Source organism: Mycobacterium sp. SMC-17, assembly GCF_045310915.1.
GTDB lineage: Bacteria > Actinomycetota > Actinomycetes > Mycobacteriales > Mycobacteriaceae > Mycobacterium.
On record NZ_JBJIAK010000002.1, the window covers coordinates 1 to 114,612 of the forward strand.

Genomic DNA, 114,612 nt, shown 5'->3' on the forward strand with positions numbered 1-114,612 from the left:
TGGCCGACACGTGGGCACAGTCGCTGCTCACCGCGGCCAAGATGCTCGCCCAACGCGTGCAATTCCTCGAAACCCAAGCCGAAACCCTGCAAACGCAGATCGATGCCCTTGTCGCCAAGGCCAACCCCGGCCTGCGCGCTGCCTACGGTGTCGGCCCGGACACCGCCGCCCAGCTATTGATCACCGCCGGAGCCAACCCGCACCGGCTGCACAGTGAAGCCGCGTTCGCCGCTCTGTGCGGCACCGCGCCAGTGCCGGCGTCCTCGGGTAAGACCAACCGGCACCGCCTATCGCGCGGCGGTGACCGCGCCGCCAACAACGCGCTGCACCGCATCGCCCTGGTGCGCATGTCCAGTCACCAGTCGACCAAGGACTACGTGCAACGACAGCTCGCCAAGGGCCACAACAAAATGGAGATCCTGCGCAAACTCAAACGGGCCATCGCCCGCGAAGTCTTCAAACTCCTGACCCGCCAGATCGCAGTACCTGAATACAACGACCTACGGCCAGCCCGGCAATCCAAAAACATCACCGTCACCGCCGCTGCGAACCACTTCGGCGTCTGGCCCACCGTCATCTCCCGCATCGAACGCGGACTACAACGCGACGACGCCCTGGCTGATCAATACAGATCATGGCTCCAAGCTGCTTGACACCAATAGGAGCATCAAATCTTGCATGCGCGATCCGGCCGGAGGACCTCACGGCCGTCACGGTCCCCCGCCAATCAGTACCCTTCGAAACGTGAGCTCCCGAATCGCCCGTCTCGGCTCCCGGTTGCTGAGCCGCGTCCTCGACGTCCCGCCGCCGACGACGGATTACACCGTCAGTCGCGTCACCACCCCGATGCGGGACGGCGTCGAACTCGTCGGCAGCCACTACGCCCCCACCGGCACCGCCAAAGGCACCCTGCTGGTCCGTTGCCCCTACGGACGCGGTTTCCCGTTCGGCCCTGCCTTCGGTGCTGCGTACGCCCGCCGCGGCTACCACGTGCTGCTGCAGAGCGTGCGCGGCACGTTCGGCTCCGGCGGCGACTTCGAGCCCATGGTCAACGAGATCGCGGACGCCGTCGACACCGCCGCCTGGCTGCGCGACCAGCCGTGGTTCACCGGCACGTTCGCGACGATCGGGTTGTCGTACCTGGGCTTCACGCAGTGGGCGCTGCTCACCGATCCCCCGCCTGAGCTGAAGGCCGCGATCGTCATGGTGGGCCCTCACGACTTCGCTGAATCAACCTGGGGCACAGGCGCGTTCACGCTCGACAACTTCCTGGGCTGGAGCGACATGATGGCGCACCAGGAAGATCGGCCGCTGGCCGTGGTGCTGCGGCGGTTCCTGGCACCGCGCCTGGTCGCCCGCACCCACACACAGGCTCCCGCCGGGGCCGCCGGACGTCAGCTGCTGCGTTCCGGAGCGCCCTGGTACGAATCGTGGCTCAGCCACCCCGACGGCACCGACCCGTTCTGGGAGAACATGGCCCTGTCCGACACGCTGGACAAGGTCGACGTGCCGGTGCTGCTGATCGGCGGCTGGCAGGACCTGTTCCTGGAACAGACCCTGACCCAATTCCAGTGTCTGCACGATCGCGGCGTGCCCACCGCCGTCACCATCGGGTCGTGGACCCACAGCCAGGTGATGGCCCGCGGTGGCGCCACGGTGCTGCGCGAATCCCTGGCATGGCTCGATACCCACCTGGCCGAGCGCGCGCCGGCATCCGAACGGGCGGCCGTCCGGGTCGAGGTCAACGGACAGGGCTGGCTGACCATGCCGGACTGGCCACCGGCTGCCACCGAACTCACGCTCCACCTGCGACCGACGCACCGGCTCAGCGCGACCGTGCCCGCCGATACCGCACCGCCGTCGCGGTTCACCTTCGATCCCGCGGCGCCGACGCCCACGCTGGGCGGCCGGCTGCTGTCGTCGTCGGCGGGTTACCAGGAGGACTCCGCCCTCAGCCGGCGGCCCGACGTCGTCGACTTCACCGGTGAGCCGCTCACCGAAGACCTGTACCTGGTCGGCACGCCGGTGATCGAGCTGACGCAGTCCTGCGACAACCCCAACCGGGACATCTTCGTCCGGCTCAGCGTGGTCGACGTCAACGGCAAGTCCCGCAACGTCAGCGATGGATTCCGCAGGCTCACAACACCTTCCGACGAACCCGAGACCATCCGACTCGAGCTCGACGCCGTCGCGCACCGGATCCCGGCCGGGTCCCGGCTACGGGTGATCGTCGCGGGCGGCTGCCACCCCCGTTACGACCGCAACCTCGGCACCGGCGAGCCCGTCGTCTCCGGCGAGCGCATGGTGCCGGCCACGCACACGATCCATCACGGGACGGGCGGGGTGTCGCGGCTGCTGCTACCGACGGTGGCGCTGTCAGCCGACTGAGTCACGCACCCGCTGGGCGACGGCGGCCAGCGCCGCGTCGTCGTGCACCGGCGAGCCCCACTCGGGTGTGACGGGCAGCTCCACCCAGCTGCGGCAGCCGGCGTAGTCCGGGGTGCGCGGCAGCCGCACCGGCGCCACGAGCGGTTTCGCCTGCACCACCAGGACCGTCAGCCGGTGCCGGGGCCGGAAATCCAGCCGGTCGTTCTGAACGGACTCAGCGGTCCAGATATGAAGATCGGCGATGGCATCCAGCTGCTCCGGACGCTCGACTGCCACGGCGGCAACGACTTTCGCGCCACCGCGCACAACCACCTCGGTATCGGTGCTGTCCCCGGCCGCCCGGTTCAGCAGATCGGTGAATTCGGGCCGGACCCGTTGCGCGTGGCTGTGCTCGGCCGTCGGGAAGAACACGAACTCCGGCGCCGATACCTCGAAACGCTTCTCCCCGATGCCACCCTTGCGCAACAGGACCGTCTGCCGCCCGTCGAGCAGCGCCTGGACCGCCGCGCCCCACTCCTTGAGCGCGGGCGAATTCACTTGGCGGCCAACCTCGCCTGCACCTCGGGCCGCCGCAACGGCGGCACCGTCTTGGGCGGCTGCCGACGGGCCGGCAGCTGGTCCAACAGCCTCTCGGTGACGGCCGTGACCTCCGCGACGGCGGCTTCGAAAGCATCGACGTTGGCAGCGGTGGGACGGGTGATCCCGCTGACCTTACGGATGTACTGACGCGCGGCGGCCTCGATCTCCTCGGCCGTGGCGGCCGGCTCCAGGCCACGCAGTTCGGTGATGTTGCGGCACATGGCTCCACGATAGGCGCGCTCCGAGGCGAGCGGGCAAATCACGACGGTGCCATGCGATACCGCTTCGCCTCGGCAACGGCGCGGTAGTGCGCCGACGTCGACGGAAGCCACAGCAGGACCAGGACAGCGATCGCGACAACCACAAACGCTGCATTGATGGTTCCTTCGATGACCACGTGGCTGGCCATGACGTCCGGAACGCCGTCGACCGTAATTGCCACAATGTCGCCCACGAGGAATGCCAGACGCATCACGATGCCGATGGCGCCCAAAACCGTGGCCACAACACGGGCCCATGCGACGGCCTTGGCAGCAGCGAGGGCCATCCAGATCCACAGCCCGAGCTGCATGACGCCGAAAAGGAGCAGCCCCACCAACAAGCCGATCATCCGCCCAGCCCGCTCGGCCTCGGATCCCGCAGGCAGGCCCTCGGCGAATAGCGCCCCCAGTGCGGCGAGGACGACAACGAGTGCGGCGCCGATCCACATCCCGACGATCGCCAGCGACAGTGTCCGAGGGCGTAGACCCGGATCCGCAGGCGGGCCGGGCGGATACGGCTGGACGCTGTAGTCGACCGGCAACGGCGGGCCGGCTGGGATTTGCCCGTACTGCATGCCATGGGGGTCAGACATGACTGTCACCTCTGATCGGGGGTCGGACGCCGCAGGAGTTGGATTTCGCCTGGGTCAGCGGCTTCTCGAGTATGCGCTGACGTTGCCGGCCCGACAGTTCAGTGGGGCCATCCCTTACACGATCCTATGGTTGGGACCGCCATTCCAGGGCGCAAGTGGCCGTTCCGGGCCGCAAGTTACGGTGTCGGTGGGTGACCACGAAACAAGGAGCCAATGTGACCGACGTTCTACTGATCGACACCACCGACCGGGTTCGCACCCTGATGCTGAACCGGCCCAAGTCCCGGAACGCGCTGTCCTACGAGCTGCGCGACGCCTTCTACGGCGCACTGCGCCAGGCCGAGGCCGACCCGGACGTCGACGTGGTGATCCTGACGGGCGCCGACCCGGTGTTCTGCGCCGGCCTCGACCTCAAGGAACTCGGCGAAGGCGCGGATCTGCCGGACATCTCGCCGAAGTGGCCCAACATGACCAAGCCCGTGATCGGCGCCATCAACGGCGCGGCCGTCACCGGCGGCCTGGAACTCGCCCTGTACTGCGACATCCTGATCGCCTCCGAGAACGCCAAGTTCGCCGACACCCACGCCCGCGTCGGGCTGCTGCCGACGTGGGGCCTCAGTGTGCGGCTGCCGCAGAAGGCCGGCGTCGGCCTGGCCCGCAGGATGAGCCTGACCGGCGACTACCTGTCGGCGGCCGAGGCGCTGCGCGCCGGGCTGGTCACCGAGGTGGTGCCGCACGACGAACTGCTCCCGACGGCGCGCCGCGTGGCCGCCTCGATCGTCGGGAACAACCAGAACGCCGTGCGCGCGCTGCTGGACTCGTACCACAAGATCGACGGCTCCCAGACCGACGCCGGGCTGTGGATCGAAGCCGCGTCGGCCCGGAAGTGGATGGACGCGTCCAGCGGCAACGACATCGCCGCCAACCGCGACGCCGTCATGCAGCGCGGCCGCACCCAGGTCTAGTAGCAGTTCTCCCTCTTCCGCGAGCGACCGTGTTTGTACGCCGACACGCCGCTCCAGCTGTACAAGAACGTCCCGCTCACCAGCGCTGAGCGGGACGTTTCTGTCCGGAACCCTCGGTGTGTCGCACGCAGACACGCACGCTCGCGGAAGGCGCGCCAGTTACGCCCAGCGGCCGGACAACGCGCGCCAGCCGACGAAGACGAGTCGCAGCACCAAAAATGTGCTGAGCCCGGACCAGATGCCGGCCAGGCCCCACCCGAAGGCCAGCGACAGCCAGATCAGGGGCAGGAAGCCGACGAGCCCGCTGATCAGGGTGGCGTTGCGCATGAACTTCGCGTCACCGGCGCCCAGCAGCACCCCGTCGAGGGCGAAAACGATTCCGGCGATGGGCAATTGGGCCACCATGAACCACCACGGGATGCCGATCTGGTCCCGCACCGCATGATCGGCGGTGAACACTGCCGGCAGCACGCCGGAGCCGAGTGCGAACACGGCCGCGAGCACCGTCGCCGCGGCGGCCGAGTAGACCGTCACGCGCCGCGACACCGTCTTGGCGTGCGCCGGCTCCCCCGCGCCGAGGGCCGCGCCGACCAGCGACTGCGCCGCGATGGCCAGCGAATCCAGCACCAGCGCAAGGAAATTCCACAGCTGAAGCACCACCTGATGGGCGGCGACGGCGGCCGCACCGAACCGGGCCGCGACCGCGCCGGCAGATAGGAAACACACCTGGAACGCCAGGGACCGCAGCACCAGGTCGCGCCCCATGGTCAGTTGGGCGCGCAGCACGTCGGGCCGCAGCCGCAGCGAAACCCGTTCGGACAACAACGCATACCCGAAAAGCGCCGCGGCGAGCCACTGCCCCACGAGGTTCGCCACCGCGGAGCCCGTCAGGCCCAGCCGCGGCAATCCGAGCCACCCGAACACCAGCAGTGGACACAGCACCGCTGAAATACCTACGCCGACAAGCACATACCGCAGCGGTCGCACGGTGTCCTGCACGCCGCGCAGCCAGCCGTTGCCGGCCATCGACATCAGGATCGCCGGCACGGCCAGGATCGCCACGCGCAGCCACGGCAACGCGGTCTCGGCGATGCCGCCCCGCGAGCCGGCGATGGCCGTGAGCAGCAACGGGGCCAGCGCCTGCACCACGACGACGATCAGCACACCGAGTGCCAGCGCCAGCCACGTCGCCTGCACGCCCTCCCCGACCGCGCCGGCCCGGTCACCGGCGCCGAAACTCCGGGCCGACCGCGACGTCGTGCCGTACGACAAGAACGTCAGCTGCGACCCGACCAGACTCAGGATCAGTCCACCGACGGCCAGACCGGCCAAGGGCAGCGCGCCCAGCCGGCCGACGACGGCGGTGTCGAGCAGCAGGTAGATCGGCTCGGCGGCGAGCACCCCGAGGGCCGGGAAAGCCAACGCCGCGATCCGCCGGCCGGTGACCTCAGTGGTCATGATGCGCACCGTCGCGGCCGACGAGCGGCCCCGAAATGCCCGCAATTTACGGCGTGTCGGCGTACAAACACGGCCGCTCGCGGGATCAAGAAAGGGCGGCGACGAGGGCCGCGACGACGTCTTCGGTGGTTCCGGTCGGTGAGTAGCCCGCCGCGAACCGGTGGCCGCCGCCGCCGAAGGAACTCGCCAGCACCGACACGTCGACCGCGGTCTTGGCCCGCAGGGATACCGACCACTGCCCCGGCTCGATCTCCTTGAGCACCGCGGCCACCTCGGCCTCGGACGTGGTGCGCACGATGTCCACGATGCTCTCGACCTCTTCCGATCGGGCAGCCACGTATTCCTGGTGTGACACAACGGCATACACCAGGCCTTTGCCGCCGGCGGCATCGGGCACCAGGCACGCCGTCGACAGCACCCGGGACAGCATGGGCAGCCACGAATACGGGTGGGTGTCGAGCAGCGCGCGGCTGACGGCGGCGTTGTCGACGCCGATGTCCAGCAGCCGGGCCGCGAGCCGGTAGGCCCGCGGACTGGCCCAGCGGAACGACCCCGTGTCGGTGGTCAGCCCGGCGTACAGGCAGTGCGCCACCGGCAGCTCGATCGGCTTACCCCAGGCGTCCAGCAGCTCTGCCACCAGCATGGTGGTCGAATCAGCCGACGGGTCAACGTAATTCGCGGTGCCGAACAACCGATTCGAGGCGTGGTGATCGATCACCAGCACCTGCCGCCCGGGATCGGCCAGCTTGGCCAGCGACCCCAGGCGGTTGACGCTCGGGATGTCGACGGTGACCACCAGGTCGGCGTCGGGCCGCATCTGATCCGGCGGCACCAGCAGGTGCCCGCCGGGCAGGGTCTGCAGCGAGTCCGGCACGGTCGCAGGAGCGGCAAAGCCGACCTGCACATCCTTGCCGGCTTCGCTGAGCACCAATGCGAGCGCGAGGCCCGCCCCGATGGTGTCGGCGTCGGGGTAGACGTGGGCAACTACGCTGACGCTGTCGACCGCACCGAGCAGATCGGCCGCACCGCGCGCGTCAACCCGCGCGCCCTGCGGCCGAATCTCAGTCGTCGGTTCGATCGCCGTCACCTGCATCCTCGGAATCGCTGTCCCCCACCACACGGTACGGATCGGCGTCACCGGCGTGCTTGGCACCTTCGCGGATGCGCGCCACGTCCTCGTCCGCGGCGCGGGCCCGGGCCAGCAGCTCCTCCATCTTCAGAGCCGCATCGGGCACGGTGTCACGCTCGAAAGTCAGCGTCGGGGTGAACCGAACCCCGGTTCCCGCACCGACTTTCGAGCGCAGCGCACCCTTGGCCTTCTCGAGGGCAGCCGCGACACCGGCATAATCCGGCTCCTCGTCGAGGCTGGTCCCGATGACCGTGTAGTACAGCGTGGCGTCGTGCAGATCACCGGTCATCTTGGCATCGGTGATCGTCACGCCGTCGAGCCGCGGATCCTTGATCTCGTACTCGATCGCCGAAGCGACGATCGTCGAAATGCGCTTGGCCAATCGCTTGGCGCGTGCTGGATCCGCCACCTACGTCCGAGCCTTCTCGACGAGCTCGTACGTCTCGATGACGTCGCCTTCCTTGATGTCGTTGTAGGTCAGCGTCAGACCGCATTCGTAACCTTCGCGCACCTCGGTGGCGTCGTCCTTCTCACGCTTGAGCGAAGACACCGTGAGGTTCTCGGCGATGACGATGTTGTCGCGCAGCAGGCGGGCCTTGGCGTTACGCCGCATGATGCCCGACTGCACGAGGCAACCAGCGATGTTGCCGACCTTCGACGACCGGAAGATGGCGCGGATCTCGGCGCGGCCGAGCTCCTTCTCCTCGTAGACCGGCTTGAGCATGCCCTTGAGCGCGCTCTCGATCTCGTCGATGGCCTGGTAGATCACCGAGTAGTACCGGATCTCCACGCCTTCGCGGTTCGCCAGCTCCGTCGCCTTGCCCTCGGCACGCACGTTGAAGCCGATGATGATCGCATCCGACGCCGACGCCAGGTTGACGTTGGTCTCGGTGACGCCACCGACACCGCGGTCGATGACGCGCAGTTCCACCTCGTCGTCGATCTGGATGCCCATCAAGGCCTCCTCGAGCGCCTCGACGGTGCCCGAGTTGTCGCCCTTCAGGATCAGGTTCAGCTGGCTGGTTTCCTTCAGCGCCGAATCCAGGTCTTCCAGGCTGATGCGCTTGCGCGAGCGTGCGGCCAGCGCGTTGCGCTTGCGCGCGCTGCGCCGGTCGGCGATCTGGCGGGCGATGCGGTCCTCGTCGACAACCAGGAAGTTGTCGCCGGCGCCGGGCACCGAGGTGAAACCGATGACCTGGACCGGACGCGACGGGAACGCCTCTTCGACGTCCTCGCCATGCTCGTCGACCATGCGGCGGACGCGGCCGTAGGCGTCACCGGCGACCACCGAGTCACCGACGCGCAGCGTGCCGCGCTGCACCAGCACCGTGGCGACCGGGCCGCGACCGCGGTCCAGGTGCGCCTCGATGGCCACACCCTGGGCCTCCATGTCGGGGTTGGCCCGCAGGTCCAGCGAAGCGTCCGCGGTGAGCAGCACAGCTTCGAGCAGACCGTCGATGTTGGTGCCCTGCTTGGCCGAGATGTCCACGAACATGGTGTCGCCGCCGTAATCCTCGGCCACCAGGTTGTACTCGGTCAGCTGCGCCCGGATCTTCTGCGGATCCGCGCCTTCCTTGTCGATCTTGTTGACCGCCACCACGATCGGCACATCAGCGGCCTGAGCGTGGTTGATGGCCTCCACCGTCTGCGGCATGACGCCGTCGTCGGCCGCGACCACGAGGATCGCGATGTCGGTGGCCTTGGCACCACGGGCACGCATGGCGGTGAACGCCTCGTGACCCGGGGTGTCGATGAACGTCACCAGACGCTCGTTGCCGTCCAGCTCGGTCAGCACCTGGTAGGCGCCGATGTGCTGGGTGATGCCACCGGCCTCGCCCTCACGGACGTTGGCCTTACGGATCGTGTCGAGCAGTCGCGTCTTACCGTGGTCGACGTGGCCCATGACGGTGACCACCGGCGGCCGGCTGGCCAGGTCGTCCTCGTCGCCGGCGTCCTCGCCGTAGGTGAGGTCGAACGACTCGAGCAGCTCGCGGTCCTCGTCCTCCGGGGACACGACCTGCACGACGTAGTTCATCTCGCTGCCCAGCAGCTCGAGGGTGTCGTCACCCACCGACTGGGTGGCGGTCACCATCTCGCCCAGGTTGAACAGCGCCTGCACCAGCGAGGCCGGGTTGGCGTTGATCTTCTCGGCGAAGTCGCTCAGCGACGCGCCACGAGCGAGGCGGATGACCTCGCCGTTGCCGTGCGGCAACCGCACGCCACCGACGATCGGCGCCTGCATGTTCTCGTATTCGGCGCGTTTTGCGCGCTTCGACTTACGTCCACGACGGGGTGCGCCACCGGGACGCCCGAAGGCACCCGCGGCACCGCCGCGCTGACCGGGACGACCGCCGCCACCACCGGGGCCACCGCCACCGGGAGCACCGCCGCCGCCACCGGGACGGCCGCGGAAGCCACCGCCGGCACCGGCACCTGCGCCGCCACCGGCGCCGCCGCCGCGGTAGTTACCGCCGCCACCGGCACCACCGGGACGAGGGCCACCACCGGGACGCGGACCGCCACCGGGGCCGGGACGCGGACCGCCCGGACGACCGACGGCACCCGGACGGGCACCCGGCGGACGCGGGGGCATGTTGCCGGGCGTGACACCCGGACGCGGGCCACCGCCCGGACGGGGTCCACCGGCGCCGGGACCCGGACGCGGGCCACCGGGACCGGGAGCCGGACGCGGGGCCGGGCGCTCGACCGGCTGCTGGGAAGAGAACGGGTTGTTGCCGACGCGCGGAGCCCGCGGGGCCGGCTTGGGTGCGCCAGGTCGCGGACCCGGCGTCGCACCCGGGGTGGCCGGACGCGGCTGAGCCGGAGCCGCCGAAGCGGCGGGCGCTGCCGGGGCAGCGGGCTCCGGCGCGGCCGGGGCCTGGGGCTGCGGAGCCGCGGGGCGCGGAGCGCCGGGCTTGGGGCCACCGGCGGCAGGTGCTGCCGGTGCGGGTGCCGGGGTTGCCGGAGCAGCCGCGGCCGGGGCCGGGGCTGCAGGCGCGGCAGGTGCCGCTGCGGGGGCCGGCTTGGGGGCGCCGGGCTTCGGGGCGCCCGACGGCTTGGCGGCCGCGGGGGCGGCCGGTGCCTCGGACTTGGCGGGCTTGCCGCCGCCGAAGGCTTCACGCAACCGGCGTGCGACGGGCGCCTCCACTGTGGAGGACGCAGATTTCACGAATTCGCCCTGTTCGCTCAGTCGGGCGAGCACTTCCTTGCTGGTGACACCGAGTTCTTTTGCCAACTCGTGTACGCGTGCCTTACCTGCTGCCACTTCTCTCCTCGTCGTGAGGCGTCAGCGGTGGGTAGGCCGCGCCTCGGTTTAGCTATGACGCATGGTCATCGGGACTTCACGGTGTGCTCATGTTCTTCGCTACCTGTTCTCTTGCTGTGGCGTTCCGGGTCCGTCAGGCGGGTAAGGCACTGAAGAACTCTTCGACCGCAGAGGTGTCCGGCGAACCGGTGATGCGCAACGCTCGGGCGAATGCTCGCCGCCGAACTGCCGCGTCGAGGCACTGCTGAACCGGGTGCAACCACGCACCCCGACCCGGCAGGTTACCCGCTGAATCGACCGAGACGACGCATTTACCGTCCCCGTCGCGTACAGCTGCCACTCGAAGCAAGTCGACGGCCAGCTCTCGTTTCCGGCAGCCGATGCAGGTACGCACCGGAGCTGTCGGAGTCTCGCGCTGGATCACAGTGCAGTCTACCGTCTCGGGGCCCTTGGACTTCAATCGCGGTCGCGGCCCCGACACGCCGCCGGTAACTGCGGGTTTTGGCCTCAGCGGTCGCGGCCGGCACCGTGGCCGGTCGGCCGGCCGCCGGCGTCTGCCCCCTGACCGTCGGCGTCGCTACGGATGTCGATGCGCCACCCGGTGAGACGCGCCGCCAGGCGGGCGTTCTGGCCCTCCTTGCCGATCGCCAGCGACAGCTGGAAATCGGGCACCACGACCCGCGCTGCGCGCTGCGCCTCGTCGATCACGGTCACCGACACGACCTTGGCCGGCGACAGGGCGTTGGCGACGAACTTCGCCGGGTCCTCGTCGTAGTCGATGATGTCGATCTTCTCGCCCGAGAGCTCGCTCATCACGTTGCGCACGCGCTGACCCATCGGGCCGATGCAGGCGCCCTTGGCGTTCAGTCCCGGCACGCGCGACGCGACCGCGATCTTGGACCGGTGGCCGGCCTCACGCGCCACCGCGACGATCTCGACCGACTCGTCGGCGATCTCGGGGACCTCCAGCGAGAAGAGCTTGCGCACCAGGTTCGGGTGGGTCCGCGACAGCGTGATGACGGGTTCGCGGGCGCCGCGGGTGACCCCGACGACGTAGCAGCGCACCCGGTCGCCGTGCACGTAGCTCTCCCCCGGCACCTGCTCGGCGGCCGGGATCACGCCTTCGGAGCCCTTGGCCTCCGTGCCGACCCGCACCACCACGAGGCCGCGGGCGTTGGCCCGCGCGTCGCGCTGGATGACGCCGGCGACGATGTCGCCCTCACGCGCCGAGAACTCGCCGTAGTTCTTCTCGTTCTCCGCATCGCGCAACCGCTGCAGGATCACCTGACGCGCGGTGGTCGCCGCGATCCGGCCGAATCCCTCGGGGGTGTCGTCCCACTCGTGGATGACGGTCCCGTCGGTGTCGGTCTGGCGGGCGATCACCCGCACGATGCCCGACTTGCGGTCGATGTCGATGTACGCGTCGGGCTCGTGCCCTTCGGTGTGCCGGTACGCGGTCAGCAGCGCCGTCTTGATCGTGTCGACGACGACGTCGACGCTGATTCCCTTGTCCGCCTCGATGGCATGCAGTGCCGCCATGTCGATATTCATCCGTCGGCCCCCTCTCCGGTCATACCCGCCAGCTCCAGTTCCCGGCGATTGGGTGGTGAAAATTCAACCTGTACAACAGCTTTCGTAATGTCCGCGAGCGCGACGGTCTGCACCGACAGCACCCCACGGTTGGCGACGACCAGTTGGATCGCGCTGCCGTCGTGCTCGCCCAGCCGGCCCGTCAGCGACGTGCCGTCGGCCAGGGTCAGCTCGACCTTGCGACCACGGGCGCGGCGGTAGTGCCGCTCCGCGGTCAGCGGGCGCTCCACGCCGGGCGAGGTGACCTCCAGCACATACGGCTCGGAATCGGCGGTCACCTGGTCCAGCAGCTCGGATGCGAGGCGGGAAAGGTCGGCGACGGCGTCGAGGTCCAGACCCGAGTCGCCGTCGGCCACCACGACGATGCGCGGGGGCCGCGCAGCAGCGTCCACCCGCACATCTTCGATGTCGTATCCGGCGTCCGCAAAAGCACTGCTGAGCAGCTCAAGCACTTGGCCTGTGGTCGGTAACCGACTGGGTGGCAGCGGTCGTTCCGGCGTGTCCCGGGCCACGGCGAGCTCCTCATCTTGAGTTGTGCGGACAGGGCCCCCAGAAGGGTGAACCCGGTACCAACGATACGCCAGCAGCGCATGGCCGAATGGCAATCGCGATCGCGGCACCGGAGAACATCCGGCGCCGCGGTGCCCGGCAGCCGGTGTCCGCAATGGCAGGATGTGGATGTGCCGCACACCGAAACCACCGTCAGCCGACGGCGTGTCCTGTTGGGCACGGCGGCTCTGGCGCTGCTCGGCGGCGCGGCGTCGGCCTGCGGGTCGGCACCGCAGCGCGATCCCGCCCTCGACATCCTGACCGCCGAACTCGACCGGGCCCGTCGCGACAGCCGACTGGCCGCGTCCGCCGCCACCGGCGTACCGCCGCAACTGGCGCCGGCGCTGACGGCCGTCGCGGCACTCCGGGACGCGCACGCCCGCGCGCTGTCCGAGGAACTGACCCGGATGGGCAACCCGCCGTCAGCCGCGCCGTCGTCCACCACCGAGACCTCCGCCGCCGCGTCGCCGACGCCTGGCGCCACCCCGCCGCCGGCACCCCCGACACCTCAGGAAGTCGTGGCAGCGCTGGAACAGGCCGCCGACAGCGCGGGCCGCGCCGGCGCCGGCCAATCGGGTTACCGGGCCGGGCTGCTGGCCTCGATCGCCGCCGCCTGCACCGCGGCGCACACCGTCACCCTCGCCGGACAGGCCGCGCCATGACCAGCCCGCAACCCACCCCGACCCGCCCGGGCAGCGCTGCCGACGCCGCGCTGTACGACGCGATCGCCACCGAACACGGCACCATCTACGGCTACGGCCTGGTGTCCGCGCACACCACACCCGACGTCAACGATCTGGTGGCCGAGGCCATGGCCAAGCACCGCGCCAACCGTGAAGCCGGCATCACCGCGCTGGCCGGACGGTCGGTGCCGGCTCCGCTGCCGGCCGCGGGCTATCAGCTCCCCATCGACGCGAACAATCCGGCGGACGCGAGCAAGCTGGCGCTGCAGATGGAAGAGGAGACCGCCGTCGCGTGGCGCGCCGTGGCCGAGCAGGCCACCACCACCGAGGACCGGACGCTGGCCGTCAAGGCCCTCACCGACTGCGCGGTGCTGGCCGCCCGGTGGCGCGCGGCCCTCGGCATGACGCCGGCCGTCGTGGCGTTCCCCGGCGGCGCCGAGCAGTCTTAGCCGTCAACGCCGCGGATCGCAGTCAGCTGGTGACCGCGATCCGCGGCACAACGAGGCCTACCCCGCCAGCGCGGCCGTGATCGCCGCCGCGGCGCCGTCGACCGGAACCTCGGTCTTCTCGCCGGTGAACCGGTTGCGCAGCTCGACGGTGCCGTCGGCCCAGCCCCGGCCGACCACGACGATCCACGGCACACCCAGCAGCTCGGCGTCCTTGAACTTCACGCCCGGCGACGAGGTGCGGTCGTCGAGCAGCACGTCGAGGCCGAGACGGTCGAGTTCGCCGGCCAGCTCGGTCGCACCGGTGCGGGCTTCGGCGTCCTTGTTGGCGATGACCAGGTGCAGATCGAACGGCGACACCGACGACGGCCAGCGCAGACCGAGCTCGTCGTGGTGCTGCTCGGCGATCACCGCGACCATGCGCGAGACACCGATACCGTAGGAGCCCATGGTCAGCCGCACCGGCTTGCCGTTCTCGCCGAGGACATCGGCGCTGAACGCATCGGTGTACTTGCGGCCCAGCTGGAAGACGTGCCCGATCTCGATGCCACGCGCCGACACCAGCGGCCCGGCGCCGTCGGGCGAGGGGTCACCGTCGCGGACGTCGGCGGCCTCGATGGTGCCGTCGGCGACGAAGTCGCGGCCGGCCACCATGCCGACGATGTGCTTGTTGGGCGCGTCAGCGCCGGTGATCCACGACGAACCGTCGACGATGCGCGGGTCCACCAGGAATCGAATGCCGTTCTCCAGCAAGGCTTTCGGACCCACGTAGCCCTTCACGAGGAACGGGTTGGCGGCGAAGTCGGCGTCGTCGAGCAGCGCGTACTCGGCGGGCTCGAGCGCCGCGGCCAGGCGCTTTTCGTCGATCTCACGGTCGCCGGGCACGCCGATGCCCAGCAGTTCCCACTCGCCGCCCGGCTGGCGCACCTTCAGCAGCACGTTCTTCAATGTGTCGGCGGCGGTGATCTCGCGGCCGAGGTCAACGGTGTTGGCCCACTCGACCAGGGTGGCGATGGTCGGGGCGTCCGGCGTGTCGTAGACGACGGCCTCGGGCTGGCCCTCGATCGGCAGCGAATCGGGCACCGCGGTGACGACGGCTTCGACGTTGGCCGCGTAGCCGGACTGCAGGCAGCGCACGAAGGTGTCCTCACCGACCTCGCTCTCGGCCAGGAACTCCTCGGAGGCACTGCCCCCCATGGCGCCCGACACCGCGGACACGATGACGTACTTGACCGCCAGCCGGTCGAAGATGCGCTGGTAGGCCTCGCGGTGGGCGTGGTAGGCGTCCTTGAGTCCGCTGTCGTCGATGTCGAACGAGTACGAGTCCTTCATGATGAACTCGCGGCCACGGAGGATGCCGGCACGCGGGCGGGCCTCGTCGCGGTACTTGGTCTGGATTTGGTACAGCCGCAGCGGGAAGTCCTTGTATGACGAGTACTCACCCTTGACCGTCAGGGTGAACATCTCCTCGTGGGTGGGCCCCAGCAGGTAGTCGTTCTTGCGGCGGTCCTGCAGGCGAAACAGGTTGTCGCCGTACTCGGTCCAGCGGTCGGTGGCCTCGTAGGGGGCCCGCGGCAGCAGCGCCGGGAAGAGGATCTCCTGTGCGCCGATGGCGTTCATCTCGCTGCGGATGACGTCCTCGATCTTGCGCAGCACCTTCAGGCCCAGTGGCAGCCAGCTGTACAGGCCGGGCGCGATCGGGCGGACGTAGCCGGCCCGGATCAGCAGCTTGTGGCTCGGCACTTCGGCGTCGGCGGGGTCGTCGCGCAGCGTGCGCAGGAACAGCTCGGACATGCGGGTGATCACGGGTGGCCAGCTTAATCGCGGCCCTGCCAGGTGCAGACACACACCTCATTGCCTTCGGCGTCGGCGAGCACCCAGAACGCGGGTGCCGCCCGATCACTGAGCAGCACCCCGCCCGCCGCCAGTGCCGCCGCGATGCGTGCGGACGCCCGGTCGTGCGGGACGTCGACGTCGAGGTGAATGCGGTTGCGTTGCGGCCGTGGCACATCCATCTGCTGGAACCACAGGGCGGGGCCACGGCCGGCGGGATCGACGAGTCCCCCGCTCAGATCCGACGGCCCCGCTTCGTCGACGTAGCCGGTGACGGCCTTCCAGAACGGGCGCACCGCGGGGATGTCCATGGCGTCGATCGCGATCTCGATCGCCTGTACCGCGACGTCGCCCGGCGTGGTCGCCGCGCCGCGCTCGGCGAGTGATTCAGAGATGCGGCGTGCCAGCGCGATGTCGTGCGCGGTGACCCCGTCGGCCGAGCGCAGCCGCATGACGATCCGGTCGGCGCGAACGTCGACCGTCAAGTGGCCCTGCGCCTCTGGGCCGGTCTCCTCGACCACCGCGGCCGCGAGCGCCGCCGCCGCGCCCAAGCCAACCACCGGCACCTCCGTGTAGACGGCACCGAGCACCAGGCGCCACCCCAGCGGATTTACCGCATCCGAAATCTCCTGCCGCAGCATCATGATTCGGCCCCCGCGACCATGTCGAACCCCCCTGGCGGTCATGCCTCATGCATAGCACTGCGGCGCGTCCGACGTGCTCAGAGCAGTGCTTTGTTCACCACCTGCTCGTATGCGGTCTTGTCCGCCACGCTGACCGTCGGGCCGAACTGCAGGACGATGTTCATCGCCTGGAACGTGCCCGGCGTCGCTCCCGCATACCCTTCGGCAGCGCCGGTCGTGGAGAACACCAGCACCGTCACGGTGTCGGTCTCGATGGCCTCGATGCACTTGATGTCGGGGCATTTCTGCTTGGCCACATCCCGCGGGTGGGCCACCGGCAGTCCCGCGGCACCCATGTCCCGCACCACGGCCTGCGCGGTGACGGTGTTGAGGATCGGGGCGCCCGTCAGCGCACCGGCCTGTGGCCCGGGAGCCGGCGGGCGCTGGCACCCGGTGATCACCGTCGCGGCGAGCACAGCCGCCACGATCACAGCTCGGGCTCGCATTGCAGTCATGCACCATCAATAGCAGCGCAACCTGGAGCGCGGGCCACCGGGCGACGAAGCAGACGGCCCTTACAGCGTCGGGACGGCGTGCGAGCCGGCCGGTGCCGCGGCTCCCGGCGTGCGCAGCTTGCCTGCCACCCACGGAAGCGAATCCGCGAAGGCCTCGTTGGCGAAGCCCCAGTCGTGCAGGCCGAGCAGGGCCCGGATGTCGGCGTTGATGCCGTGCTGCTGGGCGATTTCGCACAAGGTGCCGGCCGCGATGTCCTGGCCCTCCGGATTCGCGCGCGCATCGCGCGGCACACCGGGGCCGGGTGCGTGGCAGGCCGCGACGGTGCCGGGGATCTCGAACAACCCGGAGATGCCGTGGTACCGGCCGTACTGCCGCATCACGGTGCTCGGATCGAACTCGGCCCATTTGGCCGCGTCACCCCCGTAGAGCTTGGCGATGGTCTGGTCCTTGCTGCCGATGTTCGGGCTCAGGTCCCCGGCGATGTCGACGAACGCGCTGAACAGGTTGGGATGGCGCGTCGTGAGCTGCACCGCGCAGGTGCCGCCCATGGACCAGCCGACGATGCCCCACTTCTCCGGCTCGGGACTGACGCCGAAGTTCGAGATGAGATACGGAACGACCTCTTTGGTCAGGTGGACCGACGAATTGCCGTGGCTGCCGTTGACGCATTCGGTGTCGTTGTTGAACGAGCCGGTGGCGTCGGCGAAGACGAACACCGGCGCCTCACCGCCGTGGGCCGCCGCGTAGTTGTCGATCGTGGCCTTGGCGTTGCCCGCCCAGATCCAGTCCGCCGGGGTGTTCAGCTGCGAGCCGATCATCATCACCGTCGGCAGCTGCGGCGGCGGATTGCTCGCGAACCATGCCGGTGGCAGGTAGACGAGTTCGGCGCGGTGCGTGAAGTTCGATTCCTGCGAGGTGGTCACGATGGGCACCACGACACCGCGCGGCGGCCGGATGCCTTTGAGCTGCATGGCCGTGACCGTCCAGCGGTCCACCTCGTCGGGCACCTTGCCGACGGTGAACTTGTGCCACGCCACGTACGCGGTCGGGAAGTACCCGACCCAGACATTCATCATCAGCAGCGCGCAGAGTGCGCACAGGGGCACCGCGAGCAGGGCCACCCCGCGGCGCCGCCAGGGGGATCCGCGCCAGCCGAGGATCAGGACCGTGGCGGCGAACCCGCCGAGCGCCGTCCAGATCCACAGCAGTACCGGGGCCGGGTCGCCGGCGATACCGAGCGAAGTGATGTACCAGTACAGACCGGCCGCGCACGCGACGCCGACCGCGAGTGCCCACGGCAGCCGGCTGATGCTCCACTGCCGCGACCGTCGCCCGACCGCACAGCACAGTGCCGCGAAAGTCAGTAGCTGGATCAGAAACGGAAGCCACCCATGCGTCAGCGACGCATGGGTGACGAACGAAGGCACGCCGATCCTCCAGGAAGCTACGTCGAGATCGAGCTACAGCTCGCCGGCGTCCAGCGCTTCCTTGGTGTCCTGCGCCGCCGCAACCTCGTCGGCGGTGTAGGTGATGAACAGCGACACCACGCCGACGATCACCGCCACCGCAGCGACCCAGAGCAGGCCGTAGGTGTAACCGTGGTCGAGTGCCGTGTGCTGCGCGGCGTTCATCTTGGCGACCGGACCGGTGGTCCCGCCGAGGTACAGCGTGCGCGACGTGATGACGGCCTGGATGACGGCCAGCACGACCGGCCCACCCAGGTTCTGCAGCATCAGCGCGATGGCCGACAGCGGACCGATGTCGCTCAGCGCGACGCCGGCGATGGCCGAGACGGTCAGCGGCACCACGATCATGCCGATACCGAAACCACCGACGGTGATCGGGATGACGAGGTTCGGGAAGTACGGGATACCGCCGTTGAGGGTGGACCCGTAGATCATCGCGGCGAGCACCAGGATGCCGCCGGCGATCACCAGCACGCGCGGCGAGAACATCGCCACCAGCTGCGACGACAGGCCCAGACCGATGCCGAGCGCGATGACGAACGGGATGAAGCCGATGCCGGCCTTCAGCGCGCTGTAGCCCATGATGTCCTGCACGTACAGGCCGATCAGGACGGTCAGCGTGAACATCACGCCACCGGCGAGGAAGACCGCGGCGAAGGTGGCCACGCGGTTGCGGTCCCGGAACAGGCTGAACGGCACGACGGGGTGCTCGGCGCTGCGCTCGACGAACAGGAACGCCAGGAACAGCACGGCCGCCGCGGCGCCGGAGCCCAGCGTCAGCGGGGACAGCCAGCCCTTCTCCGGCCCCATCGAGAAGCCGAACACCGCCGCGGTGCAGGCCAGGGTCGCCAGGATGGCGCCGGCCGCGTCGAGCTTCATGCGCTCGCGGGACGTCTCGGTCAGCGTGGTGCGGGCCAGGTAGATCATGACGAGGCCGATCGGCACGTTCACCAGGAACGCGTAGCGCCACGAGAACACCGTCAGCGCGCCGCCGACGACGAGGCCCATCACCGAGCCGACGCCGGTCATGGCCGCGAAGATCGCGGTGGCGGCGTTTCGGGCCGGACCCTTCGGGAAGGTGGTGGCGACGAGCGCCAGGCCGGTCGGCGAGGCGATCGCCGAACCGACACCCTGCAGCAGCCGGGCGATGACCAGGGTCGTCTCGTCCCACGCGACACCGCACAGGATGGAAGCGATGGTGAAGAGCGCGACACCGACGATGAAGGTGCGCTTGCGGCCGATGGTGTCGCCGAGGCGGCCACCGAGCAGCATCAGACCACCGAACGTCAGCACATAAGCGGTGATCACCCAGCTGCGGCCGGCATCGGAAAGCCCGAGCTCGTCCTGAATCTTAGGAAGGGCAACGATGGCGACGGTGCTGTCCATCGTGGCCAGCAGCTGCATGCCACCGATGGCGATGACCGCGGAAAGAAAGCGGGGGGACGGAAGCCAAGCTGGATACCAGCTCTTTCGTTCGTCCTCGGTCTGCCCCACGTGAATCGTGAGCGGTTCGCGGCGGCTGTGTGCCATGGCGGTGCGCTCAGCGTCGTTGAGAGCCGTCATGGAAAGCTACCTTACAGTAATCTTAAGATTTCTTTAACCCTGCGAAGGCCGCGACGTCCCCGATCACGATGATCGCGGGGGGCCGGATGCCCTCCGAACGGATGTCCTCCGCCGCGTCGGCAAGCGTGGTCTGCAGCGTCTGCTGTGCCGCCGTCGTCCCGTGTTGAACCACCAGCACCGGTGTTTCCGCAGGTCGGCCCCCTTGCAGCAGAACCTTCGCGAAAAGCTCGATGCGCTCGACGGCCATCAGCAGCACGATCGTGCCGCGCATCGCGGCCAGTGCGTCCCAATTCACTAACGATTCCGGGTGCCCGGGCGCGACGTGGCCGCTGACCACCACGAATTCGTGCGTCACGGCCCGGTGGGTGACGGGAACGCCGGCCAGGGCCGGAACCGCTATGGCGCTGGTCACACCGGGTACGACGGTGACCGGAATGCCGGCGTCGGCGCATGCCAGCACCTCTTCATAGCCGCGCGCGAAGACGAACGGGTCACCGCCTTTGAGCCGGACCACGAACTTGCCCTCCTTGGCCCGGTCGATCAGGACGGCGTTGATCGCGTCCTGGGCCATCGCCCGGCCGTACGGAATCTTGGCGGCATCGATCACCTCGACGTGCGGGCCGAGTTCGGCGAGCAGCTCCTGCGGGGCCAGCCGGTCGGCCACCACCACGTCGGCGTGGGCCAGCAGCCGGCGACCGCGGACGGTGATCAGCTCGGGGTCCCCCGGGCCACCGCCGACGAGGGCCACACCGCGGTAGCTGTCGGGTTCGGCGGCGTCGCCGATGGCGCCGCGCTGCAGCGCCTCGTGGATGGCGGTGCGCAGCGCCGCCGAGCGCCGGTGCTCGCCGCCGGCCAGCACACCGACCGTCAGCCCGTCGTATTCGAAGGACGCCGGGGTCACCGCCGACCCTTCCTGGCCGGCGTCGGCGCGGACGCAGAAGATGCGGCGGCGGTCGGCTTCCGCGGCCACCGCGGCGTTGACGGCGTCGTCGTCGGTCGCGGCCAGGACGTACCAGGCACCGTCGAGATCGTCGGTCTGGAATTCCCGCGAGATGAAGGTGATGCCGGTGCCGTCGGGGTTGTCGACGAGTGCTTCGACCACCGGGGTGGCAGCGGGCGCCACGACGTGGACGTCGGCGCCGCTGGCGATCAGCAGCGGCAGGCGGCGCTGGGCGACGCTGCCGCCACCCACGACCACGACCTTCTTGCCGGACAGATGCAGCCCCACGAGGTAGGCATGCTGGGACGTCATTTTGCTCCTCGCGTGCGCAGTATCACTCGGCGAGTTTAGTTGCCGCCGATACGAACCGACGCACCGAGTGCGGATGCGCGGCCGGATGGGTGTGCAGGTAGCCCGCGTGCACGCCGCCGCGGACGGCCCCGTCGTGCACGGTGGCCTGCCCAGCGCCCCGGAAAACCCAAGCCGGCGGCTGCTGCTCGGCGAATTCGACTGTGGTGCGGTGAAATTCGTGGCCGGTGACGCGCTCCCCCGCGGCGTGCATGCTGGAGTCGACCGTTGCCACGGCATCGCGGTAGCCCAGTGTCAGCCGTTCGGTGAAGCGCGCCGAGCCGGACAGCACGCCACACATTGGGTGCCCGTCGAGGTCGTCGACGAGGTACGTGAGCCCGGCACACTCGGCATGCACCGGCGCGCCGGAGGCCGCCAGCGCGGCAATCTGTTCGCGGACAACGGCATTGGCCGACAGTTCCGCGGTGAACTGCTCGGGGAAACCACCGGGTATGACGAGCGCCTGCGTGCCATCCGGCAGCGGGTCGCTGAGTGGGTCGAAGGCCACGACCTCGGCGCCGGCCATCTCGAGCAGCTCGGCGTGCTCGGCGTACCCGAAACTGAAGGCCTTGCCGGCGGCGAGCGCGACCGTTGCGGCCGGACCGGACTCCAGCTCAGGAGCCCACTGCGGTTCAAGAGTGCCGATCCCGGCACACCGGGCCACCGCCTCGATGTCGACGTGGCGGGCGACGAGCTCGGTCATGACGTCGACGGCCTCGTGCGCCCGGCGGCCGTGTTCGACGGCGGTGACCAGACCGAGATGCCGCGACGGAATCTCCAGCCCGCTGTTGCGCGGGATGGCGCCGAACACCGGGACGCCCGCCTGCTCGCAGGCCTGCCGCAAGACCTCCTCGTGCCGCGGCGAGCCGACCTTGTTGAGGATCACCCCGGCGATCCGCACAGCTCGGTCGAACGTCGAAAAGCCGTGCAGCAGAGCGGCAATGCTCTGGCTCTGTCCCCGGGCATCGACGACCAGCACCACCGGCGCGCCGAGCAGCCCGGCGACGTGGGCGGTCGACCCGGGCGCCGGCGACATCGCCTGCTCGGTGATGCGGCCGTCGAACAGGCCCATGACGCCCTCGATGACGGTGACGTCGGCGCCCGCACTGCCGTGCCGGTAGAGCGGACCGATCAGTTCGGCGCCGACGAGGACCGGGTCCAGGTTGCGGCCCGGCCGGCCGGTGGCCAGTGCGTGATAGCCCGGATCGATGAAGTCGGGGCCGACCTTCGCGGCGCTCACCGTGTGGCCGGCGCGGCGCAGGGCACCCATCAGGCCGGTGGCCACGGTGGTCTTGCCGCTACCCGACGCCGGCGCCGCGATCACGACCGCCGGGACGGGATTCGTGGTCACTTCGTCCCCGCGGGAGAACTCACCATTCGATGCCGCGCTGGCCCTTGCGGCCCGCGTCCATCGGGTGCTTGACCTTGGTCATCTCGGTCACCAGGTCGGCGGCGTCGAGGAGCTGCGGCGGGGCGTCGCGGCCGGTGATGACGACGTGTTGGGTGCCGGGACGCCGGGTCAGCGTCGACACCACCTCATCGATGTCGAGCCAGCCCCACTTGAGCGGGTAGGTGAACTCGTCCAGTACGTAGAAGTCGTGCTGCTCGGCGGCCAGCCGCCGCGAGATCTCGGCCCAGCCTTCGACGGCCGCAGCGGCATGGTCCTCGTCGGAGCCCTGCCGGCGCGTCCACGACCAGCCCGAGCCCATCTTGTGCCACTGCACCGGTCCCCCGACGCCCTGCTCGTCGTGCAGGCGGCCGAGCGTCTGGAATGCCGCTTCCTCGCCGACCTTCCACTTGGCGCTCTTGACGAACTGGAACACCGCGACGTCGAAGCCCTGGTTCCAGGCGCGCAGTGCCATCCCGAAGGCGGCGGTGGACTTTCCCTTGCCCGGGCCGGTGTGCACGGCCAGGATCGGCGCGTTGCGGCGCGCCCTGGTGGTCAGTCCGTCGTTGGGGACGACGAGCGGTTGTCCTTGTGGCATAACAGTTTCCTTACGCGGCGGCTTGCCCGGCCCGGACCACACGGGCCAGGTTGTCGGCGCGCAGCTGCGCCAGTTGCACGGCGGGCGCACCGAGCTGGCCGGCCAACTGCTGCGCCAATCCCAGTCGAATATAGGAGGTTTCGCAATCGACGACGACGGCGGCTGCGCCCTCGGCGACGAGGAGGCCGGCGGCGGTCCGGGTCCGGCCGAGTGGATCGGGGCCACCCGTGGCGCGGCCGTCGGTCAGCACGACCACCAGCGGACGACGGGCCCGGTCCCGGGTCTTCTCGCGCAGCACCACATCCCGCGCGGCCAGAAGCCCTTGCGCCAGCGGAGTTTTCCCGCCGGTGTCGAAACGGGCCAGGCGCCGGCTCGCGATGTGCACCGACGACGTCGGCGGCAACAGCAGGGCGGCCTCGGCGCCGCGGAAGGTGACGACGGCGACCTTGTCGCGGCGTTGGTAGGCATCACGCAGCAGGGACAGCGTCGCGCCACTGACCGCGGACATGCGGTCCCGCGCGGCCATGGAGCCCGACGCGTCGACCACGAAGATCACCAGATTGCCTTCGCGCCCTTCGCGAATCGCGTGGCGGACGTCGGTGGGGGCCACCTGCAGGCGTCCGGCCTGTGGCCTGCGGTCGGCCGCGGCGAGCAGCGTGCCGAACACATGCACGCCGTGTCCGGCCTGGGCGTCGTCAGTCGCCGAGATCGGGGTGCCGGTGCGGTTGCGCGCCCGCGACCGCCGGCCGGGAGCGCCCTCCCCCACGCCGGGCACCACCAGCGCCCGGGTCCGGAACGTCGCCGACGGCGGCGCACTGGGCCGCGACGCACTGCCGGGCCCGGCCGAGTTTCCTTGCGGCGCCGCCTCTTCCGAGCTGTCCGCGGAGACGCCGCCGCCCGGCGGATCGGATTCGGGATCCGGCTCCGGCTGAGATTGCGCTTCGGCTTCGGCCTGCGCCATGGCGTCGTCGAGCTGCTGCGGGTCCAGGCCCGGGTCGTCGAAGGGGTCGCGACGGCGCCGGTGCGGCAGCGCGAGTTCCGCGGCGACCCGGACGTCCTCCGCATCCACCGCGGACGCGCCGCGCCAGGCGGCGTGGGCGACGGCCGTGCGGGCCACCACCAGGTCGGCACGCATGCCGTCGACGTCGAACGCCGCGCACAGCGCCGCGATCCGGCGCAACTCGTTGTCCGGCAACAACACCGAGGACACCGCCGCGCGAGCCTTGGCGATGCGGCCCGCCAGCTCGGCGTCGTCGGCCGCGTAGCGCGCACCGAAACCCGCCGGGTCCGCTTCGTAGGACATGCGGCGCCGGATGACCTCGACCCGGACGTCGACGTCGCGCGACGCGTACACGTCGACCGTCAATCCGAAGCGGTCGAGCAACTGCGGGCGCAGCTCGCCCTCTTCGGGATTCATGGTGCCCACCAACATGAATCGGGCCTCGTGCGAATGCGAGACACCGTCGCGTTCGATGTGCACGCGGCCCATGGCGGCGGCGTCGAGCAGCACGTCGACCAGGTGGTCGTGCAGGAGGTTCACCTCGTCGACGTAGAGGACGCCGCCGTGCGCGCGGGCCAGCAGGCCCGGCGAGAAAGCGTGTTCGCCGTCCCGCAACACCTTCTGCAGATCGATCGAGCCGACGACGCGGTCCTCGGTCGCGCCGATCGGCAGCTCCACCAGCCGGGCGTCGGCGTCCACGGCCGCCAGCACCTCGGCAAGACCGCGTACCGCAGTCGATTTCGCGGTGCCCTTCTCGCCGCGGATCAGCACGCCACCGATATCGGGGCGCACCGCACAGAGCACCAGGGCAAGCCGCAGCCGGTCCTGCCCTACGAGCGCGCTGAAGGGATACGGTGCCGTGACCGCACTCACCGAGTCTCCGATCCGTGCCGGAGCATCGGCACATGGGGAATACCGTCGTCGAGGAATTCGTCACCGGCGCGGACGAATCCGTGCCGGGCGTACATGTCCTCGAGGTAGGTCTGGGCATCGATCCGGCAGGGGTAGCTGCCCACTTCGGCGAGTGCCGCCTGCATCAGCCGGGTGGTGTGGCCCTGACCGCGGTCGGCACGTTTGGTGCACACCCGGCCGATCCGGAACACCTTCTCGCCGCCGGGATGCTCTTCCATCAGTCGCAGCGTCGAAATGACTTGGCCATCAGGGTTTTCCAGCCAGAAGTGCCGCGTCTCGGCCAGCAGGTCGCGGCCGTCCAGTTCCGGGTACGGGCAGGCCTGTTCCACCACGAAGACTTCGACGCGCAACTTCAGCAGCTCGTACAGCGTTGCGGCGTCGAGATCCTTGGCCCAGCTACGCCTCGGTGTGGCGGTCATCCGGCCTCGAAGATCAAGCCGGCTGATCGAGCTTGAGCACCTTGGTCCCCCAGTCCCACACCTCGCGGTACAGCTTGGGTTCGCCGGACAGGTTGACGCCCAACGAGGGCACCATCTCCTTGAGCTTGGGCAGCCAGGCCTGGTAGCGGTCGCCGAAGCAGCGCTCCAGCACCTCGATCATGGCCGGCACCGCGGTGGACGCGCCCGGCGACGCACCGAGCAGACCGGCGATGCGGCCGTCCTCGGCGGTCAGGACCGTGGTGCCGAACTCCAGCACACCACCGATGCCCTTGCGGCGGATCACCTGCACACGCTGGCCCGCGATGTCCAGCTCCCAGTCGGAATCGACTGCGCTGGGGGCGAATTCGCGCAGCGAATCGACGCGCTCGCCTTCGCTGAGGGCCAGCTGCTCGAGCAGGTACTTCACCAGACCCAGTTCGGTGACGCCGACGCCGAGCATGGACGCGAGGTTGTTGGGCTTGACCGACAGCGGCAGGTCGGTGATCGAGCCCTGCTTGAGGAACTTCGGCGACCAGCCGGCGAACGGCCCGAACAGCAGCCAGGACTGGCCGTTGATGATGCGAGTGTCCAAGTGCGGCACCGACATCGGCGGGGCACCGACCGACGCCTGGCCGTACACCTTGGCCTGGTGCGCCGCCGTCAGGTCCTGGTTGTCGGTGCGCAGGAAGGCACCACCGACCGGGAACCCGCCGAAGCCCTTGGCCTCCGGGATACCGGCCTTCTGCAGCAGGTGCAGCGCGCCACCGCCGGCGCCCAGGAACACGAACTTGGCGTTGATCTTCTGCTTGTCGCCGGTGCGCCGGTTGAGCACGCTCAACTTCCAGCTGCCGTCGGACTGCTTGCTCAGGCCCGTCACCTCATGGCCGAACATGGTGGTCATGCCGCGCTGCGCGGCGAAGCCGATGAGCTGCTTGGACAGCGAACCGAAGTCGACGTCGGTACCGTCGGTGGTCCAGTTGAGCGCGACGGGCTCGGTGAAGTCGCGCTGCTCGGCCATGAACGGCAGCCGACGGGCGAACTCATCCTTGTCGTCGATGTACTCCATGGTCGAGAACAACGGGTTGGTGACCAGCGTCTCGCGCCGCTGGCGCAGGTAGTCGAGGTGCTCGGCACCGTGCACGAAGCTGACGTGCGGGATGGGGTTCAGGAAGCTCTTGACGTCCGGCAGCACCCCGTTCTCCACGGCGTACGCCCAGAACTGCCGCGTCACCTGGAACTGCTCGTTGACGCTGACGGCCTTCTTGATGTCGATGGTGCCGTCGGAGTTGCGCGGCGTGTAGTTGAGCTCACACAGCGCCGAGTGGCCGGTACCGGCGTTGTTCCAGGGATCGCTGCTCTCGGCAGCGGCACCGTCGAGGCGCTCGATCATGGTGATGGACCATTCGGGCTCCAGCAGCCGGATCAAGGCTCCGAGCGTGGCGCTCATGATGCCCGCGCCCACGAGGACGACGTCGGTCTGTGCGCTCTCAGCTACGTTTGCATTCGACACGTGATCGCTGTCCTTCGTACTCGGGTTACCCGCCGGTATTGACGGATGCTCGGTGCTCAAGGTTATCGCGCCGCAGTTCGCCGCCGACGCGCTATCTCCTCCCATTGACCATGATGTTCGTCGCAGTTAGGGTTGAGTACGTGACGCCGCAGGAGCCACAGGGACCACCCGACTGGCAACCGGACGTGCTGCCCGGGTACTGGCAGCAGACCATGGCACTGGGTACCGACCCCGACGGTGAGGGCGACCTGGTCGCCACCGTGGTGAGGCGCGGGCAGCCCGGGCGGGTCGCGCAGGCGGTCCTGGTCATTCATGGCTACACCGACTACTTCTTCCACACCGAGCTCGCCGATCACTTCGCGGCGCGCGGCATCGCGTTCTACGCGATAGACCTGCATAAATGCGGACGGTCGCGGCGGCCGGGGCAGACCCCGCATTTCACCACCCATCTGGCGTCCTACTACGACGAACTGCGCCAGGCCCTGCAACTGATCGCCGCCGATACCGCCGGCGCCAAGGTGTGCCTGTACGGCCACTCCGCGGGCGGACTGATCGCGACGTTGTTCGCCGACCGGCTCCGCCGTGACGGCGCGCCGGCCGCGCACCACGTCACCGGCCTGATCCTCAACAGCCCGTTCTTCGATCTGCACGGGCCGGCGGTCCTGCGCACGGCGCCGGTGTCGGGCACCCTGCGAGCGCTGGCCCGGTTCCGCAAGCTCGCGGTGATCCGGCAGCCGACCGAGGGCGGCTACGGCACCAGCCTGCACCGCGATCACGGCGGTGAGTTCGACTACAACCTGGACTGGAAACCGTTGGGCGGCTTCCCCGTCACCATCGGCTGGATCAACGCCATCCGGCGGGGACAACTGCAACTGCACCGCGGGCTGGACGTCGGGGTGCCGAACCTGATCCTGCGGTCGGACCACACGGTGGCCGAAACCACCACCGCGGCCGGGATGGAGCGCGGCGACGCGGTGCTCGACGTCAGCCAGATCGCGCGGTGGGCCGGCTGCGTCGGCAACCGCAGCACCATCGTCCCGGTCGCCGACGCCAAACACGATGTGTTCCTGTCGCTGCCGGGGCCCCGCGCCGTCGCGTTCGCCGAGCTGAACCACTGGCTCGACGGTTATCTACAATCCGCATCTCCCACAACGCAACACGAACAGGCCTGACGCCATGGAGCATTACGACCTGACCATCATCGGCACCGGTTCGGGCAACAGCGTGCTCGACGAGCGGTACGACGGCCTGAAGGTCGCGATCTGCGAGCAGGGCAAGTTCGGCGGCACGTGCCTGAACGTCGGCTGCATCCCGACCAAGATGTTCGTCTACGCCGCCGACGTGGCCCAGACCATCCGGCACAGCGCCACTTTCGGCGTCGACTCGCACATCGACGGGGTGCGCTGGCCGGACATCGTCGAGCGCGTCTTCGGCCGGATCGACCCGATCGCGGCCGGTGGCGAGGACTACCGCCGCGGCCTGCCGAACGTCACGGTCTACGGCAGCCACACCCGCTTCGGGCCGACGCTGCCCGACGGCACCTACACGTTGCGGACCGCCGACGGCGACGAATTCAGCTCCGACCGGGTGGTCATCGCCGCGGGCTCGCGCAGCTGGATTCCCCCGAACATCGCCGGCTCCGGTGTCCCCTACTTCACCAGCGACGACATCATGCGCATCCCGGCGCTGCCCGAGCATCTGGTGATCATCGGCGGCGGGTTCATCTCGGTGGAGTTCGCGCACGTGTTCTCGTCGCTCGGATCGAAGGTGACGATCGTCCTGCGTGGCGACCGGCTGCTGCGGCGCTGCGACGAGGAGATCTGCCGGCGGTTCAGCGCGGTGGTCGGCAAGAAATGGGACCTGCGGACGCAGGAGAACGTCGTCGGCGCCCAGCGCGACGGTGACGGCGTCGTGCTCGAGTTCGACGACGGCGAGACTCTGCGCGCCGACGCCCTGCTGGTTGCCACGGGCCGGGTGCCCAACGGCGACCTGCTCGATGTGCACTTGGCCGGGGTGGGTCTCGACGACGACGGCTACGTCGTCGTCGACGAGTTCCAGCGCACCACGGCGCGTGGGATTTTCGCGCTGGGTGACGTGTCGTCACGCCACCAGCTCAAGCACGTGGCCAACCACGAGGCGCGGACGGTGAAGGAGAACCTGCTGCGCGACTGGGACGGCGAGCTGGTGGCCAGCGACCACCGGTTCGTTCCCGCCGCGGTGTTCACCGATCCGCAGGTCGCGATGGTCGGCATGAACGAAGCCGAGGCGCGGGCAGCGGGTTTCGACGTCGTGGTCAAGGTGCAGGAGTACGGCGACACCGCGTACGGCTGGGCCATGGAAGACACGACGGGCATCGTCAAACTGATCGGCGAGCGCGGCACCGGACGGATTCTGGGCGCGCACCTGATGGGTTATCAGGCGTCGTCGTTGATTCAGCCCCTGATCCAGGCGATGTCGTTCGGGCAGACGGCGCAGGACGTGGCCCGCGGGCAGTACTGGATTCACCCGGCGCTGCCCGAGGTGATCGAAAACGCGCTGCTGGGCTTGAGCTAGCTGTCAGCCGGGCTGAGCCGGGCCGTCCACTTCTCCTCGATCCGGCCCCACCGCCACACCAGCAGTGCCACCACCCAGGTGACTACGAACAGCCCGACGATGCCGAATCCGACGGTGTTCAGGTCGATTTCGCCGATCCACGCCCAGACGCCGCCGGACCAGCCCAGCTCCTCGGCCAGCAGGCCCAGCAATTCGATGGTGCCGATCACCAGGGCCACCATGACCGACAGCCCGGTGATGGTGATGTTGTAGTAGACCTTGCGCACCGGCCGGGCCAGCGCCCAGCCGTACGCGACATTCATGAACGCGCCGTCGATGGTGTCCAGCAGGCTCATCCCGGCCGCGAAGAGCACCGGCAGACAAAGGATTGCGTACCACGGCAATCCGGCCGAGGCGCCGGTCCCGGCCAGCACCAGCAGCGCCACCTCGGTCGCCGTGTCGAAGCCGAGGCCGAACAGCGCGCCCAGCGGATACATCTGCCACGGCTTGCTGATGGCGCGGGTGAACCGGCGCAGGATGCGGTTCATGAACCCGCGGTTGTTGAGTTGATGTTCGAGTGCGGCCTCGTCGTACTCACCGCGGCGCATCCGCATGAACACCTGCAGGATGCCCACCAGGACAACGACATTGATGGCCGCGATCAGGTACAGGAAGAAGCCCGAGACGCCGGCGCCGATGAGCCCGGTGTACCGGTGCAGCATCGACGAATCGTCCTGCAGCGGACCGACGATCGACGTGATGCCCAGCGACAGCAGCAGGGCCAGGCCGAACACGATGGTCGAATGCCCGAGCGAGAAGAAGAATCCGACGCTGAGCGGCCGGCTGCCACTGCGGCCGTGCGGGGCAACGGCGTTGTCCGCCATGAGCTTGCGGGTGGTGTTGTCGATGGCGGCGATGTGGTCGGCATCGAACGCGTGCCGCAGGCCCAGGGTGTACGCGGTGAGTCCGATCCCGATGCCGAGCGCCGTCCCGCCGACGGTGTGGTGCTCGGGTACGGCGACGAGGATCAGGGTCCCCCAGCCGATGACGTGCAGTGCGGCGATGACGCCGAACATCGCCGCCAGTCGCCCCCAATCCTGACCGGACAACGAAAGCCGCATGCGGTTCAGTCTCCCTCAGCCCAGCAGTTCGCGTATGTCGGAGGCGGTAATTGCGGTGCCGAACATGTCACCGTCGTCGATCACGGCGGCGAACAGCGCGCGCTTGCGCTCCTGCAGCGCGATCACCTTTTCCTCGATCGTGTTCTCGGACACCAGCCGATAGACGTTCACCGGGCGCTGCTGGCCGATGCGGTGCGCCCGGTCGACGGCCTGCGCTTCGGCGGCCGGGCTCCACCACGGGTCGCACAGGAAGCAGTAGTCGGCGGCGGTGAGGTTCAGTCCGAAACCGCCGGCTTTGAGACTGATCAGGAACACCTTGGTCCGGCCGGCGCTGAAGTCGTCGATGGCCTGCGCCCGGGCCCGCGCGTCCACCGACCCGTCCAGGTAGCTGTACTCGATCCCGGCCGCGTCCAGGCGGTCGCGCAGGATCGCCAGAAAACCGGTGAACTGGCTGAACACCAGCGCACTGTGATCCTCGGCGACCAGCTGGTCCAGTTGTTCGATCAGGAAGTCCACCTTGGTGGACCCGGCTTCCATGGTCTCGGCATCGACGAGCCCGGGATGCAGGCTGAGCTGCCGCAACAGCGTGAGAGACCGGAAGATCTGGAAGCGGTTCTTCTCCCACTCCCCCAGCAGGCCGAGCACCTTCTGCCGCTCGCGCGCCAGCCGGGTGTCGTAGATCTTGCGGTGTCTGGCCGACAGTTCGATGGCCAGCATCTGCTCCTGCTTGGGCGGCAGCTCCTTGACGACCTGATCCTTGGTGCGGCGCAACAACACCGGCTTGATGCGCCGCCGCAGCAGCGCCAGCCGTCCGGGCTCGCCGTCGGACTCGATGGGCTTACGGAAGTAGCGCTCGAAAATCTTCGGGCTGGGGAACAGACCGGGCACCGTGATCGACAGCAGCGACCACAGCTCCATCAGGTTGTTCTCCATCGGCGTGCCGGTGATGGCCAGTTTGAACGGCGCATCGAGACGACGCGCGCACTGGTGCGTCTTGCTGTGATGATTCTTGACGAATTGCGCCTCGTCGAGAATCATTCCGGCCCAAGCGATTTCCCGATACCGGTCGTTGTCGATCCGCAGCAGCGTGTAGGTCGTGACGACGATGTCGGCCGCGGCGACCTGCTCGGCGATGGGCACCGCGCCGCGGGCCTCGGTACTCGAGACGACGACGGTGGTGAGCCCGGGCGCGAATTTCGCACACTCCGCCGCCCAGTTGGATGCCACGCTGGTCGGCGCGACGACGAGAAACTTGCCCGCGCCCTGCTCGACGGCGCGACTGATCAGGGCCAGGGTCTGCACCGTCTTGCCGAGACCCATGTCGTCGCCCAGCACACCGCCGAGTCCGTTGTCCCACAGGAACGCCAGCCAATTGAGCCCGTCGCGCTGATAGTCGCGCAGCTCGGCCTGCAGTCCGGCCGGCGTGGACACCGAAACCGGCGGCTGCGCCGCGGCCAGCCGCGCCATGTTGTCGCGCCACTGCGCCAGTTCCCGGTCGACGACGCCGAGGCCCAGCAGCTCGTCCCACAATGTCGCGTTCAGCGACGACGCGTTGACCCGGTCGCCGTCGAGCTCCCCCAGCGCCTGGGCCTCTTCGATCAGGGCCCGGAGCTTGAGCAGTTCGGGGGTGTCGAGCCGGAAGTAGACGCCGTTCGACAGCAGCATGTGGGTGGCACCGGACGCCAGTTCGGCGATGACGGCCGACAGCGCGACGGGGTAACCGTCGACATCGATGGTGATGTGCAGGTCGAACCAGTCCTGCGCCGGCGCCTCGTCGGAGGACGCGGTACCGAACCCCAGTTGCGCGCCGGCGACCGAGCGCCGGAATGCCGCGGCCCGCTCGTCGATCTCGACGATCAGCTGTTCGTATCCGGCGAGCTGCGGCAGCACCTCGTGGCACAGCACCGCGATCTGCGGCAGGGACAGCCGGCGCGAAAGCAGCAGCGAGGCCAGCGGGTCCTCCTGCGCCGACAGTCCCGAAATCAGTTCCAGCGCGGGCGCGATGGCCCGCCACATCGCATCCTCGGCGGCGTTGTCCCGGATGCCGCTCGTGCGGGTAACGCCCGCCGCGTCGAACTCCTGGCGCCGCCCGTTCACCTCGTACCGGGTGCGCCACTTCACGCGGCCGTCAACCTCGTCGACCGTGATGCTCAGCACGGGCAACGGCCCCACGATGTCCGGTTCGGCGAACAGACCCTCCGGCATGTCGACGGGCACCGTCCGGCGCAGCTGCGGCAGCACGTCCGTCGCGAACTCCGAGAGCGCCTCGGGCGGAATCTGTACCTTCTCGTCGTTCGCGATCAACTTGAGCAGTGTGGGACCGGGTACCGGCGCGAAAGCCCCGAGATGCAGGATGCCGTCCACCAATTGATGGATGCCGTGGGGTGTGGGTGCGCCCACGAGTCCGACGCCTTCGGGCGCCCGCGGCTCGCCGTCGACGACGAGCACCGTCGACATCTGCGCACCGCCGGTGTCGGAGACGGTGAAGTCCAGCCGCAACTGGACGTCCTTGGCGAGCTCCACCGCCCGGATGCCCGCTCCCGGGATGAGCGTGACGCCGGCCTCGACCGCTGTGTCGAGATCGTTCCAAAAGCTCTGTCCCACAGCGGAAAGCACCAACTGGTCGCTGCTGTACGGATAGTAGCCGGGGACGGCGAGCACCAGCGCCCGCAGCGCGTTGTACTGCTGCCGGTCGAACTCGCCCGGGTCGGCGGTGTCGAACAGACGCCGCCAGCTGATCCCGCTCTTGATCCAGTTTCCGCGCTTGCCGACCGTCAACGTCCGGAGCGTCGCGATGGGCGTCGTGTGATACCGGCCCGCCGGCAGCATCCCGAACTCGAGCGCCAACGGCTTACCGGCGGCGTCGGTATCGGCATCGGTCATCTCGTGCAACAGCGAACCCAGCACCACTTGCCAGCGTTGCGGGGCCGTCCGGTCAGGTGCGCTCGGGATCGCCGCCAACAGCAGCGCGACGGCATGCTTGCAGTAGCGCCCCACCGGGCAGGTGCAGACCGTGTACTCGATCTCCAGGCCGGTGCGGGGACCCGACAACGCCACTTCGACGTCGTAGTACTCGGACTTCGAACCCAGGCACGAGCCGGTGAGCGTCCCGTCGACGGCGTCGTACCGAGCAGCGACCACCCGACCCTGGTTCGCGTAGGTCTCGCCGCGCGCCAGCGTCTGGGCGTTGAAGGCGCGAAGCACCTCGTGGGGCGCGAGCGCCAGCCCGGCCGTCGAGTCCGTGCCTTCCATGTCGTCACGATAACGGCCGGGACCGACAGGGGCAGTTCCCGTCGCTCCGCTCGCCCCTAGCGGCAGTTCCCGTCGCTTCGCTCGCCCCTAGCGGCAGTTCCCGTCGCTTCGCTCGCCCCTAGTGGGCGGTCACCAGGTACTGCTGCGCAGCACGATCTCGTTCGCCACCTGGGCGGTGAACTCCTCGGCACTGCGCCGGCCCATCAGCTCCGACAGCCGGAACTCGCCGTAGATGAAGCGTTGTCCGGCCTGCGCCCGCGCCCGGGCATCGGCGCTGGTTACGACGACGGTGGTGTTGATCTCCACCGGCGGGCACCCGTCGCCCGCTGCCCCGTCGGCGCGCGGATGGCTACCGTCGACGGCCACCAGGGCGGTGAACCGGTCCAGCCGCGTGGCCGCCAGCCGCCAGGCCAGCTCGCCCGCGCTGCGGTCGGCGAACAACAACGCCCACTTCACCCCGAGCGTATCCAGTATGCCGACAACCGAATTCACGGTCAGCCGGTCGTCGGCCTCGATCACCACGGTGCGCAGCGAAGCGGTGTGGAGCAACTCGCACAGGGCGCCCGTCGCCTGCTTGGTCGTGAGCATGACGACTGTCGTGGCGGCGTCGGGGCCAGACACGTCGACGGTGGCGCCGAAACCGTCGACGGTCGGGATGATTGGCATGACGCCACCGTAGCGAACGTAACCGGACCGCAGGTACCGATATTCAGCAGCCGCCACCACCGCCGCCTCCGCAGCCACCGCCGCCCCCGCAACCTCCACCACCGCAGCCGCCGCCCCCGCCGCAGCCGCTCGAGCCACCGCTGTCCGAGAATCCGGCGCCCCACCCGCCGTCGGAACCCGCGCCCACGCCATAGGCCGCAGCACCACGGCGGCCCGCACCACGGCGGCGCGCTGCACGACGGCGGCGCGAGCGCCAGGCCGCGAAGATGTGCATTCCGAGGATGGACCCGACGACCAAAAGGGACACGATCATCGGCACCCACGAAGAATCACTGTCGGCGGTGTCCGCCATTCCGATTTCGGCTACGACGCTGACAACGTTCATGGTTTCGTCCGCTCTCTTGCCGCTCAGGCCGTCGGCCGCGAGTACAGCGTGTCCGTCATGACGACGACATCGCAGGAATGGCCGGCCAGTGCCACGGCGAACGTGAATTCAGTTGGGCTCCACCCGGACCCGAGGGAACCGAAAGCAACGAGTACGCCGGCCACGACGGCGACCGTCGCCTGGGCGAAATAGGTGTTCGGGTACATCGTGACCTCCTCAGGTCTGTTGGTGAGCACATGGTTTCCGCGCACCGGGTCCACCGGAATACTCCGCGGCGCGCGCCGGGCCTTTCCTTGCACGATCCTCAGATTCACTGCGAAATCAGCGGGTTCACCGAGCCCGCGCCCTACCATCGGCCCATGCGCGTGCTGCTCGTCGAGGACGATCAGGGGGTCGCCGCTGCGCTGGTCGAGCTGCTGGAACAGACGGGGCTCACCGTCACCCACACCACCCGCGGCGACGACGCGCTCAATCGCGTCAAGGGCTGCGACCTGGTGTTACTGGATCTGGGCCTGCCCGACATGGACGGGCTGGACGTCCTTCGCACACTGCGCCGGGCATCGACCGCGCCGGTCATCATCATGACGGCACGCGACAGCGACGGCGCCGTGGTGCTGGGGCTGCGCGCCGGGGCCGACGACTACCTGGTCAAGCCCGTCCGAAAGGCGGTGCTGCTGGCCCGGATCGAGGCCGTCATGCGGCGAGTGCAGCGCAGCACCGGTCCCGTCGCGCGCCCGCCCGTGGTGGCCGGGCCGGTGACCATCGATCGCGACCGGCACGAGGTGACCGTGGCCGGCCAGACACAGGCGCTGACCAAGACCGAGTACCAGATTCTGGCCACGCTGGCTGCCCGTCAGGGTGAGGCGGTCAGCCGTGAAGAGGTGATGCTCGAGTGCTGGGGCACCGCGGTGGTGGGCCGCTCCCGGTCCCTGGATTTCTTCGTGGGCCAGATTCGGTCCAAGCTGGCCGGAATACCGCTGCACACCGTGCGTGGCTTCGGTTACCGGTTGGATCACTGACGTGGGTCTGCGGGTTCGTGCGCTGCTGATGACGCTGCTGCTCATCGCGACGGCGGCGTTGGCGATCCCGCTTGCCCTGAGCCTGGCCGACCACCGCACCAACGTGCTGCACACCGAACGCGAGCGGCAACTGACGACGCTGGCCGACGTCGCTGCCAGCGCGGGCGCACTCGACACCGAACTGGTCGAGCGTTACCACCGGGTGTACGGCGAAGGCGTGCTGATCGTCGACGCGGACGGCCGGACGCTCGCCGCCGCCGGGTTGTCGGTCACCGATCCCGGGGTGACGACGGCCGCCGAGCGCGCGCTGTCCGACGCTCCCGCCGCACCGCGGAGCCGGATCATGCCGTGGGACCGGCGACCGATGCTGCAGGCCAAGGGAATTCGGCGCAACGGCGAGCTGGTCGGAGCGGTGGTCCTGGGCGTCGACCCGGCCACCGCCGCACACGACATCACCGTGGACTGGTTGTGGATCGCGGCGGGCTGCATCGTGTTGCTCGGGGTTGCGGCCGTCACCGCGCAGAGCGTGACCCGGTGGGTGCTGCGGCCGCTGGTCGGGCTGGAGCGGGCCGTCGAGGACATGGCCGGCGGCATCGCCGGCCAGCCGGCTCACGTGTCGGGACCGCCTGAGCTGCGGCGCTTCACGTCGGCGTTCAACGCCATGGCGCAGGCGGTGCACGCCTCGCTCGATCATCAACGCCGGCTGATCGCCGACGCCTCCCACCAGTTGCGCAACCCACTGGCCGCAGTGCGGCTGCGCGCCGACACCCTCGAAGACCACGTCGCCGCATCGGGGCGCCCGACCTACGACTCGATGTCGGCGGAGCTGGACCGGTTGGAGAACCTGCTGGCCCAGTTGCTCCGCCTGGCGCGCGCCGAGGAGGCCAGCCACAGCCACCGTTCCGGTCTGGTTGCGGCAGTGCATGATTCGACAGATCTGGACAGCGTCGTCGAGCAGCGGCTGGACTTCTGGCAGACCAACGCAGACGCCGATGACCAGCGGCTGCGCTTCGAGACCGCCCACCCCCACCTCGCCGTCCGGATGCCGCGCCACGATGTCGAGCAACTCTTGGACATCGCACTGGACAACGCCTTGCGCTACTCCGGTACGGGCACCACCGTCACCGTGTCGACGGTGCCCACCGACGCCGGCATCGATCTCACCGTCAGCGACAACGGCCCCGGCCTACCCGCCGACACCGTCGCGCGGGCGGCCACCCGGTTCTGGCGCGGGCACGACGACAGCCAGGGCACCGGCCTCGGCCTGGCCATCGCCACCGAAATCGCCGCCGCACACGGCGGATCGGCATCGGTCGAGCGGTCCCCCGACGGCGGTCTCGCGGTCCGCTATCACCTGCCGGCGAGCACATCATGACCCTGACCCGGCGCGCGTTCCTCGCCTCCTCCGCCGCTGCGGTCGCCGCGGCCTGCCTGCCGAACAACACCCAGGGCACCATTCGGCTGGCCGCCGGGGATCGCGGCGGCCTGTATCTGGCGGTGGGCGAGATCTTCGCCCAGCGCCTACGGGTTCGGTATCCCGGCATCACGGTCACCGTGATGCCCACCGCCGGCAGCGTCGACAATCTCGAGCTCCTGCGGTCGGGCCAGGCGGACATGGCACTCGCGCAGGCCGACGTGGTCGAGCAGCAGTTGCGAGCCCGGCCGGCCACCGATGTCCCGCCTGCGGTCGCGCGAGTCTACGAGAACTATCTGCAGCTGGTCGTCCCCGACCACTCCGCCATCCGGCAGGTGAATGACCTTGCCGGACTGACGGTTTCCACCGGACCGTCCGGCTCCGGCGTCGCGGCCATCACCACGGTGCTGTTTCGCGCGGCGAACCTGGCCGACCGGGTCCGGCGGGTCGACCTGCGCCTGAACGATGCGGTGGCCGCCCTCGGCAACCACACCATCGACGCGCTGGTCTGGTCCGGCGGCATCCCCACACCCGCCATCGCCGAGCTCGACAAGACGCTGCCGCTGCGCATCCTGGACCTGACGCCGTGGGTCGCACCGATGACGGAACTGGCGTCCTATCCCTACCTGCTCCTGCGGGCGCCGATCGGCGCCTATGTGCCGTCCAGCGTGTACACCATCGGCTCCCCCGATCTGCTGCTGTGCCGGCCCGGCCTGCCGAACGCGCTGGCGGCGGCCGCGGTCGATGTCTTGGCGAACGACGCGACGCAGCTCATGCCGCCGGAAGTCCGCGGGTTGCAGTACCTGCAGCCGCCGTCGATGATCCAGACCGGCCGAATCCCGTTGCACCCCGGCGCCATCGAGGAATACCGCATCCTGCACGGCTGAGCGCGGGCCGAAACATCGCCGTAACGCCAGGACCCGTTGGCCAGCGCGAAACCCGGACTGACCCTATTGTTCTTCAACATCCGGGGGCGCCTAAGGAGGCCACAGTGCCAGAAGGACACGAAGCACTTACCGAAGACGAGCTGCTACTGGCCAAGCTCGGATACAGCCAGGAACTGCAGCGCTCCTGGTCCGGGTTCAGCAATTTCGCCATCTCGTTCTCGATCATCTCCATCCTCTCGGGGTGCTTCACCTCGTTCGGGCTGGGCTGGAACAACGGCGGACCGGCCGCGATCGCCTGGGGCTGGCCGATCGTCGCGGCATTCATCCTCGTCATCGGCCTCTGTATGTCCGAACTGGTGTCGGCCTTCCCTACCTCCGGCGGAATCTATTGGTGGGCAGCAAAACTCGGCGGCGCGAAAGCCGGCTTCTACGCCGGCTGGCTCAACCTCATCGGACTGGTGGCCATCCTCGCGTCCGTGGCCTACGGCTGCGCGACGTTCATCGACCTCACCTTGGGCACTCTCAGCGCCGATTGGCTGGCGGGATACAGCCTCACCCGGACCTTCGTCATCTTCGTTGCGATCCTGGGCATCTCGGCGCTGATCAACATCTTCTCCAGCCATCTGCTGGCGATCATCAACAACGTCTCCGTATGGTGGCACGTCTTCGGCGCGGCCGCGGTCATCGGCATCCTGATCTTCGTACCGACTCACCACGCGAGTTTCTCGGACGTCTTCGCCAAGACGATCAACAACAGCGGCATGTTCGGCGGCGCCACCTCGGGCGCCGGTTGGCTGTTGGTGGTGCTGCCGATCTCGGTGATCCTCACGCAGTACACGATCACCGGCTACGACGCGTCGGCACACCTGTCGGAGGAAACCAAGAGCGCGGCGGGTGCGGCCGCCAAGGGCATCTGGCGGTCCATCTTCTACTCGGCCGTCGGCGGCTGGATCCTCTTGCTGGCCTTCCTGTTTGCCGTCCAGGATTCCGACGCGGTATCCAAGGGCGGCGGCGCGGTGGCCGCCATCTTCAACCAGGCCATGAGTTCGAACTGGGCGACGGCAGTGCTGTTCATCTCGACAGCCGGCCAGTTCTTCTGCGCCGTCGCCTGCCAGACCAGCGCATCCCGGATGCTGTTCGCGTTCAGCCGGGACCGCGCGGTGCCCGGCCATCGGTGGTGGTCGGAGGTCAACAAGCACCGGGTGCCGACACACAGCGTCACGATCACCGCGGTCGTGGCCGCCGCACTCACCCTGCCGGCCCTGGTCAAGGTCGACATCAACGGCACGCCCACACCGGTGGCGTTCTACGCCGTCGTCTCCATCGGGGTCGTCGGGGTCTACCTGTGCTTCGCGGTGCCGATCTACTACCGCTGGCGTGCCGGCGATGAATTCCAAACGGGCAGTTGGAATCTGCGCGGCCACCATCGCTGGATGGCGCCGGTGGCGCTGGCCGAGATCACGATCACCTCGATCATCGCGATGTTCCCGACATCCCTCGGCGGCGTGCCGTGGGACCCGAGCTTCGAGTGGAAGTTCGTGAACTACACGCCGTTGCTGGTCGGTGGTGTCCTGGTCTTGCTCTACATCTACTGGCACGTGTCGGTGAAGAACTGGTTCACCGGCCCCATCAAGCAGGTCGAGGAGCCGATAGAACCGACGGCGCCGACAGCACCGGCAGAGCCCGTGGGCGAACCGAGCTGATCACGCGAGCAGGCTGCCGGTGATCACCGGCCGGGCCGGCGCACCGGACTCGACGAGCTTCAGCACCGCGTCGACATCCACATGTGCGGCAAGCAGATCGGCCATCACGTCGAGTTGCGCGTCGCGCAACGCAGCGACGTTCACGTCGTCGGCCACGACGAACCCGTCCTTGCCACAGCCCGTGGCGACCTCGGTGAGCCAGGCCCGCCGCACGGCGTCGTTGTCGAGCAGCCCGTGCCAGTGGGTGCCGTACACCTGACCCCGCCGGATACCGACCCCCAGCCAGTCCAGCTCGGCGCATCGCGCGACCCGGCCGTGGTGAATCTCGTAGCCGTACAACGGGGTGTCCCAGTGTTTCAGGGTCTTGTCGGCGTCGAACTCGATGTCGGCATCCAGCAGACCCAGTCCGGGCACCCGGCCCGCAGCGGACTCGACGGTGTCGTGGATCGTCGTGCACAGCATCTGGAACCCGCCGCAGACGCCGAGCACCGCATGCCCCGACCGGGCATGCGCGACAACGGCTTCGGCGAGTCCACGGTCGCGCAACCAGTTCAGATCGGAGACCGTCGCCTTGCTGCCGGGCAGCACCACCACATCGGCGTCGGCCAGCTCGGCCGCGGTGTCGACCCAGCGGACGTGCACCCCCGGCTCGCACGCAAGGGCCTCGACGTCGGTGGAGTTCGAGATGCGGGGCAGACGCACGGCGGCCACGGTCAGGACATCCCGGCCGCGCGGCGCCGTCGGCCGGCCCAGCTGCCCGCGTGGCGTGACCGACAGCGAGTCCTCGGCGTCGAGCCACAGGTCGTCGGAATACGGGATCACGCCGTAGGTCGGGCGGCCGGTGAGCGACTCCAGTTGTCGCAGGCCGGGTTCCAGCAGCGCCGGGTCGCCCCGGAACTTGTTGACTAGGAATCCCGCGATCAGTTTCTGGTCCGCGGGTTCGAGTACCGCCACCGTGCCGTACAGGTGCGCCAGCAGCCCGCCGCGGTCGATGTCGCCGACGACGACCACCGGCAGGTTCGCGGCGCGGGCCAGGCCCATGTTGGCCACGTCGGTGGCGCGCAGGTTGATCTCGGCGGGCGAGCCGGCGCCTTCGCAGATCACCACATCGAATTCGCTTCGCAGCGCGGCCAATTCGTCGGCCACGACGCCGGCCAGCTGCGTCCGGCGGGTGAAGTAGTCCCCCGCCGCCACCGTGCCGGCGACGACGCCGCGCACCACGAGTTGTGACGTCCGGTCCCCGCCCGGCTTGAGCAGGACCGGGTTGAACCGCACGCTCGGCGCCAGCCCGGCCGCCCGGGCCTGCATCGCCTGGGCGCGCCCGATCTCGCCGCCCTCGACCGTGACGGCCGAGTTGTTGGACATGTTCTGGGCCTTGAACGGCGCGACCCGCACGCCCTTGCGGGTCAGCAGCCGGCACAGCCCGGCCACCACCATCGACTTACCGGCGTCCGATGTGGTGCCGGCGACCAGCAGAGCCCCGCCGGTCACATCACGGCAGGGTCAGGATTTCGGCGCCGTCGTCGGTCACCACGAGGGTGTGCTCGAACTGCGCCGTCCACTTCTTGTCCACGGTCGCGACGGTCCAGTCGTCGTCCCAGATCTCGTAGTCCAGCGAGCCGAGGTTGATCATCGGCTCGATGGTGAAGGTCATGCCCGGCTCCAGCACGGTGTCGACCTCGGGCTTGTCGTAGTGCAGCACGATCAGGCCGTTGTGGAACGTCTCGCCGATGCCGTGCCCGGTGAAGTCGCGAACGACGTTGTAGCCGAATCGGTTTGCGTACGACTCGATGACGCGGCCGATCACCGACAGCTGCCGCCCCGGCTTGACGGCCTTGATGGCCCGCATGGTGGCTTCGTGGGTGCGCTCGACCAGCAGGCGGTGCTCCTCGGACACGTCGCCGGCCAGGAACGTGGCGTTGGTGTCGCCGTGCACGCCGTCCTTGTAGGCGGTGACGTCGATGTTGACGATGTCACCGTCCTCGATCACCGTCGAATCGGGGATGCCGTGGCAGATGATCTCGTTCAGCGAGGTGCAGCAGGACTTGGGAAAACCCTTGTAGCCCAGCGTCGACGGGTAGGCGCCGTGGTCGAGCATGTACTCGTGCGCCACCCGGTCCAGGTGGTCGGTCGTGACGCCGGGTGCGACGGCCTTGCCGGCCTCGGCGAGCGCCTGGGCCGCGATGCGGCCGGCGACGCGCATCTTCTCGATCACCTCGGGCGTCTGCACCCAGGGCTCGCTGCCTTCGCGCACCGTCGGCTTCCACGCGTACTCGGGGCGCGGGATCGACTTGGGCACCGGCAGGGTCGGAGACACCTCGCCGGGGCGAAGCGCGGTTCGAACAGACATCGTCCCAGCTTAGCGAGCGCCGGAGTTATCGGTCGCCGCGGCCGAACCACGTCCGGCGCGGCCCGCGGATATCGACCGACCCGAAGACCACCCGCCCGGTGAGGATGACGTGCGGGGTGCCGTCGGCGGGCGCGTCCTTGCGATGGTCGGTGGCACTGCCGACCGCCACCTCGACGTCGTCGATGGAGGCGCTGGCGCCCTCGGGCAGCCGGAGATCCAGAGAGCTGAACTTGAGATCGAGTTCGATGACCACGATGGGCCCGCCGAACCGGGCCCGGGTCAGGTCCAGGTCGATCGAGCCGACGCGGCGGACCAGCGCTAGCCGGGTCGGCACGACCCACTCACCCTGCCGCTTGAGCGACCCCATGACACCGCGAAGCTCGACGCGGTCGGCCGAGCCGGTCACGATCGCGTTGGGCGCGGGCAGGTCGCCGACCAGTACCGCCAGCTCGCCCTGCTGACGGGCAAGAGCGACCAGCGCGGACCGCTCGGAGAACTCGTCCATGTCGATGAGCCCCAGGGCCACCGCGTTGTGCAGCCGCCGGAGCGTGCCGTTGCGGTCGGCGTCGGAGACGCGCAGGACCGCGATCTCGTCGCTGTTGGTCACCCAAACAGGCTACTCATGTCAGGGGCTTCGGTCAGGCCAGGTAATCGGGCGGCAGGCCCTTGAACATGTCCCGGCACATCCGGACCGCCGTCTCCGACCCGCCACCGCCGACGATGAGGGCCGCGAAGGCCATGTCACCGCGGTAGCCGGCGAACCAGGCGTGCGAACCACCCTGGAACTCGGCTTCCCCGGTCTTGCCGCGCACGTCGCCGCTGCCGCGCAGATCCTTGGCTGTGCCGTTGGTCACCACCAGCTGCATCATGGGCCGTAGACCGTCGACCATCTTGGGCGTGATCGGCGCCGTATTGCCGGAGACGGTGGTCGGGCGGCCTTCGATCAGCCGCGGGAGCGGGGTCTTTCCGGCCGCGACCGTCGCCGCCGCCAGTGCCATGCCGAACGGGCTGACCACCACCTTGCCCTGGCCGAAGCCGTCCTCGGTGCGCTCGGCCAGGTTCACGGTGGGCGGCACCTTCCCGGTGACGGTGTCGATGCCGGCGACCTGGTAGTCGGCGCCGATGCCGTACTGCGCGGCCGCGTTCGTCAGGGCGCGCGGCGGCATCCGGCTGGCCAGTTCGGCGAAGGTCGTGTTGCACGAGTTCGCGAAGGCCCTCGACATCGGGACGACGCCGAGGTCGAACCGGTCGTAGTTCGGGATGGTGCGATGCCCGATGTCGATGGTGCCGGGGCAGCCGAGCAGCGTGTTGGGCCCGGCCATGTCGGTCTCGATGGCAGCGCCGGCGGTGACCATCTTGAACGTCGACCCGGGCGGGTAGAGGCCCATGGTGGCGGTGGGGCCGTCGGCGTCGGCGGCCGCGTTCTGGGCCACGGCCAGGATTTCGCCGGTCGACGGCTTGATGGCGACGATCATCGCCTTGCGGCCCACCATGTTCACCGCATCCTGGGCCGCGTTCTGCACGTTGCGGTCCAGGCTGATGGTGATCGACGGGGCCGGCTTACCCGGGACCTCGTTCAGGACGTCGATGTCGGCGCCGTTCTGGTTGACGCTGACGACGCGCCAACCCGGCTGGCCGACCAGCTGATCGGCGACCTGCTTCTTGACCTCGGTGACGATGGCCGGCGCGAATCGGGGATCGGTGGGGACCATCTCCGGCTGCGGGGTGATCACCACACCGGGCAGATGGCCGAGCAACCCCGACACCTTGTCGTTGTCCTCGCGGCGCAGGGTGATCAGGTTGAGCGGTCCGGTGGACGAGCTGGCCTGTTCGGCGAGCCGCTGGGCGTCCATGGTGTTGTCGAACTGCCGCAGCACGTCGGCGACCACGCGGGAGGTCCGCATCAGCTCGCCCGCCGCGGACCGGGCGTTCAGCGCGTAGTTGTAGTGGTACCCCGGTACCAGAACGTTCGTGCCGCCGAGCTCGTTGACCGAGGCGCGGATCGGCTGGTCGGCGCGCAGCTGAAAGCTCTGGTGCTCCCCCAGGTTGGGATGCAAATCCGTGCTGCCCCAACGGACTTGCCACCGGCCGTCCTGCCGGATCATGTTGAGCTGTCCGGTGTAGGCCCAGGTGCGATCCTTGGGCAGGTGCCAGGTGTACCGGTAGGTGATCTTGCCGGTGTCCTGGGTGTACTTGGAGCCGAGCACCTGCGCGTCGAGCTTGGTTGCCTGCAGGCCGGACCAGGCCTGGTTGATCGCGGTGCGGGCCTCGTTGGGCTTGTCGGACAGGTCGGCGGCGGCACCGGTGTCGCCGCGGCCGAGCGCGGCGAAGAACGCCTGCGCGGTGGGCTCGGGGCCGTTGGGCTTCGGGGTGCAGGCCGTCATCGCTCCTGCGACCGCCACCACCGACAACAACGCGGCCGAGCGTGAAACGGATGATGTGTGCGTTGCCATTGGGGCTGATGTTAGAAGTGTGACCAGCCCGTGGCATGGAGGCACACCGAGATACAACCGTGACAGTTTTGTGAGCTACGTCGGATTGCGAGCCTTGCCGGCCCCCGGCGGGCGACCTCGAGATCGACGTTCCACACCGCCCGGCCGGCGTGTCGCGTGCCCAACGCGCATGTCGGGCGCGAAAACGTCAGTCCAGCAACACGGTGGCGTACGTACCCAGCTGGCTGAACCCGATACGCCGGTAGATCGCCCGAGCCGGGGCGTTGAAATCGTTGACGTAGAGGCTGGGCGTCCGGCCGCTGCGCAGCACCGCCGACGCCAAGCTTGCCGTGCCGGCGGCACCGAGACCGCGGCCACGCCAGTCCGGGTGTACCCACACACCCTGGATCTGACCGACCCGCGACGTCTGGGCGCCGATCTCCGCCTTGAACACGACCTGGCCGTCCTCGAACCGCGCCCAGGCCCGGCCCGCGGCGATCAGCCCCGCCAGCCGGCGGCGGTAGCCGCGGCCGCCGTCGCCCATCCGCGGGTCGACACCCACCTCACCGATGAACATGTCCACTGCCGCAACGACATACGCGTCCAGCTCGTCCATCCGGACCGGGCGCACCGCCGGGTCGACGGGGCACTGCGGAGCGTCGGACAGCGTCAGCAGCGGCTGGCAGTCCCGCACCTCGCGGGCCGGTCCCCACACCTGGGCCAGCTGCTGCCACATGGGCAGTACCAGCTCGGCGCGGCCCACGAGCGACGAACACCGCCGCGGCGCGCTCATGACCTTGTCGGCGAACACCATCATGTCGGCCGCGGTGCCCCGCATCGGGATCAGGTTCACCCCGGCGAAGCACAGCGACTCGGCGGGCCGGCTACGCGTCCACAGCTCACCGCCGATGGCCACCGGATCGAGGCCGTGGTCGCCGACGCGGGCAGCCACCATGCAGGTGCCGACCGGATCCTCGTCGAAGACCTGCTGCACCTGGGCGACCTCGCGCACCACTGAGATCCGGCGCGCATCTGCGATCCGGAACAGCGGAGGAGCCGACATTCACCGACCTTCTGCGAGTGTGACCTGGTTGCTAGTTGGGGCTGTCCGTGACCGTAGTCACAGAACTGTGCTCAGCTTACGGTTACGACGGGCGAACCGCTCGCATCGGTTCCCGACTCGGCGGCGATTCGCATCGCCTCTTCGATCAGGGTCTCGACGATCTGCGACTCGGGCACGGTCTTGATCACCTCGCCGCGCACGAAAATCTGGCCCTTGCCGTTGCCGGACGCCACGCCGAGGTCCGCCTCGCGTGCCTCGCCCGGCCCGTTGACGACGCAGCCCATGACGGCGACGCGCAGCGGCACGTCGAGCCCGTCGAGGCCGGCCGACACCGCGTTCGCGAGCTTGTAGACGTCCACCTGGGCACGTCCACAGGACGGGCACGACACGATCTCCAGGCCGCGGGGCCGCAGGTTCAGCGACTCCAGGATCTGGTTGCCGACCTTGACCTCCTCCACCGGCGGCGCGGACAGGGACACCCGGATGGTGTCGCCGATGCCCTCGCTCAACAGCGCGCCGAACGCGACGGCGCTCTTGATGGTCCCCTGGAACGCCGGACCGGCCTCGGTCACGCCGAGGTGCAGCGGGTAGTCGCACTTCGCGGCCAGCTGCCGGTAGGCCTCGACCATGATCACCGGGTCGTTGTGCTTGACGCTGATCTTGATGTCACCGAAGCCGTGTTCCTCGAACAGCGAGGCCTCCCACAGCGCCGACTCGACGAGCGCCTCCGGGGTCGCCTTGCCGTACTTCTCGAGCAGCCGCGGGTCCAGCGAACCGGCGTTGACGCCGATGCGGATCGGGATGCCGGCAGCACCGGCGGCCTTGGCGACCTCCTTGACCCGGCCGTCGAACTCCTTGATGTTGCCCGGGTTCACGCGCACCGCGGCGCAGCCGGCGTCGATGGCCGCGAAGATGTACTTGGGCTGGAAGTGGATGTCGGCGATCACCGGAATCTGGCTGTGGCGAGCGATCTCTGCCAGCGCGTCGGCGTCCTCCTGCCGCGGACAGGCCACGCGCACGATGTCGCAACCGGACGCCGTCAGCTCGGCGATCTGCTGCAGCGTGGCGTTCACGTCGTGGGTCTTCGTGGTGCACATCGACTGCACCGCGATCGGGTAGTCACTGCCGACGCCGACGTCGCGCACCATCAGCTGACGGGTCTTGCGGCGCGGCGCCAGGGTCGGCGGGGCCGGCGGTTCACTACCGACACCCGGCATACCCAAACCGATGGAGGTCATCACGGTCTCCTACTGGAAGATTCGAATGGGGTTCACAAGGTCTGCCGTCACGGTCAGCAGCATGTAGCCGCCGATCACCACCAGCACGACGTAGGTGGCAGGCATCAGCTTGAGGTAGTTCACGGGCGCCGCGGCGACTTTGCCACGGGACGCGCGAATCATATTGCGCAGCTTCTCGAAGACCGCGACCGCGATGTGTCCACCGTCGAACGGCAGCAGCGGCAGCAGGTTCACCGCGCCCAGCACGAAGTTCAGCTGCGCCAGGAAGAACCAGAACATCACCCACAGGCCGCGGTCGACGGTGTCGCCGCCGATGATGCTGGCCCCGACGACGCTGATCGGGGTCTCCTTGTCGCGCTCGCCGCCACCGATCGAGTGGATCAGGGCACCGACCTTGGTCGGGATCTTCGCCAGCGACTTGCCCAGTTCGACGGCCAGATCGCCGGTGAAGGTGAACGTCGCGGGCACTGCGGTCAGCACGTTGTACTGCGTCGGTCCGGGCTGCGGCGCCGCGGTCACGCCGATGGCACCGACCGTTGCAGCGGTGTCGGAGTCTTTGTTCGTGAATCGCTGCGTCTGCTCGACGTTGACGGTGGTGGTGAACGTCTGGCCGCCGCGTTCGTAGACGACCGGGACAGTGCCGCTCAGGCCACGGATGGCCTTCGCCATCTCCTCGAAGGTGCTGACCGGCTTGTCGCCGACCTTGACCACCGTGTCACCGGCCTTCAGGCCCGCCGCCGCGGCGGGGCCGGCGCCCGGGTGCGGGCACGGCCCGAACAGGTTGTCCCCCGTCTTGGTGATCTGCGGCGCCACACAGGCGGTCTCACCGATCTCCGCGGTCGTCGTCGGGTGCAGGTTGGGCAGGCCCCACGTGACGGCGATGCCGTAGATCAGCACCAGGCCGATGATGAAGTTCATCGCCGGTCCGGCGAACAGGACGGCGACGCGCTTCCACACCTTCTGCTTGTACATCGCGTAGGGCTCGTCCTGCGGCGCGATCTCGTCGACCGACGTCATGCCCGCGATGTCGCAGAAGCCGCCCAGCGGCACGGCCTTGAGCCCGTATTCGGTGGTGCCGAGCCGGTTGGGCCGGTGCGTGGACCACAGCGTCGGGCCGAAGCCGACGAAGTACCGCCGCACCTTCATCCCGGTGGCCCGGGCGACCCACATGTGACCGCACTCGTGCAGGGCCACCGAGACCAGAATGGCCAGCGCGAAGAGCGCAATACCGATCACGAACATCATCGGGCGGGCACAACCTCCTGTGCGACGATGCGCCGCGCCCGGTCCCGGGCCCAATCCTGCGCATCGAGTACGTCATCCACGGTACTGGGTTCGGCGGCCCATTGATCCGCAGCGCCCAGCACTTCAGCAACGGTCCGCACGATCGCCGGGAACGTGATCCGGCCGTCGAGGAACGCGGCCGCGGCCTCTTCGTTGGCGGCGTTGTAGACCGCGGTCAGGCAACCGCCGCGGGTACCCGCCTCGCGGGCCAGCCGGACCGCAGGGAAGACGTCGTCGTCCAGTGGCTCGAACTCCCAGGTCGCCGCCGTGGTCCAGTCGCACGCCGAGGCGGCGCCCGGGACGCGGGCCGGCCAGCCCAGCGCCAGCGCGATGGGCAGCTTCATGTCGGGCGGGCTGGCCTGCGCAAGCGTCGAGCCGTCGGTGAACGTGACCATCGAATGCACGATGGACTGCGGGTGCACCACGACGTCGATGCGGTCGTAGTCGATGCCGAACAGCAGGTGGGTCTCGATGAGCTCGAGCCCCTTGTTGACCAGCGACGCCGAGTTCAGGGTGTTCATCGGGCCCATGGACCAGGTCGGGTGGGCACCGGCCTGCTCGGGCGTGACGGCCTCGAGGTCCTTGGCCGCCCAACCGCGGAACGGTCCGCCCGACGCGGTGAGCACCAGGCGGGCCACTTCGTCGGCGGTGCCACCGCGCAGGCACTGGGCCAGCGCCGAATGTTCGGAGTCGACGGGCACGATCTGGCCGGGCTGCGCCGCCTTGAGCACCAGCGGGCCGCCGGCGACCAGCGATTCCTTGTTCGCGAGGGCGAGCCGGGCACCCGAGTGCAGTGCGGCCAGCGTCGGCTTCAAACCGAGCGCGCCGACCAGAGAGTTGAGGACGACGTCGGCCTCGGTGTCCTCGACCAGCCGAGTGGCGGCGTCGTCACCCGCGTAGGTGACGTCGCCGATGCGCTCGGCTGCGGTGGGGTCGGCAACGGCGATGTTGGTGACGCCGGTCTCGGTGCGCTGCCGGGCCAGCAGTTCGGCGTTGCCGCCGCCGGCCGCCAGGCCGACGATCTCGAACCGGTCGGGGTTGGCGGCGATCACCTCCAGCGCCTGGGTACCGATCGACCCGGTACTGCCGAGCACCAGGACTCGTAGCCGCTCACTCACGTCTCTATTGTGCCGCCCCGGCCTGGCTTCGGCGCCGTCGGTGGCACATCCAGATCAGCAATGACGGATCGCCGGGACGGGCCGCGTCAGGCAGGCACGGTCGTGGCGCGGCGGATCGTGATGTCGCCCGAGGCGGTGCGGGCGTGCACGGTCAGCCGCCGGTCGTCGTGCTCGGGGCCCGCGGCGGGAGTCAGGTCGCTGCGCACGGTCCCCGACCGGCTGTCCAGATCGAGGTTCGCGGCGGTCCCCTGGGCCACGCCGACCTCGACGTCGCCGCTGGCGGTCGCGGCGGAGATCGATCCCGACTCGGCGCCGGCGACGGTCAGCGATCCGGATGCGGTCCGGCTGTGCACGCTCCCGCGCAAGGTGCCGACGGTCGCCGAACCGCTGGCCGCCTGGAACTTCAGGCCGCCGTCGAGGCCGTCGATCGACAGCTCCCCCGACGCCGTGGCTACGTTGGCGTTGCCCACCACGCGACGAGCGGCAACGTCACCGGAAGCGGTGGCGGCCTTGATGTTTCCCTCGACAGCGTCGAGCGCAGCGGTGCCACTGGCAGCGTCGAACCGGCAGTCGCCGATCGTGCCGTCGACCCGCAGGTCCGCTGACGACACCGCGACAGCGAGCCTCGACAGCGACGGCATCGCGATGTCGACGTTGACCGCGCCGCGCGACAGTGACAGCAGTTTCTTGCCGACGGTCACCGTCAGCGCGCCGTTGGCGAAATCGATGTGCGCCTGCTCGGCCCCTCGGACGTCGGCTGCCCGCAGCGGGTCACGCGGCGTGACGCGCACCTCGGTGTCAGCGCGGTCGGCGGCGGTGATGCGCACCGCGCCGGCACCCAGTTCGATCGTGGCGGTGATGGGGCCGGGCGTGGGAAAGGTTCGCATTGTGGTCTCCGATCGGTGGATGGGTTTTCTTCGGTTCGGCGTCGTCAGCGGACCCAGCCGGTGACGGTGTTGCCGCGCTTCCGGTCACGTGGCGCCGGCCCGCCGAGCGCGGCGCCGACCGCGCGAACCAGCCAGGCGTTGACCGACAGGCCGTCGCGCCGGGCGGCGGCGTCCACGCCGCTGCGCAGCCCCTCGGGCAGCCGGAGGGTGACGCGCCACGTGCCGCCGTCGTCGCCGGCCGGGACTGCGACGTCCCCGTCAGGCAGCTCCGCATCGGGGTCGGCACTGCGTGGATCGGCTTCGGCCGACAGCCCGGTCACGGCGAATTCCGGGTCTCGACCGCGCAGGCGCACGTCGACCGACGCGGGCGCCAGCTCGCGGGTGATGTGCTCGGCCGCCTCCGACAGCGCCTCGAGCAGCGCGAGCCGCAAGGCGGAGTCCAGCGGCGCGGTGAGCCGTTCGGCGAGTTCAGCGGCTTCCTCGCCGCCGGCCGCAGCGGCGATTTCCAACTCCAGCCGAACTCCGTCGACATACGGTTGCAGATCCATGACACCAATATGACACCATTACGGTGTCACCACAAGCGTCATTTTGACGCCACACATCGCGGCGCCCGCGCCGACGACACCCACCCGCAGCGCTCCTCCCACGAATACGACCGAGCGTCGTATGTAAGAATGTCGGCAATCCACCGGATCGTTAAGGAGTAGCCGTGGCCACCACCGAGGTCGAACGAAGCACCGGAGTCGACGTCGAGGACGTCCCCTCTGCCGAGTGGGGCTGGTCCAAGATGAACCGCGGCGTGATTCAGGCCGGTGGCATCCTGTCGGCCATCTTCCTGCTGGTGATGCTGCGCGGTAACCACGTCGGCCACGTCGAGGACGCCTGGCTGATCGGCTTCGCCATCCTGATCATGGTGATCGTCGTGCGCGGCTGGTGGCTGCGTCGTCGCGGCTGGATCCGCTGACCTCGATCTTTTACGGCAAAGGCCACGAACTCTCGCGAGTTCGTGGCCTTTGTCGTTGACGCGTTCTAGGCGGCGGCCTCGGGCTCCCGGTGCCGCTTGTCCGAATGGAAGAACGTCACGAGTGTCGTTGCGCCACAGATCAATCCAACGGTGCCGATCAGCTGCGGGCCGGTGAGGCGGTCCGCGAGCCCGCCACCCACGCCCGCGCCGATCATGAACGACCCCAGCAGGGCGAGATAGCCGAGCCAGTCGTAGACGGTGCCGTTGCCGCAGATGTGGCGTTCCAGCCCCTGTCCCAGCTTGACGACCGTGCCGGTGACGTAGCTGAGCGGTACCGCTACCTCACCGTTCTTGACGAAGCTGGTGTTCAGCGCGCCCACCGAGAAACAGATGATGAGGATGCCGGTGAAGTTGACGTCCTCGTAGTACCAGCCGTCCTCATAGAGCTCGACGACGGACGCCACCAACAGGCCGAAGGTCACCAGGGCCGTGGCCCCGTGCGGATGGTTCTGCCAGTACCTGCGCCGCAGGAACGACGCCACGAAGACCCCCGCCAGGAAGCAGGCCATCAACCACAACGCCGCCTGCGGCCCGGCTCCGGACACTTTCTGCCGTTCCGCGACGTCGAACCAGCCGAGTACGGCGCGTTCGGTGTTGCCCGTCATGAAGGTGACGAAGTATCCGGCACTGTGCAGGAACGCGACCGCGCCGATCATGCCGGCCAACCACGACAACAGCCACGACAACCGGGCCTCCGGTCCGATGGCGGCTTCCTTGCTCACAACCCTGTCTGGCGACTGCTCATCCACCGGCACATTATATACGGCAGGGTCGGCGGACGGCCCAGATCAGACCGGCGCGGTCACCGGTCCTGCGACCGGCAGGTGAAGCCGAGGCGGAACTTGCCGATCTGGATTTCGTCACCGCTGGTGAGTGGGAGGGCCTGAACCGGGGTCCCGTTCACATAGGTGCCGTTGAGGCTGCCGGCGTCGATGATCCAGTATTCGTCGTCCAGCCAACGGATTTCGGCATGGTGCCGGCTGACGGTGATGTCATCGAGAAACACCGCGCTGTCGGGGTGCCGGCCGGCGGCGACGACTTCGTCGGCCAGCAGGAACTGGCCGCCGGGTCCGGGACCGCGGTTGATCACCAGGACACCCGAGCCCGGGCGTACCTCGGACGCCTTCCGGTGGACGGCAACGTCGTCGCCGAGGCGTGGCTCGTCGATCAGACTCATATCGGGTTTCCTTTTCCTGGATGGGTTTTCGAGGCGCTGCGGGTGGTGTGGCTGCGGGCGTGGGCGATGGCATCGTCCAAGTTTTCGATGAGATGGTTCTCGTGCCGCAGGGAGTCGATGATGCCGACGCCCGCGAGGAGGTCCCGGTGCTCGGGCCTGACCCCTTTGATGATCACGGTGATGCCGCGCGCCTCGAGGTCTTCGACGATCTGCGTCAAGGTGTGCGCGCCTGTCGCGTCGAGCATGCCGAGCTGCGACAGCCTGATGATGACGACGGACGTCTCGGGATGGTTGCCGTCGGTGATCGCGGTCGAAATCCGTTCGGCCGCACCGAAGAACATCGCGCCGTCGAGCCGCAGCACGGCGATGCGCTCGTCGCCCGGCACATACGGCCCCGGCAAGTCCTCGCGGGTGACGCTGCTGCGCCGGGCCAGGGTGCGCAGCGCGAACAACGCCGTCGCCGCGATCCCGATCTCGACGGCCTGGATCAGGTCGAAACAGACTGTGACGGTTGCGGTCAGCACAAACGTCAGCGCGTCCGAACGCGTCGACCGCAGAATCCGCATGACCGTGTGCGGCGAGATCATCCGGAACGCCGTCACCATCAACACGGCCGAGAGCGCCGCGAGCGGAATGGTCCCGACCAGTCCGCTGACGAGGTACACCACGGCGAGCAACACCAGCGCGTGCACGATGGCCGCGACGCGGGTTCGCGCGCCGGACCGCACGTTGACCGCGGTGCGGGCGATGGCGCCGGTGGCCGGCATACCGCCGAACACCCCGGATGCGACCGACGCCAACCCTTGTCCCACCAGTTCGCGGTTCGGATCGTAGGGCCCCGTCGGGGACATCGTCGCCGCGACCCGCGCCGACAGCAGCGATTCGATGGCGGCCAGCGCGGCGATCGCCAGTGCCGCGCCGAACAGGGAGTGCAGCACCGCGAGGTCGGCGTGCGGCCAGACGGGAGCGGGCAGCCGCGACGGCAGCTCCCCGATGCGGGGCGCGGACATTCCGGTACCGGCCACCAGTGCGGTCGCCACAACAACGGCCACCAGGGACGCCGGTACCGCGGGATGCAGCCTGGGCAGCCCGATCATCAGGACCGCCACCAGCGCTGTGACGAGCAGAGCCGGCCGCGCCGCGTCCATATCGATGTGCGAGACGACGACGCCCGCGGCCACCAACGGGGACCGTCCGGCCGGTGCCGCCTGCCCGAATGCGGCCGGAACCTGCTGCAGGAAGATGATGGCCGCGATGCCGAGGGTGAATCCTTCGATCACCGGCCACGGAATGAACGTCACCGCGCGTCCCACGCCGGTGAGGCCGGCCACCGCGACGATGATCCCGGCCAGGATCGTGACCGCGGCGACGCTGCCCAGTCCGTACTGCGCGACGATCGGCGCCAGCACCACCGTCATCGCCCCGGTCGGCCCCGATACCTGAACGTGCGATCCGCCGAAGACCGCGGCCACCAGACCCGCCACAACCGCCGTGACGAGACCGGCCGCCGCACCTACACCCGAACTGATGCCGAACGCCAGCGCGAGCGGCAACGCGACCACTCCGACCGTCACGCCGGCGAGGACATCGCGGCGCCACGAGCGACTCAGGCCGGCATAGTCCGCGCGCGACGGCAGCAGCCGGGTGATGCGGTCGGCGGTGAGCGTGGTCATCGGCTGGTGCCGATCGGCGGCAACGAGCCGACGGCATCGAGCTGATCACGTTGGGCGGCAAGGGTATCGGCGAGGAAGGTCCGCGCGATGAGCAGCAGTTCGGCGATCTTCGGATGCGCCAGCGTGTAGTACACCGCGTTGCCGGCCCGGTAGCCGCTGACCACGTGATGACGTTTGAGCACGGCCAGATGCTGGGAGAGCAGCGTCGGTTCGATATCGCTGGCCGCGAGGATGTCGCTCACCGGAGTCGGGCCCTCGGAGGTCGACAGGATCTCCAGCACCCGGATGCGCGCTGGGTGCGCCAGCGCTTTGAAGAGGTTCGCCTTGATCTCGTACAGCGGCCGTTCGGGACCGTCGAGCACGCTGTCGACCATCTACGGCCCCCTATTTGATGGATTGAAGAAATTCTCAATCCATCATAGCGTGGCAGGCCCTCCCGACCGATTCGCCAGGTGACCTTCCCCCAGACAACTCACAGGCTCGCGCAGCGAAATATTGTGGGCTGGGTAACATTCGCGATATGACCGTAGCCGACAACACGATCGACCTGGGAGATCAAGCCTCCTTCACCGGCTTACGGGCGCTGGGCCGCGGCCCGCTCATCCAATACACCTGGATCTACGAACATCCGGTGAACCTGGATGGCCTGCGCCGCCTGCACCGCAACCTGGGTAGCGGCGGCCTGCTGGGCCGCCGCATCGAGCGGTCGCCGCTGCCGTTCGGCCGCCACCGGTGGGTCCGCTCCACCGGGCCGGTGGACCTCGACATCGCTCCCGGGACGCGGCCCGTCTCCGAGATCAACGACTGGGTCAACGAACGCGGCTACATCCCCGTCGACCCCGAGCACGGTCCGCCGTGGCACCTCGGCGTGCAGCAACTCGAAGGCGGCGGCGCGGCCGTGTCGCTCGTGGTGTCGCACACCGTCGGTGACGGCCTGGCCATTGCCGAGGCCGTCGCCGACGCGGTCAACGGGTCGCCGCGCGATCTCGGCTACCCGATCGCCGGGGCCCGTACCCGGCGCGAGGCCCTGCGCGAAGACCTCCGCCAGACGGTGCGCTCGGTGCCCAGTTGGTTCAAGGCCGTGGTCGGCGCGGTCAAGATCGCCCGCGACCAGAAGGGCGACCTGGCGGCGTCGGCCAAATCGGTGAGCGCGCCGGTGTCCAGCGGGATCACCACGCCGGTGACGCCGCCGTTCGTCGTCGTCCACATCGGCATCGACGAGTGGTACCAGCGCGCGAAAGCCCTCGGCGGCACCAGCAACGTGCTGTTCGCCGCGCTCGCTGCCCGGCTCGGGCTGGTGGTGGGCCGGTTGGGCGACGACGGCCGCGCCATGCTGTCGTTCCCCGTCAACATCCGCACCGAGGGCGACACCCGGGGCAATGCCCTCAGCACCATCACCGTGATGGCGGATCCCGAAAAGGTCAGCACCGACCTGTCCGAGTTGCGCAGCGACGTCAAGCGCGAACTGGCCGGTGTCGACGAGTGGACCCGCATGATGCTCACGCCGCTTCCCCTCACTCCCCTGGTGCCGAAGTTCGCGGTGCGGCGGCTCGAGAAGATGGTGCTCAAGGTCGGCAAGCCCATCGGTTGCTCCAACCTGGGCCAGTTCCCGCCCGCGTTCAACCGGCCCGACGGGACCGACGCCGACAATTTCCACGCCCGCCTGGTCGAGCCGGGCCTGACCCCGGTGGACCTCGAGCGTCTGAACGGCCACCTGTTCCTGGTGTTGTGCCAGACACCGACGTCGATGATCGTGACGGTCACCGCATGGGAACCGGGCGAGACGAACACCAAAGCGGCACTGGCTGATTCCACCCGCAAAGCGCTGGCCGAACTCGGACTCACCGGAACCGTCGACTAAGTTACCGGGTAGTACCATCTGTTTCGTGGACAGCACGGCGAGCAATCAGGGCAGCTCCGTCGAGGACGCCTCGACCCCGAGCCGAATCCTGGTGGCCACCGCGGAAGTGCTTGCCCGTCAGGGCCAGACCAAGCTCAGCCTGTCCGAGGTCGCCACGCAGGCCGGCGTCTCGAGGCCCACCCTGTACCGCTGGTTCGCCTCCAAGGAGGCTCTGCTCGAGTCGTTCGGACGGTACGAGCGCGACTTGTTCGTCGACGGCATGACCGCGGCCACCGAAGGGCTGCGCGGCAACGAAAAGCTCGATGCCGCACTGCAATTCATCGTGCAGTACCAGAAGACCTATTCCGGCGTACGGGTCATCGACATCGAACCGGAGGCCGTGCTCGCCCAGCTGCCGAACGTGGTGCCGACCATGCGTGCCCGCCTGCAGAAGCTGCTGTCCGGGCCGAACGCCGAACTGAAGGCCGCCACGGCCATCCGGATCGCGGTGTCGCACTACCTCGTCCCGAGCGACGACACCGAGCAACTACTGGCGCAGCTGCGGCACGCCGTCGGTTTGCGCTAGCCGGCTAGCCCTCGGCCGCCAATTGCCCACAGGCAGCGGCGATTTCGCGGCCGCGGGTGTCACGCACCGTGCAGGACACCCCGGCGGCCTGTACCCGGCGCACGAACTCCCGCTCGACCGGCTTGGGACTCGCGTCCCACTCGCTGCCGGGGGTCGGGTTCAGCGGAATCAGGTTCACGTGCACCAGCGGACCGAGCGCGCGGTGCAGTTTCTTGCCCAAAAGGTCTGCGCGCCAAGGCTGGTCATTGACATCGCGGATCAGCGCGTACTCGACCGACACCCGGCGACCGGTGACGTCGGCGTAATACCGGGCGGCCTCGAGAACTTCGGAGACCTTCCACCGGTTGTTGACTGGGACCAGCGTGTCGCGCAGCTCGTCGTCGGGGGTGTGCAGTGACAGCGCCAGCGTCACCCCCAGCTTCTCGTCGGCGAGTTTGCGGATCGCGGGTGCCAGGCCGACGGTCGAGACCGTCACCGACCGGGCGCTGATCCCGAAACCCTCCGGCGGCGCCGCGGTGATCCGGCGCACGGCGGCCACGACCCGGTTGTAGTTGGCCAGCGGCTCCCCCATGCCCATGAAGACGATGTTGGACAGCCGGCCGTCGTGCTCGTTGCGCATGGCGGCCGACGCCGCGCGGACCTGCTCCAGGATTTCGGCGGTCGAGAGGTTCCGCTTCAGGCCGCCCTGACCGGTGGCACAGAACGGGCACGCCATGCCGCAGCCGGCCTGCGACGAGATGCAGACGGTGTTGCGCTGCGGGTAGCGCATCAGCACCGACTCGAACGTGGTGCCGTCCACCGCGCGCCACAGGGTCTTGCGGGTCTCCCCGGCGTCGCACTGAATCTGCTTCGCGGGGGTGATCAGGTCGGGGAACAGCGCCGAGGCCACCTGATCGCGCACCGATGCGGGCAGATCGGTCATCTCGTGCGGATCGGCGATCAACCGCCCGTAGTACTGGTTGGCCAGTTGCTTGGCCCGGAACTTCGGCAATCCCAGCTCGGTGACGGCCGCCACGCGTCCCTCGGCATCGAGGTCGGCCAGGTGCCGCGGCGGCATGCCGCGGCGCGGTGCATCGAACACCAGAGGAAGGGAAACGGCCATAACGGGCTTCAGTATCGCACCGACGGCACCCCCGGGACGAAATCACAGCCGAAAATCGTTGGACTCGGCGTCTATGAACACTCACCATGAGCCCATGCCGCCCCGTCCCGCGTCGCTCCTGGCCTTCGTCTACGCATTGGGTTATCCCATTGGTGCCCTTGCGGTTTCGGCCCTGACACCCATGGCGACGCTGGTGTTCCGATTCGGCCTCGCCGCCGCCATCCTGTCCACGTGGGCCCTGGCCGCGCGTGTGAAATGGCCCACTGGCACGCGGCTGGTGCACGTCGTGATCAGTGGCCTGCTCACGCAGGCCGTGCAGTTCATCTGCCTGTACCTGGCACTGATGCACGGCGCTCCCGCGGTGCTGGGTGCCGTCGTCATCTCGATGAACCCGGTCGCCACCGCGCTGCTGGCCGCCGTGTTCCTGGGCGAGCGTCTGACCGCCATGCGCGTCGTCGCCCTGATCCTGGGCGCACTGGCGGTACTGGCCGCGTGCGCCCAGCGGCTGCTGATGGTCGGCGGCGTCGACGCGGTGATCGTGTTGCTGGTCGTCTCGCTGCTGGCCCTGGCCTCGGGCGGCGTCTACCAGCAGCGGTTCTGCCGCGGCGTGGATTTCCGCGCCACCGCGGCGGTGCAGAACGCGGCGTCCTTGGTCCCGGTGGCGATCCTGGCCGCCGTCATGCCGTGGACAGTGACCAACGTGCACACCGCCGTCCTCGCGGTGGGGGCTGTGGTGCTGCTCAACGCGACGTTGTGCATGACGATGTACGTGCGGGCGATCGATCGCTACGGCGCCGCCGCGGTGGCCATGCTGTTCGCGGTCATCCCGGCCCTCGCCGGCGTGCTGTCGTGGCTGCTGCTGGGCCAGCGCCCAGACCTCGGTGTGGTGGTCGGTCTGGTGCTCGGCGCGCTGGCCTGCTGGCTCAATTCGCGGGCCGTGGCGCGGACCGTCAGGCCAGCAACTCCAGCACCAGCCACGCCGCCACTCCAGACGGCAGAATCGAGTCGATCCGGTCCATCAGACCGCCGTGACCGGGCAGCAGAGTGCCCATGTCCTTGATCCCGAGGTCGCGCTTGACCTGCGACTCCACCAGGTCGCCGAGCGTGCCGGTGATGACGAGCATGATGCCCAGCGGCACGCCGACCCACAGCGGCCGGCCCGCCAGGTAGTGCACCGACAGCACCGAGACGACGATGCTGAACAGCAGCGACCCGCTGAAGCCCTCCCAGGACTTCTTCGGGCTGATCGCCGGCACCATCGGATGCTTACCGAACAGCACGCCTGCGGTGTAGCCGCCGATATCGGAGGCCACGACGCCCAGCATCATGCAGAACACCTGCATGGCGCCTTCATGGTAGCCGCCCTGGTGCGGGTAGATCAGCAGCGCCGTGAAGGCGCCGAACAGCGGCACCCAGGACGCCAGGAAGATCGTCACCGACACGTCGCGCGTGTAGTTGACCGGCGCCGCTTTGAGCCCGCCGGACAACAACCGCCAGATCATGCACAGCGCGACCGTGGCACCGAACGCCCCGAGGGCGCCGGCTTCCCGGTAGGGCCACGTCAGCCAGATCATCGCCTGGCCGCCGATCAGCAGCGGGATCACCGGGACGGCATAGCCACCCTCACGTAGCCGGCGCACCACCTCGTGCGTGGCCAGCGCGACGGCCAGAGCCACCAGCGCCACCCACAGCTGCGGGACGAACAGCAGGGTGGCGATGACGGTGCCGCCCAGGAGGACGCCAACGGAGATGGCGGCGGGCAGATTGCGCCCGGCGCGCGATGTCTTCTTGGGCTCCCCCGTGGGGGTGGTTTCGGTGGCCACGAATGTGCGGATGCGGACGGCTGGAGATCCTCAGACCTCGAGCAGTTCGCCTTCCTTGTGCTTGACCAGCTCGTCGATCTGAGCCGTGTAGGTGGCGGTCGTCTTGTCCAGGTCCTTCTCGGCGCGCGCGACCTCGTCCTCGCCGGCCTCGCCGTCCTTCTTGATCCGGGACAGCTCGTCCATCGCCTTGCGACGGATGTTGCGCACCGACACCTTCGCGTCCTCGCCCTTGCCCTTGGCCTGCTTGACCAGTTCCCGGCGGCGTTCCTCGGTCAGCTGCGGGATCGAGATGCGGATGACGCTGCCGTCGTTGCTCGGGTTGACGCCGAGGTCCGAGTTCCGGATGGAGTCCTCGATGGCCTTGAGCTGGTTGGCCTCGTACGGCTTGATGACGACCAAGCGCGCCTCGGGGACGTTGATGCTCGCCAGCTGGGTGATGGGCGTCATCGAGCCGTAGTACTCGATGTTGATCCGGTTGAACATGCCCGGGTTGGCCCGGCCGGTGCGGATCGACCCGAGGTCGTCACGGGCCACCGCGACGGCCTTGTCCATCTTCTCTTCGGCATCGAAGAGGGTTTCCTCGATCACTTCATCTTCTCCCGTCAGTCCCGCTCGCCCGGCCCCAGCTCTAGCTGGAGACCAGCGTTCCGATCTTCTCACCCGCGACCGCGCGCGCGATATTGCCTTCGGTCAGCAGATTGAAGACCAGCATCGGCATGCCATTGTCCATGCACAGGCTGAACGCGGTGGCATCGGCGACCTTCAAGTCGCGTTCCAACACCTCACGATGGGTGATGCTGGTGATCATCTGGGCGTCGGGCACCTCACGCGGGTCCGCGGTGAAGACGCCGTCGACGGCCTTGGCCATCAGGACCACCTCGGCACCGATCTCCAGCGCGCGCTGCGCGGCGGTGGTGTCGGTGGAGAAATACGGCAGGCCCATGCCCGCGCCGAAGATGACCACGCGGCCCTTCTCGAGGTGCCGACGGGCCCGCAGCGGGATGTACGGCTCGGCGACCTGCCCCATGGTGATGGCGGTCTGCACGCGGGTGTCGATGCCTTCCTTCTGCAGGAAGTCTTGCAGCGCAAGGCTGTTCATCACGGTGCCGAGCATGCCCATGTAGTCACTGCGGGTCCGCTCCATGCCGCGCTGCTGCAACTGCGCACCGCGGAAGAAGTTGCCGCCACCGATGACGACGGCGACCTGGGCACCGGCGCGGACCACCTCGGCGATCTGCCGGGCGACCAGAGCGACGACGTCGGGGTCCAGGCCCACCGCGCCGCCGCCGAACATCTCACCACCGAGCTTGAGCAATACCCGCTTGTAGGCCGGCCGGATCAAACTCTGGCCACCGTTGTCTGCCTCGTTGTCTGGGCTGCCCATCAGACTCCTTCGGTCCCCACAAGTCACAACTGCCCCGGCGATCGGCAGCGGCTCCATCCTGCCTCATGGCGATCGTGCCGGAGGCAAGGAGGGTGGAACCCGATGGGCGGGCGGCTACCCGACGGACTACCCCAGGTGCGCCTGCAACAACCACGCGCGAACCGACTTGAGTCCGTTCGGCTCGTCCCTGACGTCGACGTCGGCGAAACCTCCGCCGGGGGCGCCGGTCGCGCCGAAACCGTCGGGCATGTTGCCGTGGATGCGTGCCGGGGAGATGTCGTCGATCACCCAGTACTTGCCGACGACATCGCGCAGCTCGTCCTCGGTCACCGGGTTGGCCGGGCCGGCGGGCATGCCGCCGCGGTCGAAGACGAGAACGATGTAGGTGGCGCCGGGCGCGGCGGCCCGCACGATCGAGCGCTGGTAGCCGTCCCGGAGTTCGACGGGCATGGAGTGGAACAGCGTGCTGTCGATGATGGTGCCGAAGCGGCCGTCGTACCCGGTGAAGTCGCTGATGTCGGCGACCTCGAAGCTGGCATTGTGGGCGCCGCGCCGGGCAGCTTCGGCCCGGGCCAGTTCGATGGCGGTGGCCGACTGGTCCAGACCCACGGTGGTGAAGCCGCGCTCGGCCAGATAGATCGCGGTGGCGGCCTCGCCGCAACCGGCGTCGAGGACGTCGCCGTGCACCTTGCCGGCGTCGATCAGCGCGGCGATCTCGGGCTGCGGCACGCCGATGCTCCACGGCGGCCGGGCACCCATCTCGGGAGCCTCGCCGCGGTACGCGCTTTCGAACATGGCATCTGTGGGTCTGGTCATACCTCCGGTTTATCAACGAGCTTGATATATGTCAATATAATTGACATGTTCGAAGGTGAAGACGCTCCCCTGGGCTATCTACTCAGCCGTATCGCCAACGCGCTGCGCGCCGAGATCACCGCCAACGTTCTCGAACCGCTCGGCCTGAGCTTCCCGCAGTACGTCTGCCTGCGCATATTGGACAACCGCTCCGGCATGTCCAATGCCGAGATGGCACGCTTCATCGGGGTGTCACCACAGGCGATGAACATCGTGGTGCGCGCGCTGCAGGACCGCGACCTGATCACCCGGCCCTCGACCGTCGCAGCCGGACGCTCCCGGCCCACCGAGCTGACCCGGGCCGGCCGCACCCTGCTGGGCAAGACCGACGCCGGGATTCGCGCAGCCGACGACGCCCTGCTGGCCAACTTGAGCCCGGCCCAGCGCCGGCAGTTCCGCGAGACGCTGACGAGCCTGATGCCGCCCGACTAGAGGATCGCGGCGGCGACGATCAGGCCGAACGCCAGGTACGCGGCCGCGACGTCGAGCACGACCGGGGAGAACTTCTCCTCGTGGAGCATCTCGCCGATGTCGAGGCCCTTGACGGCGCCGATGAGGCGCACCGAAAGCGCCTGTGCGGCAATGCCGACGAGGCCGAAGACCAGCGTCTTGATCAGGCCGCCGGCCAGGTCGCCCGTCGAGCTGTAGATGGCGAGCACCACGATGAAGGCCATCGACAGCACACCCGAGGCGGCCACCGCCGCGGCATTCGGCCGGCCCGAGCGGACCAGCTCGCGCAACGGTCCCGGCGTGGTCCAGTCGATCACGAAGAAGCCGAGGATCATCAGCGCGCCGCCGACGATCGCGTACAGCGCGATGGCCGACGCGCCGTGTCCGACGATGGACCAGTAGTCGTTGCCAAGAGCGGTCAGGGTCATGAAGTTCGTTTCCTTCCGGTCACTGCGGGATGCGGTGGGGCACAAAGGCTGCGCCGTTGTCGGTGACCAGACCCGAGGTCTCGCGGATACCGAGGCCGGCCGATTCGTCGCCGACGATCCAGGCGCCCAGCGCGGGACGCATGTCGTCGAACTGCGGTAGCGGGTCGAGCAACTGGTACACGTAGCCCTCTTCGCCGTACACGCCGCCGGTCTGTGTCTCGTAACCCGCGCCGACGATCGTGACGTTCGCCCCCTCGCGCCCGAGTTTGGGCTTGCGGACGTATTCGGTCAGCTCGTGTGGATCATCGATGTAGGCCGGCAGCAGGTTCGGGTGCCCCGGGTACATCTCCCACAGCACCGCCAGGATGGCCTTGTTGCTGAGCAGCGACTTCCACAGCGGCTCGATCCACATGGTCTCCGGCAGGGATTCGGCCGCGTACTTGCCGAATTCGTCGTCGAGCACCCATTCCCAGGGGTAGAGCTTGAACAGCGTCGAGATCGGGGCGTCTTCCAGATCGACGAAGCGATTCAGGTCCCGGTCCCAGCCCAGTTGCTCGATGGCCAGGCCGACGGTGTTCATCCCGGCCTCGGCGGCGCACTCCTGCAGGTAGGCCAGCGTCACGTTGTCCTCACCGCTGGTGTCCGCAGAGGACCAGGTGAAGTGGGCTTCGTTGCCGGGCAACCGATCCTGGATTTCCTTCCACCGCTCCACCAGCTTCTCGTGCAGCGAGTTCCACTGGTCGTCGGCGGGAAAGACATCGGTCTTCCAGTACCACTGCAGAATCGCGGCTTCGAGCAGCGACGTCGGGGTGTCGGCGTTGTACTCCAGCAGAACCGGGGGCCGGCGGCCGTCGTAACGGAGGTCGAAGCGACCGTAGAGGTGCGGATCGCTACGGCGCCACGACTTTTCGATGTGCGGCCAGCTCCACTCCGGCAACCCGAAGTCGCGGTAGCGCTCGGTCAGCACGATGTTCTCGACGGCTTCCAGGCACATCGAGTGCAGCACCTCGACCGAAGCCTCGATCGAGAGCACCTCGTCCATGTCGAACACGTAGTGCACCGACTCGTCCCAGTACGGACGGTCATTCCCGTGTGCGTCGGTGGCCGGGGTGTCGAAACACATGCCCTGGCTGGCCACGATCTGCTGCCACCCCGGTCGCGGGGCGTGACGTTCGCGCCGCATCAGCTACCGGAGCTTCCGTGGCTCGACGAACCGAAGCCGCCGCGCGACACCGATGACCCCGACTTGGAGATGGAGGTGCCGGATTTTGTTGTGGCCGTAGTGCCTTTCGGCAGGGTCAGGGTGCCACCGTGGGCGATGCTGCCCACGCCGGAGTTGGAGCCGCCGTAGTAGTACCGGTACGGCGATCCCATGTACAGAAACGTGCTGCCGCCGCCGTAGTTGGTGCCGCTGCTGCAGTAGCTGTCCGGCACCACTTCGTTGCTGCCGTCCTTGACGCAGGACGCGCTGATCTGATCGTCGCGATGGAAGATCGCGTAGCCGGCGGCGACCACCGCCACCACGCCGACGCCGACCGCCGAACCGATGAGGACCTTCTTGCCGGTGGCCGCGCGCTTACGCGCCTTCTCGGCTTTGACCCGCTCGATCTCTTCTTCGGCTTCGCGCGCCCTCTTGGCCTTGTCGCGGGCCCGGGCCTCGGCGACGGTCGGCTGCCGCGGCTTGGCGGTGGCCGGGTCCTGCCAGCGGACGGAACCCTGCGGTTCTGCCGGGGGTGCCGGCGGCGTGAACTCCGGTGTCGGATTCGGGGTGGGACCCGCCGGGGGCACCGGCGGCGAACTCGGCTCGGACCCGGGCGCGGGCTCCGGCCCGCCGCCTTGTGCCGACGACTTCCACGGCTGCCTTTCAGCCCCGTTCTCGGGCCCGACAGTCATGCACACCCCCAATTGACGCAACCTGTGAGACAGCATAAGGCTGGCCGCCCGACAAAGCGGCCGTTGCCGCTGCTTGCGTCGAGCAAAAATAGCCCCGCCGGCCGGTCGACGTCAGCGCGCCGCGAGCGACGGCCAACCGATTTCCCGCTCGAGCTCGAACGCCAGTGCCAGCAGCGTCGCCTCCTGCCCCGCCGCCGCGCCGAACATCATCCCGACCGGCAGCCCCGACGCGGACCGGGCCAGCGGCAGCGAAACCGCCGGGGCGCCACTGGCGTTCTGCAGCGGCGTGAAGCCGACCCAGTCGATGAGCCGCGACATGACCTGGTCGAAGTCGGCAGTCGGGTCCAGGTGCCCGATCGGCGGGGTGACCTCGCTGAGGGTCGGGGTGAGCACCACATCGTAGTCGCGGGCCAGGCGCGCCGGAATGCGCCGTGACGCGGCCAGCCGGGCGATGGCGGCCGGCACGCGGTGCAGATTGCGCGCCGCCTTTGCTTCCAGTCCCAGTGTCAGGTTGTCCAACTTGCCGCGATCGAAGCTGGGGCCGAAGGTGCGTTTTCCACTACGGACCAGCGCAAAGGCCAGGAAAGACCAGTAGAGCAGGAAGTCGTCGCGGAACCGCTCCGGTGCCGGGTTGCCGATCTGGGTGACGCGATGGCCGAGCTCCTCCAGCCGGGCCGCGGTCTGCATGGTCAACTCCCGGATCTCGGGGCCGGCGTCCCGGCCGATCGAGCTCGTGCACACCGCAATACGCAGCCGGCGCCGACCGGGCGCGGTGACGTCGCCGATGGCCGGCAGTTTCGGGTTCCGATAGACGCGCTCGGCTTCGCGGTAGAACGCCGCGGTGTCCCGGACGCTGCGGGTGAGGACGCCGTTGGCGACGATCTGCAGCGGCATCCGGGTCTCACGGTCCAGCGGCAAGCGGCCACGGGTGGGCTTGAGACCGACCAATCCGTTGCAGGAAGCCGGGATTCGGATGGAACCGCCGCCGTCGTTCGCGTGGGCGATGGGCACCACGCCGGCCGCGACGAACGCCCCCGACCCGGACGACGACGCCCCCGCGGTCACCATGGTGTCCCACGGATTGCGCACCGGGCCCAGCCGGGGATGCTCGGCCGAGGCGCTGAAACCGAACTCCGACAGCTGTGTCTTCCCGAGGGCCACCAGCCCCGTCGACAGGTACAGGCGCGCCCACTCCCCGTCGGCCGGCACCGGCCGGGGCGCCCAGGCGTCGGCGCCCTGCATGGTGGGCCAGCCGCCGACCGCGACGTTGTCCTTGATGAACGTCGGTACCCCGTCGAAGAATCCCCCGAAAGGTCTTGGTGCATTCGCCTTTTCAACAGCCTGCTCGAAGGCTTCGTACGCCATGCCGTTCAGTTCGGGCTGTGCCTTCTCGGTACGGGCGATGGCCGCCTGCACCACCTCGACCGCCGACACCGCACCGCTGCGGATCGCGTCGGCGACACCGACCGCGTCGAGGTCGCCGAGGGCGTCGTCACCGAATGTGCTGATGCGTGTCATGGCACCCACGGTACCAAGCAGTACCACCAGCCCGCCTTACCCCCAGATTTCACGTTGTGAGTCCGGACACCGACTGCGTGCACCGTTGAACGCGCTGCGTAAACGCCCAGTTTCCCCGGCGTAACTTTCCATTTGAACTAGTGCCATATGGAAGTAACTGGTGCTAATTTCCGTTCGACCCGGCTGCTGCAGGTCGCAGACCGGTCCGGTCATCGGCGCCCGTATCCGAGCTGCCTGCCTGATGCATTGCATCACTGGCGATTACGACGGATTCGACAGGAACGCGTTCATGACTACCGAGCAATCCCTAGACGAAGTGCACGGCCAACCGATGGCCGCCGCCCGCGTCGGCCCATGGTCCCGCTTCGTCACCTGGGCCAACCAGGACACCATCGAGGACTTCTCACTTCGCTACGCGCCCAAGTCTTTTCGCAAATGGTCGCCGATGGCATGTGCCGTGGCCGCCTTGGGTGGCATCGCCTACCTCGCCGACTACTCCATCGGCGCATCGATCGCCGTCACCCACGGCGCGGCCAGCGCGGTCGTCGCGATCCTGGTCGCCGCGGTCACGATCTTCCTCACCGGCATCCCGATCGCGTATTACGCCGCCAAATACAACATCGACATGGACCTGCTCACGCGCGGAGCCGGTTTCGGATACTTCGGCTCAACCCTGACGAGCCTCATCTACGCCAGCTTCTGCTTCATCTTCTTCGCGCTCGAAGGCGCGATCATGGCGCAGGCGATGAAATTGGCGTTCGGCATTCCACTGGCCGTCGGCTACATCATCGGCTCCCTGATCATCATCCCGCTCGTGCTCTACGGCATGACCGCCCTGGCCAAGTTCCAGGTCTGGACCCAGCCGTTGTGGCTGATCCTGTTCGTCGCCCCCATCGCCTTCATCGCGACCGCGGATCCGGCGGGCTTCCACGGGTTCCTGAGCTGGGCGGGCAACGGCGGCAGCGAGCAAGTGACGGCCATCGGAGTCGGCGCGGGCGCCGGCGTGGCATTGTCACTCATCGCCCAGATCGGTGAACAGGTCGACTACCTGCGCTTCATGCCCGAGAAGTCGGAAACACCGCCGTTGCGCTGGTGGGCCGCGGTGCTCGCCGCCGGCCCCGGCTGGGTGATTCTCGGTGCGGCCAAACAGATCTGCGGCGCCTTCCTGGCCTTCTACGTCGCTGGCAAGGTCGGTTTCGCGGCCGCCACCGAACCCATCGAGCAGTTCCTCGGCGGCTTCGGCTCGGTCATCCACAACGACGCCCTCGCCCTCGGTCTGGCCACGCTGATGGTGTTGCTGTCGCAGGTGAAAATCAATGTGACAAACGCATATTCGGGCTCGTTGTCCTGGTCGAACTTCTTCAGCCGGGTGCTGCATGTGCACCCGGGCCGGGTGGTGTACCTCGGTCTGCACATCGCCATCGCGCTGGCACTGATGCTCAGCGACATGTTCGCCGTGCTCAACACCATTCTCGGGTTCTACTCGAATGTCGCGATCGCCTGGATCGGTGCGATCGTCGCCGACCTGGTGATCAACAAGCCACTGCTCAAGCTCAGCCCGTCCTACGTCGAGTTCAAGCGGGCCTACCTCTACAGCATCAATCCGGTCGGGTTCGTCTCGATGCTGGTCGGTTCGGTGTTCTCGATCATGGCGTTCTACCACGCTTTCGGGGATTTCCTCGCGGCCTGGTCGCCCTACCTGGCGCTGACGCTGTCCTTCGTGCTGTCACCGGTGATGTGCATCGCGACCAAGGGCAAGTACTACCTGGCGCGGCGCAATCCGCTTCGTGAGGAGATCGAGAAAGAGCCGCTGTGGGCGGGCCAGACGCTGCTGGACGTCGTCGACCAGAAGCGGTACGAGCTGCCGGACATGGTCCACGACTGCCCTTTCCACCACGGCACCGTGTCCTCGCTGACCTGCACGCTCACCAAGGACTGCCACGACATGTGCAAGAAGGACGGTTACACGGATTCCACCAGCGCGGAACTACTGAAAACTGCGGTGACACCGCAGTCGAGCTGACGCACCGTCATGGCCTCGCCCAGAGCACCGGGCGGGGCCATGGCTGTCGGTCAGGGGGTGAGTTCGGCGATCACATCGAATTCGAGTTGGTCCGCGCTGGCGAGGTACACGGGTTGACGAGTATGAGCACCACGCATGACGACCTCGCCGCGCGGACCCTGGTAGGCGACATTGGAGCGCGCCCGGTCGATCGCGGCCACCTCCAGGCTGCGGGCCGTCTGCGCCAGGGCGGTGAGCAACAACAGTCCCTCGTAACAGGATTCACCGATGTTGTTGAGCGCCGGGGCCGCACTGCCGAACCGCTGCAGATAGTGCGAGCCGAACCCCATGTTCACCTCGGTAGGCAGGCTCTCGAAGTAGCCGCACGCGGTGTACAGGCCGGTGGTCGCCCCACTTCCGCTGGCGCACAACACATCCTCACCGATCATCAACGACAGGCGCACGACACTCTGGTCCAGGCCGGCGCGGGCGAACGCGCGATTGAACGCCGCGTTGTCCGCACCCACCATCAACACCAGCACCCCGTCGGCGTCCGAGGCGGTGATGACGTCGAGCATCGTCCGGAAATCTCGCCCGCCCAACGGAACGAATGCCTCACCGACGAACTCGAGGCCCGACCGCCACATGTACTCCTTGGTCACGCGGGCGGTCTGCCGCGGCCAGATGTAGTCGTTGCCGACGATGCACCAGCGTTTCAGCCCGAGGTGCTCACGCAACCACGTCAACGCCGGAAACAGTTGCTGCTCCGGCGTTTCCCCCACCATGTACACGCCGTCGGTGCTCTCGCCGCCCTCGTAGAACGTGGTGTACACGTAGGGCACCCGCCCGGCCGTCTGCGGGGTGATGACCCGCCGCGCATTCGACAGGTGCCAGCCAACCACGGCGTCGATCTGCTGCTGGGCCACCAGGCGGCCCAGTTCGTCCGCGAGCTCGTTCAACGGCGCGCCGGCGTCGACGGGATGAATGCGAACCGGCCGGTCCAGGATGCCGCCGGCGGCGTTGATGTCCTCGGCGGCCAGTTCGGCGCTCGCCTCGCACGACGGTCCGAACATCCCGGCGGGCCCGCTCAACGGCACCACGAGCGCAATGTCGACCGCATCCCGGTCGGGGCGCGCGGGAATCGTCGCAGGTTTCGGATTCACCATCACCTCACCTTGGGAGACCAGCCCAGCCCTGCCACACCAATCGCGACGACCACGACGTCCGGCGGCCGGGTGGCCAGAATTCATTTTGAAGATACCTTCCGATCAGCGCTGTTTCACGGCGAGACGACAGGTCCGACCACGGTAGGCTGGGCGCCACCATGGAGATGAAGCCCGGCGCCAGTGCTGACACCATCGAGGAACTCGCTCGACTGGTGAAGTCGGTCGCCTTCGAACTGGACCGCATCGTGACCGATCACCTGGGCGGTCTGACGGTGCGTCAGTGGCACGTGCTGGCCGCCCTCGAGGGTGGCGCCGGAAAACCGATGACGGCACTGGCCGAGGTGACGCTGCTGCCCGGGCCGAGTCTGACCCGGCTCGTCGACGGGATGGTCGACGACAATCTGGTGCTGCGCAAGGCCGATGTGGTCGACCGCCGGCGGGTGCTGGTCTACCAGACCCGCCGGGGCAGCGCGCTGTACCGCCAGATCCGGGAGCGGCTCAACAAGTCCGAACAGCTGGCCGCGCTGTGCACGTCAGCGTCGCTGCAGCCCGAAGCCCTGACCGAGCTGCTGGGCGTCCTGCAGGGTTCGAGCTCCCCGGCAGACCTGCGCGGCTGACACCGGTACCCGCCAAACAGCCAGTCCCCCAAGGTAATCGGGGAACTGGCTGCCGGCTGCGGGATCAGAAACTGGCGTGTGGCGCGCCCATTCCGGGATCGATCTGGTAGGGCCCGGACGCCGACGGCGCCACCGGGAAATCGAAGATCGCCGTCGGGATGTACACCGTCGCACAGGAATTCGGGATGTCCACCACGCCGGAGAGCCGGCCCTCGATCGGCGCGGACCCGAGCAGCAGGTAGGCCTGCTCCGGGCTGTAGCCGAACTTCGTCAGGTAGTCGATGGCGTGCAGACATGCGCGCTGGTAGGCCAGATCCGAGTCGAGGTACTTCTGCTCGCCGTCGAGCGTCACCGAGGTGCCGGAGAACGCCAGCCATTCCGAGTACTGCGGGTCGGTGTTGCCGGGCATGAAGATCGCGTTCTCATGTACGCCGTAGGTTTCCATGCCGCCCTTGATCAGATCCACGTGCAGGTCCATGAACCCGCCCATCTCGATCGCGCCGCAGAACGTGATCTCGCCGTCGCCCTGCGAGAAGTGCAGGTCGCCGAACGACAGGTTCGCGCCGGGGACGAACACCGGATAGAACACCCGGCTGCCCTTGGTGAGGTTCTTGATGTCCTGATTTCCGCCGTTCTCACGGGGCGGCGCGGTGCGGGCGGCCTCGGCGGCAGCCTTGGTGAAGGCGTCGCCGCGCAACGAGCCCAGGATCGCGTCCTGCGGTTCGGGCGGCAATGCCAGCGGCGGCACGCGATCGGGATCGGTGGCGATCAACGCGCCTTCGCGGGCGTTCCATTTGGCCAGCAGGGCCGCCGACGGCGCGGTGCCCATGAGGCCGGGATGCACGATGCCGGTGTACTTCACATGGGGCACGTGGCGGGAGGTGGCCTTCTGGCCGGAGAAGTCCCAGATGGCCTTGTAGGCGTCGGGGAACTGGTCGGTGAGGAACCCGCCGCCGTTCTGCTTGGCGAAGATGCCGGTGTATCCCCAGCCCTGCCCTGCCAGCGGCCCCGAGTCTTCCTGCGGAATGGGCCCGACGTCGAGGATGTCGACGATCAGCAGGTCACCCGGCTCGGCGCCCTCGATCGCGAACGGCCCGGACAGGCAGTGCACGCCCTTGAGTGGCGCGTTGAGGATGTCCTCGGCCGAGTCGTCGTTGTGGATGGCGCCGTCGAACCACTCGCGGCAGTGCGCCCGGAAGCTGTCCCCCGGCTTGACGGTGACGGCCGGGGGGATGTCCGGGTGCCATCGGTTGTGGCCGACCAACTGTTGGTCGGTGAACTTCTTCGCCGAATCCAAGGGGAACAGCAATTCCGGCACATTGACCTCCTAGCGACACAAACACACTTGCTTCCGAATGGAAGTATTCAATACTGGAGGTGTCTCGTCTGCGGTTCGGGCAAGTTACATCCGGATGACGTTGGCGGATAGGGCTTATGGTGTCGTTGTGCCTACCTACGTATTCCGTTGTGGACAGGGTTGCCCGGACTTCACCGAACAACATTCGATGGCGAGCGTGCCCGCCGATACGCCGTGTCCGAGCTGCAGCGGCGCGGCCAGGCGCCGAATCGGAGCGCCCGCCCTGGGCGCCGGCAACTCGCCGGGCATGCGGGTGCAGGACGCCACCCGCGCCACGGCGGACCGCCCTGATGTCGTCCAGAGCCTGCCCACGAGTCGCCGCCGCGCGCCGGTGACCACGAATCCGTTGCACCGCAAGCTCCCCCGGCCCTAGCCCGGACAAAGCAAAACCCCGCGCACTCCGGGATCGCCGGGTTTGTGCGCGGGGTTTTGTCAGTGAGCAGCGGGTGTGCTGCCCAAGTTCTTACTGCTGGCCGACCTCGAACCGCACGAAGCGGGTCACGGTGACGCCGGCCTCGTCCAGCAGGGCCTTCACTGTCTTCTTGTTGTCGGACACCGACGGCTGGTCGAGCAGCACGACGTCCTTGTAGAAGCCGGTGACGCGGCCTTCGACGATCTTCGGCAGTGCGGCCTCGGGCTTGCCCTCTTCCTTGGCGGTCTCCTCGGCGATACGACGCTCGTTGGCGACCAGGTCGGCGGGCACGTCCTCACGGGTGAGGTACTTGGCCTTCAGCGCGGCGATCTGCAGCGCGACCGCGTGAGCGGCCTCTTCGGAAGCACCGTTGTACTCGACCAGCACACCCACGGCCGGCGGGAGGTCCGCGGCACGCTTGTGCAGGTAGGTCTCGACGGTGCCGTCGAAGTAGGCGACCCGGCGCAGTTCGAGCTTCTCGCCGATCTTCGCGGACAGGTCCGCGACCAGCTGCTCGACGGTGGTGCCGTCGACGGTGGCGGCCTTGAGGGTCTCCACGTCGTTGGCCTTGGCCGCGACGGCAGCGGTGAGGATCTGGTCCGCGAGAGCCTGGAATTCGGCGTTCTTGGCGACGAAGTCGGTCTCGGAGTTCAGCTCGATGAGGGCGCCGTCCTTGGCGGCGACCAGGCCCTCGGCGGTGGCGCGCTCAGCGCGCTTGCCGACGTCCTTGGCACCCTTGATGCGCAGGACCTCGACGGCCTTGTCGAAGTCACCCTCGGTCTCAACCAGTGCGTTCTTGCAGTCGAGCATGCCGGAGCCGGTGAGCTCCCGCAGTCGCTTTACGTCAGCAGCGGTGTAGTTAGCCATCTCAGCTTTCTGTGGTGGTGGTTTCGGTGGCGGCTTCCGGAGAAGACGCGGTCTCGGTTCCTGCCGTGGCCCCGGCGAGCAGTTCCTGCTCCCACTCGGCGAGCGGCTCGGCGCCTTCGGCCTCGGTCTTGGCACCCGAGCGGGCCTGCAGACCCTCGGCAACCGCGGAGGCGATCACCTTGGTCAGCAGCGCGGCGCTGCGGATGGCGTCGTCGTTACCCGGGATCGGGTAGTTGACCTGGTCGGGATCGCAGTTGGTGTCCAGGATCGCGATGACCGGGATGCCGAGCTTGATGGCCTCGGAAACGGCCAGGTGCTCCTTGTTGGTGTCGACGACCCAGATGGCCGACGGAACCTTCTGCATGTCCCGGATACCGCCGAGGCTGCGCTCGAGCTTGTTCTTCTCACGCGTCAGCATGAGGATTTCCTTCTTGGTGCGACCCTCGAAGCCACCGGTCTGCTCCATCGACTCGAGTTCCTTCAGGCGCTGCAGGCGCTTGTGAACGGTCGAGAAGTTGGTGAGCATGCCGCCCAGCCAGCGCTGGTTGACGTAGGGCATGCCGACGCGGGTGGCCTCGTCGGCGATGGACTCCTGGGCCTGCTTCTTGGTACCGACGAAGAGCACGGTGCCGCCGTGGGCAACGGTCTCCTTGACGAATTCGTACGCCTTGTCGATGTAGGTCAGCGTCTGCTGCAAGTCGATGATGTAGATGCCGTTGCGGTCGGTGAAGATGAACCGCTTCATCTTGGGGTTCCAGCGACGGGTCTGGTGCCCGAAGTGTGCGCCGCTGTCCAGCAGCTGCTTCATGGTCACTACGGCCATGTTGGTGCCTCACTCAGTTATCGGTTGTCGTCCGGCATCGGGTGATTCCGGACCCTGGCGTCTGCTGCGTGCCGGACCCAACTCGGTTGTCCGAGGTGGGACCGCCCGGCATGCGGTGGCGACCCGAGATCGAGCCGCTGTGCAGGCGCGCGAAGTCAACCCACGAATGCGGATTGCAGGTGGAAGTTTACACGCTCGCCGGGGGTGCTTTTGTCCACAGTGCGCGGGTTGTCCACAGATCGGGTTTCTGGGGGTGCCGAAGCCGCCGCCGAAGCGCTGAACTGGCCTGATGCGGACTCTACTGGCGCTCCTGCTCGCCGGACTCGGCTCGACCGGCGTGGCGCACGCCACCGACGACCGGCTGGACTGGCCGCTGCGGCCGCGACCGGCCGTCGTGCGCGCGTTCGACGCGCCGCGGCCGAACTGGCAGCGCGGGCATCGTGGCGTCGACCTCGCCGGTGCCGCCGGCCAGACGGTGTACGCCGCCGGCCCAGGCACCGTGGTGTTCGCCGGGGAGCTCGCGGGCCGGCCGGTCGTGTCGGTCGCTCATCCGGGCGGGCTGCGGACCAGCTACGAGCCCGTCCGGGCGGCGGTGCGCGCCGGCGCCGTCGTCGCGGCGGGTACGCCGCTCGGCACGCTGCTGGCCGGCCACCCCGGCTGCGCAAGTTGTCTGCACTGGGGCGCGATGTGGGGCGCGTCGTCCGATGCCGACTACGTCGATCCCCTCGGCCTGCTCGCCACCACCCCGATCCGCCTCAAGCCCCTTTGACCGCGAGCGGCCGTGTTTGTACGGCGACACGCCGCTATTCGCGTGCACGATGCGCACCCTCGCCGGCCGCGAGCGGCCCCCAAAATGCTCGCGACGACGAGTTAGGCCCGAGGGTGGGCCTGGTCGTGGACGGCGCGCAGCCGGGCGACGGTCACGTGCGTGTAGAGCTGCGTCGTCGCGAGCGATGAATGCCCCAGTAGCTCCTGCACCACGCGCAGGTCGGCACCACCTTCCAGCAGGTGGGTGGCCGCGCTGTGGCGCAAGCCGTGCGGCCCGATGTCGGGTGCACCGTCCACCGCCGAGATCGTCTGGTGCACGACGGTTCGCGCCTGTCGGGGGTCGAGGCGTCGTCCCCGTGCCCCGAGCAGCAGCGCCGGGCCGGACGTCGCGACCGCCAGCGCCGGGCGGCCGTCGGACAGCCAGGCCCGCAGCGCGTTGAAGGCCGGTTCCCCGAAGGGCACGGTGCGCTCCTTGTCGCCTTTACCGAGCACGCGCAGCAACCGGCGGCTCTGGTCGACATCATCGATGTCCAGGCCGCACAGCTCGCTGACACGGATGCCGGTGGCATACAGCATCTCGACGATCAGCCGGTCCCGCAGCGCCACCGGATCACCTTGTTCGGCACCGGAATTCGCCGCCGACATGGCATCGACGGCCTGGTCCTGACGCAGCACTGCGGGCAGCGCACGATGCGCCTTGGGGGTCTGCAGCCGGACGGCCGGGTCGGTCTCGAGCAGCCCGCGCCGCACGGCCCACGCAGTGAAGGTCTTGACCGCCGAGGTCCGGCGGGACAGCGTGGTCCGGGCGGCGCCCCTGGCGGCCTGTTCGGCGAGCCACGACCGCAGCGTCATGAGGTCCAGGTCCGCGAGGGTCGCGTCGTCGCCGAGGAATTCCCCCAACGACCGCAGGTCACCGAGATAGGCGCGCCGCGTGTGCTCGGAACGCCCGCATTCGAGTTCGAGGTACTGATCGAACTCGTCGAGAACCGCCTGGTGCACTCCCCTACGTTGGCAGAACGCTCGGCCGATCGCCCGTCACGCCACCCGTCGGTTTCCGAGCTGTGACCTCAGGCGTCGACGCGCCTGCCCGCACGTTCGGCGAACGCATCGAGCGCAGCAAGAACTTCCGGGGATCGCCATACGCGATTGCGGCGCCCAGCGGTGGTCTCGATGATCACGCCTGCCTCAACCAATGGAGTCAGTACGCGCTGGGCGTGTGCAGTCTGGGCCACAATGCCTTTGTCCACGAGCAGTGCGGCATTGATCACGGGGCGGCTGGTCAGTAGGTCGGCCACCTTCCACGCTCCTGAATCCGCACGCGCGGTGATCCTGTCGTTCCAGCTGGCGCGGATGGTACGCAGGTCTGTGACCAGCTGCCGACCGTTGACCGTGGCGCGCAGACTTGCCTCGGCAAATCGCTCCACGATGGGCGCGGCGTCACCCTCCCGGTACGCCGTAAGTGCCCCGATGTATCCGTCCGTATCGGCCAGCAACCCCGCCGACACCGGCACAGTGATCTGACGAGTCAGTGCCTTATTGCGCAGCATTGCCTGGACCAGCGCACGCCCGGTGCGACCGTTGCCGTCGGTAAACGGGTGCAGCGTCTCGAATTGAGCGTGGGCTACCGCGATCAGCGGCAGTACTGCGGTGTCGGTGCGCCTCGTGAACGCGATGAGGTCGTCGATCGCAGCGGGAATGAGTTCGTGACGTGGGCCTACGAATGTCGCACCGACAGGTGTCGATCCACGACCGATCCACACCGGCTCGGTACGCCATTGCCCCGGGGTGTGCCGTGGCTGATTGACCATGAGCGCGGCGTGCATCGCGAGGATGGCTGCGGCGTCGATGGTCCCCGAGAGATCCAACGCAGCCTGCATCGCGGCGGTGTTGGCGACGATGTCGGCGGCGTTGCGCTTGCCAGTGCCACCGACGAGCTCTTCCTCGGCGACAGATCTTGCCGACGCCGAGAGATTCTCGATCTGGGAGCTGGCAGCAGATTCCGACCGCAGCAGGACCGCAGCGAACGGTGCGATCTCGCCGCCTAGTTCGGCGTCGAACCGGGCGATCTCGCTGCTTCAGCCTCGGCCAAGACCGCGTCAGGCAACACCAGGTCCAGCTCGGCGATGCTTGCCGGCACTGCTGGATGGTAGGTGCCGTGTTTGGGTGGCATACCTGCGTAATGAACCTGCGGCTCCCAGCGCACATCCTCGTAAGTAACAGCGCTAAGTGGATGCACACTGCGACCTTACATCCATTTATCGGTTAAGTGGATGTAAGATTGGGTGTTGCATCCACTTGTTCGCTCAGGCGTCGACGCGACGCAAGGCATCCGGCGTCAGTTCGGCCAGTGAGCGGTAGCCGTCGATGGCCATGGTCAGGTCGGTCTCGGCCAGCAGGGACCGCACCACGTGAACGACGCCGGCGGTGCCGGCCAGCGCCATGCCGTACGCGTACGGCCGGCCGATGCCGACCGCCGTCGCCCCCAGCGCCAGCGCTTTGACGACGTCGGCGCCGGTCCGGACGCCGGAGTCGAACAGCACCGGCAGTCCGTCGGCCGCCGCGACGACGCCGGGCAGGCAGTCGATGGCCGGAATTCCGCCGTTGGCCTGCCGGCCGCCGTGGTTGGAGCAGTAGATGCCGTCGAGGCCGGCGTCGCGGACGCGCCGCGCGTCGTCGGGGTGACAGATGCCCTTGACCAGCAGCGGCAACTTCGTCAGCGATCGCAGCCAGGGCAGGTCGTCCCAGGTCAGCGGGTTGCCGAAGTCCTGCACCCACTGCATCACCACGCCCTGTGGGTTCTGCTCGGGCGGCGCGGGCAGCTTGGCACGGAAGACCGGGTCGCTGGTGTAGTTGGACAGACAGTGGCCGCGCAGCTGCGGGAAGTTGGCCGTCGACAGGTCGCGGGGACGCCAGCCGGGTACCCAGGTGTCGAGGGTGACGACGATGCCCTGGTACCCCGCCGCTTCGGCACGGCTGACGAGGCTCGCCGCCAAATCGCGGTCTTTCGGGGTGTACAGCTGGAAAAAGCCTGGGGTATCACCGAATTCGGCGGCGACGTCCTCCAGCGGATCGCTGGTGAGCGTCGAGACCATCATCGGCACCCCGGTCTGGGCCGCAGCCCGCGCGGCATGCAGGTCGCCGTGGCCGTCGCGGGCACAGATGCCCATGACGCCGATGGGCGCGAGGAACAACGGCGATGGCAGCTTCAGCCCGAACAGGTCGATCGTCAGGTCCCGCTCGGTGGCCCCGACCAGCATCCGCGGCATGAGGCCCCAGCGCTCGAAGGCGCTGACGTTGACGCGTTGCGTCCGCTCGTCACCGGCGCCGCCGGCGACGTACGACCAGATCGACGGCGGCATCGCGGCCTGGGCGCGCTCCTCGAGTTCCGCGAACGAGATCGGCAGCGTCGGGACGACACCGCCGAGCCCCTGCAGGTAAATCTCGAGTTGATAGTCACCGAACGCCATCAGGCCGCCCTTCCGTCGCAAACTTCGGCTGAGGATCGCACATTAGCGTCGGCCTGCGCGTCGGCTTTCCGGCCTATGCCTCGGCTTCGGCCTTCGCCAGCTCGGCCTTCCACTGCCGGAAGGTCTCTTCGGTCCGGCCGCGGCGCCAGTAGCCGGAGATGGACGCCCATTCGGCGCCGACGCCGCGCTCCTTGCGCAGGTAGGGCCGCAGGTTGTGCATGACGGTCTGCGCCTCACCGTGCACGAACACCTGGACCTGGCCGGGCAGCCAGTCGGCCGCCCGGACCGCCGCGATGAGCGGCGCGTTGTCGCCGGCCTGGTCATCGGGCACGAGGTCGGCGCGGCCGCCGCGGTGGATCCACTGGATCTTCACGCCGGCCGGCGCGGTCAACTCGAGTTCGTCGTCCGGTCCGTCGACTTCGATGAAGGCCTGGCCGATCGCGTTGGGCGGCAACGCTTCCAGCGCGGTGCTCAGCGCCGGCAGCCCGGCTTCGTCGCCGGCCAGCAGGTGCCAGTCGGCGGCCGGGTTGGGCGCGTATGCCCCATTGGGTCCCATGAGATACGCGGGGTCGCCTGGCGCCAACGACGCCGCCCACGGCCCGGCCACGCCGGTGTCGCCGTGTACGACGAAGTCGACGGTGAGTTCGCGCTGCTCGACGTCGACGCTGCGCACGGTGTAGGTCCGCACCGTCGGGCGCTGGTCGGCCGGCAGCTCCTCGAAGCTGTCCAGCGTCAGCGGCTGCGCGAGACCGGCGACCTGGACGCCCGTGGGCACGATGACGAACTTGACGTAGGAGTCTGTGAATTCCTTGGGAGTGAAGGTGTCGAACCCGTTGCCGCCGAACACAACACGAATCATGTGCGGGGTCAGGCGCTGGGTGCGGAGTACTTCGAACGTATGAATCGGACGGCCTGCCACGAACTCGACTATACGAGCGGCGCGGCCGCCGTGGTGGGCTACCGAGCCAGCACCGCCGCCGTGTACTTGGGCTTCCAGTCCGACGTCAGCAACGCACCGAAGTTGGATTCGAGGTCGTCACGCTTGGCGGTGTCGGTGTCACGCACCGCGAAGATGAAGGCCGGGCCGCTCCAACCCGTCCCCGCCACGCCCGACAGCACCTGCAGAATCTGGCGCGCCTGCTCGTCCTGGCTGACGCCCCGGGCCTGCGGCGCGCACGTCGAGGCGCCCAGTTCCGTCATCCACACCTTCTTGTCTCCGTCGCCGTTGACGGTCATCAGATCGTGCACCCGCACCAGGTCCGACCACCCGTTGTCGCCGTCTTCGGCGATGCCGCCCGGGAACACATACGGGTGCATCGCGGTGGCGTCGAAGAACTTCCGCGCGCCATTGGCGTACATGTCGGCGAGGAATTTGGTCGGCGCGTCCGGGCCGGTGGCGCGGCTGAGCCCGGCGGCGATGACCGTGGCGTCGGGCTGAATGGCCTTGATCGCCGGATAGGCCGCCTTGAGCAGCTCGGTGTAGACGGCAGCGCGGTTGTCGGTGAATCCGAAGAACAGCGGCAGATTCGGCTCGTTCCAGATCTCCCAATCGGCGACGCGGTCGCCGTAGCGCTGCACGACGGCCGTGACGAAGGCGGCGTAGTCCGCCGGATTCACCGGTGGCGCACTGAAATACGAACCCGGCGCCCGAGCCCACGTGGGGCTGTACGCGATCAGGCCGAGCACCTTCAGGCCACGCTTCTTGGAGCCGTTCACCCAGTGGTCGACGTAGTGCCAATTGTATTGGCCCTTAACAGGTTCCACGATGTGCCAGTCGATCAGCACCCGCATCCACTCCGCCCGCGTTCGGGCCACGGCATCGAGTTCGCGGTCGGCGTCGGCGTCGCTCATCCAGGACTGCGGCGCGCCGACGCTGAATCCATAACCGGCGTCGGGCACCGCGGGCATCGCGACGAGCGAAGGCCGCACCCACACGCATTCGCCCGCTAGCAGCGCGACGACCAATCCGATGACGGCAGCGAGCCACCGAAAACAGCGGCGAGCGCGAACCATGCCAGCGGGCATTCAGGCGGACGGCTGCAGTGCGGGCAGCGGCTCGGTCGCGATGCGGTGCGCCTCTTGGGTGTCGATCCCCAAGGCGCGCAACACAAGTTCCGCAGTGGCCGAGCCTGCCTCACGCCAGGTCTGATGACCTTCCAGAACCATCCACATGGCGCTGACCGTGGCGCCCATGACCATCGAGGCCACGCTGTCGACTCCGATCTCACCCAGCTGGTAGCGGCCGGCCGCCACGCCGGCGTCGACGTCACTGCTCGGCGGGCCGGCCATCCAGGTGCGCAGCGTCTCTTCGCTGAGGCCGAACTTGACGGCGAACCGTCCCAGCATGGGGTTCTCGTGCCCATAGCGCACCCACATCCGAATGCCCGTGGCCAGCCTCGTCGCGGCATCATCGGTCGCCGCCGCCAGGAACGAAGCCGAAACGCGCCGATGCAGGTCCGCGGTGACCTCACTGACGACGCGATCGAACAGATCGTCCATCGAGCCGACGTTCCGGTACAGGGTGCCGCGGGCCACGTTCGCCTCTTGCGCCAGCTCACTGATGGTGACCTGCGTGGTGCCCTTCTCGACGAAGAGCCGCACTGCCGCCGTCACGATCCGGTCGTCAGTTGTGGTCATGGCGCGGCTCCTTCAAGTTCTCCTGCACCGTCTGCATCACCTGTCCAATCCATAACGATAGCAACAGCGATTGCACACATCATCGATCTTCTGAACAACTTTGTTCAAAATACACCCTTGACTTGTGTTGAACACTTCTGTTCAATTCGATACATAGTTGTTGCCACTCGAAGGGATCAACGATGATCGAACCCTCCCCGACTGACCGGATCCCGGTACTGATCGCCGGCGGCGGGCCGGTCGGCCTCACCTTGGCGCTGACCTTGGCCCGTCAGGGCGTGCCGGCACTACTCGTCGAACGCAATCCGTCGACGACGACGCACCCCAAGATGGACATCACCAATGGCCGCAGCATGGAGCTGTACCGGCAACTCGGCATCGCCGACGAACTACGCAAAGTGGCTGTCCCCGAGGACAATCCGTTCGACGTCGCGTGGGTCACCAAGCTCAGTGGGTGGGAGTTGGCGCGATTCCGCTACCCCGGGGTGGCCGCGCGCCGCGACGCCATCCGGGCCTGCATCGACGGGACCATGGCGTTGGAGCCCCCGATGCGGGTCTCCCAGGCGATTCTCGAACCGGCGCTGAAGGAGATCCTGGAGACGCGCACCGGCGTCGACGTCCGGTATGGGTGGGCATTGCAGTCGTTCCGCCAGGACGCCGGCGGCGTCGACGCCGTCATCAACTGCAGCGCCACCGGCGAGACCCGGACCGTACGCGCGGACTATCTGGCCGGTTGCGACGGCGCCGGCAGCATCGTGCGACGCGAACTGGGAATCGCGTTGCACGACATCGATATCCGCCGTATGGCCGCCCGCGAAATCGGGCTGCGCAAAATGGTCGCGGGCACGGTGCGGGCATTCATGGACCAGCGACAGACCCCGATGGACGGCCGCGTGTACATGGTGCATTTCACTTCCCCGGCCCGCGAGATCTTGGAGCGGTTCGGCACCACCTGGCACACCCAGTCCCCCGAAGGCTGGACCCTCATCTCGCAGAACGACCGTGACACCTGGACGTTGCACACGCTGATCGGCGTGGGAGTGAAGACCGAGGCGATCGATCCGAAGCAGTTCCTGTTCGCCCGCCTGGGAGTCGAATTCGACTGCGACATCATCGTTGCCAACGAGTGGCGGCCCCGGCTGTCGCTGGCCGACTCGTACGGGCACGGCCGAGTCTGGCTGGCCGGCGACTCCGCCCACCAGGTGGTGCCCAACGGTGGCTACGGCATGAACACCGGTGTCGGCGACGGGGTCGGGCTGGGCTGGGCGCTGGCCGCCGTTGTCAACGGCTGGGGCGGTCCGCGCCTGCTCAGTGCGTACGCGGCCGAACGCCGCGGCGTCGGGATCGCCAATCGGGATGCCTCAGCACGCCACACCATGGTGCGCCTGGCCATCCAAATGGCAAACCGCGCTTCGCTTTCCGGGCAGAACTGGTCAGGTGAACGCGACCGCGCACGCCTGGGACGCGAGATTCTGGATCTCGGCAACCTCGAAAACGAGGCCGACGGAATCGAGTACGGATACCGCTATGACACCTCACCGGTCGTCTGTACGGAACCGAGCTGCCCGCCGGCCGGCCCCTCACATCGGTACATCCCGAGCACCGTGCCGGGTGCCCGCCCGCCGAGTGTCTTCCTGCCCGATGGCACAGCGTTGTTCGATCTGTTCGGCCCCGGATTCACCCTGCTGCGTTTCACCGATATCGATATCACCGACTTGATGGCGGCGGCCGACGACCGCGGTGTCCCACTGACCGTCGTCGACGTCCGCGACGCACACACCCGCAAGCTCTACGAGCGCGACCTGGTGCTCATCCGTCCCGATCAGCACGTCGCATGGCGCGGAGACCACGGCCCCGCCGACGCGCTGGCCGTGATCGACAAGGTCCGGGGTGCGGTCGGCGCCGCGGTCACAGCGTCACGAAAGGAGTACGCACGATGAGCAGCAACACCATTGGCGCCCACAACGGCCTGCACAGCGCGCAGGGGGCACTGGCCGGCGAGCACCCTGGGCGCTCCCGCAACCCACTGATCAAGGTGACGGACGTCGCCTGGCTGGAATTCGACAAACCCGACCTGGCGCGCGCCGAGGCCTTTGCCCATGCATTCGGCTTCGGCACCGCGCTGCGCACCGATACCGAATTGCATTTGCGCGGCAGCGATCCCGACGCCCCGTGTGTCCTCATCCGGCGTGGCGCGCAGACGCGTTTCCGCGGCATGGCGTTCGCCGCCGGCGACGACACAGACCTGGTCCGACTGGCCGACAAGACCGGCGCCCGGGTGACCGCGCTACCGGAGGCGATCGGCGGGCTGGGTGTGCACTTGACCGACCCCAGCGGTATTCCGGTGCACGTGGTGTCCGGTACGCATCCGCTGAGCCCGCTGCCGGCCCAGGCACCGCACACCTTCAACCTCGGCCACGATGTCGTCCGGATCAACGCCACTCAACGGCCGCCGCGGGTGCCGACGACGGTGCAACGCCTCGGCCACGTCGTCGTCCAGTCCACCAAATACCGTGCCGCGCTGGACTGGTACCTCGATACGCTCGGCTTGATCGTCAGCGACTTCCTGTACTTCCCGGGCCAGCGCGAACGCGGCCCCACCATGAGCTTCATCCGGTGTGACCGCGGCTCGATCCCGACCGACCACCACACCCTCGCCTTGGCGCTGGGGCCCGCGAACCGCTACGTCCACTCGGCCTATCAGGTCAGTGACCTCGACGCCCTCGCCGCCGGTGGTGAATACCTCAAAGACCATGGCTACCAACGCTCCTGGGGCATCGGCCGGCACATCCAGGGCAGCCAGATCTTCGACTACTGGCGTGACCCGGACGGGTTCATGGTCGAGCACTTCACCGACGGCGACATGTTCGACAGCACGCTCGAACCCGGATGGGCCGAGTTCACCGCCTCCGGCCTGGCGCAATGGGGACCGCCGGCCACCGCCGACTTCCTCGGCACCAGTCCGCGGCACGCGCGCGGCGAGGTACGAGAACTGCTCACCGCCCTGCGCAGCAACAACGAATTCGACGTCAACCGCCTCATCGGCCTACTGAAAGCAGCCAAGTCATGACCATCTCCGTTCTGCGCACCGCCGACGCCTGGTGGGTGCACACCGCCACCGGTGCCGCCAAGATCGCCACCGATGCGACCACCACGGGCGCCCTGCTCGCCGACCGCGTCGCCATCGAAGCCGCTGCCGCCGACACCGCCACGGTGCCGGTCGACAGCCTCGAACTCGTGTCTCCCGTGACCGTACCCTGCCGGGTGGTCGCCCAGATGACGAACTTCGCCTCGCACGTCAAAGACGCCGGGATGGAACCGGCCTCGATCCCGTTGACCTTCTTCCGTAAATCGTCGGCGTCGATCACGGGCCCATCGGACGCGATCGTCAAACCCAGCCACGTGCAGTTCCTGGACTACGAAGTGGAGATCGGTCTGGTCATCGGCACCGACATCCCGGTGGGCAGCACCATCACCGAGGCCAACCTCGCCGACTACGTAGCCGGACTGGTGGTCACCAATGACGTCTCCGCGCGCGACATCCAGCTGCCCCAGACACAGTTCTACGAGGCCAAGTCCTACCCCACCTTTACGCCCGTCGGCCCGGCCCTGGTGCTGTTGACCGCCGCCGAGCTCAAGCGCTTCGGCGAGCTGCGACTACAGCTGCGCGTGAACGGCCAACTGCGGCAAGACATGCGCGTTGCCGGCGACATGATCTACCCGCCGCTGCAGGCCCTGCAATCGCTGACCCGCTTTCAAGACCTCAGTGCCGGCGACCTGATTCTGACCGGCACACCCGTGGGCACCGCGCTGAGTGCGCCGCACAAGGCTGTCGCGTTCATCGGGTCGCTGCTGCCGCCCGCCGTGAAATGGAAGGCCTTCTTCAAGAGCCAGGCGCGCAACCCGAAATACCTGCACGACGGTGACGTCGTCGAGACGACCATCGCCACCGATGACGGCGCCATCGACCTCGGCGCCCAGCGCAACATCGTGAAGTACGCATGAGCGCGAACCTGTTGTGGCCCAGGTACTCCAGCCCGAGCGACCTGGCCGACATCGAAGCCGTCCCACTTTCCGAGCGGGGCTTGCCGGCCTCCACCTACGCGCTGCTGGCGCGCGCGGCACAGATGTGGCCGGACCGGATCGCCGTCAGCGTCGTGCCCGACGGCGAACGTTGGGAGAAGCCCGTTGAGCGCACCTTCAGCCAACTGCTGCACGACGTGCACCAGAGCGCAAACCTACTGCGCGACTTGGGTGTTCAGCGCCATGATGCCGTCGCGCTCATCGCACCGAACTGCGATGACCTGATCACCGCGACGCTGGCGGCTCAGCTCGCCGGCATCGCGGCGCCCATCAACGGCGGGCTCTCCCCGGAGCACGTCAGTGAACTGGTGCGGCGATCCGGCGCCCGAGTCCTCATCACGGCGGACGCTGAGCTCGACGCCTCGGCATGGGCGGTGGCAGAGCGTCTCGTCAGTGCCGGCTTGATCGACACCATCCTGCTGATCGGGCCGACCGGCGCGACGGCGATCGACGTCCCCACGGTGGCGGGAGCCAAGGTCGACTACCTGGCGCGACTGTCCACGGCACACGACGGCACCCGATTCCACGGCGCCGCACCGGAATCCACCGATCTGGCCGCGTTGTTCCACACCGGCGGAACCACCGGCGCGCCGAAACTGGCCGCCCACACGCACGCCAACGAGGTGGCCGATGCATGGATGATCGCCGCCAACACGGTGCTCGATGAAACCCCGGTGTTGTTCGCCGCGCTGCCACTGTTCCACGTCAACGCCCTCGTGGTGACGCTACTGGCGCCGCTGCTGCGCGGACAGCAGGTGCTGTGGGCCGGCCCGCTCGGCTACCGGGATATGTCGCTCTACGGCAACTTCTGGAAAATCATTGAGCGCTACGGGATCTCCACCATGAGCGCGGTACCGACGGTGTACGCCGTGCTCAGCCTGCTCCCCGTCGATGCCAACATCTCCAGTCTGCGGATGGCGATTGTCGGTGCCTCCGCGCTGCCGCCTGCGGTGCGCAGCGATTTCGAGTCGCACACCGGTGTCCCCCTGCTGGAAGGTTACGGCCTGACCGAGGCCACCTGCGCCAGCGCGCGCAGCTTCCCCGACCATCCCCGGCCCGGCTCGGCCGGTCAGCGGCTCCCCTACCAACAACTCAAGACCGTCGACATCGACGACAACGGCGACTGGCACGAACTGTCGGCCGGCCAGATCGGCACCCTCGTGGTCGGTGGCCCCACCGTGTTCCCGGGCTACGTCACCGACCGCAGCTCTGACGGTTTCGTCCTCGACGGCAACGGCAAGCTCGTCGACGGTTGGCTCGACACCGGCGACCTCGCATGGGTCGACGACGACGGCTTCGTCCATCTCTGCGGGCGCGCGAAGGACCTGATCATCCGCGGCGGGCACAACATCGACCCGGCAATGATCGAAGACGCACTGCTGGCGCATCCCGACGTCACCGGCGCGGCCGCGGTCGGCCGGCCCGACGTGCACGCCGGTGAGGTACCGGTCGCGTATGTCACATTGCGGCCCGACGCTGCCACAACTCCGGATTTGTTGCGGCAGTGGGCCGTTGAGCACGTCGCCGAGAGCGCGGCCGCTCCGAAATCGGTAATCGCGATCGACGCCATCCCCGTCACCGCCGTCGGTAAGCCGTACAAGCTGCCGCTGCGGGCCGACGCCGCCCGAAGCGCGGTCCGTGACGCCGTCGCAGATGTCGACGGCGTGCGCGGCGTGACCGCGGATACCGAAGACGCAGCAACGGTTGTCACGGTGCGCGTGGCCCCCGGCACGGACCGTGCCCCGGTCGAGGCAATCCTGGGCCGTTACGCCCTCACGTGGCGGCTGGTGGATGCGGAGTGAGCACCGTGACGCCAACCCGCACCACGTCGCTGCTTGCTCCACTCATGTTGCGTAGCGATCTCTCGCGTGACGCAGCCACCACATACTGGGCAAAGACGCACGCCGACAAGGTCATACGTTTGCCACATCTCCTCGAATACAACCAACGGCTGTTCTCGTCCACCGACCACGGGTTCTGGCCGGCCACCGCCGGCATAGGTACCTCGATACCGCGCACATGGCACCTCGACGGCTGCGCCGAGATCCGATTCACCAGCGCCGCGGCCATGCTGCGCACCGGCCTGCACTCGCGCGAGGTGTTCCTCGATGAGCAGAACGTCTTCACCCGGGTGTTGGCCCACCACACAGGGCCGCGCGGCGGACGCTGGTTCACCGACGGGTACGACAACTCCGCCCAGCAGCACGTCGCACTGTTGTTGCGCCGCCGAATGGGTGTCGCCGCCAGGATGTTTCGTTCCTTTGTGCATCAGCAGCTGAGCCCGGCGCTGATGGCAGCAGGCGCAAGGGATCTACGGTCCTACGCCTTCCTACCGTATACCCCGCTTCTCGGCGGATCGCCCGGCGTCGCCCACGACAACCCGCCCCAACACCGGTACCACGCAGCGGTGTTTTTCGGCGTGGACGATCGCGCCGCGCTCGACGAGCTTCTCACACACGACAATTTGGCCGAGGTGCTCGACACGCAGCACACCGTGCTGACCGCAGTGCACGGCTATGCGGTGGAGCGCACCGTCCCGGTGATCGGCCGTTCTCGAACCACATCTTTCAACCTCATCGAAGGGACGACCCCATGAGCTTGCCCACCCCGAACCCGTCGTCGACTGCCGTCGTCACCGGCGCGTCATCCGGCATCGGCGCCGACATCGCACGCGAACTCGCCGCCCGCGGCCACAACGTCACCTCGGTGGCCCGCCGCGAAGACCGGCTGCATGCACTTGCTGCGGAGCTCTCGTCAGAAGTCAATGTCGAAGTGATCGGGTGCGATGTCACCGATCCGACGCAGCGGGCCGCACTGTTCAGCACCATCGCAACGCGCGGTCTGCAGGTCGACATCCTGGTCAACAATGCGGGCATCGGAACCATTGGCGCAGTTGTCGACTCGTCCGTGGATGCGGAAATCAACCAGGTCCGCGTCAATGTCGAGGCTGTCATCGACCTGACGACCCGCGCCGTACAGCAGATGGTTCCCCGCCGCCGCGGCGCCATCCTCAACGTCGGGTCAAGCGCCGGGTTCATGCCGACACCCACACAGGCCGGCTACGCCGCCACCAAGGCATTTACCCATGTGTACGGCGAAGGACTGCGCGGAGAGCTCGCGGGCACCGGCGTCACTGTCGCCACGTTGTGCCCAGGGCCTGTGGCGACCGAATTCCTCTCTGCCGCAGGCGCTGACGACGATGTATTCCGGTTGCCCAAAATGATGTACATGTCCTCCCGCGACGTTGCACGAGCCGGCATCGAGGCCATCGATCGCGACTGCGGGACGGTGATCCCGGGGTGGCCAACCCGGGTTGTCACCCGTATCGCGCGCCTTGTTCCCAACCGCCTCCTCGTGCGTGTTCTTGCCTCGGGCAGGCGCTCGCTGCTGACGAGCAGTTGATCCCATGACCGACCCCTCCTCGACGGCATCCGCACTCAAATCCGCAATGTGCGTGGCGGTCCCGAACTATCTGCGGTGGTACCACCGCCACGAAATCCACATCGACGCCGAGATTCCCGAGCCGGCGTTGCTTGTCGCCAATCACGGCTTCGGCGGCCTGGCGGACCTCAACGTGCTGGCGATGATCGCCGTCCGCGAGAAAGCGGCACTCAAACGGCCGACCACCGCGCTCGTTCACCAGGTGGCGTGGACGGTCGGCGCGGGCCGCATCGCCGAGTTTCTCGACGGCCGGCCCGCAAGCCAGGAATCGGCAGACGCCGCCTTCGCCGCCGGGCACAACGTGCTGGTGTTCCCCGGCGGCGACGTCGATGCCGGGAAGTCCTGGCGGGACCGCAATCAGGTGCATTTCGATGAGCGCTGCGGGTTCGCCCGCCTGGCCATGACTCATGACGTCCCGGTGGTCCCCGTCGTGACGGCCGGCGCCGGTGACTCGTTGTTCGTCGTGTCCGACGGCCGAGGCCTCGCCCGACGATTGGGCCTGCACCGGCGTCTGCGCATGAAGACATTGCCCATCAGCGTCACCATTCCGTGGGGACTCAATATCGGCGTCGCCGGCATGCTCCCCTACGTCGCATTGCCGACCAAGCTGGTGACCGCGGTCCTGCCCCCGATGACCGCGAATCCCGGGGAAACCGCCGAGGACTTCGCGTCCCGAATCGAGGCCGCCATGCAGACGCGCCTCGACGCACTCGTCGCCAACCGCATGCCGATCATCGGCTGATTCGAGTCGAGGATCGAAATGCCTGACCCTGTAACGCAATCCGTGCCCGTTGTCGTCGTCGGAGCGGGACCGACCGGTGTCACTGCCGCGACGTTGCTCGCCGACCACGGCGTGCCGACGCTGGTTCTGGACCGCTGGGAATCGGTCTATCCCCAGCCCCGCGCGGTGCACCTCGATGACGAGATTCATCGCATTCTTGCCCGCCTCGGCGTGGCCGAAGAGTTCGCCACGATTTCCCGCCCAGCGCTCGGCTTACGGTTGCTCGACCAGAACCACCACACGCTGGCACAGTTCGACCGCGACCCCGCCCGCAGCCGGCATGGCTTCCCGCAAGCCAACATGTTCGACCAACCCGAACTGGAACAGCTGCTGCGTGCCAACCTGGCCACGCGACCAAATGTGCAGCTGCGCGGCAACTCCGAGGTCACCGGCATCACCCAACACGAACCGGGCCGCGTCCGGGTGACCTACTCCGACCGCGCCACCGGGACGGAGCACGTCGTCGAAACCAGCTACGTGCTGGGCTGCGACGGAGCCAACAGCATCGTGCGAGCCTCCATCGGTGCGGCCATGGACGACCTGCGGTTCGAGCAGCGCTGGCTGGTGGCCGACGTCGTCACCGAAGCCGAACTCGAGCAGTGGGATGGCGTGCACCAGGTCTGCGATCCCGTTCGGGCTGCGACGTACATGCGGATCGGCCCCAACCGCTACCGGTGGGAGTTTCGACTGCTGCCGCCGGAAACAGCCGCCGACTTCAGCACGATCGAGACCCTTCGGCCCTTGATCGCACCGTGGATCGGCGATGTCGCCGACGACGACCTCGACCTGGTGCGGGTCACCGAGTACACGTTTCGCGCACAGATCGCCGACAGATGGCGGGACCGCAACGTGTTCCTCCTCGGCGACGCCGCCCACCTCACGCCGCCCTTCATCGGGCAGGGCATGGGCGCGGGCCTGCGTGACGCGATGAACCTGGCGTGGAAAGTCGCCGGTGTGATCGACGGCGAACTACCCGAAGCACTGCTGACGACCTACGAGCAGGAGCGGAAACCCCACGCGCGCAGCATGATCGGCCTGGCATTGGCCATGGGGTGGGCAATGACGGCCGGTGGTCATGCGGGAAACTTGGTGCGGCGCACCGTCACACCCCGGCTCCGGTTGATACCCGGCCTGCGCGACAAGCTCACCCACGGCACGACCCCCCGGCTGCACGAGTCTGCGTTGGTCATCAAGAGCCGGAGACCCCGCCACCTTGCCGGCACCTTGTGCCCCAACCCGGTACTGGCCGACGGCCGGCGCCTGGACACGGTGTTGGGCAACGGCTTTGCACTCGTCACCACGACGCGTCCCCTGGCGTTCCAGCTCGCCGCGCTCGATGAGCACGGCATCGTCGTTCATGTCGCCGAGCCCGGGGGCGAACTGGAGCGGTGGCTGCGCCACGGACATGCGACCGCTGCCGTAGTCCGGCCAGATCGGACGGTCATGTGCGCGGGCCGCGACGTGTCGAAACTCTGTGCCGCGATACCAGGTTTCACGTCATTCGCTCAGGCTCGCAACGCCCAGCCACCCATCCAGACCACCAGTTAGGCGATCGTCATGTCGTCCTTCCTCTACCAACTGGGCCACCTGCTGGTGCGCCGGCGCCGCTGGGTCATCGTGGCCTGGCTGCTCGCGCTCGCCGTCGCGGGCGGCCTGGCCGGCTTCAACAAGGGCACCGACGACACCTTCTCGGTGCCCGGCACCCAATCTCAGGACGCCCTGGACTACCTCGGGCGCGTGTTCCCCGAAACCAGCGGCTCCTCGGCCCAGCTGGTCATCGTCGCCCCGGCCGGCCAGGACGTCACTGCGCTGAGCGCCGCACCGACCGCGACTGCCGTCGACCAGCTCACCAAGCTGCACCAGGTCGCCTCGGTCATCAACCCGTTCGATCCCGCCCCGAAGACCGACACCCCGCCCGGCAGCCCACAACCCCGGATTCAGGCACCCATCTCGACCGACCATCGCGCCGCGATCCTCACCGCCCAACTGACGGTCGCACTCGCCGACGTCACGCCCGAGACCCGCGATCAGATCACCCATATCGGACAAGACCTGGCCACCGCGATCGGCCACGGCGTGAGCGTGCACGTCGGTGGGCCCGCCTTCAGCAATCCGGTCCCCAAACTCAGCCCCACCGAAGGGATCGGCCTACTCATCGCGCTGCTGGTGCTGCTGGTGGTGTTCGGGTCCCTGATCGCCGCCGGTATGCCGCTACTGACCGCGATCCTCGGTGTCGCGATCTCGGTGGCGCTGATTTACGCCGCCACCGCCGTCACTCCCGTGTCGTCGACCGCGCCGATGCTGGCGGTGATGCTGGGGCTGGCCGTCGGCATCGACTACGCACTGTTCCTGTTGTCGCGGCACCGCGACCAACTCACCGAAGGTCTCGACGTCGCGGAGTCGGTGGCCCGCGCCACCGCCACGGCCGGATCGGCCGTGATGTTCGCGGGTCTGACGGTAATCATCGCGCTGCTGGGCCTGTTCGTCGGCGGTATCCCGTTCCTGACCACGATGGGTCTGGCGGCCGCTTCCGCCGTGGCGATCGCCGTCGCGATCGCGGTCACTCTGATCCCCGCGCTGATGGCTCTCGCCGGCGAACGTCTGCGGCCCAAAACCAAACCGACGCAGGCAAAAACGGCCACCAAGACGCGACCCCGCCGTATCGAATGGAGCCGACTGTGGGTGCAGTTGGCCACCCGCAAGCCGTTGGTGACGGTCGTCGTCATCGTCGCCGGCCTGGCCGTGTGCGCGCTACCGGCGACTGAGCTGCGACTTGCTCTGCCCGACAACGGTTCCGAAGAACACGGCAGCCCCGCCCGCGACACGTACGATGTCATCGACGAATATTTCGGCCCCGGCTACAACGGCCCGCTCATCGTCACGGCCGACATCATCGCCAGCACCGACCCGATCGGTGTGGTCAACAGGATCGCCGAAGACATCGCGCACCTGCCCGGGGTGGCCAGTGTCCCGCTCGCCACCCCAAACCCCAAGGCGGACACCGGCATCATCCAAGTCGTACCCACCACAGCCCCGGACTCGGCGCAAACCGAGACCCTCGTGAACACGCTGCGCGCCCAGCGTGAGCATTTCAAGCAGGCCTATGGCATCGACACCGCCGTCACTGGCATCACCGCCGTCGGTGTCGACGTGTCGGCCCAACTGGGCGCCGCGCTGGTGCCGTTCGGCGTGCTGGTCGTCGGGCTGTCACTGGTCCTGCTCGCGATGGTGTTCCGCTCGGTCTGGGTGCCCGTCAAAGCCACCGCCGGATATCTGCTGTCAGTGGGTGCCGCCTTCGGGGCGACCTCCTTCGTCTTCCAACAGGGCCACTTGGCGAGCGCGCTCGGGGTGGACCGGGTCGGCAGTGTGGTCAGCTTCCTGCCGATCATCCTCATGGGTGTGCTGTTCGGCCTGGCCATGGACTACGAGGTGTTCCTGGTCTCGCGGATACGGGAAAGCTATGTGCACGAAGGCGATCCGCAGCAGGCGATCCAATCCGGATTCGTCTCCGCCTCGCGCGTCGTGACCGCCGCCGCTGTCATCATGTTCGCCGTGTTCGCCGCGTTCGTCCCCGAGGGCAGCGCCGTCATCAAACCGATCGCCTTCAGCCTCGCCGTCGGCGTCTTCGTCGATGCGTTCCTGGTCCGCATGACCCTGGTCCCGGCGGTGCTCGCACTGCTCGGCCGGCGCGCGTGGCACCTGCCCGGCGCCATCGACCGCCGCCTGCCCATCTTCGACGCCGAAGGCGACGGCCTCATGCACGAACTGCGGCTGGCGGACTGGCCCGAACCCGGTTGCGACGATGCCATCGATGCCGCCGGTCTGACGCGCACCGACGACCGCGGTTGCACCGTCTACGCCGACATCGATCTGGCCGTGCCGCGTGGTTCCGTCCTCGTGCTACACGGCCCCGGTCCGGCCGGAAAGACCGCGCTGCTGTACACCCTGGCGGGCCGTGTCGGCCGCATCGCCGGTGACCTCAAAGTACTGGGACACGTTCTGCCGCAACATATGCGGACGGTCCGCCGACAGGTCGCCGTGGTCACCTGCCACGACACCGCCGCGCCGGAAGCCGCGCTCGACGAGGCGCTCGCGAACGACGTCGAGCTGATTCTCATCGACGACGCCGACGTCGTCATCCGCACCACCTCGCGGGACCGGCTGCGCGAAGTCCTCGCTGACCGCCACAGCACATCCGGACGCCCTGTCACCTTCGTGGTGACCTGCCAGGACCTCGCCCGCATCGCCGACCTGTTGCCCGATGACACCGACGGCGTCCACACCGTGGACCTCAACCCTGCAACCGCCGGAGCGACAAAATGATCGCCTCTCTCACCAGCCTCACCCGCGACTCCGTAGCGCACGGAAAGCTCCTGTGGCGCACTTGGTTCGGTCTGCTGTTGCTACCGGTGCTCGTGATGGGCCTGTTCCTGTGGGCGTTCTGGGCGCCCGAATCCAACCACGGCGCCGCCAAGGCCGCCGTGGTCAACAACGACAAGCCCGTGACCGTCGATGGCCAGACCATCCCGCTGGGGCGGCAATTGGCCAGCAACCTCACCACGTCGAAGGCTGCCTTCACCTGGATCCTGACGGACGCCGCAGATGCTCGCGACGGTCTGGCACGCGGCGACTACGGCGCCGTCGTCACCATCCCGGAAGACTTCTCCGCCAAGGCGACATCATCGGCGAGCAGCAATCCGCTCGATGCGGGTCAAGCCGAAGTCCGGGTGCAGGCGTCCAATGCCACCGGTGTCGCGGACCCGCTGGTCACCAGCCAAATCGCCCAGGTGGTGCTGCGAACCCTCAATCAGCAGATCGTCCAGACCTACCTGGACCGGGTGTACATGTCCTTCGGCACCATCCACGACCAGCTCGACGCCGCAGCGGACGGCGCATCCCAATTGGCCGACGGGGCAGACAAACTGACGGCGGGCGCAGCACAGCTGTCGGCCGGAACCAGTGAGCTTTCTTCGGGACTCGATGCGGCCCAAGCCCAGGTAAACCAGGTACGGACGGCAGCTTCCGGCTTGCAGGATCAACTTCAGCTACCACCGCCTCCCCCACCGCCGGCAGCGATCACCGGCCGCGTCGACGCACTCACCGGGCAGATCGGCACCGCCATCAATGGCGTCCATCAACTCGATTCCGGTGCGCATCAGTTGGAGGGCGGTTTGCGGCAACTGTCCGGTGGCGCACACGAATTGGCGACCCAACTCGCGCAGGGCCGCGATCAGGTACCCCCCTACGACAAGGCACAGCGGGAACGCATGAGCAATGTCGCGGCCACGCCCGCCGTTGCGGTAACCGACGGCACCGATCTGGGCGCTGCCGTCGCCGCAGTAGCGGTAACCCTGGCGCTGTGGGCCGGCGCGCTCAGCATGTTCATCAGCGCCCCGCCGCTGCCGAACGCCGTTCTCACATCGCGGCAGTCCACGCGACGGATCGTGGCGAACGCGATCGCGCCAGGTGTCGCGATCGCGGTGGTGTCCGCGATCCTGTTGAGCCTCACACTCATACCGGTGCTCCATCTATCTGCGGGCAGGTGGTTCGGATTGCTCGGGGTGGCGATAATGACGGCATTGGCGTTCACGGCTCTCAACCAGGCCGCCACCGCCGCGTTCGGTCTGGCGGGCCGGTTCGTCTGCATCGCCGTGCTGGTTCTCGCGGTCGTCACCAGCCTGACCTCCACGATTCCACCGACACTCCACAGCATCGGCGACGTACTGCCCACGCACGCAGCGATTCTCGCGCTGCGGGGAGTGATCATCGGGTCGAACACCACTATCGGCGGGGCGCTCGAACTCGCCGTCTGGATGATCGGCGCCGCAGTAACGACCCTGTTCGTCACGGAAGGCCGTCGCTCGCTCAGCGGCCGACAGCTGCGCCTCGGCTACGTCCCTTCGCCTGAGGTATGACCATGGTTCTGCCGGAATCTCTTGGAGGAGAGAATGATTCCTTCAGCGCGAGCAACAGCCACCAATCGTCCACTGCCGACGTCCTGAAAGGAACATCGATGCGACGCCCACCCGCCGGCCTGCCGATCTACGCGCCCGACATCTACGCTGTCGACGCCATCACCAACCCCTATCCCCACTACCAGAGGATGCGTGACCTCGGTCCGGTGGTATGGCTGGCGAAGCAGCGGGCATATGCGTTGCCGCGCTACACCGAGTGCAAATCGGTACTGCGCGACGACAAGACCTTTCTGTCGGGTCAGGGTGTGGCGCTCAACCCAATCACCAACCGCATGTCGCACGGCACCACACTCAACAGCGACGGCGTCGAGCACGAACAACGCCGCAAGCGCGTCGCGCACCGCATGCTGCCGCGCGCTCTGCGCGCCATCAGTGACACCGTCGACGACACGGCTCGCGGGGTCGTCGAGACAGCGCTCACCAAGGGCGATGTCGACGGTGTCAACGACCTCGCGGCCGCGCTACCGCTGGCGGTCGTACCCGATCTCATCGGTTGGCCGCGTGATCAACGCGATCACCTGATTGCCTGGGCCGGAGCGACATTCGATGTACTCGGCCCGCTCAACTGGCAGGCGATCAAAGCGGTGCCCAACACCCTGCTCATGCTGCGCTTCGCCCGGCGCGTGGTCCGCGAGCGCAACGTCATCGAGGGCAGCATGGCCGACGAGCTGCTCACCGCCGCAGATGAAGGCCAGCTGGCGCACGACGAATGCCCGCCGTTGCTCGTCGACTACATCGCCCCGTCGATCGATACCACCATGAGCGCCATCTCCAACGCGTTGTATCTCTTCGCCAGTCATCCCGACCAATGGCAACTGCTCAAGGACGAACCCGGCCTCATGGCGAACGCCGTCAATGAGATCGTCCGCTACGAGCCACCACTACGCGCCTTTGCACGGTGCACGGCGCAGCAGACCGAAATTGCCGGATGGCCAATCCCCTCGGGCGCACGAGTCCTGGTGATCTATGCCTCCGCCAACCGCGACGAACGCGAGTGGGAGAACCCCGCGGTCTTCGACATCCGACGTGACGCCGGCCGCCACGTCGGTTTCGGACAGGGAGCGCACGCCTGCGCCGGACAGGCCCTGGCCCGCTTGGAAACAACGGCGATGTTGCGGGCGCTGCTCGATCGCGTGGACCGGATAGAACTGACCGGCACGCCCAGGTGGGCGATCAACAACATCATCCGCCGCCACGAACGGTTGCCGCTCAAGCTGATTGCCGCCTAGTCCCGGGACGGAACAGCTCACCCCGCCCTCCTGATCCGCCACTGCCCGTCCTGTTTCTCCACCAGGCCGCTGATCTCCAGCAGCGCCAACAGCCCGAGCACACGTTCGGGCGGCAGGGCCGCACCGACCGAGATCTGCTCGAGGCTGCGGAAACCCCGCGCCGGCAGCGCCTCGTACACCTGAAGCTGGTCCGGGGTCAGGCCATCGAGCGGCGTCGCGGGATGCTCGGGCTCATCGGCCAGTTCGCCTATCCGCCCGATCAATTCGACGACCTGCTCAGCCCGGTCGACCAGCACGGCGCCGTTGCGGATGAGGACGTGGCATCCCGCCGAAGCGGCCGACGTCACCGGGCCCGGCACCGCACACACCTTGCGCCCCATCGCGATCGCCCATGCCGCAGTGTTGGCGGCCCCGCTGCGCAGCCCCGCCTCCACGACCACCGTGGCACCGGACAAGGCCGCCGCCAACCGATTCCGGGTCAGGAACCGGTACCTGGTCGGCCGCTCCCCCGGCGGATACTCACTGAGCAGCAGCCCCGAGGTGGCCACCCGGTGCAGCAGTGCCGAATGCCCGGACGGGTACGGCACGTCGATACCGCCGGCGAGGACTGCCATGGTGACGCCGTCCGACGCCAGCGCGGCGCGGTGCGCTGCCCCGTCGATGCCATAGGCACCCCCAGAAACCACCGCGGCGTCACGTTCGACGAGGCCCGCCGTGATCTCGGCAGCGACATGCTCGCCATACGACGTGCAGGCCCTGGTGCCGACGATCGCGGCGGCGCGTTCGGCGATGTCATCGAGGCGGGCCGGGCCGAGCGCCCACAACACCATGGGCGGGTAACCCGATGGCCGCTCCCGCACCGCCTTGTTCCCGAACGCGACGAACGACAGGTACGGCCACTCGTCATCGTCGGGAGTGATCAGCCGCCCACCCCGTCGATCGAGAATCTCCAAATCCCGGGCCGCACAATCGACCTCACGGCGGGCCGCGACGCTCCCGGTGAGTTCCTTGTCCTCCTGACCACGGCGAATCATGTCCGCCGCCGCGACCGGGCCGCGATCGGCCACCAATGCCGTCAACCGCGGGCACGGCGGTTCCACCACGCGCGACAGATACGCCCACGCTCGTCGTTCCAGATCGTCGTCACTCATCGGAGCTCTCCCTCTCGGAAACCCAAAGCCGTGCTGACGTCCTCGAGGTTGGGGGAATCGCGCCCCGCCAGATCAGCCAGAGACCACGCGACACGCAAGGTGCGGTCAACGCCCCGGATACTCAACCGCCCGGAGTCCAACGATTCTCGTAGCGGTTTCATCGCGTCCCGGCTCGGCCGGAATCTGCGGCGCAGCACGGGCCCCGGCACCTCGGCGTTGGTGCGGACACCGACTTCCTGCCATCGCTCGGCGGCGGCCGCGCGGGCGGCGGCGACCCGGGCACGGACCGCACCGGTGGATTCGGCGGCGTGGTCACCGAACGCCCCGGCGAGTACCGGATGCATGTCGACGCGCAGATCGACTCGATCCATCAACGGCCCGGACAGCTTGCCCAGATATCGGCGCCGGTCGGCCGACGGGCATACGCAATCCCGCGGGTTCGGCGGCGCGCACGGGCATGGATTGGCCGCGAGCACCAACTGAAACCGCGCGGGATAGCACGCCACGCCGTCACGACGGGCCAGCCGAATCTTGCCTTCCTCCAACGGGGTTCGCAGGGCTTCGAGCACGCTGGTCCCGATCTCGGCGCACTCATCGAGGAACAAGACGCCACGATGCGACCGGCTGATGGCGCCGGGGCGCGCCATCCCGGAGCCGCCGCCGACCAACGCCGAGACACTGGACGTGTGATGCGGCGCGACGAACGGCGGGCGGGTGATCAGCGGCGTATCACCGGTGAGCAGCCCCACCACCGAGTGGATGGCGGTGACCTCCAGTGCCTCCTCCTCGGTCAGGTCCGGCAGCAGCCCCGGCAGCCGTTGGGCCAGCATCGTCTTGCCGATCCCTGGCGGCCCCGTGAGCATGAGATGGTGCGCGCCCGCGGCGGCGATCTCCACTGCCCACCGCGCTTGCGTCTGCCCCACCACATCGGCGAGGTCGACGCCGTCGTCAGTGGCCGGCGCCGTCGTGTCGACCCGGCCGTCCAGCGCCGCCTTCCCGTTGAGCCACGCCTGCATCTGTCCGAGCGTGCGAACGCCCGACACCTCGATGCCGTCGACCAGGCTGGCCTCGGCCAGGTTCTCGGCGGGCACCACCACCGACGGCCAGCCCTCGCGCTTGGCGGCCATGACGGCGGGCAGCACTCCCTTGACCGGGCGGACCCGCCCGTCGAGCGCCAGTTCGCCCAGCAGGACGGTCTTCTCCAGTCGTTCCCAGTGTGTCTTCAGATGTGCCGACAGCACCGATGCGGCGATCGCCAGGTCGTACATCGACCCGCCTTTCGGCAGCGTGGCCGGCGACAGCCCGAGAGTGAGCCGCGACATCGGCCAGCTGTTGCCGCAGTTGGTGATCGCCGCCCGGACCCGGTCCCGCGACTCCTGCAGCGCCGCGTCCGGTAGGCCGACCAGATGCACCCCCGGCAGGCCCGAGGTGATGTCCGCTTCGATCTCCACCATGACGCCGTCGAGGCCGCGGATGGCCACCGAGTAGGCCCGTCCCAGCGCCATCAGCCGATACCTTTCAGATGCACCAGCTCCGGCTCCCGGCCGCCGAGACGTACGCCGACCACGTCGATCCGCACATCGGGCCAGTGGGCGTTCTGCTCGGCCAGCCAGACACTGGCCAGCCGACGCAGGCGACGGGCCTTCTCGGGCGTCACCGCTTCCTCGATACCGCCGAACTCGGTCGTGGTGCGCGTCTTCACCTCGACGAAAACCACCGCACTGTGGTCCCTTTCGGTGGCGATGACGTCGAGCTCGCCCCACCGGCAACGCCAGTTCCGGGCCAGGACCGTCATCCCGAGCGAGATCAGGTGATCGACCGCGAGTTGTTCACCGAGCGCTCCGATCTCGGCGCGGGTCATGCGTGGTGGTGTGTTCATGCCGTCACGGTGGCCGGAGCCACCGACAGATCACGGGACGAAGACCCCCGGATCCGGCGCCCGGAAGACAGTTATGCACAGTGCGCGATTCATCCACAGGACGGCCAGCGTGCAGACCGCCGGCGGCTTCAATGCTGCGAAGCGGTGGGGTCCCACAGCCCGTGCGCCGAGGAATCTTCGACTTGCGTCTCGTAGATGGCCACTTTCATTTCGATGACGTCGAGGCAGTGCTGAAGGCTGGCGAGTTGCGCACGGACGTGGGCTTCATGTCGCCGTAGGAGCTCCAGGCGCTGGACTTCGTTACCTGGCCCTTGGCGTACCAGGGCGGCGAATTCGGCGAGCTGGGCAAGCGGCATTCCGGATTCGCGTAGTCGGACGCAGATCTCCAGCCAGTCAATATCGGTTTGCGTGTAGCGGCGGCGGCCGGAGCTGGTTCGCGTGAGGTCACTGACGAGTAGGTTCTCGCGTTCATAGAACCTGAGGGTGTGGACACTCAGGCCGGTGCGTTCTGCTGCTTGCCCGATCGTAAAAGTCTGTGTCATAAGAATATTCATCCCCAGAGGTTGACCTAGAGCGCACTCTAGATTCTAGCGTGGCGGCATGACTGCAACCACCACACAGCAACCGATCCTGTCTGGGTTTGGACATGAATCGACCAGCCAGGACGTCATGGCCGGCGTGGACCTCGCCGGCGCCGTCGCTGTCGTCACGGGCGGCTATTCAGGCCTGGGCTTGGAAACCACCAACCATCTGGTCCGGGCAGGAGCGCACGTCATTGTGCCGGCCCGTCGCGTGGATACCGCCACTCGCGCCGTCGACCATCTCGGCGACGCCGTGACGGTGATCGACGCCGACCTTGCCGACCTCGATTCGGTGTCCAGGTGCGCGCGGCACATCCGCGATACGTGGACTCAGATCGACCTGTTCATCGGTGCTGCCGGCATCATGGCCACTCCCCTGCGGCGGGTTGGTCAAGGTTGGGAGAGCCAGTTCGCCGTCAATCACCTCGGCCACTTCTCGTTGGTCGCGGAACTGTGGCCCGCGTTGACGCGCGGAAGGGCCCGTGTGATTGCGTATTCGTCGGCCGGCCACCATATTTCGGATATCCGGTGGGATGATCCGCATTTCACCACCGGCTACGACAAGTGGCAGGCCTACGGTCAGGCGAAAACGGCCAACATCCTGTTCGCGATGCACCTGGATTCACTCGCGGTGGGTGCGGGCGTACGAGCGTTTTCTCTGCATCCGGGTTCCATCCTCACTCCATTGCAACGCCATCTCGAGTCGGCCGAAATGGTCGACCGCGGCTGGATCGACGAGCAGGGTAACGTCGCAGACCAAACGTTCAAGACCGTGTCCCAGGGCGCCGCAACAGGTCTTTGGGCGGCGACCAGCCCACAGCTGGCAGACCGCGGTGGTCTGTACCTCGAGGATTGCGACGTCGCAGGCCCGGCCGGCGCGGACGGTACCGGGCTGAAGTCCTACGCGATGGACCGCGACAAGGCAGCCGAACTGTGGGACCTCAGTGTGGCGCTGACGGGCCGTGACCTGAACTGACACCTGCCCTCGGCCGTCGTTGCGCAACCAGGCGACCATCGAGAGCGGCCCGAAAAGACTGATTACTGCCGAGGAACAATCAATTGCTGCCATCACCCCAGCTGCTGAAATACCGCCGGGCCCTGACCCGTTGAACCGAGCATCAAAGCTTCGGATACAAGGAGTTGGGGAAAATGAAGAAGCTCGGAATCGCCGCACTGGTGGCGAACGGACTGGCAGCAGCCGTCCTGGGTTTGGCCGCGCCGGCATCGGCGGACTACTCCCACCACGACTGGGTCAACGACATCCACCCGCGCGCCGAGGCGCCGCAGGTAGACAACAGCGTGCACCAGAGCCGCTGAGCGTCAGCAGGATTCGGGGCCCCTCACCGAGGGGCCCCGAATTTTTTTGCCCGCCCGACCATCAGTTCGGCGGGCACCGAAACACTTGCGGGGTACCGATGGACATATGGACACCGTCGACATCGACCGCTTTCCCGAGTTCGCGCAATTCGCCGCAGCCGTACAGCGGCGCAACCCCGAGACGGGCACCTGGTGTGAGGCCTGGACCGTGCGCGACATCGTCATCCACCAGACCGGCAACGCCGAAGAGCTCGCCCGGGTACTGGAGGGACACCTGGCCGGCGACCCCGTCGCGACCCGCGGTTTCGGGGAGCGCGAACGGCTGTACCGGGCGCTGAACGATGCCGATCTTTGGACGGCGTTCAACGACCGCATGACGCACCTCGGGCGGGTCGCGGCCGCCGCGGAAGAACTACCCGAGGACACCGACGTCGCGTGGACCGGCCGCACGATGAAGGTGCCCTGGTTCGCCGAGCACATGCGCGAGGAACTGGCCCTGCACAGCTGGGACATCACCGGAGACGACGCGCCCGCTCGCGACCGGCTGGCGCAACCGTGGATGACCGACCACAGCGTCCACGCGGTAGGCGTGCCGTTGCTGCGGCGTGGCCGAGACACCCTGGCGCTGCACGGCAATGAGCGGGTGGAAGCACGAATCCGCGTGGCTGACGAGGACGATGTCGTGGTTACCGTCGACGCCGAGAACACGGCCATCACCCTGGCCCCGCCCGACGGAGCGGCGACCATCGAGACCGACGCGGCAACCCGCGTGCTGCTCCTGTGGGGACGCCGCCCGGCCGATCCCGGCCGGATCCGCAGCGCGGCAGGCCCACTCGAACTGGGCCGGTTGCGCACGCTGCTCAGCGGCTACTGAGCTACAGCAGCGCCGGCACCGCCGCGTCGATGAGGTACGGCCCCGGTGTGGCATAGCCCACGCGGAGCAGGTCGGCCAACTCCGCCGTGGTCGTCGCCTTGGCCGACGGCACGCCCATGGCCGCCGCCAGCGCCGCGAAATCTGTCGTCGGGCCCGAGAGGTCAAGCATCGCCGCGGCTTTCGGCCCGCTGGCCTCGGCCCCGACGCGCTGCAGCTCCATGCGCAAGATCGCGTAAGCGGCGTTGTTGAGGAGCACCGTCACCACGTCGAGCTGCTCATGCGCCATGGTCCACAACGCCGAAATCGTGTACATCGCACTGCCATCGGCCTGCAGACACAGCACCTGACGGTCCGGACACGCCACGGCGGCGCCGACCGCACTCGGCAGGCCGAAGCCGATGGCCCCGCCGGTCAGGGTCAGCAGATCGTGCCGCGGCGCGCTCATCGTCGCCTGCGGCAGGAGGAACCCGCTGGTGTTGGACTCGTCCACGATGATCGCGTCGTCGGGCAGCGTCGCAGCCACCACCTCGACCCAGTTCTGCGTCGTCAGCGCCGAGTCCGACGGCAGCTCCGGCACTTTCAGCTCGGTCAGCACCGGCTCCGTACCCGGCGCCACCGCATCGGCCAGTTCTTCCAGACGTGCGACGACGTCGCCGCCCACGGTGTGAATCTGGCAGCCGCTGGGCACGAGATCACTCGCCTTGCCGGGGTAGGCGAAGAACGACACCGGGGACCGGGCGCCGGCCAGCACGAGGTGCTCGGCGCCGGTCAGCTGGAACTGGGCGGCTTCGGCGAGATACGCCAGGCGTTCGAAGTTGGGCCGGCCGGCACCGCGTTCGAGCCGGGCCGGGAAGGTCTCGATCAACACCTTGGTCCCGGTGGCCGCGGCGATCCGGCTCGCGGCGCGAAGGCCGCGCTCCCGGCACGCGGCGCTACCCAGCAACATGACGGTGCCGGGTCCGAAGACCTCGGCACCGGCGTCGAGCAGCTGGTGCTCGTCGGGGTCGACGCCCGCCTGGTAGTCGAACAGGGCCGGACCCACAGCCGGCTCCCCCACCGCGGGCTCGGCGCCCTCGGTCCACGAGACATCGGCCGGCAGGATCAGCGTGGCCACTTGTCCCTGCTGCGCGGCCTCGATCGCGGCCACCGCGTCGGTGGCGATGTCGGCCAGCTTCTCGCACCGGCGCACCCACCCCGACACCGTGCCCGCCATCGCGTCGATATCGGATTCCAGTGGTGCGTCGTACTTCTTGTGGCCGAGCGCGTGGTCGCCGACGACATTGACCATCGGTGAATAGGCCCGCCGTGCGTTGTGCAGGTTCGCGATGCCGTTGCCCAATCCCGGGCCCAGATGCAGGAGGGTGGCTGCCGGCTTCTCGGCCATGCGGGCGTACCCGTCGGCGGCTCCGGTGACCACACCCTCGAAAAGGCAGAGCACACCACGCATCTCGGGCACGGAATCCAATGCCGCGACGAAGTGCATCTCGCTGGTTCCGGGGTTACCGAAGCAGACGTCGACGCCGGCGTCGACCAGCGTGCGGATCAGTGCCTGTGCGCCGTTCATCGTTCTCCTTCGCCGGGTTCCGTCGACAGCCTGCCGACGACGGTACTACCGGTCCGCGATCAGACCTTCCTGCACCAATGTCGCGACCCGGGTGCCGTCCGCCCCGACCAGACTCCCGGTGATCACACCGCGGCCTCGACCCGCGGCGGGCGATCGCGATTCCAGCAGATTCCAGCGGTCGGCCCGGATCGGGTGGTGGAACCAGATCGAGAAATCGGTGGTGCCGCTGCGGTGGGTGCGGGCCTGCATGGAATGACCGTGGACCTGCAGCGCCGGGTCGATCCCGTAGAGGTCGGTGATGTAGCAGGCGATCATCATGTGCGGCAACTGTTCTGCCGGCATGGGCACCGTGGCCCGCCACCACATGCGGCGCACGAACTCGCCCGATGACCGGTCGTCGACGATCCGGATGTCGATCTCGTCCAGCGGCACCGCGGGCGCCGGCCCCGGCGGCCCGGTCAACGGCAGCAGAGCGGGATCTTCTGGCAGTGACCATGATTCATCGTGTTCGGGGCCGGCCAGGTCCACCGAGAAGGACACCGTCGCGACGGTGAGCAGCCGTCCGGCCTGACAGGCCTCGACCCGCCGCGCCGCCGCCGTTCGTCCGTCGTACACCCGGACCACCGTGTAGTCGGTGGTCGCGCCGGCCTCGCCCCCACGCAGGTACTGCAGGTGCATGGCCGTCGGGCGCATCTCCGGATTCACGGTCTGACATGCGGCGGACAGACTCTGCGCCATCAGCAGGCCGCCGAAGGCCCGCTTGCCGTCCGGTCCGCCGGCCTTGCCCACCCAGGCGTCGTCCCCATCTCCGGGCGAAACCCACAACAGACCGGGCAGCACCGTCATGGTCATGCCACGGTCCCCGCCGCTTCGAGCCGGGCGACGTCGTCGGCGGTGAGCCCGAGCCGCTCGGTCAGCACGGCGGTGGTGTCGTCGCCGAGCGCCGGCGCCGGCCGCGCGGGCGGATACGCACCGTCGATCCGCAGGGGCAGGCCCGGCGCCAGGTGGCGCCCGATACGAGGCTGGTCGAGTTCGGTGAACAGCGCGTTGTCGGTCACCTTGGGGCTCGCGGCGACCTCGCTGAAATCGCGGTAGCGCTCCCACAGGATCGACGTCGCACTCAGTGCCGCCGTGATCTGCTCGGCGGTGTGCCCGCAGAACCAGACGGTGAACAGACCGGTGAGCGCGTCGCGGTGCAGGTAACGCTGCCCCTCGTCGGTGAAGTCGGCGCCGAGCGATTCCGACAGCGCCGCAACGGCTTTCGTAGTGCCCGTGACCTCGACCAGGTCCCGGAAATGGCGTCCGGTCAGCGCGACGATCATGAAGGCGGCCCCGTCGGCACTGACGAACTGTTGCCCGTACTGCCCGAAGATCGAGTTGCCGATGCGTTCGCGGCTCACCCCGTTGACCATCACCTCGGTCAAGAAGCTGAGATTCCCGGCGGTCGCCAGGGCCACGTTCTCCAGCGGGATGCTGACCTGCTGACCCCGGCCGCTGTCGTCGCGGTGCCGCAGCGCCGCGGTCACCGCCAGCGCCAGATAGAGGCCACACGACACGTCCCAGGCTGCCAGCACGTGGTTCACCGGGGTCGGCAGCTCGGGCGGACCGGTGACGAGCGGAAAGCCCAGCCCGGCGTTGACGGTGTAGTCCACGGCCGTGCCGCCGTCGGCCCGGCCGGACACCTCGGCGTGGATCAGGTCGGGCCGCAGCGCGGAGAGGGTCTCGTACGAATGCCATTGCCGGCCCGCCACATTGGTGATGAAGACACCGGCGTCGACGATCAGCCGGGTGACCAGGTCCTGGCCTTCCGGTGAGCGCATGTCCACCGCGACGGATCGCTTGCCCTTGTTGAGGCCCGCCCAGTAGATGCTCTCGCCGTCATCGGTCACCGGCCAGCGGTGGTAGTCGGCGGCGCCGCCGATGGGATCGATCCGGATGACCTCGGCGCCGAGTTGCGTCAGCGTCATCCCCGCCAGCGGCACTGCGACGAAACTGGAGATTTCGACGATGCGCACGCCCGCCAGTGGACGCGCGGACTCTGGCACGGTCATCTGGACACCATAAAGGCCACCCGCAGCACAACCGGGCGCCCCCGGCCGCGGCGCGTCCCGCCGGACGGGAGGTGGTGGCGACCGCGTGACATCCGCACCGTAATTTGGAACGCATGACTGAGCTGAAGGAAGTCCAGACCGAGCGCGGAACGCTGCGTTATTACGACGAGGGCAGTGGGCCTGTAGTGCTGTTTCTGCACGGCTCCGGCCCGGGCGTGACGGGCTGGCGGAACTTCCGCGGCATCCTGCCGACGTTCGCGGCGCACTTCCGCTGCCTGATCCTCGAGTTCCCCGGCTTCGGCGTCAGCGACGACTTCGGTGGCCACCCGATGATCGACGCCCAGTCCGCGGTGGTGCCCTTCCTCGACGCACTCGGAATCGAGAAGGTGGACATCGTCGGAAACTCGATGGGCGGCGGCGTCGGCATCAACTTCGCCATCAACAACCCCGACCGCATCGGCAAGCTCGTCACCATCGGCGGTATCGGCACCAACATCTTCAGCCCCGGTCCGAGCGAGGGCATCCGGCTCCTGCAGGAGTTCACCGAGGACCCGACCCGGCAGCGGCTGATCGACTGGCTGCACTCGATGGTCTACGACGAGAAGATCGTCACCGAGGAGCTCATCGAAGAGCGCTTGAAGCTGGCCTCCGATCCCGAGACGCTCGAGTCGGCGCGCCGGATGTACGGCAAGGCCGCCTTCAAGATGATGATGAAGTTCATGCGGTCGGCCGACGCACCGCCGCAGCCCTGGGCCCAGATGCACAAGGTGAAGGCGCCGACGCTGTTGACGTGGGGCCGCGACGACCGCGTCAGCCCGCTGGACATGGCGCTCATCCCGATGCGCACCATCTCCAACGCCGAGCTGCACGTGTTCCCGAACTGCGGGCACTGGGCGATGATCGAGGCCAAGGAGGCGTTCGAGAGCACGGTGCTGGGCTTCCTGCAGCGCTGATCGTCTTCACGGGCGGCCGCGTACCGCACACCGGTTCGATGGTGTGCGGTACGCGGCCGCTCGTCTGCATCGAGGCCACCGGAATATATTGCCCGGCTTACCAATTGACCGTATGCAACATCGCCGGCTACTGCCGGACCAGCGGGTCTCGTTGCGTCCCAAGACGATTGCCGACCCACGACGCGCGGAGACAACCGTCACACGCCGAAATTCGTACCAATCCGCCGATTTCACGCGCCGCACGCAGCACGCGCCCTAGGATCAGGCCCATGAATCGCTTGTCCGGTGCCGACGCGACCTTCTGGTTCGCGGAGACCAACAGCTGGCATATGCATGTCGCCGCCTCGTCGATCTACGACCCCACCGACGCACCGGATTTCAGCTTCGAGTCGGTGAAGGCACTCATCGCGACGCGGTTGCCGGAGATGCCGCAACTGCGGTGGCGGGTGACCGGCGCACCGCTCGGCCTCGACCGGCCGTGGTTCGTCGAAGACGAGGAACTCGACCTCGACTTCCACGTCCGCCACATCGCGGTCCCCGCCCCCGGCGGCCGCCGCGAACTCGACCAGTTGGTGGGGCGGCTGATGTCCTACAAGCTGGACCGGTCCCGGCCGCTGTGGGAGCTCTGGTTCATCGAGGGCGTCGAGGGCGGCCGGGTCGCCGTGCTGATGAAGATGCACCACGCCATCATCGACGGCGTCTCGGGAGCCGGGCTCGGTGAGATTCTGCTCGACATCACGCCCACCCCGCGGCCACCGGCGGCCGAGCCGAGCAGGTCACTGGTCGGCGTCAAGGCACCCGGGATCGAATTGCAGGCCCTGGGCGGCCTCATCAACATCGGCATCAAGACGCCCTATCGCGTCGTGCGTTTCCTGGAGCAGACGGTGCGCCAGCAGATTGCGGCGCTCGGCGTCGCCAACAAGCCGCCCGGCTACTTCGACGCACCGCACACGCGGTTCAACGGCCCGATCTCACCGCACCGGCGGGTCAGCAATTCCGGTGTGTCGCTGGAGCGCGTGAAGGCGGTCAAGGAAGCGTTCGGCGTGAAGGTGAACGACGTCGTGCTGGCGCTCGTCTCGAGTGCCATGCGTACGTATCTGGAGGACCGCGGCGAGCTGCCCGACAAGTCGCTCATCGCGCAGGTCCCGGTGTCCACCCGGACCGAGAGCTCCAGCGACCAGGTCGGCAATCAGGTGAGCGCGATGTCGGTGTCGCTGGCCTCCGACATCGTCGACCCCGCCGAACGCATCAAGGCCATCTACGCGAGCTCCCAGAGCGCCAAGGAGATGGCGAAAGCGCTTACCGCGCACCAGATCATGGGCTTGACCGACACCACCCCACCCGGCCTGGTGGCCCTGGCCGCCCGGGCGTACACGGCGAGCAAGCTCGGCGGCACCCTCAAGCCGATGAACCTCGTCGTGTCCAACGTGCCCGGGCCGCCCGTGCCGCTGTACATGGCCGGCGCGGTCCTCGAACAGATGATGCCGATGGGTCCCCTGGTGATGGACGTCGGGCTCAACGTCACCTGCTTCAGCTATCGCGACCGCATCGATTTCGGCTTCGTCACCACTCCCGAGATGGCGAACGACATCGATGCCATGGCCGACGCCATCGAGCCGGCGCTCGTGGAACTCGAGATCGCGGCCGGGCTCGTCGAGCGCAGCTAGCCCGACGGGTCAGGCCTTCTGCGTCAGCCCGGCGTCGACGACCAGTTGCGTGCCGGTGATGTAGCGGGCCTCGTCGGACGCCAGGAACACCACCGCGTTGCTGATGTCCTCGGGCTCCACCCACGGCACCGGCAAGAGGTTGCGCGCGGCAAGGACTTCGGCGACATCTTCTGCGGTCGGGTTCTCCAGATCGGGTCGGATGCGCTTGAAGGTCTCCGGGTTCAGCACCATCGGGGTCCCGACCGCGCCGGGGTGCACGGTGTTGACCCGAATCCGCTTGGGCCCCAGCTCGTTCGCCAGGGTCCGAGCCAGACCCACCACCGCATGCTTGGTGGACGTGTACGCCGCGGTGTTCGCGGTGCCCCGAAGTCCGTTGGTGGAACTGATGATCACCACGGATCCGCCGGCGGGGCCGAAATGCGGGATCGCGGCCTTGACGGTGTGCCACACCCCGGTCAGGTTGACTCCGATGACGCGCTGCCAGTCCTCGGCGGTCACCTCCCACGCCGGCGCCGACGCCGAATGGATGCCGGCGTTGGCGACCACGACATCCAGCCGGCCGAACTCCCAGGCCCCTTCGTCGACCGCGGCCTGCACCTCGTCGAACGACGACACGTCTGCCACAGCGGTGAAACAGCGCTGACCGCGCTGCTTGACGGCGTCGGCGAGATCGGCCAGATCGGCTGCGGCACCGGCGACGTCGAGAGCGATGATGTCGGCGCCCTCGTCGGCGAACCGCTCGCAATGGGTCCGGCCGGTGCCGCGGGCGGCACCGGTGACGAGGACGACCTTGTTCAGCAGCCCCGACATCAGCCGGCCTTGGTCAGTTCGAATCCCTTGTACCCCGCGGCCGCAACCTCGGCGCAGATGTCGTTGTAGGCGGCGAAGCCACCGATGAACAACATGAAAACCCGTGGCTTACCGGGCACATTCGCGCCCATGTACCAGGAGTTCGCCTTCGGGAACAGCGTCTGGTCAGCGCGGCGCACCAGTTCGGCGCCCCATTCGTCGACCGCGTCCGTGGTGGCCTCGATGGCCGCGTAGCCGTTCTTGCCGACGTACTCGATCGCGTCGGCGATCCAGTTCACGTGCGCTTCGGCGTGCAGCACCATGTTGGCCAGCACGGCCGGCGCGCCGGGGCCGTTCACCAGGAACATGTTCGGGAAGCCGTCGACGCCCAGGCCCAGGTAGGTGCGCGGCCCGTCGACCCAGTTCTGCTTGAGCTTCTCACCACCGCGGCCGGTGATGTCGATGCGCCCCAGCGCGCCGGTGAGCGCGTCGAACCCGGTGGCGAAGATGATGGCGTCCAGGTCGAACCGGGCCTCGGTGGTCGTGATGCCGGTGGCGTCGATCTGCTCGATCGGCGTCTTCTTCACGCTGACCAGCTTGACGTGCGGCTGGTTGAACGTCTGGAAATAGTTGGTATCGGTGCAGATTCGCTTGGCGCCGATCGGGTGGTCGTTCGGGATCAGCATGTCGGCGACCTCGGGGTCGTCGATCACCGCGCGGACCTTCTCGTCGTAGAACTTCTTGGCCTCGGCGTTGGCCACCGGGTCGACCATCTGGTCCAGGAAGGTCTTGCTGAACAGCACACCGCCCAGCTGCCAACGCTTTTCGAACTCGGCGCGGCGCTCCTCCGCCGACAGCTCCATGGTGAGCTTGGGGTGCGCCATGTGCGGCGAACCGCCGCCGCTGCGCCACGACAGCGCGCGGCGCTCGTCGTAGTTGGCCTTGACCTCGGCTTCGCGTTCGGGCGTCAGGGGCTCGTTACCGGCCGGCACGGAGAAGTTCGGAGTGCGTTGGAAGACAACGAGTTCGGCAGCTTGAGCGGCCACGATCGGCGTGGTCTGGATGCCCGACGAACCGGTGCCGATCAGGCCGACGCGCTTGCCGGTGAAGTCGACGCCCTCGTGCGGCCAGTTCGCGGTGTGGTAGGTCTCGCCGGCGAAGGTCTCGACGCCCGGGATGTTCGGCAGCAGCGGATCGGACAGCGCGCCGGTGGCCATGACGCAGAACTGCGCGTCCACCGTCTCACCGGTGTCGGTGGTGACGGTCCAGCGCAGCGTCTCTTCGTTCAAGGTCGCCGACACCACGCGGGTGTTGAGCCGGATGTCGCGGCGCAGATCGAACCGGTCGGCGACATGGTTGATGTACGTGAGGATTTCGGCCTGGGTGGCGTACTTCTCGGTCCAGGTCCACTCCTGCTGCAGATCCTTGTCGAACGAGTAGCAGTAGTCGATGCTCTCCACGTCGCACCGGGCACCGGGGTACCGGTTGTAGAACCACGTGCCGCCCACGTCCGAGGCCGCCTCGAACACCACGACCGAATGGCCTTCCGACCGCAGCTTGTGCAGTGCGTAAAGACCGGCGAACCCGGCACCGACTACTACGACGTCAACCTGTTCTGCGCTGCTCATAGTGCGAAGTTAGCCGTCCGCCACACAACCCAGTACGAGGCGTCCCGGTGAACGGACGACCCGGCGGAGCGCGTCCCGGCCAGCGGGGTCCGCGGCGACCAGGAAGCGCCCGAATCGACTTCGGGTGAAGGATTTCGCCCGCTGACCGGGAAGCGCCTCCCGGTGCGCTACGGGTGCGGTAAACCATTGATTAGCCCATCACAGGAGTTAGGAAAACGACCATGACCCAGCGGGTTATCGACAGACTCGGTGACATCGCCGACCAGCTTCGCGAACAAGCCTGGGAGGCAGAGAAGTTGGGCCAGCTGCCCGACGAGACCGTGAAGCTGATGAAGGCGGCCGGCAACATCAAGCTGCTGCAGCCCAAGGAATATGACGGCCTGGAGGTGCACCCGCGCGAGTTCGCCGAGACCGTGATGGCGACTGCCGCGCTGGACCCGGCCGCCGGCTGGATCAACGGTGTCGTCGGTGTGCACCCGTACCAACTCGCTTATGCCGACCCGAAGGTCGCCGCCGAGATCTGGGGATCGGACACCGACACCTGGGTCGCCTCGCCGTACGCGCCGCAGGGCGTGGCCCGCCCCGTCGATGGTGGCTACATCTTCAACGGCCGCTGGCAGTTCAGCTCGGGTACCGACCACTGTGAGTGGATCTTCCTGGGCGCCATGCTCGGTGACGCCGAGGGCAAGCCCGTCATGCCGCCGCAGATGCTGCACATGATCCTGCCCCGCAGCGACTACGAGATCGTCCAGGACTCCTGGAACGTGGTGGGCCTGCGCGGCACCGGCTCCAAGGACGTGATCGTCAAGGACGCCTTCGTCCCCACCTACCGCACCATGGACGCCACCAAGGTGATGGACGGCCGGGCGCAGATCGAGGCCGGCATGACCTCGCCGCTGTACCTGATGCCGTGGTCGACCATGTTCCCGCTCGGCATCTCGTCGGCCGTCATCGGCATCGCCGAAGGCGCCCTGGCCGCCGCGCTCGACTACCAGCGCGAGCGCGTCAACTCCAGTGGCGTGGCCATCAAGGACGACCCGTACGTCATGTACGCCATCGGTGAGGCCGCCGCCGACATCAACGCCGCCCGCCAGGAGCTGCTGGCCAACGTCGACCGGATCTACGACATGGTCGCCGCCGGCAAGGAGGTGTCCTTCGAGGACCGCGCCGCCGGCCGGCGCACCCAGATCCGGTCGGTGTGGCGCGCGGTGTCCGCGGTCGACGAGATCTTCGCCCGGTGCGGCGGCAACGCGACCCGCATGGACAAGCCGTTGCAGCGCTACTGGCGGGACGCACACGTCGGCCAGGCCCATGCGATCCATGTCCCCGGCACCACCTACCACGCGTCGGCGCTGAGCAGCCTGGGCGTGGATCCGCAGGGCCCGCTGCGAGGCATGATCTGACGTGAGTGACCTGAAGAGCCTGGGCTATGTGAAGGTCCAGACCGCCGACATCGAACGCTGGCGCCAATTCGCCTTCGACGTACTGGGTTTCGCGAAGGGCAGCGGCCCTGATCCCGACGCGCTTTACCTGCGGATGGACGAGCGCACCGCGCGCATCATCGTGGTGCCGGGCGATGCCGACCGCATCGTCACCGTGGGCTGGGAGGTTCGCGACGGCGCCGCTCTGCGCCGGGTGCAGGCCACCCTCGACGGCGCCGGTGTGCCGTGGAAGCAGCTGTCGCTGGACGAGGCCGACGCCCGTCGCGTCGACGAGGTCATCGCCTTCGTCGACCCGGCCGGCAACGATGTCGAGGTGTTCCACGGCGCGGTGCTGGACCACAGCCCCGTCGTCACGCCGTTCGGCGCCCGCTTCGTCACCGAGGGTCTGGGCCTCGGCCACGTGGTGCTGCCGGCGCAGGACGCCAAGGGCCTGTTCACGTTCTACACCGAGGTGCTGGGCTTCCTGCCCCGCGGCGCCTTCCGGGTGCCTGCTCCCCCGGAGTTCGGCCCCCTGCGCGTGCAGTTCCTGGGCATCAACGAGCGGCACCACAGCCTCGCGATCTGCCCGGCCGCGACGCTGCGCGACCCGAAGCTGATCCACCTCATGGTCGAGGTCGACACGCTCGACGCCGTCGGGCAGGCGCTCGACCGCGTGAACCGCGACGGCTTCCAGCTTTCCTCCACGCTGGGCCGGCACACCAACGACAAGATGGTGTCGTTCTACGTGCGTTCACCCGGCGACTGGGACATCGAGTTCGGCACCGAGGGCATGAAGGTCGACGAACGGTACTACACCGCAGAGGAAATCACCGCCGACAGCTACTGGGGCCATGAGTGGATGGGCGTGCCGCCGCGGGCGATGCTGCCATGAGCGCCGATCTCAAACCGGTCCCGGCATCGTCGATCACCGCGTGGGATGACGAGGCCGACGTCGTGGTCGTCGGCTACGGCATCGCCGGCGCGGCCGCGGCCGTGGCGGCCTCGGCTGCGGGCGCCGATGTCCTGGTCGTCGAACGCACCGGCGGCTGGGGCGGCGCCGCCGCCATGGCCGGTGGATTCATCTACCTCGGCGGTGGCACCGATCTCCAAAAGGCCTGCGGTTTTGACGATTCCGTGGAGAACATGGCCACCTTCCTGAAGGTGGCCATGGGTCCCGGCGCGGACACCGAACGGATCGACGACTACTGCGCCGGCAGTGTCGCCCACTACGACTGGCTCGTGAGCTGCGGCGTGCCGTTCAAGCCGGTGTTCTGGGGTGAACCGGGCTGGGAGCCACCGAGCGACGAGGGCCTGATGTTCACGGGCGGCGAAAACGCCTTCCCGTACAACACCATTGCCTCCCCCGCGCCGCGCGGTCACGTGCCGCAGATGACCGACAAGGTCGCCGGTGAGCGCAGTGGCGGCTACATGTTGATGAAGCCGCTCGTGGAAACCGCCACCGCGCAGGGCGTCCGGTCGGTGTACGACACCGAGGTGCAGTCATTGATCACCGAGGCCGACGGCCGAGTGGTGGGCATCGTCGCGCGCCGGTACAGCGACACTGTGGCGATCAAGGCGCGCCGCGGCGTGGTGCTGGCCTCGGGCAGCTTCGCCTACAGCGACGCGATGGTCGCCCAGTACGCACCCCGCATCGCGGGCCGCCCTGCGGCGAGCATCGAGCAGCACGACGGCCGGGCGATCCGGATGGCACAGGCGCTCGGCGCCGACCTGGCACACATGGACGCCACCGAGGTGGCGTTCTTCTGCGACCCGCAGCAGTTGGTCCGCGGCATCCTGGTCAACGGCCTGGGCCAGCGCTACATCGCCGAGGACACCTACGCGGGGCGCATCGGCCAGCAGACGCTGTACTACCAGGACAACACGGCGTACCTGATCATCGACGGTGACGCCATGGAAGAGGCCATGGCCGCCACCTCGGCGACAGCGTTCCTGCGCCGCCCGGCAACGTGGGTGTGCGAGACGGTCGCCGAGCTCGAAGCCGAGATCGGCCTGCCCGCCGGCGTGCTGCAGCACACCGTGGCCTATTACAACGAGCACGCCGCGAACGGCGCGGACCCGCTGCTGCACAAGAAGCCGCAGTGGCTGCGCCCGATCGGGTCGCCGGTCGGTGCGATCGACCTGCGTAACAGCACCGGCGGGTTCACCCTCGGCGGCCTGCTGACCACGTTGGACGGCCGCGTACTGCACGTCGGCGGTGAGCCGATTCCGGGGCTGTTCGCGGCCGGCCGGTGCTCAGCGGGCCTGTCTGCCTGGGGTTATGCCAGCGGGGTGTCGCTGGGCGACGGCAGCTTCTACGGGCGCCGCGCCGGGAGGTCCGCGGCGCAGAACTGAGCCCGCCCGGCGTGTCGCCACCCCGCGTGTCGCCGCCGGAATGACCACGAGCTCGTGTCCCAAATCTGGGCCATGAGCTGCAAAATTGATACACGAGGCGTCCCTTGCCAACCCGGCTCGGGGCGCCTCGTCGTGCATATATTCTGCCGCGCTCCGACGAAATGTGTGACAAGCCCCACCGCCGTGTGATACAAACAGGCATATTCCTAATAGGAATATCGACACGGAGCAACGGAGCTTGGAGGCCGACATGACAGCAACAGTCGAATCCACCACCCCCAGCGCGGTCATCGACCGGGTATCGCTGGTCCTCGACGCGTTCGACGGCCCCGGCCGCCTGACCCTGGCGCAGATCGTGCGCCGCACGGGCCTGCCCCGTTCCTCCGCGCACCGGATGCTGGAGCGTCTGGTGCAGCTGCGCTGGCTGCGCCGCAACGGCCGGGACTACGAACTCGGGATGCGTCTGGTGGAGCTCGGCTCGCTGGCCGTGCATCAGGACCGCATGCACCGCGCCGCCGGCCCGCTGTTGCACGAGCTGCACCGCGCCACCGGGCTCGTCGTGCACCTCGCCGTGCTCGACGGCGGTGACGTCGTCTACCTGGAGAAGGTCGGCAACGGCATGATGACGGTGCT

107 protein-coding genes (1 of these 107 only partly in view) are annotated in these 114,612 nt (G+C 68.2%); 40 read left to right on the forward strand and 67 right to left on the reverse strand.

Annotation, left to right across the window (positions count from 1 at the left end; translation table 11 throughout):
* Both ACJH7A_RS01320 and ACJH7A_RS01325 read left to right on the forward strand, forming a co-directional pair.
* Positions 1-653, forward strand: a 653-nt coding sequence (locus tag ACJH7A_RS01320) for a transposase (RefSeq protein WP_406801319.1), incomplete at its 5' end; no start/stop codon positions are given.
* Between the two features lie 25 nt (positions 654-678).
* Positions 679-2,388 carry a CocE/NonD family hydrolase gene (locus ACJH7A_RS01325; protein ID WP_133426026.1) on the forward strand — a complete coding sequence of 570 codons (1,710 nt, stop codon included), beginning with the start codon at positions 679-681 and terminating at the stop codon, positions 2,386-2,388.
* Here the strand turns inward: ACJH7A_RS01325 and ACJH7A_RS01330 are convergent.
* Genes ACJH7A_RS01330 through ACJH7A_RS01340 form a run of 3 tightly spaced genes read right to left on the reverse strand, consistent with a single transcriptional unit; the run spans position 2,377 to position 3,820 of the window.
* On the reverse strand, positions 2,377-2,925 hold the full coding sequence (locus ACJH7A_RS01330) for a DUF1802 family protein (RefSeq protein ID WP_267325576.1): 549 nt from the start codon (positions 2,923-2,925) through the stop codon (positions 2,377-2,379). The two genes, ACJH7A_RS01325 and ACJH7A_RS01330, sit on opposite strands and share 12 nt — an antisense overlap.
* On the reverse strand, positions 2,922-3,188 hold the full coding sequence (locus tag ACJH7A_RS01335; RefSeq protein ID WP_060999751.1) for a DUF2277 domain-containing protein: 267 nt from the start codon (positions 3,186-3,188) through the stop codon (positions 2,922-2,924). The genes ACJH7A_RS01330 and ACJH7A_RS01335 overlap by 4 nt, the downstream gene beginning before the upstream one ends.
* Before the next feature lie 38 nt (positions 3,189-3,226).
* Entirely contained in the window at positions 3,227-3,820 is a 594-nt protein-coding gene (locus ACJH7A_RS01340; protein WP_133426024.1) for a hypothetical protein, read from the reverse strand.
* Between the two features lie 215 nt (positions 3,821-4,035).
* Here ACJH7A_RS01340 and ACJH7A_RS01345 point away from each other — a divergent pair, with 215 nt between their 5' ends.
* Positions 4,036-4,785, forward strand: coding sequence for an enoyl-CoA hydratase (locus tag ACJH7A_RS01345; protein WP_205848816.1), 750 nt, complete (start codon positions 4,036-4,038; stop codon positions 4,783-4,785).
* A gap of 159 nt (positions 4,786-4,944) precedes the next feature.
* Here the strand turns inward: ACJH7A_RS01345 and ACJH7A_RS01350 are convergent, their stop codons facing one another.
* The 7 genes from ACJH7A_RS01350 to rimP form a co-directional block, all read right to left on the reverse strand.
* Positions 4,945-6,243 (reverse strand): MATE family efflux transporter, encoded by a 1,299-nt coding sequence (locus ACJH7A_RS01350; RefSeq protein WP_133426022.1) that lies wholly within the window; start codon positions 6,241-6,243, stop codon positions 4,945-4,947.
* Positions 6,244-6,328: 85 nt separating this feature from the next.
* A complete protein-coding gene (locus ACJH7A_RS01355; protein ID WP_133426021.1) occupies positions 6,329-7,330 on the reverse strand; it encodes a bifunctional oligoribonuclease/PAP phosphatase NrnA in 1,002 nt (333 codons plus the stop codon).
* Complete coding sequence (gene rbfA, locus ACJH7A_RS01360) at positions 7,305-7,781, reverse strand: 30S ribosome-binding factor RbfA (protein WP_060999649.1); 477 nt, start codon at positions 7,779-7,781, stop codon at positions 7,305-7,307. The genes ACJH7A_RS01355 and rbfA overlap by 26 nt, the downstream gene beginning before the upstream one ends.
* Positions 7,782-10,637 carry a translation initiation factor IF-2 gene (infB, locus tag ACJH7A_RS01365; RefSeq protein ID WP_406801320.1) on the reverse strand — a complete coding sequence of 952 codons (2,856 nt, stop codon included), beginning with the start codon at positions 10,635-10,637 and terminating at the stop codon, positions 7,782-7,784.
* A gap of 133 nt (positions 10,638-10,770) precedes the next feature.
* Complete coding sequence (locus ACJH7A_RS01370; protein ID WP_371825670.1) at positions 10,771-11,118, reverse strand: YlxR family protein; 348 nt, start codon at positions 11,116-11,118, stop codon at positions 10,771-10,773.
* Between the two features lie 26 nt (positions 11,119-11,144).
* Positions 11,145-12,188, reverse strand: coding sequence for a transcription termination factor NusA (gene nusA, locus ACJH7A_RS01375; RefSeq protein ID WP_212811793.1), 1,044 nt, complete (start codon positions 12,186-12,188; stop codon positions 11,145-11,147).
* A complete protein-coding gene (gene rimP, locus ACJH7A_RS01380; RefSeq protein ID WP_212811794.1) occupies positions 12,185-12,739 on the reverse strand; it encodes a ribosome maturation factor RimP in 555 nt (184 codons plus the stop codon). The genes nusA and rimP overlap by 4 nt, the downstream gene beginning before the upstream one ends.
* A gap of 168 nt (positions 12,740-12,907) precedes the next feature.
* Here rimP and ACJH7A_RS01385 point away from each other — a divergent pair, with 168 nt between their 5' ends.
* Positions 12,908-13,438 (forward strand): hypothetical protein, encoded by a 531-nt coding sequence (locus ACJH7A_RS01385; protein ID WP_212811795.1) that lies wholly within the window; start codon positions 12,908-12,910, stop codon positions 13,436-13,438.
* Positions 13,435-13,908 (forward strand): ferritin-like domain-containing protein, encoded by a 474-nt coding sequence (locus ACJH7A_RS01390; RefSeq protein ID WP_212811796.1) that lies wholly within the window; start codon positions 13,435-13,437, stop codon positions 13,906-13,908. The genes ACJH7A_RS01385 and ACJH7A_RS01390 overlap by 4 nt, the downstream gene beginning before the upstream one ends.
* A gap of 57 nt (positions 13,909-13,965) precedes the next feature.
* Here the strand turns inward: ACJH7A_RS01390 and ACJH7A_RS01395 are convergent, their stop codons facing one another.
* From ACJH7A_RS01395 to mqo, 11 genes are all read right to left on the reverse strand, one after another.
* Positions 13,966-15,711: a proline--tRNA ligase gene (locus ACJH7A_RS01395; protein WP_212811797.1), complete on the reverse strand. Its 1,746-nt coding sequence runs from the start codon at positions 15,709-15,711 to the stop codon at positions 13,966-13,968.
* An 11-nt stretch (positions 15,712-15,722) separates the two neighbouring features.
* Entirely contained in the window at positions 15,723-16,379 is a 657-nt protein-coding gene (locus ACJH7A_RS01400; protein ID WP_212814845.1) for a VOC family protein, read from the reverse strand.
* 80 nt (positions 16,380-16,459) lie between these two features.
* Positions 16,460-16,876 carry a hypothetical protein gene (locus ACJH7A_RS01405; RefSeq protein WP_213020312.1) on the reverse strand — a complete coding sequence of 139 codons (417 nt, stop codon included), beginning with the start codon at positions 16,874-16,876 and terminating at the stop codon, positions 16,460-16,462.
* Between the two features lie 60 nt (positions 16,877-16,936).
* Complete coding sequence (locus tag ACJH7A_RS01410) at positions 16,937-18,304, reverse strand: alpha/beta hydrolase family protein (RefSeq protein ID WP_212811799.1); 1,368 nt, start codon at positions 18,302-18,304, stop codon at positions 16,937-16,939.
* A 33-nt stretch (positions 18,305-18,337) separates the two neighbouring features.
* Positions 18,338-19,873 (reverse strand): MFS transporter, encoded by a 1,536-nt coding sequence (locus ACJH7A_RS01415; RefSeq protein ID WP_244872949.1) that lies wholly within the window; start codon positions 19,871-19,873, stop codon positions 18,338-18,340.
* A 55-nt stretch (positions 19,874-19,928) separates the two neighbouring features.
* A complete protein-coding gene (cobA, locus tag ACJH7A_RS01420; protein WP_212811801.1) occupies positions 19,929-21,158 on the reverse strand; it encodes a uroporphyrinogen-III C-methyltransferase in 1,230 nt (409 codons plus the stop codon).
* A gap of 22 nt (positions 21,159-21,180) precedes the next feature.
* Positions 21,181-22,545 carry a cobyrinate a,c-diamide synthase gene (locus ACJH7A_RS01425; RefSeq protein ID WP_212811802.1) on the reverse strand — a complete coding sequence of 455 codons (1,365 nt, stop codon included), beginning with the start codon at positions 22,543-22,545 and terminating at the stop codon, positions 21,181-21,183.
* A 19-nt stretch (positions 22,546-22,564) separates the two neighbouring features.
* Positions 22,565-23,179, reverse strand: a complete 615-nt coding sequence (gene cobO / locus ACJH7A_RS01430; RefSeq protein WP_212811803.1) for a cob(I)yrinic acid a,c-diamide adenosyltransferase — start codon at positions 23,177-23,179, stop codon at positions 22,565-22,567.
* Positions 23,180-23,189: 10 nt separating this feature from the next.
* A complete protein-coding gene (locus ACJH7A_RS01435; RefSeq protein WP_406801321.1) occupies positions 23,190-25,052 on the reverse strand; it encodes a magnesium chelatase subunit D family protein in 1,863 nt (620 codons plus the stop codon).
* Positions 25,049-25,510 carry a GNAT family N-acetyltransferase gene (locus ACJH7A_RS01440; RefSeq protein WP_406801322.1) on the reverse strand — a complete coding sequence of 154 codons (462 nt, stop codon included), beginning with the start codon at positions 25,508-25,510 and terminating at the stop codon, positions 25,049-25,051. The genes ACJH7A_RS01435 and ACJH7A_RS01440 overlap by 4 nt, the downstream gene beginning before the upstream one ends.
* A gap of 13 nt (positions 25,511-25,523) precedes the next feature.
* Positions 25,524-27,020: a malate dehydrogenase (quinone) gene (gene mqo, locus ACJH7A_RS01445; protein WP_073695149.1), complete on the reverse strand. Its 1,497-nt coding sequence runs from the start codon at positions 27,018-27,020 to the stop codon at positions 25,524-25,526.
* A gap of 212 nt (positions 27,021-27,232) precedes the next feature.
* On the opposite strand from mqo, the gene ACJH7A_RS01450 reads away from it, so the two are divergent.
* Both ACJH7A_RS01450 and mtr read left to right on the forward strand, forming a co-directional pair.
* Entirely contained in the window at positions 27,233-28,192 is a 960-nt protein-coding gene (locus ACJH7A_RS01450) for an alpha/beta hydrolase (protein WP_406801384.1), read from the forward strand.
* Between the two features lie 4 nt (positions 28,193-28,196).
* Entirely contained in the window at positions 28,197-29,573 is a 1,377-nt protein-coding gene (gene mtr / locus ACJH7A_RS01455; protein WP_406774927.1) for a mycothione reductase, read from the forward strand.
* Here the strand turns inward: mtr and ACJH7A_RS01460 are convergent.
* The 4 genes from ACJH7A_RS01460 to ACJH7A_RS01475 form a co-directional block, all read right to left on the reverse strand.
* Positions 29,570-30,673 carry a HoxN/HupN/NixA family nickel/cobalt transporter gene (locus ACJH7A_RS01460; RefSeq protein ID WP_406801323.1) on the reverse strand — a complete coding sequence of 368 codons (1,104 nt, stop codon included), beginning with the start codon at positions 30,671-30,673 and terminating at the stop codon, positions 29,570-29,572. The genes mtr and ACJH7A_RS01460 overlap by 4 nt on opposite strands.
* Positions 30,674-30,688: 15 nt before the next feature.
* Positions 30,689-33,925: an SNF2-related protein gene (locus tag ACJH7A_RS01465; RefSeq protein ID WP_406801324.1), complete on the reverse strand. Its 3,237-nt coding sequence runs from the start codon at positions 33,923-33,925 to the stop codon at positions 30,689-30,691.
* Between the two features lie 129 nt (positions 33,926-34,054).
* A complete protein-coding gene (locus ACJH7A_RS01470) occupies positions 34,055-34,591 on the reverse strand; it encodes an alpha/beta hydrolase (protein WP_346414917.1) in 537 nt (178 codons plus the stop codon).
* 408 nt (positions 34,592-34,999) lie between these two features.
* On the reverse strand, positions 35,000-35,182 hold the full coding sequence (locus ACJH7A_RS01475; RefSeq protein ID WP_318984332.1) for a hypothetical protein: 183 nt from the start codon (positions 35,180-35,182) through the stop codon (positions 35,000-35,002).
* A 153-nt stretch (positions 35,183-35,335) separates the two neighbouring features.
* Here ACJH7A_RS01475 and ACJH7A_RS01480 point away from each other — a divergent pair, with 153 nt between their 5' ends.
* The 4 genes from ACJH7A_RS01480 to ACJH7A_RS01495 all read left to right on the forward strand — a co-directional run bounded on the left by ACJH7A_RS01480 (position 35,336) and on the right by ACJH7A_RS01495 (position 39,999).
* Complete coding sequence (locus ACJH7A_RS01480) at positions 35,336-35,995, forward strand: response regulator transcription factor (RefSeq protein WP_212811813.1); 660 nt, start codon at positions 35,336-35,338, stop codon at positions 35,993-35,995.
* A 1-nt stretch (position 35,996) separates the two neighbouring features.
* Entirely contained in the window at positions 35,997-37,370 is a 1,374-nt protein-coding gene (locus tag ACJH7A_RS01485; protein WP_406801325.1) for a sensor histidine kinase, read from the forward strand.
* Complete coding sequence (locus ACJH7A_RS01490; protein ID WP_406801326.1) at positions 37,367-38,296, forward strand: TAXI family TRAP transporter solute-binding subunit; 930 nt, start codon at positions 37,367-37,369, stop codon at positions 38,294-38,296. The genes ACJH7A_RS01485 and ACJH7A_RS01490 overlap by 4 nt, the downstream gene beginning before the upstream one ends.
* 104 nt (positions 38,297-38,400) lie before the next feature.
* On the forward strand, positions 38,401-39,999 hold the full coding sequence (locus ACJH7A_RS01495; protein WP_406801327.1) for an amino acid permease: 1,599 nt from the start codon (positions 38,401-38,403) through the stop codon (positions 39,997-39,999).
* Here the strand turns inward: ACJH7A_RS01495 and ACJH7A_RS01500 are convergent, their stop codons facing one another.
* From ACJH7A_RS01500 to ACJH7A_RS01545, 10 genes are all read right to left on the reverse strand, one after another.
* Positions 40,000-41,490: a cobyric acid synthase gene (locus ACJH7A_RS01500; protein ID WP_406801328.1), complete on the reverse strand. Its 1,491-nt coding sequence runs from the start codon at positions 41,488-41,490 to the stop codon at positions 40,000-40,002.
* 1 nt (position 41,491) lies between these two features.
* Complete coding sequence (gene map, locus ACJH7A_RS01505) at positions 41,492-42,349, reverse strand: type I methionyl aminopeptidase (protein ID WP_212811818.1); 858 nt, start codon at positions 42,347-42,349, stop codon at positions 41,492-41,494.
* Positions 42,350-42,374: 25 nt separating this feature from the next.
* Positions 42,375-42,956 carry a DUF1707 domain-containing protein gene (locus ACJH7A_RS01510; RefSeq protein ID WP_212811819.1) on the reverse strand — a complete coding sequence of 194 codons (582 nt, stop codon included), beginning with the start codon at positions 42,954-42,956 and terminating at the stop codon, positions 42,375-42,377.
* Positions 42,957-42,987: 31 nt separating this feature from the next.
* A complete protein-coding gene (locus tag ACJH7A_RS01515; RefSeq protein WP_212811820.1) occupies positions 42,988-44,802 on the reverse strand; it encodes a penicillin-binding transpeptidase domain-containing protein in 1,815 nt (604 codons plus the stop codon).
* A 187-nt stretch (positions 44,803-44,989) separates the two neighbouring features.
* Entirely contained in the window at positions 44,990-45,844 is an 855-nt protein-coding gene (locus tag ACJH7A_RS01520; RefSeq protein ID WP_212811821.1) for a GNAT family N-acetyltransferase, read from the reverse strand.
* A gap of 71 nt (positions 45,845-45,915) precedes the next feature.
* Positions 45,916-47,082, reverse strand: coding sequence for a flavodoxin-dependent (E)-4-hydroxy-3-methylbut-2-enyl-diphosphate synthase (gene ispG, locus ACJH7A_RS01525; RefSeq protein WP_061009581.1), 1,167 nt, complete (start codon positions 47,080-47,082; stop codon positions 45,916-45,918).
* A gap of 9 nt (positions 47,083-47,091) precedes the next feature.
* Positions 47,092-48,327 (reverse strand): M50 family metallopeptidase, encoded by a 1,236-nt coding sequence (locus ACJH7A_RS01530; protein WP_406774917.1) that lies wholly within the window; start codon positions 48,325-48,327, stop codon positions 47,092-47,094.
* Positions 48,324-49,484 carry a 1-deoxy-D-xylulose-5-phosphate reductoisomerase gene (gene dxr, locus ACJH7A_RS01535; protein WP_406774916.1) on the reverse strand — a complete coding sequence of 387 codons (1,161 nt, stop codon included), beginning with the start codon at positions 49,482-49,484 and terminating at the stop codon, positions 48,324-48,326. The genes ACJH7A_RS01530 and dxr overlap by 4 nt, the downstream gene beginning before the upstream one ends.
* An 86-nt stretch (positions 49,485-49,570) precedes the next feature.
* Positions 49,571-50,371: a DUF4097 family beta strand repeat-containing protein gene (locus tag ACJH7A_RS01540; RefSeq protein ID WP_406774915.1), complete on the reverse strand. Its 801-nt coding sequence runs from the start codon at positions 50,369-50,371 to the stop codon at positions 49,571-49,573.
* Positions 50,372-50,415: 44 nt separating this feature from the next.
* A complete protein-coding gene (locus ACJH7A_RS01545) occupies positions 50,416-50,919 on the reverse strand; it encodes a histidine kinase (protein ID WP_406774914.1) in 504 nt (167 codons plus the stop codon).
* Between the two features lie 164 nt (positions 50,920-51,083).
* On the opposite strand from ACJH7A_RS01545, the gene ACJH7A_RS01550 reads away from it, so the two are divergent.
* Complete coding sequence (locus tag ACJH7A_RS01550; RefSeq protein WP_212811827.1) at positions 51,084-51,338, forward strand: DUF2631 domain-containing protein; 255 nt, start codon at positions 51,084-51,086, stop codon at positions 51,336-51,338.
* A gap of 65 nt (positions 51,339-51,403) precedes the next feature.
* Here the strand turns inward: ACJH7A_RS01550 and ACJH7A_RS01555 are convergent, their stop codons facing one another.
* From ACJH7A_RS01555 to ACJH7A_RS01570, 4 genes are read right to left on the reverse strand one after another with little or no spacing between them, the layout of a single operon-like run.
* Positions 51,404-52,147 (reverse strand): YoaK family protein, encoded by a 744-nt coding sequence (locus ACJH7A_RS01555; RefSeq protein WP_406801329.1) that lies wholly within the window; start codon positions 52,145-52,147, stop codon positions 51,404-51,406.
* A gap of 53 nt (positions 52,148-52,200) precedes the next feature.
* Positions 52,201-52,575, reverse strand: a complete 375-nt coding sequence (locus ACJH7A_RS01560) for an FHA domain-containing protein (RefSeq protein WP_061001106.1) — start codon at positions 52,573-52,575, stop codon at positions 52,201-52,203.
* Positions 52,572-54,248, reverse strand: a complete 1,677-nt coding sequence (locus tag ACJH7A_RS01565; RefSeq protein WP_406801330.1) for a SulP family inorganic anion transporter — start codon at positions 54,246-54,248, stop codon at positions 52,572-52,574. Before ACJH7A_RS01565 ends, ACJH7A_RS01560 begins: the two co-directional genes overlap by 4 nt.
* Positions 54,245-54,622: a metalloregulator ArsR/SmtB family transcription factor gene (locus tag ACJH7A_RS01570; RefSeq protein WP_029118369.1), complete on the reverse strand. Its 378-nt coding sequence runs from the start codon at positions 54,620-54,622 to the stop codon at positions 54,245-54,247. Before ACJH7A_RS01570 ends, ACJH7A_RS01565 begins: the two co-directional genes overlap by 4 nt.
* Positions 54,623-54,768: 146 nt before the next feature.
* Between ACJH7A_RS01570 and ACJH7A_RS01575 the strand changes: the two genes are divergently transcribed.
* Together ACJH7A_RS01575 and ACJH7A_RS01580 are read left to right on the forward strand one after the other, a co-directional pair.
* Positions 54,769-56,109: a hypothetical protein gene (locus tag ACJH7A_RS01575; protein ID WP_212811830.1), complete on the forward strand. Its 1,341-nt coding sequence runs from the start codon at positions 54,769-54,771 to the stop codon at positions 56,107-56,109.
* A gap of 25 nt (positions 56,110-56,134) precedes the next feature.
* Entirely contained in the window at positions 56,135-56,674 is a 540-nt protein-coding gene (locus ACJH7A_RS01580; RefSeq protein WP_212811831.1) for a TetR/AcrR family transcriptional regulator, read from the forward strand.
* 4 nt (positions 56,675-56,678) lie between these two features.
* Here the strand turns inward: ACJH7A_RS01580 and rlmN are convergent, their stop codons facing one another.
* Complete coding sequence (gene rlmN, locus ACJH7A_RS01585; protein ID WP_212811832.1) at positions 56,679-57,776, reverse strand: 23S rRNA (adenine(2503)-C(2))-methyltransferase RlmN; 1,098 nt, start codon at positions 57,774-57,776, stop codon at positions 56,679-56,681.
* A 94-nt stretch (positions 57,777-57,870) separates the two neighbouring features.
* Here rlmN and ACJH7A_RS01590 point away from each other — a divergent pair, with 94 nt between their 5' ends.
* On the forward strand, positions 57,871-58,836 hold the full coding sequence (locus ACJH7A_RS01590; protein WP_212811833.1) for a DMT family transporter: 966 nt from the start codon (positions 57,871-57,873) through the stop codon (positions 58,834-58,836).
* Here ACJH7A_RS01590 and ACJH7A_RS01595 read toward each other — a convergent pair.
* From ACJH7A_RS01595 to ACJH7A_RS01610, 4 genes are all read right to left on the reverse strand, one after another.
* Positions 58,727-59,599, reverse strand: a complete 873-nt coding sequence (locus ACJH7A_RS01595) for a phosphatidate cytidylyltransferase (RefSeq protein WP_020102016.1) — start codon at positions 59,597-59,599, stop codon at positions 58,727-58,729. The genes ACJH7A_RS01590 and ACJH7A_RS01595 overlap by 110 nt on opposite strands.
* 30 nt (positions 59,600-59,629) lie before the next feature.
* Complete coding sequence (frr, locus tag ACJH7A_RS01600; protein WP_212811834.1) at positions 59,630-60,187, reverse strand: ribosome recycling factor; 558 nt, start codon at positions 60,185-60,187, stop codon at positions 59,630-59,632.
* Between the two features lie 40 nt (positions 60,188-60,227).
* Positions 60,228-60,983, reverse strand: coding sequence for a UMP kinase (pyrH, locus tag ACJH7A_RS01605; RefSeq protein WP_406801331.1), 756 nt, complete (start codon positions 60,981-60,983; stop codon positions 60,228-60,230).
* Between the two features lie 126 nt (positions 60,984-61,109).
* Entirely contained in the window at positions 61,110-61,799 is a 690-nt protein-coding gene (locus ACJH7A_RS01610; RefSeq protein WP_212811836.1) for a class I SAM-dependent methyltransferase, read from the reverse strand.
* Between the two features lie 45 nt (positions 61,800-61,844).
* Here ACJH7A_RS01610 and ACJH7A_RS01615 point away from each other — a divergent pair, with 45 nt between their 5' ends.
* Positions 61,845-62,270 carry a MarR family transcriptional regulator gene (locus ACJH7A_RS01615; protein WP_318984320.1) on the forward strand — a complete coding sequence of 142 codons (426 nt, stop codon included), beginning with the start codon at positions 61,845-61,847 and terminating at the stop codon, positions 62,268-62,270.
* On the opposite strand, the gene ACJH7A_RS01620 is transcribed toward ACJH7A_RS01615, so the two are convergent.
* From ACJH7A_RS01620 to ACJH7A_RS01635, 4 genes are all read right to left on the reverse strand, one after another.
* Positions 62,267-62,716, reverse strand: a complete 450-nt coding sequence (locus ACJH7A_RS01620) for a DUF350 domain-containing protein (RefSeq protein WP_212811838.1) — start codon at positions 62,714-62,716, stop codon at positions 62,267-62,269. The genes ACJH7A_RS01615 and ACJH7A_RS01620 overlap by 4 nt on opposite strands.
* A gap of 19 nt (positions 62,717-62,735) precedes the next feature.
* A complete protein-coding gene (locus ACJH7A_RS01625; protein ID WP_020102022.1) occupies positions 62,736-63,899 on the reverse strand; it encodes a glutathionylspermidine synthase family protein in 1,164 nt (387 codons plus the stop codon).
* Complete coding sequence (locus tag ACJH7A_RS01630; RefSeq protein WP_212814847.1) at positions 63,899-64,504, reverse strand: hypothetical protein; 606 nt, start codon at positions 64,502-64,504, stop codon at positions 63,899-63,901. Before ACJH7A_RS01630 ends, ACJH7A_RS01625 begins: the two co-directional genes overlap by 1 nt.
* 216 nt (positions 64,505-64,720) lie before the next feature.
* Positions 64,721-66,127 carry an amidase gene (locus ACJH7A_RS01635; protein WP_406801332.1) on the reverse strand — a complete coding sequence of 469 codons (1,407 nt, stop codon included), beginning with the start codon at positions 66,125-66,127 and terminating at the stop codon, positions 64,721-64,723.
* A 289-nt stretch (positions 66,128-66,416) separates the two neighbouring features.
* Here ACJH7A_RS01635 and ACJH7A_RS01640 point away from each other — a divergent pair, with 289 nt between their 5' ends.
* Positions 66,417-68,150, forward strand: coding sequence for a cytosine permease (locus ACJH7A_RS01640; RefSeq protein ID WP_226521645.1), 1,734 nt, complete (start codon positions 66,417-66,419; stop codon positions 68,148-68,150).
* A gap of 50 nt (positions 68,151-68,200) precedes the next feature.
* Here the strand turns inward: ACJH7A_RS01640 and ACJH7A_RS01645 are convergent, their stop codons facing one another.
* Positions 68,201-69,295 (reverse strand): substrate-binding domain-containing protein, encoded by a 1,095-nt coding sequence (locus ACJH7A_RS01645; RefSeq protein WP_406801333.1) that lies wholly within the window; start codon positions 69,293-69,295, stop codon positions 68,201-68,203.
* Between the two features lie 158 nt (positions 69,296-69,453).
* On the opposite strand from ACJH7A_RS01645, the gene ACJH7A_RS01650 reads away from it, so the two are divergent.
* Positions 69,454-69,912 (forward strand): MarR family winged helix-turn-helix transcriptional regulator, encoded by a 459-nt coding sequence (locus tag ACJH7A_RS01650; RefSeq protein WP_406801334.1) that lies wholly within the window; start codon positions 69,454-69,456, stop codon positions 69,910-69,912.
* Between the two features lie 64 nt (positions 69,913-69,976).
* Here the strand turns inward: ACJH7A_RS01650 and fmdA are convergent, their stop codons facing one another.
* Positions 69,977-71,230, reverse strand: coding sequence for a formamidase (gene fmdA / locus ACJH7A_RS01655; RefSeq protein WP_029118377.1), 1,254 nt, complete (start codon positions 71,228-71,230; stop codon positions 69,977-69,979).
* A 127-nt stretch (positions 71,231-71,357) separates the two neighbouring features.
* On the opposite strand from fmdA, the gene ACJH7A_RS01660 reads away from it, so the two are divergent.
* Entirely contained in the window at positions 71,358-71,642 is a 285-nt protein-coding gene (locus ACJH7A_RS01660) for an FmdB family zinc ribbon protein (protein WP_406801335.1), read from the forward strand.
* 90 nt (positions 71,643-71,732) lie between these two features.
* Here ACJH7A_RS01660 and tsf read toward each other — a convergent pair whose 3' ends face one another.
* Together tsf and rpsB are read right to left on the reverse strand one after the other, a co-directional pair.
* The gene (gene tsf, locus ACJH7A_RS01665) at positions 71,733-72,548 is read right to left on the reverse strand and encodes a translation elongation factor Ts (protein ID WP_020102030.1); all 816 of its coding nucleotides are present in this window, start codon (positions 72,546-72,548) and stop codon (positions 71,733-71,735) included.
* A 1-nt stretch (position 72,549) separates the two neighbouring features.
* The gene (gene rpsB, locus ACJH7A_RS01670) at positions 72,550-73,371 is read right to left on the reverse strand and encodes a 30S ribosomal protein S2 (protein ID WP_318984313.1); all 822 of its coding nucleotides are present in this window, start codon (positions 73,369-73,371) and stop codon (positions 72,550-72,552) included.
* A gap of 289 nt (positions 73,372-73,660) precedes the next feature.
* Here rpsB and ACJH7A_RS01675 point away from each other — a divergent pair, with 289 nt between their 5' ends.
* Positions 73,661-74,140, forward strand: a complete 480-nt coding sequence (locus tag ACJH7A_RS01675; RefSeq protein ID WP_406801336.1) for a peptidoglycan DD-metalloendopeptidase family protein — start codon at positions 73,661-73,663, stop codon at positions 74,138-74,140.
* Between the two features lie 101 nt (positions 74,141-74,241).
* Here the strand turns inward: ACJH7A_RS01675 and ACJH7A_RS01680 are convergent, their stop codons facing one another.
* From ACJH7A_RS01680 to ACJH7A_RS01705, 6 genes are all read right to left on the reverse strand, one after another.
* Entirely contained in the window at positions 74,242-75,138 is an 897-nt protein-coding gene (locus ACJH7A_RS01680) for a tyrosine recombinase XerC (RefSeq protein WP_212811845.1), read from the reverse strand.
* 68 nt (positions 75,139-75,206) lie between these two features.
* Positions 75,207-76,016 carry a Fic family protein gene (locus tag ACJH7A_RS01685; RefSeq protein WP_244872585.1) on the reverse strand — a complete coding sequence of 270 codons (810 nt, stop codon included), beginning with the start codon at positions 76,014-76,016 and terminating at the stop codon, positions 75,207-75,209.
* Positions 76,017-76,442: 426 nt separating this feature from the next.
* Positions 76,443-77,606 (reverse strand): lactate 2-monooxygenase, encoded by a 1,164-nt coding sequence (locus ACJH7A_RS01690; RefSeq protein ID WP_212811846.1) that lies wholly within the window; start codon positions 77,604-77,606, stop codon positions 76,443-76,445.
* A gap of 73 nt (positions 77,607-77,679) precedes the next feature.
* Complete coding sequence (locus ACJH7A_RS01695; RefSeq protein ID WP_406801337.1) at positions 77,680-78,525, reverse strand: siderophore-interacting protein; 846 nt, start codon at positions 78,523-78,525, stop codon at positions 77,680-77,682.
* 38 nt (positions 78,526-78,563) lie between these two features.
* Complete coding sequence (locus ACJH7A_RS01700) at positions 78,564-79,535, reverse strand: cellulase family glycosylhydrolase (protein WP_244872586.1); 972 nt, start codon at positions 79,533-79,535, stop codon at positions 78,564-78,566.
* A 96-nt stretch (positions 79,536-79,631) separates the two neighbouring features.
* Positions 79,632-80,243 (reverse strand): TetR/AcrR family transcriptional regulator, encoded by a 612-nt coding sequence (locus ACJH7A_RS01705; protein WP_212811849.1) that lies wholly within the window; start codon positions 80,241-80,243, stop codon positions 79,632-79,634.
* A 182-nt stretch (positions 80,244-80,425) separates the two neighbouring features.
* On the opposite strand from ACJH7A_RS01705, the gene ACJH7A_RS01710 reads away from it, so the two are divergent.
* The 11 genes from ACJH7A_RS01710 (at position 80,426) to ACJH7A_RS01760 (ending at position 95,752) form a co-directional block, all read left to right on the forward strand.
* The gene (locus ACJH7A_RS01710; RefSeq protein WP_212811850.1) at positions 80,426-82,183 is read left to right on the forward strand and encodes an FAD-dependent monooxygenase; all 1,758 of its coding nucleotides are present in this window, start codon (positions 80,426-80,428) and stop codon (positions 82,181-82,183) included.
* Positions 82,180-83,313 carry a VOC family protein gene (locus tag ACJH7A_RS01715; RefSeq protein ID WP_318986019.1) on the forward strand — a complete coding sequence of 378 codons (1,134 nt, stop codon included), beginning with the start codon at positions 82,180-82,182 and terminating at the stop codon, positions 83,311-83,313. Before ACJH7A_RS01710 ends, ACJH7A_RS01715 begins: the two co-directional genes overlap by 4 nt.
* Positions 83,310-84,248, forward strand: coding sequence for a fumarylacetoacetate hydrolase family protein (locus ACJH7A_RS01720; protein ID WP_406774906.1), 939 nt, complete (start codon positions 83,310-83,312; stop codon positions 84,246-84,248). The genes ACJH7A_RS01715 and ACJH7A_RS01720 overlap by 4 nt, the downstream gene beginning before the upstream one ends.
* Positions 84,245-86,128, forward strand: coding sequence for an acyl-CoA synthetase (locus ACJH7A_RS01725; protein ID WP_212811852.1), 1,884 nt, complete (start codon positions 84,245-84,247; stop codon positions 86,126-86,128). Before ACJH7A_RS01720 ends, ACJH7A_RS01725 begins: the two co-directional genes overlap by 4 nt.
* 119 nt (positions 86,129-86,247) lie before the next feature.
* Complete coding sequence (locus tag ACJH7A_RS01730) at positions 86,248-86,922, forward strand: hypothetical protein (protein WP_212811853.1); 675 nt, start codon at positions 86,248-86,250, stop codon at positions 86,920-86,922.
* Positions 86,919-87,728 carry an SDR family oxidoreductase gene (locus ACJH7A_RS01735; protein ID WP_212811854.1) on the forward strand — a complete coding sequence of 270 codons (810 nt, stop codon included), beginning with the start codon at positions 86,919-86,921 and terminating at the stop codon, positions 87,726-87,728. The genes ACJH7A_RS01730 and ACJH7A_RS01735 overlap by 4 nt, the downstream gene beginning before the upstream one ends.
* A 4-nt stretch (positions 87,729-87,732) precedes the next feature.
* The gene (locus ACJH7A_RS01740) at positions 87,733-88,509 is read left to right on the forward strand and encodes a 1-acyl-sn-glycerol-3-phosphate acyltransferase (RefSeq protein ID WP_212811855.1); all 777 of its coding nucleotides are present in this window, start codon (positions 87,733-87,735) and stop codon (positions 88,507-88,509) included.
* Positions 88,510-88,527: 18 nt separating this feature from the next.
* On the forward strand, positions 88,528-90,096 hold the full coding sequence (locus ACJH7A_RS01745; protein ID WP_212811856.1) for a bifunctional 3-(3-hydroxy-phenyl)propionate/3-hydroxycinnamic acid hydroxylase: 1,569 nt from the start codon (positions 88,528-88,530) through the stop codon (positions 90,094-90,096).
* Positions 90,097-90,105: 9 nt separating this feature from the next.
* A complete protein-coding gene (locus ACJH7A_RS01750) occupies positions 90,106-92,871 on the forward strand; it encodes an MMPL family transporter (protein ID WP_212811857.1) in 2,766 nt (921 codons plus the stop codon).
* A complete protein-coding gene (locus tag ACJH7A_RS01755; protein ID WP_406801338.1) occupies positions 92,868-94,463 on the forward strand; it encodes a YhgE/Pip family protein in 1,596 nt (531 codons plus the stop codon). The genes ACJH7A_RS01750 and ACJH7A_RS01755 overlap by 4 nt, the downstream gene beginning before the upstream one ends.
* A 98-nt stretch (positions 94,464-94,561) precedes the next feature.
* A complete protein-coding gene (locus tag ACJH7A_RS01760) occupies positions 94,562-95,752 on the forward strand; it encodes a cytochrome P450 (RefSeq protein ID WP_406801339.1) in 1,191 nt (396 codons plus the stop codon).
* 17 nt (positions 95,753-95,769) lie between these two features.
* Here ACJH7A_RS01760 and dprA read toward each other — a convergent pair whose 3' ends face one another.
* The 4 genes from dprA to ACJH7A_RS01780 all read right to left on the reverse strand — a co-directional run bounded on the left by dprA (position 95,770) and on the right by ACJH7A_RS01780 (position 99,336).
* On the reverse strand, positions 95,770-96,903 hold the full coding sequence (dprA, locus tag ACJH7A_RS01765; protein WP_406801340.1) for a DNA-processing protein DprA: 1,134 nt from the start codon (positions 96,901-96,903) through the stop codon (positions 95,770-95,772).
* Positions 96,900-98,408, reverse strand: a complete 1,509-nt coding sequence (locus ACJH7A_RS01770; RefSeq protein WP_406801341.1) for a YifB family Mg chelatase-like AAA ATPase — start codon at positions 98,406-98,408, stop codon at positions 96,900-96,902. Before ACJH7A_RS01770 ends, dprA begins: the two co-directional genes overlap by 4 nt.
* Positions 98,408-98,764 (reverse strand): YraN family protein, encoded by a 357-nt coding sequence (locus ACJH7A_RS01775; RefSeq protein WP_064859396.1) that lies wholly within the window; start codon positions 98,762-98,764, stop codon positions 98,408-98,410. Before ACJH7A_RS01775 ends, ACJH7A_RS01770 begins: the two co-directional genes overlap by 1 nt.
* 146 nt (positions 98,765-98,910) lie before the next feature.
* Positions 98,911-99,336, reverse strand: a complete 426-nt coding sequence (locus tag ACJH7A_RS01780; RefSeq protein ID WP_406801342.1) for a MerR family transcriptional regulator — start codon at positions 99,334-99,336, stop codon at positions 98,911-98,913.
* Positions 99,337-99,382: 46 nt separating this feature from the next.
* Between ACJH7A_RS01780 and ACJH7A_RS01785 the strand changes: the two genes are divergently transcribed.
* From ACJH7A_RS01785 to ACJH7A_RS01795, 3 genes are all read left to right on the forward strand, one after another.
* The gene (locus ACJH7A_RS01785) at positions 99,383-100,339 is read left to right on the forward strand and encodes an oxidoreductase (protein WP_406801343.1); all 957 of its coding nucleotides are present in this window, start codon (positions 99,383-99,385) and stop codon (positions 100,337-100,339) included.
* A gap of 173 nt (positions 100,340-100,512) precedes the next feature.
* Positions 100,513-100,680 carry a hypothetical protein gene (locus tag ACJH7A_RS01790; RefSeq protein ID WP_165605545.1) on the forward strand — a complete coding sequence of 56 codons (168 nt, stop codon included), beginning with the start codon at positions 100,513-100,515 and terminating at the stop codon, positions 100,678-100,680.
* Positions 100,681-100,786: 106 nt separating this feature from the next.
* On the forward strand, positions 100,787-101,554 hold the full coding sequence (locus ACJH7A_RS01795) for a maleylpyruvate isomerase N-terminal domain-containing protein (protein WP_406801344.1): 768 nt from the start codon (positions 100,787-100,789) through the stop codon (positions 101,552-101,554).
* 1 nt (position 101,555) lies between these two features.
* Here the strand turns inward: ACJH7A_RS01795 and ACJH7A_RS01800 are convergent, their stop codons facing one another.
* The 3 genes from ACJH7A_RS01800 to ACJH7A_RS01810 are packed head-to-tail and all read right to left on the reverse strand — an operon-like array spanning position 101,556 to position 105,169.
* Positions 101,556-103,118, reverse strand: coding sequence for an acetolactate synthase large subunit (locus ACJH7A_RS01800; RefSeq protein WP_406801345.1), 1,563 nt, complete (start codon positions 103,116-103,118; stop codon positions 101,556-101,558).
* A 45-nt stretch (positions 103,119-103,163) separates the two neighbouring features.
* Entirely contained in the window at positions 103,164-103,964 is an 801-nt protein-coding gene (locus tag ACJH7A_RS01805; RefSeq protein ID WP_406801385.1) for an acyl-CoA thioesterase, read from the reverse strand.
* 2 nt (positions 103,965-103,966) lie between these two features.
* Complete coding sequence (locus tag ACJH7A_RS01810) at positions 103,967-105,169, reverse strand: CoA transferase (protein WP_406801346.1); 1,203 nt, start codon at positions 105,167-105,169, stop codon at positions 103,967-103,969.
* A gap of 113 nt (positions 105,170-105,282) precedes the next feature.
* Between ACJH7A_RS01810 and ACJH7A_RS01815 the strand changes: the two genes are divergently transcribed.
* Positions 105,283-106,122: an alpha/beta fold hydrolase gene (locus ACJH7A_RS01815; protein WP_212811867.1), complete on the forward strand. Its 840-nt coding sequence runs from the start codon at positions 105,283-105,285 to the stop codon at positions 106,120-106,122.
* A gap of 269 nt (positions 106,123-106,391) precedes the next feature.
* Positions 106,392-107,789, forward strand: coding sequence for a wax ester/triacylglycerol synthase family O-acyltransferase (locus ACJH7A_RS01820; RefSeq protein WP_318985999.1), 1,398 nt, complete (start codon positions 106,392-106,394; stop codon positions 107,787-107,789).
* 9 nt (positions 107,790-107,798) lie between these two features.
* Here ACJH7A_RS01820 and ACJH7A_RS01825 read toward each other — a convergent pair whose 3' ends face one another.
* A complete protein-coding gene (locus tag ACJH7A_RS01825) occupies positions 107,799-108,599 on the reverse strand; it encodes a mycofactocin-coupled SDR family oxidoreductase (protein WP_406801347.1) in 801 nt (266 codons plus the stop codon).
* Complete coding sequence (locus ACJH7A_RS01830; RefSeq protein ID WP_406801348.1) at positions 108,599-110,206, reverse strand: flavin-containing monooxygenase; 1,608 nt, start codon at positions 110,204-110,206, stop codon at positions 108,599-108,601. Before ACJH7A_RS01830 ends, ACJH7A_RS01825 begins: the two co-directional genes overlap by 1 nt.
* Positions 110,207-110,427: 221 nt before the next feature.
* On the opposite strand from ACJH7A_RS01830, the gene ACJH7A_RS01835 reads away from it, so the two are divergent.
* The 4 genes from ACJH7A_RS01835 to ACJH7A_RS01850 all read left to right on the forward strand — a co-directional run.
* Positions 110,428-111,609, forward strand: coding sequence for an acyl-CoA dehydrogenase family protein (locus tag ACJH7A_RS01835; protein WP_212811871.1), 1,182 nt, complete (start codon positions 110,428-110,430; stop codon positions 111,607-111,609).
* A 1-nt stretch (position 111,610) separates the two neighbouring features.
* On the forward strand, positions 111,611-112,519 hold the full coding sequence (gene bphC, locus ACJH7A_RS01840) for a biphenyl-2,3-diol 1,2-dioxygenase (protein ID WP_318985996.1): 909 nt from the start codon (positions 111,611-111,613) through the stop codon (positions 112,517-112,519).
* On the forward strand, positions 112,516-113,979 hold the full coding sequence (locus ACJH7A_RS01845) for an FAD-dependent oxidoreductase (protein ID WP_212811873.1): 1,464 nt from the start codon (positions 112,516-112,518) through the stop codon (positions 113,977-113,979). Before bphC ends, ACJH7A_RS01845 begins: the two co-directional genes overlap by 4 nt.
* 250 nt (positions 113,980-114,229) lie before the next feature.
* Positions 114,230-114,612 carry the beginning of an IclR family transcriptional regulator gene (locus ACJH7A_RS01850; protein WP_212811874.1) on the forward strand. The gene runs 418 nt beyond the window's last position, so only the first 383 of its 801 coding nucleotides appear in the window; its start codon is at positions 114,230-114,232; its stop codon lies beyond the right edge, outside the window.

Excerpts from the sequence above, each read along its gene's own strand:
- ACJH7A_RS01545 (WP_406774914.1), bottom strand. The coding sequence starts at position 50,919 with ATGGATCTGCAACCGTATGTCGACGGAGTTCGGCTGGAGTTGGAAATC.
- ACJH7A_RS01650 (WP_406801334.1), top strand. The coding sequence starts at position 69,454 with ATGGAGATGAAGCCCGGCGCCAGTGCTGACACCATCGAGGAACTCGCT.
- ACJH7A_RS01340 (WP_133426024.1), bottom strand. The coding sequence starts at position 3,820 with ATGTCTGACCCCCATGGCATGCAGTACGGGCAAATCCCAGCCGGCCCG.
- ACJH7A_RS01400 (WP_212814845.1), bottom strand. The coding sequence starts at position 16,379 with ATGCTGCGGCAGGAGATTTCGGATGCGGTAAATCCGCTGGGGTGGCGC.
- ACJH7A_RS01720 (WP_406774906.1), top strand. The coding sequence starts at position 83,310 with ATGACCATCTCCGTTCTGCGCACCGCCGACGCCTGGTGGGTGCACACC.
- mtr (WP_406774927.1), top strand. The coding sequence starts at position 28,197 with ATGGAGCATTACGACCTGACCATCATCGGCACCGGTTCGGGCAACAGC.
- ACJH7A_RS01750 (WP_212811857.1), top strand. The coding sequence starts at position 90,106 with ATGTCGTCCTTCCTCTACCAACTGGGCCACCTGCTGGTGCGCCGGCGC.
- ACJH7A_RS01475 (WP_318984332.1), bottom strand. The coding sequence starts at position 35,182 with ATGTACCCGAACACCTATTTCGCCCAGGCGACGGTCGCCGTCGTGGCC.
- ACJH7A_RS01800 (WP_406801345.1), bottom strand. The coding sequence starts at position 103,118 with ATGAACGGCGCACAGGCACTGATCCGCACGCTGGTCGACGCCGGCGTC.
- cobO (WP_212811803.1), bottom strand. The coding sequence starts at position 23,179 with ATGCCACAAGGACAACCGCTCGTCGTCCCCAACGACGGACTGACCACC.
- ACJH7A_RS01490 (WP_406801326.1), top strand. The coding sequence starts at position 37,367 with ATGACCCTGACCCGGCGCGCGTTCCTCGCCTCCTCCGCCGCTGCGGTC.
- ACJH7A_RS01565 (WP_406801330.1), bottom strand. The coding sequence starts at position 54,248 with ATGACCACGCTCACCGCCGACCGCATCACCCGGCTGCTGCCGTCGCGC.
- ACJH7A_RS01810 (WP_406801346.1), bottom strand. The coding sequence starts at position 105,169 with ATGACCGTGCCAGAGTCCGCGCGTCCACTGGCGGGCGTGCGCATCGTC.
- ACJH7A_RS01615 (WP_318984320.1), top strand. The coding sequence starts at position 61,845 with ATGTTCGAAGGTGAAGACGCTCCCCTGGGCTATCTACTCAGCCGTATC.
- ACJH7A_RS01415 (WP_244872949.1), bottom strand. The coding sequence starts at position 19,873 with ATGGCACACAGCCGCCGCGAACCGCTCACGATTCACGTGGGGCAGACC.
- ACJH7A_RS01440 (WP_406801322.1), bottom strand. The coding sequence starts at position 25,510 with ATGACCGCCACACCGAGGCGTAGCTGGGCCAAGGATCTCGACGCCGCA.
- ACJH7A_RS01770 (WP_406801341.1), bottom strand. The coding sequence starts at position 98,408 with ATGGCGCTGGGACGGGCCTACTCGGTGGCCATCCGCGGCCTCGACGGC.
- map (WP_212811818.1), bottom strand. The coding sequence starts at position 42,349 with ATGTCTGTTCGAACCGCGCTTCGCCCCGGCGAGGTGTCTCCGACCCTG.
- ACJH7A_RS01635 (WP_406801332.1), bottom strand. The coding sequence starts at position 66,127 with ATGACACGCATCAGCACATTCGGTGACGACGCCCTCGGCGACCTCGAC.
- ACJH7A_RS01820 (WP_318985999.1), top strand. The coding sequence starts at position 106,392 with ATGAATCGCTTGTCCGGTGCCGACGCGACCTTCTGGTTCGCGGAGACC.
- ACJH7A_RS01740 (WP_212811855.1), top strand. The coding sequence starts at position 87,733 with ATGACCGACCCCTCCTCGACGGCATCCGCACTCAAATCCGCAATGTGC.
- rlmN (WP_212811832.1), bottom strand. The coding sequence starts at position 57,776 with ATGGCCGTTTCCCTTCCTCTGGTGTTCGATGCACCGCGCCGCGGCATG.
- ACJH7A_RS01785 (WP_406801343.1), top strand. The coding sequence starts at position 99,383 with ATGACTGCAACCACCACACAGCAACCGATCCTGTCTGGGTTTGGACAT.
- ACJH7A_RS01645 (WP_406801333.1), bottom strand. The coding sequence starts at position 69,295 with ATGGTGAATCCGAAACCTGCGACGATTCCCGCGCGCCCCGACCGGGAT.
- ACJH7A_RS01705 (WP_212811849.1), bottom strand. The coding sequence starts at position 80,243 with ATGACCACAACTGACGACCGGATCGTGACGGCGGCAGTGCGGCTCTTC.
- ACJH7A_RS01540 (WP_406774915.1), bottom strand. The coding sequence starts at position 50,371 with ATGCGAACCTTTCCCACGCCCGGCCCCATCACCGCCACGATCGAACTG.
- ACJH7A_RS01640 (WP_226521645.1), top strand. The coding sequence starts at position 66,417 with ATGACTACCGAGCAATCCCTAGACGAAGTGCACGGCCAACCGATGGCC.
- ACJH7A_RS01350 (WP_133426022.1), bottom strand. The coding sequence starts at position 6,243 with ATGACCACTGAGGTCACCGGCCGGCGGATCGCGGCGTTGGCTTTCCCG.
- ACJH7A_RS01390 (WP_212811796.1), top strand. The coding sequence starts at position 13,435 with ATGACCAGCCCGCAACCCACCCCGACCCGCCCGGGCAGCGCTGCCGAC.
- ACJH7A_RS01480 (WP_212811813.1), top strand. The coding sequence starts at position 35,336 with ATGCGCGTGCTGCTCGTCGAGGACGATCAGGGGGTCGCCGCTGCGCTG.
- ACJH7A_RS01470 (WP_346414917.1), bottom strand. The coding sequence starts at position 34,591 with ATGCCAATCATCCCGACCGTCGACGGTTTCGGCGCCACCGTCGACGTG.
- ACJH7A_RS01335 (WP_060999751.1), bottom strand. The coding sequence starts at position 3,188 with ATGTGCCGCAACATCACCGAACTGCGTGGCCTGGAGCCGGCCGCCACG.
- cobA (WP_212811801.1), bottom strand. The coding sequence starts at position 21,158 with ATGACGTCCCAGCATGCCTACCTCGTGGGGCTGCATCTGTCCGGCAAG.
- dprA (WP_406801340.1), bottom strand. The coding sequence starts at position 96,903 with ATGAGTGACGACGATCTGGAACGACGAGCGTGGGCGTATCTGTCGCGC.
- ACJH7A_RS01725 (WP_212811852.1), top strand. The coding sequence starts at position 84,245 with ATGAGCGCGAACCTGTTGTGGCCCAGGTACTCCAGCCCGAGCGACCTG.
- ACJH7A_RS01560 (WP_061001106.1), bottom strand. The coding sequence starts at position 52,575 with ATGAGTCTGATCGACGAGCCACGCCTCGGCGACGACGTTGCCGTCCAC.
- ACJH7A_RS01620 (WP_212811838.1), bottom strand. The coding sequence starts at position 62,716 with ATGACCCTGACCGCTCTTGGCAACGACTACTGGTCCATCGTCGGACAC.
- ACJH7A_RS01845 (WP_212811873.1), top strand. The coding sequence starts at position 112,516 with ATGAGCGCCGATCTCAAACCGGTCCCGGCATCGTCGATCACCGCGTGG.
- ACJH7A_RS01715 (WP_318986019.1), top strand. The coding sequence starts at position 82,180 with ATGAGCAGCAACACCATTGGCGCCCACAACGGCCTGCACAGCGCGCAG.
- tsf (WP_020102030.1), bottom strand. The coding sequence starts at position 72,548 with ATGGCTAACTACACCGCTGCTGACGTAAAGCGACTGCGGGAGCTCACC.
- ACJH7A_RS01815 (WP_212811867.1), top strand. The coding sequence starts at position 105,283 with ATGACTGAGCTGAAGGAAGTCCAGACCGAGCGCGGAACGCTGCGTTAT.
- ACJH7A_RS01575 (WP_212811830.1), top strand. The coding sequence starts at position 54,769 with ATGACCGTAGCCGACAACACGATCGACCTGGGAGATCAAGCCTCCTTC.
- ACJH7A_RS01830 (WP_406801348.1), bottom strand. The coding sequence starts at position 110,206 with ATGAGCAGCGCAGAACAGGTTGACGTCGTAGTAGTCGGTGCCGGGTTC.
- ACJH7A_RS01515 (WP_212811820.1), bottom strand. The coding sequence starts at position 44,802 with ATGGCAACGCACACATCATCCGTTTCACGCTCGGCCGCGTTGTTGTCG.
- ACJH7A_RS01530 (WP_406774917.1), bottom strand. The coding sequence starts at position 48,327 with ATGATGTTCGTGATCGGTATTGCGCTCTTCGCGCTGGCCATTCTGGTC.
- ACJH7A_RS01795 (WP_406801344.1), top strand. The coding sequence starts at position 100,787 with ATGGACACCGTCGACATCGACCGCTTTCCCGAGTTCGCGCAATTCGCC.
- ACJH7A_RS01760 (WP_406801339.1), top strand. The coding sequence starts at position 94,562 with ATGCGACGCCCACCCGCCGGCCTGCCGATCTACGCGCCCGACATCTAC.
- ACJH7A_RS01460 (WP_406801323.1), bottom strand. The coding sequence starts at position 30,673 with ATGCGGCTTTCGTTGTCCGGTCAGGATTGGGGGCGACTGGCGGCGATG.
- rpsB (WP_318984313.1), bottom strand. The coding sequence starts at position 73,371 with ATGGCCGTAGTGACCATGAAGCAGCTGCTGGACAGCGGCGCACACTTC.
- ACJH7A_RS01755 (WP_406801338.1), top strand. The coding sequence starts at position 92,868 with ATGATCGCCTCTCTCACCAGCCTCACCCGCGACTCCGTAGCGCACGGA.
- ispG (WP_061009581.1), bottom strand. The coding sequence starts at position 47,082 with ATGACCTCCATCGGTTTGGGTATGCCGGGTGTCGGTAGTGAACCGCCG.
- ACJH7A_RS01735 (WP_212811854.1), top strand. The coding sequence starts at position 86,919 with ATGAGCTTGCCCACCCCGAACCCGTCGTCGACTGCCGTCGTCACCGGC.
- ACJH7A_RS01325 (WP_133426026.1), top strand. The coding sequence starts at position 679 with ATGCGCGATCCGGCCGGAGGACCTCACGGCCGTCACGGTCCCCCGCCA.
- ACJH7A_RS01625 (WP_020102022.1), bottom strand. The coding sequence starts at position 63,899 with ATGCGGCGCGAACGTCACGCCCCGCGACCGGGGTGGCAGCAGATCGTG.
- ACJH7A_RS01825 (WP_406801347.1), bottom strand. The coding sequence starts at position 108,599 with ATGTCGGGGCTGCTGAACAAGGTCGTCCTCGTCACCGGTGCCGCCCGC.
- ACJH7A_RS01520 (WP_212811821.1), bottom strand. The coding sequence starts at position 45,844 with ATGTCGGCTCCTCCGCTGTTCCGGATCGCAGATGCGCGCCGGATCTCA.
- ACJH7A_RS01745 (WP_212811856.1), top strand. The coding sequence starts at position 88,528 with ATGCCTGACCCTGTAACGCAATCCGTGCCCGTTGTCGTCGTCGGAGCG.
- ACJH7A_RS01805 (WP_406801385.1), bottom strand. The coding sequence starts at position 103,964 with ATGACGGTGCTGCCCGGTCTGTTGTGGGTTTCGCCCGGAGATGGGGAC.
- ACJH7A_RS01570 (WP_029118369.1), bottom strand. The coding sequence starts at position 54,622 with ATGGTCGACAGCGTGCTCGACGGTCCCGAACGGCCGCTGTACGAGATC.
- ACJH7A_RS01590 (WP_212811833.1), top strand. The coding sequence starts at position 57,871 with ATGCCGCCCCGTCCCGCGTCGCTCCTGGCCTTCGTCTACGCATTGGGT.
- ACJH7A_RS01710 (WP_212811850.1), top strand. The coding sequence starts at position 80,426 with ATGATCGAACCCTCCCCGACTGACCGGATCCCGGTACTGATCGCCGGC.
- ACJH7A_RS01685 (WP_244872585.1), bottom strand. The coding sequence starts at position 76,016 with ATGCAGGCTGCGTTGGATCTCTCGGGGACCATCGACGCCGCAGCCATC.
- ACJH7A_RS01835 (WP_212811871.1), top strand. The coding sequence starts at position 110,428 with ATGACCCAGCGGGTTATCGACAGACTCGGTGACATCGCCGACCAGCTT.
- ACJH7A_RS01780 (WP_406801342.1), bottom strand. The coding sequence starts at position 99,336 with ATGAATATTCTTATGACACAGACTTTTACGATCGGGCAAGCAGCAGAA.
- nusA (WP_212811793.1), bottom strand. The coding sequence starts at position 12,188 with ATGAATATCGACATGGCGGCACTGCATGCCATCGAGGCGGACAAGGGA.
- ACJH7A_RS01790 (WP_165605545.1), top strand. The coding sequence starts at position 100,513 with ATGAAGAAGCTCGGAATCGCCGCACTGGTGGCGAACGGACTGGCAGCA.
- ACJH7A_RS01450 (WP_406801384.1), top strand. The coding sequence starts at position 27,233 with ATGGCACTGGGTACCGACCCCGACGGTGAGGGCGACCTGGTCGCCACC.
- ACJH7A_RS01465 (WP_406801324.1), bottom strand. The coding sequence starts at position 33,925 with ATGGAAGGCACGGACTCGACGGCCGGGCTGGCGCTCGCGCCCCACGAG.
- ACJH7A_RS01690 (WP_212811846.1), bottom strand. The coding sequence starts at position 77,606 with ATGGCGTTCGGTGACTATCAACTCGAGATTTACCTGCAGGGGCTCGGC.
- ACJH7A_RS01610 (WP_212811836.1), bottom strand. The coding sequence starts at position 61,799 with ATGACCAGACCCACAGATGCCATGTTCGAAAGCGCGTACCGCGGCGAG.
- ACJH7A_RS01775 (WP_064859396.1), bottom strand. The coding sequence starts at position 98,764 with ATGACCCGCGCCGAGATCGGAGCGCTCGGTGAACAACTCGCGGTCGAT.
- ACJH7A_RS01675 (WP_406801336.1), top strand. The coding sequence starts at position 73,661 with ATGCGGACTCTACTGGCGCTCCTGCTCGCCGGACTCGGCTCGACCGGC.
- pyrH (WP_406801331.1), bottom strand. The coding sequence starts at position 60,983 with ATGGGCAGCCCAGACAACGAGGCAGACAACGGTGGCCAGAGTTTGATC.
- ACJH7A_RS01405 (WP_213020312.1), bottom strand. The coding sequence starts at position 16,876 with ATGACTGCAATGCGAGCCCGAGCTGTGATCGTGGCGGCTGTGCTCGCC.